Origin of the sequence: Nocardia sp. BSTN01 (assembly GCF_015354405.1) — a bacterium.
In the GTDB taxonomy this organism is placed as follows: domain Bacteria; phylum Actinomycetota; class Actinomycetes; order Mycobacteriales; family Mycobacteriaceae; genus Nocardia.
On record NZ_JADKYP010000024.1, the window covers coordinates 1 to 92,610 of the forward strand.

Annotated in this window: 97 protein-coding genes; 50 read left to right on the plus strand and 47 right to left on the minus strand. The window is 68.3% G+C overall.

All coding sequences use genetic code 11. The annotated features are described in order from the left end of the window. Positions 1 to 39: 39 nt before the first annotated feature. Together IRT45_RS19960 and IRT45_RS19965 are read right to left on the minus strand one after the other, a co-directional pair. Positions 40 to 1,254 carry a ketosynthase chain-length factor gene (locus IRT45_RS19960; protein WP_194807358.1) on the minus strand — a complete coding sequence of 405 codons (1,215 nt, stop codon included), beginning with the start codon at positions 1,252 to 1,254 and terminating at the stop codon, positions 40 to 42. Then, on the minus strand, positions 1,251 to 2,519 hold the full coding sequence (locus IRT45_RS19965; RefSeq protein ID WP_194807359.1) for a beta-ketoacyl synthase: 1,269 nt from the start codon (positions 2,517 to 2,519) through the stop codon (positions 1,251 to 1,253). The genes IRT45_RS19960 and IRT45_RS19965 overlap by 4 nt, the downstream gene beginning before the upstream one ends. Before the next feature lie 212 nt (positions 2,520 to 2,731). Between IRT45_RS19965 and accA the strand changes: the two genes are divergently transcribed. Together accA and IRT45_RS19975 are read left to right on the plus strand one after the other, a co-directional pair. Then, positions 2,732 to 4,402: an acetyl-CoA carboxylase carboxyl transferase subunit alpha gene (accA, locus tag IRT45_RS19970; RefSeq protein WP_309241063.1), complete on the plus strand. Its 1,671-nt coding sequence runs from the start codon at positions 2,732 to 2,734 to the stop codon at positions 4,400 to 4,402. 10 nt (positions 4,403 to 4,412) lie between these two features. After that, entirely contained in the window at positions 4,413 to 5,771 is a 1,359-nt protein-coding gene (locus IRT45_RS19975; RefSeq protein WP_194807361.1) for an acetyl/propionyl/methylcrotonyl-CoA carboxylase subunit alpha, read from the plus strand. A gap of 10 nt (positions 5,772 to 5,781) precedes the next feature. Here IRT45_RS19975 and IRT45_RS19980 read toward each other — a convergent pair whose 3' ends face one another. Both IRT45_RS19980 and IRT45_RS19985 read right to left on the minus strand, forming a co-directional pair. After that, the gene (locus tag IRT45_RS19980; protein ID WP_194807362.1) at positions 5,782 to 6,645 is read right to left on the minus strand and encodes an AfsR/SARP family transcriptional regulator; all 864 of its coding nucleotides are present in this window, start codon (positions 6,643 to 6,645) and stop codon (positions 5,782 to 5,784) included. 661 nt (positions 6,646 to 7,306) lie between these two features. After that, on the minus strand, positions 7,307 to 7,603 hold the full coding sequence (locus IRT45_RS19985; protein WP_194807363.1) for a hypothetical protein: 297 nt from the start codon (positions 7,601 to 7,603) through the stop codon (positions 7,307 to 7,309). Between the two features lie 642 nt (positions 7,604 to 8,245). Here IRT45_RS19985 and IRT45_RS19990 point away from each other — a divergent pair. Further along, the gene (locus IRT45_RS19990) at positions 8,246 to 9,055 is read left to right on the plus strand and encodes a DUF2382 domain-containing protein (protein WP_194807364.1); all 810 of its coding nucleotides are present in this window, start codon (positions 8,246 to 8,248) and stop codon (positions 9,053 to 9,055) included. A 39-nt stretch (positions 9,056 to 9,094) separates the two neighbouring features. Here IRT45_RS19990 and IRT45_RS19995 read toward each other — a convergent pair whose 3' ends face one another. Next, on the minus strand, positions 9,095 to 10,135 hold the full coding sequence (locus tag IRT45_RS19995) for a LacI family DNA-binding transcriptional regulator (RefSeq protein ID WP_309241064.1): 1,041 nt from the start codon (positions 10,133 to 10,135) through the stop codon (positions 9,095 to 9,097). A gap of 155 nt (positions 10,136 to 10,290) precedes the next feature. Here IRT45_RS19995 and IRT45_RS20000 point away from each other — a divergent pair, with 155 nt between their 5' ends. The 4 genes from IRT45_RS20000 (at position 10,291) to IRT45_RS20015 (ending at position 14,313) form a co-directional block, all read left to right on the plus strand. Further along, positions 10,291 to 11,622 carry an aryl-sulfate sulfotransferase gene (locus IRT45_RS20000; protein ID WP_194807365.1) on the plus strand — a complete coding sequence of 444 codons (1,332 nt, stop codon included), beginning with the start codon at positions 10,291 to 10,293 and terminating at the stop codon, positions 11,620 to 11,622. Positions 11,623 to 11,674: 52 nt separating this feature from the next. Then, positions 11,675 to 12,526 carry an ABC transporter permease gene (locus tag IRT45_RS20005; protein ID WP_194807366.1) on the plus strand — a complete coding sequence of 284 codons (852 nt, stop codon included), beginning with the start codon at positions 11,675 to 11,677 and terminating at the stop codon, positions 12,524 to 12,526. A gap of 1 nt (position 12,527) precedes the next feature. Next, positions 12,528 to 13,286 (plus strand): ABC transporter ATP-binding protein, encoded by a 759-nt coding sequence (locus IRT45_RS20010; protein ID WP_194807367.1) that lies wholly within the window; start codon positions 12,528 to 12,530, stop codon positions 13,284 to 13,286. Positions 13,287 to 13,347: 61 nt separating this feature from the next. After that, on the plus strand, positions 13,348 to 14,313 hold the full coding sequence (locus tag IRT45_RS20015) for an ABC transporter substrate-binding protein (protein WP_194807368.1): 966 nt from the start codon (positions 13,348 to 13,350) through the stop codon (positions 14,311 to 14,313). A gap of 11 nt (positions 14,314 to 14,324) precedes the next feature. Here IRT45_RS20015 and IRT45_RS20020 read toward each other — a convergent pair whose 3' ends face one another. Further along, positions 14,325 to 15,020 (minus strand): class I SAM-dependent methyltransferase, encoded by a 696-nt coding sequence (locus IRT45_RS20020; RefSeq protein ID WP_194807369.1) that lies wholly within the window; start codon positions 15,018 to 15,020, stop codon positions 14,325 to 14,327. A 154-nt stretch (positions 15,021 to 15,174) separates the two neighbouring features. On the opposite strand from IRT45_RS20020, the gene hpnE reads away from it, so the two are divergent. Beyond that, the gene (hpnE, locus tag IRT45_RS20025) at positions 15,175 to 16,599 is read left to right on the plus strand and encodes a hydroxysqualene dehydroxylase HpnE (RefSeq protein WP_194807370.1); all 1,425 of its coding nucleotides are present in this window, start codon (positions 15,175 to 15,177) and stop codon (positions 16,597 to 16,599) included. Between the two features lie 27 nt (positions 16,600 to 16,626). On the opposite strand, the gene IRT45_RS20030 is transcribed toward hpnE, so the two are convergent. From IRT45_RS20030 to IRT45_RS20040, 3 genes are all read right to left on the minus strand, one after another. Further along, the gene (locus IRT45_RS20030; protein ID WP_194807371.1) at positions 16,627 to 16,800 is read right to left on the minus strand and encodes a hypothetical protein; all 174 of its coding nucleotides are present in this window, start codon (positions 16,798 to 16,800) and stop codon (positions 16,627 to 16,629) included. 88 nt (positions 16,801 to 16,888) lie between these two features. Further along, entirely contained in the window at positions 16,889 to 17,659 is a 771-nt protein-coding gene (locus IRT45_RS20035) for a trans-aconitate 2-methyltransferase (RefSeq protein WP_194807372.1), read from the minus strand. A gap of 76 nt (positions 17,660 to 17,735) precedes the next feature. Next, positions 17,736 to 18,338, minus strand: a complete 603-nt coding sequence (locus IRT45_RS20040) for a helix-turn-helix domain-containing protein (protein ID WP_309241065.1) — start codon at positions 18,336 to 18,338, stop codon at positions 17,736 to 17,738. Between the two features lie 96 nt (positions 18,339 to 18,434). On the opposite strand from IRT45_RS20040, the gene IRT45_RS38040 reads away from it, so the two are divergent. From IRT45_RS38040 to IRT45_RS20065, 6 genes are all read left to right on the plus strand, one after another. Further along, on the plus strand, positions 18,435 to 18,482 hold the full coding sequence (locus IRT45_RS38040) for a hypothetical protein (RefSeq protein ID WP_369689943.1): 48 nt from the start codon (positions 18,435 to 18,437) through the stop codon (positions 18,480 to 18,482). A 108-nt stretch (positions 18,483 to 18,590) separates the two neighbouring features. Beyond that, a complete protein-coding gene (locus tag IRT45_RS20045; RefSeq protein WP_194807374.1) occupies positions 18,591 to 19,112 on the plus strand; it encodes a DUF4242 domain-containing protein in 522 nt (173 codons plus the stop codon). After that, entirely contained in the window at positions 19,109 to 20,140 is a 1,032-nt protein-coding gene (locus tag IRT45_RS20050; RefSeq protein WP_194807375.1) for an acyl-CoA dehydrogenase family protein, read from the plus strand. Before IRT45_RS20045 ends, IRT45_RS20050 begins: the two co-directional genes overlap by 4 nt. Beyond that, on the plus strand, positions 20,116 to 20,847 hold the full coding sequence (locus tag IRT45_RS20055) for an ABC transporter ATP-binding protein (RefSeq protein ID WP_194807376.1): 732 nt from the start codon (positions 20,116 to 20,118) through the stop codon (positions 20,845 to 20,847). The genes IRT45_RS20050 and IRT45_RS20055 overlap by 25 nt, the downstream gene beginning before the upstream one ends. After that, positions 20,844 to 21,989: an ABC transporter substrate-binding protein gene (locus IRT45_RS20060; RefSeq protein ID WP_194807377.1), complete on the plus strand. Its 1,146-nt coding sequence runs from the start codon at positions 20,844 to 20,846 to the stop codon at positions 21,987 to 21,989. The genes IRT45_RS20055 and IRT45_RS20060 overlap by 4 nt, the downstream gene beginning before the upstream one ends. Then, the gene (locus IRT45_RS20065) at positions 21,986 to 22,753 is read left to right on the plus strand and encodes an ABC transporter permease (protein WP_309241066.1); all 768 of its coding nucleotides are present in this window, start codon (positions 21,986 to 21,988) and stop codon (positions 22,751 to 22,753) included. The genes IRT45_RS20060 and IRT45_RS20065 overlap by 4 nt, the downstream gene beginning before the upstream one ends. A gap of 39 nt (positions 22,754 to 22,792) precedes the next feature. On the opposite strand, the gene IRT45_RS20070 is transcribed toward IRT45_RS20065, so the two are convergent. After that, the gene (locus IRT45_RS20070) at positions 22,793 to 24,004 is read right to left on the minus strand and encodes a GNAT family N-acetyltransferase (RefSeq protein ID WP_194807378.1); all 1,212 of its coding nucleotides are present in this window, start codon (positions 24,002 to 24,004) and stop codon (positions 22,793 to 22,795) included. A gap of 228 nt (positions 24,005 to 24,232) precedes the next feature. Between IRT45_RS20070 and IRT45_RS20075 the strand changes: the two genes are divergently transcribed. Beyond that, entirely contained in the window at positions 24,233 to 25,597 is a 1,365-nt protein-coding gene (locus tag IRT45_RS20075) for an LLM class flavin-dependent oxidoreductase (protein WP_194807379.1), read from the plus strand. A gap of 81 nt (positions 25,598 to 25,678) precedes the next feature. Here IRT45_RS20075 and IRT45_RS20080 read toward each other — a convergent pair whose 3' ends face one another. Beyond that, complete coding sequence (locus IRT45_RS20080; protein WP_039778974.1) at positions 25,679 to 25,996, minus strand: DUF222 domain-containing protein; 318 nt, start codon at positions 25,994 to 25,996, stop codon at positions 25,679 to 25,681. Positions 25,997 to 26,125: 129 nt separating this feature from the next. Here IRT45_RS20080 and IRT45_RS20085 point away from each other — a divergent pair, with 129 nt between their 5' ends. From IRT45_RS20085 to IRT45_RS20095, 3 genes are all read left to right on the plus strand, one after another. Then, the gene (locus IRT45_RS20085) at positions 26,126 to 26,278 is read left to right on the plus strand and encodes a hypothetical protein (protein ID WP_194807380.1); all 153 of its coding nucleotides are present in this window, start codon (positions 26,126 to 26,128) and stop codon (positions 26,276 to 26,278) included. Positions 26,279 to 26,359: 81 nt separating this feature from the next. Then, a complete protein-coding gene (locus IRT45_RS20090; RefSeq protein WP_194807381.1) occupies positions 26,360 to 27,376 on the plus strand; it encodes a hypothetical protein in 1,017 nt (338 codons plus the stop codon). A 23-nt stretch (positions 27,377 to 27,399) separates the two neighbouring features. Further along, positions 27,400 to 28,287 carry an LLM class flavin-dependent oxidoreductase gene (locus tag IRT45_RS20095; protein WP_194807382.1) on the plus strand — a complete coding sequence of 296 codons (888 nt, stop codon included), beginning with the start codon at positions 27,400 to 27,402 and terminating at the stop codon, positions 28,285 to 28,287. Between the two features lie 142 nt (positions 28,288 to 28,429). Here the strand turns inward: IRT45_RS20095 and IRT45_RS20100 are convergent, their stop codons facing one another. Beyond that, positions 28,430 to 28,918 (minus strand): MarR family winged helix-turn-helix transcriptional regulator, encoded by a 489-nt coding sequence (locus IRT45_RS20100; RefSeq protein ID WP_106956514.1) that lies wholly within the window; start codon positions 28,916 to 28,918, stop codon positions 28,430 to 28,432. A gap of 79 nt (positions 28,919 to 28,997) precedes the next feature. On the opposite strand from IRT45_RS20100, the gene IRT45_RS20105 reads away from it, so the two are divergent. Genes IRT45_RS20105 through IRT45_RS20115 form a run of 3 tightly spaced genes read left to right on the plus strand, consistent with a single transcriptional unit; the run spans position 28,998 to position 30,323 of the window. Continuing rightward, positions 28,998 to 29,360: an antibiotic biosynthesis monooxygenase family protein gene (locus tag IRT45_RS20105; RefSeq protein ID WP_194807383.1), complete on the plus strand. Its 363-nt coding sequence runs from the start codon at positions 28,998 to 29,000 to the stop codon at positions 29,358 to 29,360. 58 nt (positions 29,361 to 29,418) lie between these two features. Continuing rightward, a complete protein-coding gene (locus IRT45_RS20110) occupies positions 29,419 to 29,853 on the plus strand; it encodes a DUF4267 domain-containing protein (RefSeq protein ID WP_194807384.1) in 435 nt (144 codons plus the stop codon). Positions 29,854 to 29,897: 44 nt separating this feature from the next. Further along, positions 29,898 to 30,323 carry a DUF2871 domain-containing protein gene (locus IRT45_RS20115; RefSeq protein ID WP_194807385.1) on the plus strand — a complete coding sequence of 142 codons (426 nt, stop codon included), beginning with the start codon at positions 29,898 to 29,900 and terminating at the stop codon, positions 30,321 to 30,323. A gap of 123 nt (positions 30,324 to 30,446) precedes the next feature. On the opposite strand, the gene IRT45_RS20120 is transcribed toward IRT45_RS20115, so the two are convergent. Next, the gene (locus IRT45_RS20120; RefSeq protein ID WP_194807386.1) at positions 30,447 to 30,845 is read right to left on the minus strand and encodes a DUF4870 domain-containing protein; all 399 of its coding nucleotides are present in this window, start codon (positions 30,843 to 30,845) and stop codon (positions 30,447 to 30,449) included. Positions 30,846 to 31,036: 191 nt separating this feature from the next. On the opposite strand from IRT45_RS20120, the gene IRT45_RS20125 reads away from it, so the two are divergent. Further along, entirely contained in the window at positions 31,037 to 31,381 is a 345-nt protein-coding gene (locus IRT45_RS20125) for a PEP-utilizing enzyme (protein WP_194807387.1), read from the plus strand. Further along, positions 31,356 to 32,060 carry a hypothetical protein gene (locus tag IRT45_RS20130; protein ID WP_228534655.1) on the plus strand — a complete coding sequence of 235 codons (705 nt, stop codon included), beginning with the start codon at positions 31,356 to 31,358 and terminating at the stop codon, positions 32,058 to 32,060. The genes IRT45_RS20125 and IRT45_RS20130 overlap by 26 nt, the downstream gene beginning before the upstream one ends. Before the next feature lie 98 nt (positions 32,061 to 32,158). On the opposite strand, the gene IRT45_RS38045 is transcribed toward IRT45_RS20130, so the two are convergent. Further along, positions 32,159 to 32,266: a DUF397 domain-containing protein gene (locus IRT45_RS38045; RefSeq protein WP_375540129.1), complete on the minus strand. Its 108-nt coding sequence runs from the start codon at positions 32,264 to 32,266 to the stop codon at positions 32,159 to 32,161. 90 nt (positions 32,267 to 32,356) lie between these two features. Here IRT45_RS38045 and IRT45_RS20140 point away from each other — a divergent pair, with 90 nt between their 5' ends. Beyond that, positions 32,357 to 32,998, plus strand: a complete 642-nt coding sequence (locus IRT45_RS20140) for a hypothetical protein (RefSeq protein WP_228534675.1) — start codon at positions 32,357 to 32,359, stop codon at positions 32,996 to 32,998. Positions 32,999 to 33,741: 743 nt separating this feature from the next. Here the strand turns inward: IRT45_RS20140 and IRT45_RS20145 are convergent. The 4 genes from IRT45_RS20145 to IRT45_RS20160 form a co-directional block, all read right to left on the minus strand. Then, positions 33,742 to 34,881: a tyrosine-type recombinase/integrase gene (locus tag IRT45_RS20145; RefSeq protein ID WP_309241067.1), complete on the minus strand. Its 1,140-nt coding sequence runs from the start codon at positions 34,879 to 34,881 to the stop codon at positions 33,742 to 33,744. A gap of 151 nt (positions 34,882 to 35,032) precedes the next feature. Then, entirely contained in the window at positions 35,033 to 35,362 is a 330-nt protein-coding gene (locus tag IRT45_RS37800) for a DUF397 domain-containing protein (RefSeq protein ID WP_194807389.1), read from the minus strand. Next, positions 35,352 to 35,627, minus strand: a complete 276-nt coding sequence (locus IRT45_RS20155; RefSeq protein WP_194807390.1) for a DUF397 domain-containing protein — start codon at positions 35,625 to 35,627, stop codon at positions 35,352 to 35,354. The genes IRT45_RS37800 and IRT45_RS20155 overlap by 11 nt, the downstream gene beginning before the upstream one ends. Then, complete coding sequence (locus tag IRT45_RS20160; RefSeq protein ID WP_194807391.1) at positions 35,624 to 36,529, minus strand: helix-turn-helix transcriptional regulator; 906 nt, start codon at positions 36,527 to 36,529, stop codon at positions 35,624 to 35,626. The genes IRT45_RS20155 and IRT45_RS20160 overlap by 4 nt, the downstream gene beginning before the upstream one ends. A gap of 299 nt (positions 36,530 to 36,828) precedes the next feature. Between IRT45_RS20160 and IRT45_RS20165 the strand changes: the two genes are divergently transcribed. The 4 genes from IRT45_RS20165 (at position 36,829) to IRT45_RS20180 (ending at position 39,264) form a co-directional block, all read left to right on the plus strand. Then, a complete protein-coding gene (locus tag IRT45_RS20165; protein WP_194807392.1) occupies positions 36,829 to 37,386 on the plus strand; it encodes a hypothetical protein in 558 nt (185 codons plus the stop codon). Between the two features lie 6 nt (positions 37,387 to 37,392). After that, positions 37,393 to 37,665, plus strand: a complete 273-nt coding sequence (locus IRT45_RS20170; RefSeq protein WP_194807393.1) for a hypothetical protein — start codon at positions 37,393 to 37,395, stop codon at positions 37,663 to 37,665. Next, positions 37,662 to 37,982: a hypothetical protein gene (locus tag IRT45_RS20175; protein ID WP_194807394.1), complete on the plus strand. Its 321-nt coding sequence runs from the start codon at positions 37,662 to 37,664 to the stop codon at positions 37,980 to 37,982. The genes IRT45_RS20170 and IRT45_RS20175 overlap by 4 nt, the downstream gene beginning before the upstream one ends. A gap of 484 nt (positions 37,983 to 38,466) precedes the next feature. After that, the gene (locus IRT45_RS20180) at positions 38,467 to 39,264 is read left to right on the plus strand and encodes an SDR family NAD(P)-dependent oxidoreductase (protein WP_194807395.1); all 798 of its coding nucleotides are present in this window, start codon (positions 38,467 to 38,469) and stop codon (positions 39,262 to 39,264) included. Positions 39,265 to 39,349: 85 nt separating this feature from the next. On the opposite strand, the gene IRT45_RS20185 is transcribed toward IRT45_RS20180, so the two are convergent. Continuing rightward, complete coding sequence (locus tag IRT45_RS20185; protein ID WP_194807396.1) at positions 39,350 to 39,958, minus strand: TetR/AcrR family transcriptional regulator; 609 nt, start codon at positions 39,956 to 39,958, stop codon at positions 39,350 to 39,352. A gap of 102 nt (positions 39,959 to 40,060) precedes the next feature. Here IRT45_RS20185 and IRT45_RS20190 point away from each other — a divergent pair, with 102 nt between their 5' ends. Then, positions 40,061 to 41,797: an MFS transporter gene (locus IRT45_RS20190; RefSeq protein ID WP_194807397.1), complete on the plus strand. Its 1,737-nt coding sequence runs from the start codon at positions 40,061 to 40,063 to the stop codon at positions 41,795 to 41,797. A 267-nt stretch (positions 41,798 to 42,064) separates the two neighbouring features. Then, the gene (locus IRT45_RS20195) at positions 42,065 to 43,090 is read left to right on the plus strand and encodes a Gfo/Idh/MocA family oxidoreductase (protein WP_194807398.1); all 1,026 of its coding nucleotides are present in this window, start codon (positions 42,065 to 42,067) and stop codon (positions 43,088 to 43,090) included. Positions 43,091 to 43,097: 7 nt separating this feature from the next. Here IRT45_RS20195 and IRT45_RS20200 read toward each other — a convergent pair whose 3' ends face one another. Then, positions 43,098 to 43,895 carry an SAM-dependent methyltransferase gene (locus IRT45_RS20200; protein WP_194807399.1) on the minus strand — a complete coding sequence of 266 codons (798 nt, stop codon included), beginning with the start codon at positions 43,893 to 43,895 and terminating at the stop codon, positions 43,098 to 43,100. 490 nt (positions 43,896 to 44,385) lie between these two features. Here IRT45_RS20200 and IRT45_RS20205 point away from each other — a divergent pair, with 490 nt between their 5' ends. Then, positions 44,386 to 45,882: an NAD(P)/FAD-dependent oxidoreductase gene (locus IRT45_RS20205; protein WP_228534656.1), complete on the plus strand. Its 1,497-nt coding sequence runs from the start codon at positions 44,386 to 44,388 to the stop codon at positions 45,880 to 45,882. Between the two features lie 59 nt (positions 45,883 to 45,941). Here IRT45_RS20205 and IRT45_RS20210 read toward each other — a convergent pair whose 3' ends face one another. Both IRT45_RS20210 and IRT45_RS20215 read right to left on the minus strand, forming a co-directional pair. After that, the gene (locus IRT45_RS20210; RefSeq protein ID WP_194807400.1) at positions 45,942 to 46,373 is read right to left on the minus strand and encodes an Ohr family peroxiredoxin; all 432 of its coding nucleotides are present in this window, start codon (positions 46,371 to 46,373) and stop codon (positions 45,942 to 45,944) included. 166 nt (positions 46,374 to 46,539) lie between these two features. After that, complete coding sequence (locus IRT45_RS20215; protein ID WP_194807401.1) at positions 46,540 to 47,151, minus strand: dihydrofolate reductase family protein; 612 nt, start codon at positions 47,149 to 47,151, stop codon at positions 46,540 to 46,542. A gap of 370 nt (positions 47,152 to 47,521) precedes the next feature. Here IRT45_RS20215 and IRT45_RS20220 point away from each other — a divergent pair, with 370 nt between their 5' ends. Continuing rightward, a complete protein-coding gene (locus IRT45_RS20220; RefSeq protein WP_309241068.1) occupies positions 47,522 to 48,769 on the plus strand; it encodes a helix-turn-helix domain-containing protein in 1,248 nt (415 codons plus the stop codon). A gap of 4 nt (positions 48,770 to 48,773) precedes the next feature. Here IRT45_RS20220 and IRT45_RS20225 read toward each other — a convergent pair whose 3' ends face one another. Beyond that, complete coding sequence (locus IRT45_RS20225) at positions 48,774 to 49,961, minus strand: AI-2E family transporter (protein ID WP_194807402.1); 1,188 nt, start codon at positions 49,959 to 49,961, stop codon at positions 48,774 to 48,776. A gap of 75 nt (positions 49,962 to 50,036) precedes the next feature. Beyond that, positions 50,037 to 51,074, minus strand: a complete 1,038-nt coding sequence (locus tag IRT45_RS20230; RefSeq protein WP_194807442.1) for an alpha/beta hydrolase family protein — start codon at positions 51,072 to 51,074, stop codon at positions 50,037 to 50,039. A 299-nt stretch (positions 51,075 to 51,373) separates the two neighbouring features. Here IRT45_RS20230 and IRT45_RS20235 point away from each other — a divergent pair, with 299 nt between their 5' ends. Next, entirely contained in the window at positions 51,374 to 52,414 is a 1,041-nt protein-coding gene (locus IRT45_RS20235; RefSeq protein WP_228534657.1) for an alpha/beta hydrolase family protein, read from the plus strand. A 13-nt stretch (positions 52,415 to 52,427) separates the two neighbouring features. Here IRT45_RS20235 and IRT45_RS20240 read toward each other — a convergent pair whose 3' ends face one another. Both IRT45_RS20240 and IRT45_RS20245 read right to left on the minus strand, forming a co-directional pair. Then, positions 52,428 to 53,021 (minus strand): dihydrofolate reductase family protein, encoded by a 594-nt coding sequence (locus IRT45_RS20240; RefSeq protein WP_194807403.1) that lies wholly within the window; start codon positions 53,019 to 53,021, stop codon positions 52,428 to 52,430. Positions 53,022 to 53,049: 28 nt separating this feature from the next. Continuing rightward, complete coding sequence (locus IRT45_RS20245; RefSeq protein WP_194807404.1) at positions 53,050 to 53,859, minus strand: metalloregulator ArsR/SmtB family transcription factor; 810 nt, start codon at positions 53,857 to 53,859, stop codon at positions 53,050 to 53,052. Between the two features lie 173 nt (positions 53,860 to 54,032). On the opposite strand from IRT45_RS20245, the gene IRT45_RS20250 reads away from it, so the two are divergent. Continuing rightward, positions 54,033 to 55,229, plus strand: coding sequence for a hypothetical protein (locus tag IRT45_RS20250; RefSeq protein WP_194807405.1), 1,197 nt, complete (start codon positions 54,033 to 54,035; stop codon positions 55,227 to 55,229). Positions 55,230 to 55,327: 98 nt separating this feature from the next. Next, the gene (locus tag IRT45_RS20255; protein WP_194807406.1) at positions 55,328 to 55,690 is read left to right on the plus strand and encodes a GFA family protein; all 363 of its coding nucleotides are present in this window, start codon (positions 55,328 to 55,330) and stop codon (positions 55,688 to 55,690) included. A 91-nt stretch (positions 55,691 to 55,781) separates the two neighbouring features. On the opposite strand, the gene IRT45_RS20260 is transcribed toward IRT45_RS20255, so the two are convergent. The 3 genes from IRT45_RS20260 to IRT45_RS20270 all read right to left on the minus strand — a co-directional run bounded on the left by IRT45_RS20260 (position 55,782) and on the right by IRT45_RS20270 (position 58,165). After that, complete coding sequence (locus IRT45_RS20260) at positions 55,782 to 56,330, minus strand: GrpB family protein (RefSeq protein ID WP_194807407.1); 549 nt, start codon at positions 56,328 to 56,330, stop codon at positions 55,782 to 55,784. Between the two features lie 169 nt (positions 56,331 to 56,499). Further along, positions 56,500 to 57,366, minus strand: coding sequence for an alpha/beta fold hydrolase (locus IRT45_RS20265; protein ID WP_194807408.1), 867 nt, complete (start codon positions 57,364 to 57,366; stop codon positions 56,500 to 56,502). Between the two features lie 4 nt (positions 57,367 to 57,370). After that, complete coding sequence (locus tag IRT45_RS20270; protein ID WP_194807409.1) at positions 57,371 to 58,165, minus strand: dienelactone hydrolase family protein; 795 nt, start codon at positions 58,163 to 58,165, stop codon at positions 57,371 to 57,373. A 168-nt stretch (positions 58,166 to 58,333) separates the two neighbouring features. Between IRT45_RS20270 and IRT45_RS20275 the strand changes: the two genes are divergently transcribed. Together IRT45_RS20275 and IRT45_RS20280 are read left to right on the plus strand one after the other, a co-directional pair. Further along, a complete protein-coding gene (locus IRT45_RS20275; RefSeq protein ID WP_194807410.1) occupies positions 58,334 to 59,314 on the plus strand; it encodes a YafY family protein in 981 nt (326 codons plus the stop codon). 56 nt (positions 59,315 to 59,370) lie between these two features. Beyond that, positions 59,371 to 59,997, plus strand: coding sequence for a hypothetical protein (locus tag IRT45_RS20280; protein ID WP_194807411.1), 627 nt, complete (start codon positions 59,371 to 59,373; stop codon positions 59,995 to 59,997). 52 nt (positions 59,998 to 60,049) lie between these two features. Here IRT45_RS20280 and IRT45_RS20285 read toward each other — a convergent pair whose 3' ends face one another. The 4 genes from IRT45_RS20285 to IRT45_RS20300 all read right to left on the minus strand — a co-directional run bounded on the left by IRT45_RS20285 (position 60,050) and on the right by IRT45_RS20300 (position 64,148). Beyond that, positions 60,050 to 61,045 (minus strand): M56 family metallopeptidase, encoded by a 996-nt coding sequence (locus IRT45_RS20285; protein ID WP_194807412.1) that lies wholly within the window; start codon positions 61,043 to 61,045, stop codon positions 60,050 to 60,052. Beyond that, complete coding sequence (locus IRT45_RS20290; RefSeq protein WP_194807413.1) at positions 61,042 to 61,440, minus strand: BlaI/MecI/CopY family transcriptional regulator; 399 nt, start codon at positions 61,438 to 61,440, stop codon at positions 61,042 to 61,044. Before IRT45_RS20290 ends, IRT45_RS20285 begins: the two co-directional genes overlap by 4 nt. A 107-nt stretch (positions 61,441 to 61,547) precedes the next feature. Continuing rightward, positions 61,548 to 62,294 (minus strand): hypothetical protein, encoded by a 747-nt coding sequence (locus tag IRT45_RS20295; protein ID WP_194807414.1) that lies wholly within the window; start codon positions 62,292 to 62,294, stop codon positions 61,548 to 61,550. Between the two features lie 399 nt (positions 62,295 to 62,693). Beyond that, entirely contained in the window at positions 62,694 to 64,148 is a 1,455-nt protein-coding gene (locus IRT45_RS20300) for a hypothetical protein (protein WP_309241069.1), read from the minus strand. Between the two features lie 71 nt (positions 64,149 to 64,219). Here IRT45_RS20300 and IRT45_RS20305 point away from each other — a divergent pair, with 71 nt between their 5' ends. Next, positions 64,220 to 65,107, plus strand: a complete 888-nt coding sequence (locus IRT45_RS20305) for a helix-turn-helix domain-containing protein (protein WP_194807415.1) — start codon at positions 64,220 to 64,222, stop codon at positions 65,105 to 65,107. Here the strand turns inward: IRT45_RS20305 and IRT45_RS20310 are convergent. After that, on the minus strand, positions 65,104 to 66,150 hold the full coding sequence (locus IRT45_RS20310; protein ID WP_194807416.1) for an alpha/beta hydrolase family protein: 1,047 nt from the start codon (positions 66,148 to 66,150) through the stop codon (positions 65,104 to 65,106). The genes IRT45_RS20305 and IRT45_RS20310 overlap by 4 nt on opposite strands. 249 nt (positions 66,151 to 66,399) lie before the next feature. Here IRT45_RS20310 and IRT45_RS20315 point away from each other — a divergent pair, with 249 nt between their 5' ends. The 3 genes from IRT45_RS20315 (at position 66,400) to IRT45_RS20325 (ending at position 70,674) form a co-directional block, all read left to right on the plus strand. Then, positions 66,400 to 67,824: a condensation domain-containing protein gene (locus IRT45_RS20315; RefSeq protein ID WP_194807417.1), complete on the plus strand. Its 1,425-nt coding sequence runs from the start codon at positions 66,400 to 66,402 to the stop codon at positions 67,822 to 67,824. Between the two features lie 398 nt (positions 67,825 to 68,222). Beyond that, a complete protein-coding gene (locus tag IRT45_RS20320) occupies positions 68,223 to 69,686 on the plus strand; it encodes a glycosyltransferase family 39 protein (protein WP_228534658.1) in 1,464 nt (487 codons plus the stop codon). 10 nt (positions 69,687 to 69,696) lie between these two features. After that, positions 69,697 to 70,674: a glucosyl-3-phosphoglycerate synthase gene (locus tag IRT45_RS20325; RefSeq protein WP_194807419.1), complete on the plus strand. Its 978-nt coding sequence runs from the start codon at positions 69,697 to 69,699 to the stop codon at positions 70,672 to 70,674. On the opposite strand, the gene IRT45_RS20330 is transcribed toward IRT45_RS20325, so the two are convergent. Then, entirely contained in the window at positions 70,601 to 72,673 is a 2,073-nt protein-coding gene (locus IRT45_RS20330; RefSeq protein ID WP_194807420.1) for an acyltransferase family protein, read from the minus strand. The two genes, IRT45_RS20325 and IRT45_RS20330, sit on opposite strands and share 74 nt — an antisense overlap. 188 nt (positions 72,674 to 72,861) lie before the next feature. Here IRT45_RS20330 and IRT45_RS20335 point away from each other — a divergent pair, with 188 nt between their 5' ends. The 4 genes from IRT45_RS20335 to IRT45_RS20350 all read left to right on the plus strand — a co-directional run bounded on the left by IRT45_RS20335 (position 72,862) and on the right by IRT45_RS20350 (position 78,602). Further along, positions 72,862 to 73,461 carry a TetR/AcrR family transcriptional regulator gene (locus tag IRT45_RS20335; protein WP_194807421.1) on the plus strand — a complete coding sequence of 200 codons (600 nt, stop codon included), beginning with the start codon at positions 72,862 to 72,864 and terminating at the stop codon, positions 73,459 to 73,461. Positions 73,462 to 73,473: 12 nt separating this feature from the next. Further along, positions 73,474 to 73,938: a nitroreductase family deazaflavin-dependent oxidoreductase gene (locus tag IRT45_RS20340; RefSeq protein WP_194807422.1), complete on the plus strand. Its 465-nt coding sequence runs from the start codon at positions 73,474 to 73,476 to the stop codon at positions 73,936 to 73,938. A 60-nt stretch (positions 73,939 to 73,998) separates the two neighbouring features. Then, complete coding sequence (locus IRT45_RS20345; RefSeq protein ID WP_228534659.1) at positions 73,999 to 76,422, plus strand: beta-glucosidase; 2,424 nt, start codon at positions 73,999 to 74,001, stop codon at positions 76,420 to 76,422. Between the two features lie 116 nt (positions 76,423 to 76,538). Then, positions 76,539 to 78,602 carry a neutral/alkaline ceramidase gene (locus tag IRT45_RS20350; RefSeq protein ID WP_194807423.1) on the plus strand — a complete coding sequence of 688 codons (2,064 nt, stop codon included), beginning with the start codon at positions 76,539 to 76,541 and terminating at the stop codon, positions 78,600 to 78,602. 9 nt (positions 78,603 to 78,611) lie between these two features. Here IRT45_RS20350 and IRT45_RS20355 read toward each other — a convergent pair whose 3' ends face one another. After that, entirely contained in the window at positions 78,612 to 79,226 is a 615-nt protein-coding gene (locus IRT45_RS20355; protein WP_194807424.1) for a TetR/AcrR family transcriptional regulator, read from the minus strand. A 100-nt stretch (positions 79,227 to 79,326) separates the two neighbouring features. Here IRT45_RS20355 and IRT45_RS20360 point away from each other — a divergent pair, with 100 nt between their 5' ends. Next, positions 79,327 to 80,160, plus strand: coding sequence for an alpha/beta fold hydrolase (locus IRT45_RS20360; RefSeq protein ID WP_194807425.1), 834 nt, complete (start codon positions 79,327 to 79,329; stop codon positions 80,158 to 80,160). Between the two features lie 25 nt (positions 80,161 to 80,185). Here the strand turns inward: IRT45_RS20360 and IRT45_RS20365 are convergent, their stop codons facing one another. The 4 genes from IRT45_RS20365 to IRT45_RS20380 form a co-directional block, all read right to left on the minus strand. Further along, a complete protein-coding gene (locus IRT45_RS20365) occupies positions 80,186 to 81,265 on the minus strand; it encodes a DoxX family protein (RefSeq protein WP_194807426.1) in 1,080 nt (359 codons plus the stop codon). An 84-nt stretch (positions 81,266 to 81,349) separates the two neighbouring features. Next, positions 81,350 to 81,835 carry a universal stress protein gene (locus IRT45_RS20370; protein WP_245660460.1) on the minus strand — a complete coding sequence of 162 codons (486 nt, stop codon included), beginning with the start codon at positions 81,833 to 81,835 and terminating at the stop codon, positions 81,350 to 81,352. Between the two features lie 9 nt (positions 81,836 to 81,844). Continuing rightward, positions 81,845 to 82,264: a MarR family winged helix-turn-helix transcriptional regulator gene (locus IRT45_RS20375; RefSeq protein ID WP_194807427.1), complete on the minus strand. Its 420-nt coding sequence runs from the start codon at positions 82,262 to 82,264 to the stop codon at positions 81,845 to 81,847. Further along, entirely contained in the window at positions 82,257 to 83,630 is a 1,374-nt protein-coding gene (locus tag IRT45_RS20380) for an MFS transporter (protein ID WP_194807428.1), read from the minus strand. Before IRT45_RS20380 ends, IRT45_RS20375 begins: the two co-directional genes overlap by 8 nt. Positions 83,631 to 83,736: 106 nt before the next feature. Between IRT45_RS20380 and IRT45_RS20385 the strand changes: the two genes are divergently transcribed. Further along, a complete protein-coding gene (locus IRT45_RS20385; protein WP_194807429.1) occupies positions 83,737 to 85,155 on the plus strand; it encodes an amino acid permease in 1,419 nt (472 codons plus the stop codon). Between the two features lies 1 nt (position 85,156). On the opposite strand, the gene IRT45_RS20390 is transcribed toward IRT45_RS20385, so the two are convergent. The 5 genes from IRT45_RS20390 to IRT45_RS20410 all read right to left on the minus strand — a co-directional run bounded on the left by IRT45_RS20390 (position 85,157) and on the right by IRT45_RS20410 (position 88,185). Continuing rightward, positions 85,157 to 85,810, minus strand: coding sequence for a hypothetical protein (locus IRT45_RS20390; RefSeq protein ID WP_194807430.1), 654 nt, complete (start codon positions 85,808 to 85,810; stop codon positions 85,157 to 85,159). A 30-nt stretch (positions 85,811 to 85,840) separates the two neighbouring features. Then, complete coding sequence (locus IRT45_RS20395; protein ID WP_309241071.1) at positions 85,841 to 86,398, minus strand: helix-turn-helix domain-containing protein; 558 nt, start codon at positions 86,396 to 86,398, stop codon at positions 85,841 to 85,843. A 131-nt stretch (positions 86,399 to 86,529) separates the two neighbouring features. Then, positions 86,530 to 86,811: a hypothetical protein gene (locus IRT45_RS20400; protein ID WP_039782303.1), complete on the minus strand. Its 282-nt coding sequence runs from the start codon at positions 86,809 to 86,811 to the stop codon at positions 86,530 to 86,532. Between the two features lie 166 nt (positions 86,812 to 86,977). Then, complete coding sequence (locus tag IRT45_RS20405) at positions 86,978 to 87,193, minus strand: hypothetical protein (RefSeq protein ID WP_194807448.1); 216 nt, start codon at positions 87,191 to 87,193, stop codon at positions 86,978 to 86,980. 191 nt (positions 87,194 to 87,384) lie between these two features. Continuing rightward, positions 87,385 to 88,185 carry an SAM-dependent methyltransferase gene (locus tag IRT45_RS20410; RefSeq protein WP_194807431.1) on the minus strand — a complete coding sequence of 267 codons (801 nt, stop codon included), beginning with the start codon at positions 88,183 to 88,185 and terminating at the stop codon, positions 87,385 to 87,387. A 420-nt stretch (positions 88,186 to 88,605) separates the two neighbouring features. On the opposite strand from IRT45_RS20410, the gene IRT45_RS20415 reads away from it, so the two are divergent. Together IRT45_RS20415 and IRT45_RS20420 are read left to right on the plus strand one after the other, a co-directional pair. Continuing rightward, positions 88,606 to 88,836, plus strand: a complete 231-nt coding sequence (locus IRT45_RS20415; protein WP_030515774.1) for a DUF397 domain-containing protein — start codon at positions 88,606 to 88,608, stop codon at positions 88,834 to 88,836. Positions 88,837 to 88,963: 127 nt separating this feature from the next. Beyond that, positions 88,964 to 89,863, plus strand: a complete 900-nt coding sequence (locus IRT45_RS20420; RefSeq protein ID WP_194807432.1) for a helix-turn-helix transcriptional regulator — start codon at positions 88,964 to 88,966, stop codon at positions 89,861 to 89,863. 95 nt (positions 89,864 to 89,958) lie between these two features. On the opposite strand, the gene IRT45_RS20425 is transcribed toward IRT45_RS20420, so the two are convergent. Further along, positions 89,959 to 90,174 carry a hypothetical protein gene (locus IRT45_RS20425; RefSeq protein WP_063820466.1) on the minus strand — a complete coding sequence of 72 codons (216 nt, stop codon included), beginning with the start codon at positions 90,172 to 90,174 and terminating at the stop codon, positions 89,959 to 89,961. A gap of 608 nt (positions 90,175 to 90,782) precedes the next feature. Here IRT45_RS20425 and IRT45_RS20430 point away from each other — a divergent pair. After that, entirely contained in the window at positions 90,783 to 91,625 is an 843-nt protein-coding gene (locus tag IRT45_RS20430; RefSeq protein WP_309241072.1) for an acyl-CoA thioesterase domain-containing protein, read from the plus strand. 18 nt (positions 91,626 to 91,643) lie between these two features. Here the strand turns inward: IRT45_RS20430 and IRT45_RS20435 are convergent, their stop codons facing one another. Beyond that, the gene (locus tag IRT45_RS20435) at positions 91,644 to 92,468 is read right to left on the minus strand and encodes an aminoglycoside phosphotransferase (protein ID WP_194807433.1); all 825 of its coding nucleotides are present in this window, start codon (positions 92,466 to 92,468) and stop codon (positions 91,644 to 91,646) included. Positions 92,469 to 92,610: the final 142 nt, after the last annotated feature.

Below are 92,610 nucleotides of genomic sequence, written 5' to 3' on the forward strand. Positions count from 1 at the left end.
TGAGTGCGTTCGGAGGGATACTGCGATTGCTGTGCGGGGTCAGCGCGGGTGCGCGCGGACGACCACCGCGGAGTTGAAACCCCATCGGCCGCGGGCGAGGACCAGTCCGGCGTCGAGGTCGGCCGAGCGCGGTTCGCCGCGGACCAGGTCGATCCGGCATCCTTCGGCGAGTTCGGTGGTGGCCACGGTCGGCGGGATCACCGCGTCGCGCATGGCCAGCAGGCAGGTGACGATGTCGAGCGGGCCCGCACCGGAGAACAGCCGCCCGGTGAGCGGTTTCGTGGCGGTCACCGGGACCCCGCCGGGACCGAAGACGGCGTCGAGGGCGGCCGCCTCGGCACGGTCGGCCTCGGGCACGCCGGCGGCATCGGCGAAGACCACATCGATGTCGTCGCTGCGCAGTCCGGCATCGGCGAGCGCCAGCTCGATGGCCCGCTGCAGTCCCGGCGGGCGCGGTGAACCCGGCGGCGGATCGAAAGTCTGCGCGTATCCGGCGATTTCGCCGTAACAGTCGGGCACGCCCCGGGCCTGGGCCGCCGCGGCGTCCTCGAGCACCAGCATGGCCCCGCCCTCGCCCGGCACGTTGCCCGCCGCCTGCGCGTCGAACGGCAGATAGGCGCGCGCGGGATCGGTTGCGGTGCTGACGGTTCCGGCCGCGATATGCGAGACCCAGCCCCACGGGTCGAGCGCCGAATCGACGCCACCGGTGACCACCAGGGGAGTGCCGCGCCGCACGGTGCGCCGGGCGTGCCCGACCGCGTCGAGGCCACCGGCCTGATCGGCGACCAGAGCGCTGCTCGGTCCGCGCATACCGTGGCGGATCGAGATCTGGCCGGTGTTCACCGCGTAGAACCAGGCGAACGATTCGTACACGCTCACGTGCTCGGAGCCACGCGACCACAGTTTGTTGAATTCGCGATGGGTGAATTCGAAACCGCCGGAAGCGTTTCCGGTCACCACGCCCATGCCGTAGTCGGTGAGTGCGGTGGTGTCGACCTTCGCGTCGTCGAGAGCCCACTGCGCGGCCACCAGCGCCATCCGGGTGGAGACGTCGGTCTGCGGCAGCAGCCGGCTCGGCAAGTAGGTGCCGGCGTCGAACTCGGCGACCTGGCCGGCCAGCGTCGCGCCGAATCCGGTGGTGTCGAAGCGGGTCAGCGGTGCGATCGCGCCGCGACCGGCCAGCACCGCATCCCAGTAGTGGTCCAGGCCCAGCCCGTTGGGCGCCACCACGCCCATTCCCGTCACGACGCTCATGCCGGCACCCCCTGCGGGCGGCGCAGCACCATGGCGCTCTGGAAGCCGCCGAATCCGCTGCCGACGCTCAGTACGGTGTCGATGCGGTGGTCGCGCGCGGTGAGCGGGACGTAGTCGAGATCGCATTCGGGATCCGGCTCGTGCAGATTCGCCGTCGGCGGCACCACCTGGTGCTGCAGCGCGAGCAGGCAGGCCGCGATCTCCACCGAACCGATGGCGCCCAGCGAATGACCGACCATCGATTTGATCGAGCTCATGGGGGTGCGGTAGGCGTGCTCGCCGAGACTGCGCTTCACCGCGGCGGTTTCGTGGCGATCGTTCTGGCGGGTGCCCGAGCCGTGCGCGTTGACGTAGTCGACGGCGGTGGGATCGACCCGCGATTCGTCGAGGGCCACCCGGATCGCCTCGGCCATCTCGCGTCCGTCGGCCTTGAGACCGGTCATGTGGTAGGCGTTGCAGCGGGTCGCGTAGCCGGTGATCTCGGCGTAGATGTGCGCGCCGCGGCGGCGGGCGCTCTCGTACTCCTCGAGTACGAACATCGCCGCGCCTTCGGCGAGGACGAAACCGTTGCGCGAGTTGTCGAACGGCCGCGAGGCGTGCTCGGCGTCGTCGTTGCGCGGCGTGGTCGCCTTGATCGCGTCGAAGCAGGCCACCACGATCGGCGTGATCGGGGTATCGGCGGCGCCGGCCAGCACCACGTCGGCGGAACCCTCGCGGATCAACTGCACCGCGTGCCCGACCGAGTCCAGTCCCGACGTACACCCGTTGGACACCATGGCCACGGGCCCCTCGGCGCCCACACTCCACGCCACCTCGGCCGGCATGACACTCGGCACCATGTAGTCGAACATGTAGGGCGAGACGTGTTTCTCGTCGACCACCCAGTCGCGGCCGGAGTCCGACAGCACCAGATATTCCTGTTCCAGGCTCGTCGCCGCGGCCACGGCACTGCCGAGGCTGACACCGATACGCTGCGGATCGAGCGTGTCGATGCCGAGACCGCTGTCGGCCACCGCTTCGCGGGCACACACCACCGCGAACTGTGCGGCGCGATCCATGCGGCGAATCTCTCTGGGCGACAACCCTTCCCGGGCCGCGTCGAAATCGGCCTCACCCGCCACCTGGGACCGGTAGGGGGAGGCGTCGAAGAAGCTGATCCGGCGGGTGGCGGTGCGCCCGTCCGACAGCAGCTTCCAGAATTCGTCCTTGCCGTTGCCGCCGGGCGCACGCACCCCGAGCCCGGTCACGACGACGCGACGGTTCATAACGAACCTCCGAATGCATTGGCGTACACAGCTGTTGTCCCTTCTCGCCGAAGAGTCCCGAAAGTCCCCGAGATCACGATCAGGGTGAAGCGGGCCGCTCTAGCCCCGCTCGAGCACCGCGATCGAGCTGTCCTCGAGGACGCGGCGCGAACCTGAGCACACCGGACGCTGCGGTCCGGCTGACCGTGGCCGATCGAGCACAGGAGACCCCCGTGAAGACGCCGCCAAGCTCCCCCACCGCGGACTGGGTACTGTGCCCGGGCTGCCGGATTCCGCTGTATCGCAAGCGTTTCGACCGCGACCTGGGCGTCTGCGGTGAATGCGGCCGGCACACCACCCTGTCGGCCGAGCAGCGCTTGCGCCAGCTGGCCGATGAGGGCCGGTTCGAGCCGCTGCCGATCGCCGGCACCGAGGACGACCCGCTGAACTTCCACGATGTCGTGCCGTATGCCGACCGGCTGGCCGGTGCGCGGGCGCGCACCGGGCTGCGGGACGCGGTGGTGTGCGCGATCACGCGTATCGAGGGCGCCGCGGTCGTCGTCGTCGCCATGGACTTCCGCTTCCTCGGCGGCAGTCTGGGCACCGCGGTCGGCGAGATGATCACGGTGGCGGCGGAATACGCTCTGGCCGAACGTATTCCGCTGCTGCTGGTCACCGCGTCGGGTGGTGCTCGCATGCAGGAGGGGCCGCTGTCGCTGATGCAGATGGCCAAGACCAGTGCCGCGCTCGAGCAGCTCGATCGCGCGGGCATCCTCACCGTCAGCCTGATCACCGATCCGACCTACGGCGGTGTCGCCGCGTCGTTCGCGACGCTGACCGACGTGCTGATCGCCGAACCCGGCGCCCGGCTCGGCTTCGCCGGGCGCCGGGTCATCGAGCAGACGATCCGCCAGGAACTGCCCCCGCGGTTCCAGACCGCGGAATTCCTGCTCGAGCACGGCCTCATCGATATGATCGTGCCCCGCTCGGGCCTGCGCGCCACCCTGGGTTCGTTGCTGCGCGTCGCGGGTCCGGTCGACCCCACCGGCGAACCGGGTGCGGCGGCGGAGATCGTCACCGATCCGCATTCGCTGCCCGAGACCGAGGCTTGGGAGCAGGTCCGCCGGGCGCGAGAGATCACCCGGCCCACCGCCTTGGACTACGTGGCCCTCGCATTCGACGGATTCCTCGAACTGCGCGGCGACCGCATCGGTGCCGACTGTTCCGCCGTCGTGGGCGGTCCGGCCTGGCTCGGCGACCGGCCGGTGATGGTGATCGGCCAGCAGAAGGGCCACGATCCCAAGGAGCTCATGGCCCGCAACTTCGGTATGCCCACGCCGCCGGGATATCGCAAGGCCGCCCGGCTCATGCGCCTGGCCGAAAAGCTCGGGTTGCCGGTCGTCACGCTCATCGACACCCCGGGCGCCTATCCGGGTGCGACCGCAGAGGAGCAGGGGCAGGCCGTGGCCATCGCCGAGAACATCCGGCTCATGTCGGCCTTGCGCGTTCCGGTGATCAGCGTGGTGATCGGCGAGGGCGGCAGCGGCGGCGCGCTGGCGCTCGCGGTCGCCAATCGCGTATTGATGCTGGCCGATTCGGTCTACTCGGTGATCAGCCCCGAAGGATGCGCGGCCATCGTCTGGAACGATCCGAGCGCTTCGGCCGAAGCCGCTGCGGCACTGCACATCACCGCCCGCGAGCTGCTGCGGCTGGGCATCGTCGACGGTGTCCTGCCCGGCCACGACGGCGCCGCGGCGCCACGCGTGGCGGCCGAGCGGCTGCACCGCGCCCTGGCCGAGACGCTGCGGGCCTTGATCGGGCGCAGCGGCGAGGAGTTGGCGGCCGAGCGGCGCGCCCGATTCCGTCGCTTCGGTGTTCCGGTGGCTGCCCGCACGGCGGCGTGAGGGAGGCACGATGTTCGACAAGATTCTGATCGCCAACCGGGGTGAGATCGCGCTGCGGGTGGCCCGTACCTGCCGTGAGATGGGCGTGCCCACGGTGGCGGTCTATTCGTCGGCCGACCACGATTCGGCGGTCGTGGAATTCGCCGACGAGGCCGTGCGGATCGGTCCGGCCGCGGCCAAGCGCAGCTATCTCGATGCGGCCGCCGTCTTGACGGCCGCGGAGATCACCGGCGCCGACGCCATCCATCCCGGCTACGGATTCCTCTCGGAGTCACCGGATTTCGCCGATGCCTGCCGGGCCGCCGGGGTCACGCTGATCGGACCGCCCGCGGATGTCATGGCCGAGCTGGGTGACAAGCAGTCGGCCCGCACGCTGATGGCCAAAGCCGGACTGCCGCTGCTTCCGGGCAGTCTCGACGCGCTCGAATTCGACGAGGCGCAGGCTCTTGCGGACCGGATCGGGTACCCGGTGATCATCAAGGCCGTCGCCGGTGGCGGCGGGCGCGGGATGGCGGTGGTGCACGACGGCGCCGATTTCGCCCGGGCCTACCGGGACACCCGGGCCACGGCCCGCATGCTCTTCGGCGACAGCCGCGTGTATGTCGAAAGGTATCTCGACCGCGCCCGGCACGTGGAGGTCCAGGTGCTGTGCGACACCTTCGGCGCGGGTGTCCATCTCGGCGAACGGGATTGCTCGGTGCAGCGCAGGCACCAGAAGCTGGTGGAGGAGTCGCCGGCGCCGCGGCTACCGGATGGGCTGGCCGCCCGGATCGGCCGGTCCGCGGTCGACGGGGTCCTCGCCGCCGGCTACACCGGAGCCGGCACCGTCGAATTCCTGCTCGACTCGGCCGGCAACTACTACTTCATGGAAGTGAATTGCCGAATTCAGGTCGAACATCCGGTCACCGAAATGGTCACCGGTATCGATCTGATCGCCGAGCAGATCCGGATCGCCACCGGCGAACCGCTGGCATGGACGCAGGATCGCATTCAGCCGAGGGGCGCCGCGATCGAATGCCGGATCAATGCCGAGAATCCGGCGGCCGGATTCGCGCCGACGCCTGCCGAAATTTCCGAATTCACCGCGCCCGGCGGTCCGTTCACCCGAGTCGACACGCATATCCGCGCGGGTTATTCGGTGCCGCCGAACTATGATTCGCTGCTCGCGAAGGTTATCGTGTGGGCGCCCGATCGCGAGGCCGCGATAGCGCGCATGAACCGGGCGCTGGACGAATTCCGGGTCGGTGGCGAAAGGTTGTGCACCACGCGCGAATTCCTGCTGGATGTCCTCGATCAACCGAAATTCCGAGCCGGTACCCATACGACCGCTCTGGTGGAGGAAATGTTCGAGGGTACCGCCCCGGAATGAGAATGCCGGATCAGGCGGGCGTGGCCGAGCGTTCCGCGCCCGCCTGCCAGCCGATCAGATATCCGGCGTGGCGGCGTTCGAGCATCAGGGTCACCGATTCGTCGGAGGCGTTGAGGATGTCGCTGTGTAATCGGCGCAATTTGACGCAGGGATCCAGGCCGAGCTCCCGCTGCAGCGAACGGGCGAATTCGTGGTAGGACTCGAGGGCGCGATGGCGACGGCCGGAACGGCACAGCGCGTACATGTAGTACGCCTGCAGTCGTTCGTGCAGGGGCTGCTCCGCGGTCAGTCGTGCCAGGTCGGGGCAGACTTCCCGGTAGCGGCCCAGCCGCAGCTGGGCTTCGATGCGCAGTTCGAGGTCGGTCAGCCGCACCTGTTCCAGATGCGACAACTCGGCCGACAAGGGCAGGCCGCATTCGACGTCCAGCAGCGCCGGACCGGTCCACAGCGCTTCGGCCGCGGTGAACAGATCCACCGCGCGCAGATCGTCACCGGCAGTCAACGCGCACCGGGCGGCATCGGTCATCGTGCGGTAGTCGCGCACATCGAGTACGCAGTCCTGGGCGTCGAACATATAACCCTTGCTCCAGGTGCGGAGATATCTGTCCGCGATTTCGCCCTGATCGACCTCCAGATAGTGCGCCATCTTCTTTCGTATTCCCAGGACATAGGTCTGCACGACCGTGATCGCGCTGCGAGGCGGATCGTCGTTCCACAGCTCTTCGATGAGTGTCGTGACCGGAACCACCGTCGAATGCCGAATCAACAACAATGCCAGCAATTGCCGTTGTTTCTGGGCGGTCGGCGTCGCATTGCGATTGTCGAGGGCGAGGGTCAAAGGGCCCAGAACGCGGGCGTACACAGGATTCGACACGTAGCGTCCCCTTGTAGCATGAATTGCTGTGCGGTGAGCGTGAATTCGTACGTCGCTGTAGTCCGTTTCAGAGTACCGAGGGCATTGTGGCGTGACCGTAAACCCACTGTGATCATACCGTTAACGCCGTACGGCCGTCTTGTTCTCACATATGTTTTCGCAGGTGAAGAATAATTTGGACGCTCGACTAGGTGATTGTGCGGCCGACCCCTCGCCGGAACCGGTTGCCGCCGAGCGCAATCCGGGCGGTACGGCGGACCGCCGGTGCCGTCAGGCTCCGGCGAGGGGCACGGCGAGGTGTGCGGCGACGGCGGCGCGGCGGCGGCCGGATAGTCGGTGGTGCCCTCGAAATAGTGACCGGTCCAGCTGGTGGCGAGTTGCTGCAGAGCTGCCATGTTCCCCAGTTTTGGTGTCCCGCACAGCAATTCGCCCAGCGGATCGCTCGAGGGCCCTTCGTCGTCGGTGTGTTCGCCGGTGGTGAGGCGCACGTCGAGGAAGCGGCGATGGAGATGTGCCCGCAGGACGGCGGTTCCGCTGCCGAAGTTGTTGCACAGCGCGGGTGGACCGGAGACGGTGAGGACGGGACGGTCGGTGGCGGCGAGGTCGGCGAGTGCGACACCGGTGTTGTCGCCGAGGTTCTGCAGGGTGCAGCCGTCGAGGTTCAGGAACGGCAGGCTGGGGATAAGACGAGATATCCTGCGGCCGACAGTGTTTCGGCGAGTGTGGCGACGTTGCCCTCCGCGCGGGCGAAGCCGTGTTGCAGCCGGACCAAGCCGCGCGGCGTGCCCGCGGGCCGATACCACGCGGCGTCCTGATGCAGGGTCGTCGCCGCGCAGGGCAGATCCACCGTGCCCGGCAGCGGCGGGCCCGCGGCGACGGGAGCGACTGCGGCAGCCGCGACACACGCGGCGGCGAGGACGGTCGGAATCGAAAGCTCGCAGCCTCGTCGCAACTCCACAAGCACCCTCGCTGTCCCGGTGATGACGCCACCGGGACACCGATCAGTATTCGCCACCGAGACGCGTGGCGGAGGCGCTTCGGGCCGTTACCTGTCGGCGGGCGTGACGCGCCAGGTCTGCGGCAGTGGCACCGGTCGGAAAACCGCTGGCGGCCAAGGGGTTCGCAGCGTGACGGCGATAGATATGTGGTGCGGGTATCCCTTGTCGCAAACTCGCCAAGTGGCAGACTCCTACTGGGTTGTCGTAAGGAATAGCGATATCGTCAACCTCAGGCCCGCCGGTAGCTGGGCGATCACCGGCGTGGTGACATGTTGCCCAGACTTTCCAGCGGTGACGCGCCTGCGCTGGGTATTCGCCCCCGGAGGCTGACCCTGTGATCGGCGGCTGCTCGACCGGATCCGACGGTGCCACAAGCCCGATTCGGTCGCCGGGCGTGTGCGGCCAGGGCGCCGCCGGCTCGTGATCGGCCCGCGCGAGCTTGATCGAATCGAAGTTCAAGCCCGCCCCGCGGGTTTCGCTGAAAGATTGCCGGGTACCTGCCGACGTGTAGCCGAACATGCTGGGCTGCCGGGGGCGACAGCCGGTCACACCGGCGTATCCCCGATGAATCCATCCCATCCGTACCGAGGAGGAGAGCAACCATGACCGGACAGCTCGACACTCTGATGGACAGCACCGTGTACGACTCGCACGACGACAAGATCGGCAAGGTCAAGAACATCTACGTCAACAACGAAACCGGTTCGCCGACCTGGGCATCGGTGTCCACGGGACTGTTCCGCCACGATTCGCTGGTGCCGCTGGTCGGGGCGCAGCACAATCCGCAGTCCGACGCGCTGCGGGTGAATGTGGACAAGGAAATGGTCAAATCCGCGCCCGCCGTCGAACAGGACGGGCACATCAGCCGGGAGGGCGAGGAACAGCTGTTCCGCCACTATCACGTCGACCCGAACCATTCCGGCTGGGACGCCTACGGCCGTGCGATGCGCGACGGGCAGGGGACCGCGCGACCCGATGCCGCCCCGACTGGACGCCACGCCGCCACCGATCCCACCGGCGACCAGGGCCTGATCCGTTCCGAGGAACGCTTGAACGTCGATACGCGGCGTGAGGAGGTAGGCACCGCGCGCCTGCGCAAGTACGTCGTGACCGAGGATCAGACCGTGACGGTGCCCACCAGCCACGAAGAGGTCCGTGTGGAACGCGAACCGGTCACCGACGCCGGCGCGTACGGCCGGACCTCTCTGGGCGACGAGGAACAGGAAGTCACCCTGCACCGTGACCGGGTGACCGTGGACAAGGAGACGGTGCCGGTCGAGCGGGTGCGCCTGGCTGTCGACGACGTCGAGGAACAGGAGACCGTCGGCGACACCGTGCGCAAGGAGCGCATCGACACCGAGGGCACCGATCCGGGACGCTACGACGATCGCCGCTACCCGGACGAACGCTGACCACTGACGGTGTGCGCCGGGCCCGGACCGGGCCCGGCCCTATCGGGTTGCGCAGCCACAGGTTTCGCCGATCGCCAGGTGGGTCACGATCGGTTCCGGCGGGCCGGGTGGCTGCGTCTGATCCGAAGTCTCGTCCGAATCCAGGACGCGGGACAGCGCCAGGCGTGCGATGACGTCGATCGGCTGCCGGACGGCGGTGAGTGTGACCGCCGCGTAGGTGTCGGACGTATCGGTGTCGTAGCCCACCACGGAGAGGTCTCGGGGGACGAGCAACCCCGCGTCGGCGACGGCGCGCAGGGTCGCGGCGGCCTGCGCGTAGGTGCCGACCACCAGTCCGTCCGGGGCCGGGTTGCCGGCCAGATAGCGCCCGACGGCGTGATAGGCGCCGGCAGGGGTGAGATCGGTGGCGATCCGCCGCGCCCGCTCGGAGCCGACGACCGACCGATATCCCTCGTATCGTTGCGCGACCGTCTCGCGGTCGCCGTGTGCCACTTCGCCGGCGGTGAAGCCGCCGACGAACACGACATCGCCGCGGCGATGGGTGTCGGTCAGATGCCGGGTAGCCGACGCGCCGGCCCGGATGTGGTCGGCGCCCACGACGTCGGGCTCGACCTCGTCACGGTTGTTGTGGACCCACACGATCGGGATGCGCGCGTGGCGGCACAGTTCGGCGGTGGCACGGCCGTTGGCGCCGCCCACCACGATGAGCCCCTCGATACCGGAATCGGTGAAGGCGGAGGCGAATTCGATCTCGCGCTCCGGGTCGTAACCGGTATTGCCGATCAGGGTCAGATGGTCGCGTCGGCGTGCCTCGGCCTCGATGTGCCCGACCAGAGTGGCGAACAGTGGCATCCGCACATCCGGCACGAGCAGTCCGAGATGCCGCCACCGTCGCGGCCGGCGCAGCGCACGCGCGGCCCGATCCGGCCGATAGTTGAGCGCGTCCAACGCGGCCACCACCCGGGCGCGCGTCGACTCCGAGACCGGCCGCGGGCCGTCGTTGAGCACGTAACTGACCACAGCGGTGGAGGTGCCGGCCCGGCGGGCCACATCGGCGAGAGTCGCGCGTTTGACAGTCACATTCGCTCCATCCTCAACGGTTCGCCCTCGCTCGGCCAGACTTGAAATCATCCGGATCATTACAGTCTCCGGACGGCTGATCTGCGGCGCAAATCGATTAGATTCGTAACATCGGCGACACGCCCGCTCAACCTGTGACTGATGGAGTGAACTGCATGGCCTTCGTACGACTCACCGGCGTCACCTACCACGACCCGGAGCCGGCGCACGACAGTTACATCCTCTTCACCGGGGCCGACGGTGTCACCCGGCTGATCGATCTCAATGGCGACGTGCACCGGGAGTGGCCGTTCGCCGGGGTGCCGCCGCGCATCCTCGACCCCGCACTCAACAACGGCCGGCTCGGCGACGTCGGAGTGCAACTCGAGCCCGGCGACGACCCGCGCGGCGGCATCTACGCCAATCGCACTGTGGGACAACTGGACTGGTCGGGGGAGAAGGTGTGGGAATGGGGACGGGAGGCGCCCGCCGGCGCCGCCCGGCAGAATCACGATTGGGAGTTGCTGCCGAACGGCAACCGGCTGCTGCTGGTCACCATCCCACGTATCGTGCCCGGTCTGGGTTCCGATCCGGTCGGCGATCAAGGACTCTACGAGGTGGACCCCGACGGGGCGATCGTGTGGGAGTGGCGCGCCGGCGACCACCTGCACGAACTGGGGTTCTCCGAGGCCGGCTGGGATGCGCTGCGCGCCACGGTGCTTCGCGATCCGGACGATCCGTGGGGCTACCTGGAGATCAACAGCGCGAAATCGCTGGGCCCCAATCACTGGCACCGCGCGGACCCGCACACGGTCTTCCACCCGGACAGCATCCTCATCAGCTGCCGCAAGGCCAATGTCGTCGCCCTGATCGACAAGACCACGAAAGCCGTTGTGTGGCGGCTGGGCCCGTACTTCAACGCCGAGGCCGGAGCGCAACACCAGCGGATCAACGCGCACAAGGTGCCGCGGCCGCTGGATCAGATCTCCGGGCAGCACAATCCACACCTCATCGCCGACGGCCTGCCGGGCGCCGGGAACATTCTGATCTTCGACAACCAGGGCGGGGCCGGTTATCCGCCGGCACCGCTGGGCATCTACGCGGGATCCCGTGTGCTGGAGGTGGATCCGTCGACGCGCCAGATCGTCTGGCAGTACACCGCCGAGGATTCCGGTCTGCCGTCGTGGACCTTCTTCAGCTCGTTCGTCAGCAATGCGCAGCGGCTGCCCAACGGCAACACCTTGATCACCGAGGGCATGCAGGGGCGCATCTTCCAGGTGACGCCGCAGGGCCAGGTGGTCTGGGAGTACGTCTCGCCCTACGAGGGGCTCGGCGTCGCGGGCGAACCGGAGGTCCGGGAGCCCCGCGTGCCGGGTGTGGACCGCCTCAGTGCGACGCCGATGGTCTATCGGGCGCAGGCGGTTCCGTTCGACTGGGTGCCGATCAGCGCGCCGCGATCCGCCCCGGTCGCCGTCGACCTGCGTGGCACTGTTCCTCCGGGCGCCTAGTCCGGTTCTCACCGGCCGGGCCGCCGGTCATCCACTCGAGGAAGTTCGACCCATGACATCGAGTCTGCGCACCACACCGGACACCGCCGGGCCACCCGCCCCGGCATCGCCGCGCCGCGATCGCATCCGGATCGCACGGCTGCCGCGGCACTGGCGGACCGTCGGCGGCACTGCGGCAGGGCTGGTACTGGCCGCACTCGTGTGGTCGCTGGTGGCCGCATCGGGAAGCTTTCCGCGCCAGCTGTTTCCGACCGTGCCGCAGATCGCCCGCGCGGGGCAGGCGCTGTGGAGCGACGGTCTGCTGCTGCCCGATATCGCCGCGAGTCTGCAGCGCGCGCTGTTCGGTCTCGTGGTCGGCGTGGCCGCGGGCGTACTCGCCGCGATCGCCACCTCGACCACCCGGGTGGGCCGCGCGGTGTTGCAGCCCGTGCTGCGGCTGCTCTCGCCGATCCCGACCATCGGCCTGGTTCCGCTGGCCATTCTGTGGTTCGGGCTCGGCGAGAACAGCAAGGTGTTGGTCATCGCGTTGGGCGTGTTCGTCCCGGTCTGGATCAACAGCCACTCCGGATTCGCCGGCACGCCGGAGCACTATCTGCAGGCCGCGCGCTGTCTCGGTGCGAGCCGATGGCATACGCTCACCCGGATCGTGCTGCCGGAGGCGACGCCGGACGTGGTGGGCGGGATCCGGGTCGGTGCCGCGATGGCGTTCGTACTGATCGTCGTCGCCGAAATGACCGGAACCACAGCGGGAATCGGCTATCGGATCTATCAAGCGCAGCTGTTCTCCCAGGCCGACCGGCTGATCTTCTGCCTGATCGTGCTCGGTGTCCTCGGCGCGGCCTGTGATCTGGCGATCGCGGCGCTGACGGCTCCGGTGGTGCGCTGGGCGAAGGAGGCGAACTGAGATGGCGATCGCCGCACGCGATCTGGTGGTGCGCTTCCCGAACACGGAGCGACCCACGCTGCGCGGTATCGACCTTACGGTGCCCGACGGCTCGTTCACCGTCCTCGTCGGCGCCTCCGGCAGCGGCAAATCCACTCTGTTGCACTGCCTCGCGGGCCTGTTGCCACCCACCTCCGGCACGGTCACCGATGCGGGGGAGCGGGTAACCGGTCCTGATCCGCGTCGGGGTGTGGCGTTCCAGCGCGATGTGCTGTTCCCGTGGATGAGCGTCGCGGCGAATATCGAATTCGCTTTGCGCGCACACGGAGTCGCCGCACGGAAGCGGCGGGACCGCATCGCGGAACTGCTCGACCTCGTCGGTCTGCCCGCTGATGTCGGCGGACTGCGGCCGAGTCACTTGTCGGGCGGTATGCGCCAGCGCGTCGGCATCGCCCGCATGCTCGCCGGAGAACCCGAGATCATGCTGATGGACGAACCGTTCGCCGCCCTCGACGCACTCACCCGGCTCAACATGCAGGACCTGCTGATCGATGTGTGGACCCGGCTGCAACGCACCGTCGTCTTCGTCACCCACGACGTCGACGAGGCCATCCGGCTGGCCGACACCATCGGTGTGTTGCGCGACGGGCGGATCGTCGACCTGATCACGAATCCGCTGGCCCGTCCGCGGCCCGCCGATACGCTCGCCGACCAACCCGGGTACAGCGGTCTGCGGCGCAGCCTGCACCACGAACTCGGAATCGTGCGTTCGGTGCCCTGACGCATTCTCGAAACCCCTGTATCGCAACGTTTTACACCCGTCCCCAGATGAAGAGAAGCTCGTGAAAACACTGATGTCCCGCGCCGTGATCGCAGTCCTCGCGTTCGTCGCGCTGATCGTCCCGCTGGCGGCATGCACCGGCGCCGACGACTCCGATCCCCACACCCTCACCGTCGGTTTCGTCGTCGATCCCTCCTGGGCGCAGATACCGGTGGCGCAGCAGGGCGGATATTTCGACCGGCACGGGGTGAAGGTGAAGGTCGTCAACTTCTCCACCGGGGTCGAGGCGCTGCAGGCGCTCGCCGCCGGCCAACTCGATATCGCCACCGCCGCGGACGTCCCGGCCGCGGCGGCGCTGACCCGTTCGCCCGCACTGCGCATCGTCGGCGACGGATCGCGCTGGGAGGGTTCGCGAATCGTCGCCCGGCGCAGCGCGGGAATCGCGTCTGTGTCGGATCTCGGCGGCCGATCCGTCGGGACGCCGCTGGGTACCAGTGCGGCGTACTTCGCGTCGAACGCGTTGTCGCACAGCAATGTCGGCGCCAAGCTGGTGCAGGTGGCACCGCAGGCGATGGTGACCGCGGCCGGTCAGCGCAACGTGGACGCGGTCGCGATCTTCCAGCCGTACCAGGCCCAGGTGATCGACGCGCTCGGCGGTGACGCGGTAGAACTGGCCGGCGGCACCTACAGCCAGCACAGCTTGTACCTGGCCACCGACAACGCCGTCACCGGCAAACCCGATGCGCTGACCGCCTTCTTCGCGGCCCTCGGCGAGGCGGGAACCCGGCTGACCTCCGGAGCCGAGCCGGCGATCGCCGCGGTTGCCGCATCGACTCAGCTGTCGGCGGACCTCATCCGGAAGATCCTGCCCGAGTTCGACTTCCGCCTCCAGCTGCGACCCGATCTCGCCGGCACCCTGACGACGTTGGCCGACTGGGCGAAATCGCAGGGTTCCTTGGACAAAGCGGCCCAGCTGCCGGACTATCAGGCCCTCGCCGAATCGAAGTTCGTGCCGCAGGGCGGGTAGGCCGGCGCCGGTCAGGCCAGAGCCAGGTGGGCTTGCAGCAACCAGGCGGGGACCGAGACGCGGCCGCCGGGCTCGTCGCGGATGTTGTCGAATCGGACCGGTGACCGCTCGTCGCGCGGGAGGTCGTTGCCGTGGATGCGTGCCGGGCGGATGTCGTCGATGACCCAGTACTTCGACACCACGTCGCGCAACTCGTCTTCGGTCACCGGGCTGGGTCCGAAACCCTCGGGTGGATTCGGTAGCGCTTTACGGTCGAAGACGAGCACGAAGTAGGACGCGCCCGGCGCCGCGGCGCGAACGATGGCTCGCTGATACGCGTCGCGCTGGTCGGCCGGGATCGAGTGGAACAGGGTGCTGTCGACGATGGTGCCGAAGCGTCCGTCGTAGCCGGTGAACGAGGTGATGTCGGCGACCTCGTAGGTGGCGGTGGTCAGTCCGCGCCGCTGGGCCTCGGCGCGGGCCAGTTCGATGGCGGTCGGGGCGGAGTCCAGCCCGACCGTCGTGAAGCCGCGCTCGGCCAGATACAGCGAGATCTCGGCCTCGCCGCAGCCGACGTCGAGGACGTCGCCGCGGAATTTGCCTTGTTCGGCAAGCGCTTTCAGCTCCGGCTGCGGCTCGCCGATACTCCAGGGCGGTTTGGCGCCGGAGAACGGGCCGGCATCGCCCTGGTACGCATCCTCGAACGTGAAATCGCCCGGTGTGGTCATGATGTCCTCCGGATCGGTCGGGGCTATCAGACATGGATGGAGCTCATTTCGATGCTACGGCCGCGCCTCGTGCCGGGGCGCGGGCGGTAGGGGCTTGTTCCGGGCGTGGCTCGATAACCCGGCGTCCGGTACCGGTTCCCCGTAGCATGAGCGGATGAGTGAAATAGATACTCAGTCTCTCGTCATTCCCGGTTCGGGTGCGCGGCATGTCGCCGTGGTGGGCGGGGGCTTGGCGGGGCTGTCTGCCGCCGTGTGGCTGGCCGAGCAGGGATTCGACATCACCCTGGTGGAGAAGCGGGGCCGGCTCGGCGGGCGGACATTCTCCTTCGACGTCGCCGGGGTCGGCGAGTTGGTCGACAACGGTCAGCATCTGTTCGCCGGTTGCTACGACGCCCTGCTGCGCTACGTCGACACCATCGGCACCGCCGACCAATTATGCTGGGACGCGCCACCTTTCGCGATCCGCACCGGTCCGGGCCGGTTGCTCACCACCCGGGGACCGCGCTGGTTGCCGGCCCTGGTCCGCAATACCGCGGGCCTGGCGTGGATGGCCTGGCCGCCGATTCCGCTGCGCGATCGTCTTCCGGCGCTGCGCAGTTGGCTGCGAATCGGTGCCGCCGCCTGGAATCCGTCGCCGGAGCTGGACCGGATGACCGTCGACCGGTGGTTCCGGGAGCTCGACGTTCCGCATTCCCTGCGGCGGCTGAGCCTGGACCAGCTGGTGATCGGTCTGCTCAACGAAAAGCCGGACCGGGTCTCGGCCTTCACCTTCGCGCAGGCATTGCATTTCATCGGCCGGCGGGCGCTGGCGGGCAATATCCGCGCGGGCGACGCCGTGTGGCCACGAGTCAGCCTGCACGAGCTGTTCGTCGCTCCCGCCGAGCGGTATCTGCGGGAGCGCGGCGCGCGCATCGTGACCGGGGCGCAACTGGTCGATGTGGAACTCGACGCGGGCCCGAATGGGGATCGGCTGACCGGGCTGCGGCTCGCCGACGGGCGGCGAATCGACTGTGACGCGGCGATTCTCACGCTGCCGCCGTGGTCGCTGACCACCCTGCTGGACCGCAGCGCGCTCGGCAGCCACGAATTCTTCGCACCCGCGCGCAAGATCGAGCCCGCGCCGATCTCGAGCGTCTACGTCTGGCTGGACAGTCCGCTGCGGATGGTGCGGCTGGCCGAGAATCTGCGCGACACCACCATCGAGTGGGTGTTCGACAGCAGCGGAATGCACGACGGCGACCACCGCGACGGTTACTGCTATTCGCTGGCGGTCAGCGCGTCCTGGGAAGTGGTGCACCTACCGGGGGAGGCGTTCGTCGCGGCCGCACTCGAGTCATTGCGCAAACACTATCCCGAGGCGCGGACCGCGACAGTGTTGCGCACCAAGGTGATTCACCAACCGCAGGCCACCTTCTCGGCGCATCCGGGCTTCGAATCCCTGCGCCTGGACCAGACCACCCCGGTGCGGGGCCTGTTCCTCGCCGGTGACTGGACACGCACCGAACTGCCCTCCACCATGGAATCCGCCGCCGAGAGCGGCCGGCGCGCAGTCGACGCGGTACGCCGCTACCTGACTTAGCGCCGTCCGGCGCGGCAAGCGGCAGGATCAAGCGCCGTAGAGCCGAACGAAGTCCTGGGCCGGGTCGACGGCGGGCACCGTGTAGCTCGACGAGCTCCCGACGACATCCGTCTCCTCGACGTAGTAGGCGGGCTCGGCGGGCAGGTGACGCCACCGGGCACGTGGATCGTCGGCCTGCTCCGGGTGACTGTTCGACGACATGATGTCCCCCTTCGGAATCGTCGCACCAATGCTACCCGGGTTGTCCGTCCGGTGCGGCATGCGTTGCGGCACAGGCCATTCGGAGGTGTCAGTCGCCGGATTTATGTGCCACGGCGAAGACCCGACGAAACGGCAACCAGGTCGTTCCGTCCGTGCGCTGGGGATAGGCCGCGCGCAGGAGCGGGACGAGTTGCGCGGTGAACGCCGCCCATGCCGCGTCGTCGAGTGCGCTTCGGACCGGTCGCAGGGCCGTCCCGGTCACCCACTCGAGGACCGGATCGTCGCCCGTCAGACGCTGCAGATACGTGGTTTCCCAGGCGTCGACCGTGCATCCGGCGGCGGTGAGCAGCGCCGCGTAGCCGCTCGGATCGAGGACGTCGCGCGGTTGCAGGATGCCGCTCGATTCCAGCCGCGGACGCCATTCTTCGCGCGCGGCGAGTTCGCGGATGGCGAGATGGGAGGGGGCGTCGAAGTTGCCCGGCACCTGCAACGCCAGCCAGGCCCCGGACGGCAGGGCCGCGATCCACCGCGGCAGCAGCGCGGTATGTGTCGGCACCCACTGCAGCACCGCATTGGTCACCACGACATCGGTATCGGGTGCGGGCTGCCACTCCTCGGCGGAGCGCACTGCGGCGTCGATGCCCGATTCTCTTGCCGCCGCGACCATTTCGGGTGAGGAATCGAACGCCTCGACCCGCGCCCGCGGCCACCGCTGCGCCAGCACGCCGGTGAGCTGCCCGGGACCGCATCCCAGGTCGACCACCCGGCGCGGGTTCCTGGCGTCGATGCGCGCCACCAGTTCGAAGAACGGCCGCGAGCGATGGTCGCCGAAACTGCGGTACTTCTCGGGATCCCACATGGACCGCTCCCACTCGCCGAAGGTGCGAAACCGTACGAGCGTTATATTACCGCTGGGTGCCGGATTCGGCTCGCCGTCATCGTGGCAGTGACTGGGTGATCATCTGCGCGGCGAGACTACGGCCGGTCCGCAGCGGTTCGAGCGAGTGGGCGAATTTCGATCCCGACAGCGCGCCGTCGTACACGAGCTGGAGTCGTCCGGCCAGCTCCTCGGGATCGGCGCTGCCGCATTCGCGGAGCAGGGTGGTCAGGGTGTCGAGCATCCAGCGGCGATGGGCCACAACCGGTTCCAGTGCCTGATCGGGAAATTCGGTGGCCGCGTTGGCGTATTGGCAGCCCCGGAACCCCTTGGTGGGCGCCGAGGCCAGTGCGAGATCGAAGAATGTCAACACCTTGTCCACCGGTTCGCGCACCGCTGCCACCGCCTCGTCCCAGCGGCCGCGGTCGCGGCGGTCGAGATGTTCCAGATAAGCCTGCACGAGAGCGTCTTTGGAGCCGTAGCTCTGATACAGGCTCGCCCGCGCCACCCCAGCCTCGGCCAGGACGCGGTCGATGCCGACCGCGCGGATGCCGTAGCGCGAGAACAGGTCGGTCGCGGTGTCCAGGAGGCGCTGCGCCGGCGCGGGTTTGCCGCGCCGGGTCGACTGCTGCCGCTCGGCCGGCTCCGTTGTTGTGGCCACGTCTTCCACCATAACCATTCCTCGGAGTAGACAGAACGTTCTGTATATGTTTAGTCTGAACGTGTGACCCGCAGCAACCTCACCCGCCGACTGCACGTGGATCTCGTGCGCGTGGCGGGCGCTGCCTGTCGCCACCGGCGCTGAGGCGTCCGCGTTTCCCGCGAGACGTCGTACGTTCGCGCACATCTCCGGCCGCCGTATCCGCGCGGCCGTCGAGCCCATCCCCGAGCCTGTTCCGAAAGGCGGCTGTCGATGTCCCTGTATCTGTACGAACTCGTGCCCACCGGCGAGGCCGGTCGCACCATCGGCGAATTCGGCGCGCACGCCGACAAGGCCGGCGGTGAACTCATCGAGGCGCAGGTCACCACCGGTGCGGCGCGTATCTTCGCGATCGCCGAATTCGCCGGATGCGCCGCTCCCGCACTGGCCGCGGACCAGGTGTTCGCGGCCGCGATCGACGGGCCCCACCAGGTGCGGCTGGTCGGCGCCGACCTCGCCACCGTCAAAGCCGCCCGGCCTGCCGCCGGATACCTGGTCGAATGGGATATTCCGGCCGAGATCGACATGGACACCTACCTCGCGCGCAAGAAGGCCAATGCGCCGAAATACGCCGACGTCCCCGAGGTCAGCTTCCTGCGCACCTACGTGCGCGAGGACACGGCCAAATGCCTGTGCTTCTACGACGCGCCGGATGAGGCGGCGGTGCGCCGGGCGCGCGATGCGGTCAGCACCCCGGTCGACCGGCTGCACACGCTCGCGGATCCGCGGACATGACCGTCTCCGCACCGGCCCGGGCGGCGGTGGCCGCCTTCGTGCGCGACCGCGCCGCCGCGCTCGATGCCGCCACAACCGACGTGCGGGCCGACATCGCCGAGATCGGGGCCCGCGGTCTGCTCTCGATCGGATTGGGCGACAACGATATTCGCGAGTTCGCAGCCGTGGTGGAAGAGGTCGCCGCCGAAAGCCTCGCCGCCGGATTCTCGCTGTGGGCCCAGCGAATGACCCTCGAATACGTCCGGCGCGCACCGGAATCGGTGCAGGCGCGATACCTGGACGACCTCGCGTCCGGGCGCCTGATGGGCGTCACCGCGATGGCCGCGGCACTCAAACACCTCGCCGGCCTCGGCGAGCTGCCGCTGCGGGCCGACGCGGGCGCCACCCGCTCGGTCTCGGGGCCGATCGCCTGGGCCTCCAACGTCTTCGATGACGCGCTGATCGTGTTTCCCTACCGCGATCGGGAGGGCGCGGGGTGTGTCGCCGTCGTCGCCGCCGGTGCCCACGGCGTGCGGGTGCGCCCCGCGCCGGAACTGCTGGCACTGGGCGCCACCGGTTCGACCGCGCTGATCTTCGACCACGTCGAGGTGCCCGACGAGCAGGTCGTAACCACGGATCTTCCTCTTTTCGGCGCCGCCATCCGGCCCATATTCCTGCTCCTGCAGACCGCGTTCTGCAGCGGCATCGCGGGCAGATCGGTGGCCGAGGCCGCGGGCTTGCTCGACGGCCTCGGCGCCCCATTCCGCGGCGAGCACACCGGTCTGGCGGCCCGGCAGGACTCGGTGCGCGCGCGGCTGTACGACTTCGCCATCGATCCGGGCCGGGTCGCGCCGGCCGATCTGATCCGGTTGCGGCTCGACGCGTCCCGGACCGCGGTGGATGCCACCCGGCTGGAATCGACGCTGCGTGGCGGCGCCGGATTCGCGCGTGGCTGCGATACCAATCGGCGGTTCCGTGAGGCCGCCTTCCTGCCCGTTCAATCTCCCTCGGAAGGCCAATTGCGATGGGAACTGTCGCAGTACGACTAGCGGGCGCGCGCAAGAGCTACGCCCACCACAGCGCACCGGTCCTCGACGGCGTCGATCTGGAGATCGCGACGGGCGAGTCGCTGGTGATTCTCGGCCCCAGCGGCAGCGGCAAATCGACGTTGCTGCGGATCATCGCCGGACTGGACCGGCTCGACGGCGGCAGCATCGGCTGGGGCGAAGGGCGGCAGGCGAACCCGGCCACCGGCATGGTGTTCCAGCAGCCACTGCTGATGCCGTGGCTGACCGTGCGCGACAACGTCCGATTCGGCGGCCGATTCGACCGCCACCGCGGCGATTTCGATCCCGCGGCGGCGGACGCACTGCTCGAGCGTTTCGGCCTGGCCGGACTGGCCGACCGGATGCCCGATCAGCTCTCCGGCGGACAGGCGCAGCGGGTCGCGGTGATGCGGGCCGTCGCGGTGCGGCCGCGGCTGCTACTGCTCGACGAACCCTTCAGCGCCCTGGACCCGGCGGTACGCGCCGACCTGCAGGACTGGCTCGCCACCCTGGTCGCCGACCTCGGCTGCACCACCGTCCTGGTCACCCACGATGTCGACGAGGCGCTGCGGTTGGGCGACCGGATCGTGCTGATCGGACACGGCGGCACCGTGCGCGCTCAATTCCCGCGCCCCACCTCGGACGACGAGCGGAACACGCTGCGCCACAGCATCATCGACCGCTATCGCGATATGTCGGTGGCGGTATGAGACGGCCCGTGATCTCGCGGCGTGGCCTGCTGTGTGGGTGCGCCGGACTCGTCGCCGCCGGTGGGCTGGCCGGAGTGGCCGACCTCGGCGTGGCCGCGGCCGACCGCCGCGGTACGAGCGGTGAGCGGCTGCGGATCGGATATCTGCCGATCACCGACGCCGCCCCGCTGCTGATCGCCGAGCGCGGCACCCAACTCGCCCAGCCCGTGCTGTTCCGCAGCTGGTCGGCGCTCGCCGAGGCATTCCTCACCCGCCAAGTCGATATCGTGCACCTGCTGATGCCGATGGCGATCCAGTTGCGGTTCGGGCTGGGCGTGCCGGCTCGGATCCTGGGCTGGAACCACACCAACGGTTCCGCGCTGACCGTCGCTCCCGGCATCACCGAGCTGGGACAACTGGCCGGAACACAGGTGGCGATCCCGTTCTGGTGGTCGATCCACAACATCGTGATTCAACAGCTGTTGCGCGCCAACGGTTTACGACCGGTGATCCGTGGAGCGGCGTCGCGCTCCGCGGGCACGGTCGAGCTGATCGTGATGAGCCCCTCGGATATGATCCCGGCCCTGGCCAACGGGTCCATCAGCGCCTTCACCGTCGCCGACCCGTTCAACGCGGGGGCGGAACTGCGCGGCGTGGGACGGATCCACCGCTTTCTCGGCGACATCTGGCGCGACCACGCCTGCTGTGCGCTGGTGATGCATCAGGATGTGCTGGACACCCGGCCCGACGTCGCGCAGGCGGTGGCGGATTCGGTGATTGCCGCGCAGCGGCGGATCGGCGCCGACCGCCCCGCGGCGGCGAAGCAACTCGCGGGCCGGTACCTGCCACAGCCGCTGGGCGCGATCACCAAGGCGCTGACCTATTCCGACCGGATCCCGGTCCGGCATCCCGATTGGCACCCTCAGCGAATCGGCTTCCAGCCCTTCCCTTTTCCGAGTTTCACCGCCGCGCTGGCCACCGCCATGCACGACACCGTCGTCGACGGCGACACCCGCTTCCTGTCCCGTCTCGATCCGGCGAGCGCGCACGGCGAACTCGTCGACGACCGGTTCGTCCGGGCCGCCCTGGACCGTGCGGGCGGGCCCGCCGCGTTCGGGCTGCCGGCGGGGCTCATCCGCACCGAGGAGATCGATCCATCGTGAATACCGTCGCCGTTCACCCACGTGTGCGCGCCGTGGCCTGGTGGCCGCGCTTGGCCGCCGTCGTCGCCGCGATCGTGCTGTGGTGGGTACTCACCGATCTGGTGGCCGGACCGCAGTCGTTGCTGCGTGAATTCGGGCCGCAGCATGTGCCCGGAGCCATCACCGGACTGTTCGATCGCGGTGTATTGCTCCCCGATATCGCGGTGAGCATGTGGCGGCTGCTGGTGGGATTGCTGATCGCGGTCACCGTCGGCGTTCCGCTGGGGCTGCTGCTCGGATTGCACGCCGCCACCGAATCGGCGGTCGCGCCGGTGGTGCAATTTCTGCGGATGATCTCACCGCTGTCGTGGGCGCCGATCGCGGTGGCGCTGTTCGGGATCGGGCATCAGCCGGTGATCTTTCTGGTGGCCGCGGCCTCCGTCTGGCCGGTCGTGCTGAACACCGCCGCGGGCGTGCGCGCCATCGATCCGGGCCTGCTGCTGGTGGCGCGGTCGTTCGGCGCGACCCGGCGTGAGCAGTTGACCTCGGTGATCCTGCCCGCGATCCGCGGGCCGGTGCAGACCGGATTCCGCGTCGGGCTCGGCATCGCCTGGGTGGTGCTGGTTCCGGCGGAGATGCTCGGCGTGCGGTCCGGCCTCGGCTATCAGATCCTCAATGCCCGCGACCAGCTCGCCTACGACCAGGTGATGGCGGTCATCGTGGTGATCGGCGTGATCGGGTTCGTGCTGGACTCCCTCGCCCGGGCGGCGCTGGACCGGCGCTGACCGCGTCCCGACAGGGTGATGTCGCCGGGACGCGCCGGATCAGAAGTAGGTGCCGGCGAACGGCGCCGCGGTGGTGGCGAACAGCGCGTCCGCGGCATCGACTGCGCCACTGCGGTTTTCGGTAACCCGCCCGGCGAGGGCCAGCTGCCGCCAGGTGGAGCCGCCGAGATAGACCGCGGCCAGCGTGGCCACATCGGTGCTGAGGTCGGCGGGTGCGCCGACGCGGGTCACCGCATCGGCGGCGATGCGGTAGGAACCGGAGTTGGCGGGCAGCACGTCGTCGGTCACCGCGAGCACCACCGGCCGCGCTTCGCGGTACGTGCGCCGCGCCAGGGCGGTGAGTACATCGACCAGTCGCAGCCAGGTCTCGTCGTGCACTCCGGCGACGGTGACCACCCGCTCGTCGGCGAACATGTGCCGCAGCGGGCTGTCGACAGGTGCGAAGGTGACCACGATCCGGTCGACGATGTCGTGGGTGAGCAAATGGCGCAGCAATCCGCAGTAGGCCGCGGGGGTGGCGGCCACCCAGTCGTCGACGACGGCCGTGCGCTGCGGATTCCGCGGCCAGCCGGTGCCCTCGGCGGCACGATAACGCAGGAAGCCGTCCTCGGCGCCCGGTTCGCCGTGTACCACGGTCCAGCCGCCGCTGCCGGCCACCAATTCCTGGAACCGCCACCAGTACGGCGGCCGGTCGATCGCGCCGGTCCACGAGATATCCGCGGCCGCATAGATTTTCGCGAGTGTCTCCCACCGGTTCCGGGGATCGGGATACCGCACCGGCCCGCCCGGGGCGACGGTGTCGCGCAGCCGCGCGTGCCGCCGATCCAGTTCGAGCGTGGCATACGATCCGGCCACGCCGTAGCCGAACCGTTCGTAGATGCCGCCCTGGGTGGCACGCAGACTCGCGACCACCTCGCCGCGTTCGGCGATATCGGCGAGCTGGCGCCGCAACAGCGCGCTCACGACACCCCGGCGGGTGTGGGTCGGCAGCACCCCGACATGTGTGACGGCCGCGTGCGGAACACGCTCCCCACCGGCAACGACGAGCCAACTGGTGTAGGCGTCGGCGGCGCCGACCAACTGCCCGTCCAGCCGCGCCCCGAGCGTTCGTCCGGGCTCGACCAGCCCGTCGGCGTCGGCGGGCAGCGGCGGCACTCCGACCATCGCCGTGCGAAAGATATCTCCGGCCGCGCGCACGTCGCCGGGATCGGTCAGTGTCTCGAGTTCGACGGCTGTCGTGCCGCTGGTCATTCGTCACCTCCGAGGTCGCGCGCGAGCATGCCCACGTGCTGTGGGTCCCGGACCACGGTAGCGGGCGACCGTGTGCGGGGAACACGGCTCGGCGTAGCGGTACGGGTCTCGACGTCGCTCCAGGCCGGGTCACGACGCTTACCGTGATCGGATTCGCCGGCGGGTTGCCTTCGGCTCCGGCTGATCCCAACCGGTGACCGTGCCGGCCCGGTGGTCGAAGCTGAGCACATGTCTCGCGCACTGCATCTGGCCGGATTTCTGATCGCGTCGCACGTCACCCATTCGCATGCGGCCTGGCGGCATCCCGGCTCGGAGACCGACTATCTGGGGCCGGGGTACTACCGCCGGGTGGCGCAGACGCTGGAGCGCGGCAAATTCGACTTCCTGTTCTTCGCCGACCTGCTGGCCACGCCGGTGCGCTACGGCGACGACATCCGGGTGCCGTTGCGCAGTGGTACCCAGGCGTCGGCCACGATCGATCCGGCGCTGGTGGCGGCCGGGCTGGCGAATGTGACCGACCGGATCGGCCTCGCGATCACCAAGTCCACCACCTACTTTCATCCATACGAGGTGGCGCGGATCTTCGGGACGCTGGATCACCTCTCGGGTGGGCGCGCGGCGTGGAATGTGGTCACCTCGCTCAATCAGGCGGAGGCGCAGAACTTCGGTCTCGACAACCATCTGGGCCACGACGAACGCTACGAGCGGGCGCAGGAATTTCTCGAGGTGGCCTACCGCCTGTGGGGTAGCTGGGAACCCGATGCGCTCGTGCAGGACAAGGCGTCCGGGGTCTTCGCCGATCCGGACAAGGTGCACGTGGTCGACCATGCCGGAACCTGGTTCAAGACGCGGGGGCCGCTGACCGTGCCGCATTCGCCGCAGAGCCGGCCGGTGATCATCCAGGCCGGATCTTCGCCTGTCGGTAAGGATTTCGCCGCGCGCTGGGCCGAGGCGGTCTTCGAGATCGATCCGACTCCGGAGGGCCGTCGCGCCTACTACGACGACCTCAAATCGCGGGCCTCCGACTTCGGTCGCAACCCGGACGACATCAAGATCTTCCCGTCGTTCGTGCCGTTCGTGGGCGAGACCGAGTCGATCGCCCGGGAGAAGCAGGCCTTCCACAACGAACTCGCCGATCCTGTCTCCGGCCTCATCACACTGTCGGTGCACACCGACCACGACTTCTCGCGTTACGACCTCGACGCGCCGATCGAGGACGTGGTGGTGCCGGGTACCCAGGGGCTGTTCGACGTGGCCCGCCGGCTCAGCGTCCGGGACAATCTGACGCTGCGCTATATCGGCCGGCTGTACGCGCAGGGCGTGCTGCTGCCGCAGTTCGTCGGCACGCCCGAACAGATCGCCGACCAGATCGAGGAGGGTTTCCACGGCGGCGAGGCCGACGGCTACATTCTGTCCGCCGCGCAGGCGCCGGGCACCTTCAACGATTTCGTCGATCTGGTGGTGCCGGAACTGCAGCGCCGCGGCCTGTTCCGCACCGACTACACCGGCACGACGCTGCGCGATCACCTGGGCTTGAGTCCGGCGAGTCTCGACCCGGTGGCGCGCGGTGGGGTCGTGCGGGCCGGCGCTTGATCCGCCGCTGACTCCGCACAGGTGTCGGCAGATCTGCATCGCGTGCACGGCCGACCGCACGGACGAGCGCTCACCGGCCCGTCAGCTCGCCGCCGCCATCGCCCGCCACGCCTTTCTCGCGCGGGAGCGGGCTCGCGGTGCGGCGTATTCGATTCGCCGACGCGCCTCGGAGGCGCTGATGCGCAGTAGATCACTCAACAGCTCCGCCGTGTCCCGGTAGCCGGTGTCGGCGGCGAGACCGCGGCGCTCGGCCTCGGCGACGGCCGCGACCATGGCCGCACCCAATCGACGCCGGCGGCGTTCGGTTTCGACGAGGGTGCGCAGCAAGTCGACATCGGCCAGTTCCGACCATCCCCGTGCCGGAGCATTCGGTGCCAATGCAGTCGAATGTGTGTTCACGCGAGGGAGCCTACCGCATGCTCGAACGTTTGTTCGATATTCGACGCGTCCAGCGAGGCGAACTTCTTGGAGCCGGTGCAGTGCGCTCGAAGCCGAGCCGTGTCAGTGGGCGTCTCTACGCTGCCGTGGATGAGCTGTTTGCGAACCAGGCCGCACCGCACCGCGGCCGACCCTTTCGCCCTCGCGGTGGTCGACACCGATCCCGTTGAGTTCAGCACTCCGCCTTCATCCAGCACCCGGCTGCCGGGCGATGGTGGGCTCTCGTCGGTGGGGGTGGTGTGAGACGTGTTCCGGTTCGATGGCGAGGTAGGAGTCTCCTACGGCCAGCTCTATGTTTCGAGTGTCCCTGGACCCGCCCCCCGCATGCATGACGCGTTCGCCGGCCAGAGCTCAGGACTGTGCGGCGCTGCGGTACCCGGCGCCCTTTTCCTGCGCACCGGTTTGCACTCCGGCGCTGTCGGTTTCACCGTCGAAGTGCTTCGCCAGGCTCCCCCGCTCGATCCGGCATACGAGGACATCGTGGAGGTCTCCTTCTACCCGGCCTCGGATCAGAGCTTCCTGGTGCGGTGGGCCGGCGAGGCCCGCTGGGAACTGGACTTGAAAGAAGGGATCGACTACCGGGTGCGGTACTGCGCGCAGGGTATGGACCAGGCACGTGAGCAGGACGTCAGACTCGACGATGAGCCACTACTGGACCGTTACCTGCTGCAGTTCTGGCCCGCCCCGCCCGAACCGGACCGCATAGTGCGCCAGACCTCGCAGAACGCGGCCTATGCCCATGACTACGCCCGCCGGCAACCCGAGGTCGAGTTCCGTGTGCGGTCCATCATGGCGCAACGACGGGCATACCTCACCGGCACTGCCGCCGAATCGTTTCGCGACGCCGAATCGCCGGACGAGAGCGTAGATGTGGCGGTCATCTCCCGCGAGGCCGATCCCCGGTCTGTCCGCGAGCAGTTGACATCGCTGAGCGCCTATCCCGCGGCGCTGCCCTGGGATTGGGTCACCGCGTTCGACGCCGAGCATGCCGAGGACGACCGCGCCGGCTACATCCAAGCGTTCCTCGAAGAGATCGGTGAGCACGCCTTTGCCCGCGGTGCTGTCCTGGCGTCGCTGGATTCCAGGCAGGACTACTGTCTGGCTTTCGTGACATCGGCCCAGTTCGAACAGCTCTCGCGGCTTCTCACCGGACACGGGATGGGCGTCCAAAGCGTGCGGTTGGGCCTCTGGACACCACGCATGCACCCGGAACAGAGCGCCGCGATCAGAGCCTGGGCCAGGGCCAACGGCCCGGAATCCCCAGTGACGCGCATAGTGAGCACGGCCCCGCTCGAAAGCTCCGGCGCACCCGAGGAGTCCGAACCGGGATCGCTGGCCTGATGTGGGTCTGAGAGGGTCGCCACATGAAAATCGGTGTCGCACTTCCGCAAATGGCGCCCGGCTACGGGCCGGGTACGACGCTCGACTGGGCCCGGCGAATCGACGCGGGCCCGTTCTCGAGCGTTTCCGTGGGTGAGCGGGTGACGTTCTCGAATCCGGAGATGGTCGCGACGCTGGGTGCCTGCGCGGCGGTCACCGAGCGAGTGCAGGTTCTGGCGAATCTCTGGGTGCTCCCACAGCATCCGATGGCGATGGTCGCCCAGCAGATCGGCACCCTCGACCAGCTCGCGAACGGCCGCCTCGAGGTCGCGGTCGGTGTCGGCGCTCGCGAGCACGACTACCGCGCTCTGGGTGCCGAATTCGAGCGACGGCACCAGCAGCTCGACGACAAGGTCGCCGAGCTGAAGTCGCTGCTCGACGGCGATCCCCCGTTCGAGGGCGCGGACCCGGTGGGGCCGGCGTGCGTGCAGCCCGGTGGGCCGATCATCCTCGCCGGAGCGATGGGGCCGAAAGCGATGCGCCGGGCGGCGCGGTGGGCCGACGGCATCTCCGGCTTCAGCATCGCGGGTGACGCCGAGGAGATCGCCAAGGTGAGCGAGCTCGCCGACCGCTGCTGGGCCGAGGCCGGTCGTACGACGAAGCCACGCAAGGTCAGTGGCTGCTTCACCGCGCTGGGCGTCCCCGATGCGTCCGAGGCGCTGCGCTCCTTCACTGCTCGCTACCTCGGCTTCCTCGGACCCGACCTGGCCGATCTGGTCGCCGCGTCGGCGCGCGCGTCGAGTCCCGAGGTGCTCGCCGGGATTCTCGACGGCGCGGAGCGGGCCGGCTGTGACGAGTTCATCCTGGTCCCGGCCGTCACCGACCTGAACTTCCTCGAGGTTGCGTGCGAGGTGGTGGCCGCACGGCCTTGATCCTCGTGGAGTGCGCCGACAGAGTATCGGCGATGGAAGGCCTTCGGGTTTGCTCGACTGGTCGGCGCCTCAGCGCACACCTATCGGCGACGGGTGCAGGCTGCGTGGTGGTGACCCGCCTGGGGCGCGAGTCGGACCGCTTTCACCTCGGTGCGCGGCGTGCTCGGCGTCGTCGTTGCAGGCCGGGGTGTACGCCGGCGGGCAGGCCCGCGTGGGCGGCGATGCGTTGCAGTAGCGGCAGTAGCTCGGCTCGTTCGGTCTCGTCCAGCGGTGCGAGAACCTCCGATTCCAGTGCGTCGGCTTCGGATTGCATCGACTCGAGGACCTGGCGTGCGTTGTCGGTGAGATGGACCGCGTGCGCGCGCCGGTCGGCCGGATGTGGCCGGCGGGTCACCAGTGCGCGTTCTTCCAGCTCGTCGACCAGTCCGACCATCGCGTTGCGGTGGACTCGCAGCAGATCCGCGAGTTCCTGCTGACTGCGGCCGTCCGCGACGGCCAGCTGGGTGAGGACCGCGAAGTGGGCCGGGTCCAGATCCAATCGCGCCAGCTGCTCGGTGAGCTGGTACGACACGTGGAAACCGATCTGCGACAACAGGAATGCCGCGCGTGAGTCCAGCGGCCGGTTCGTCATGACCTCCACACTAGCAATCCAACATGATTGCCACCTAAGAGTATTGACATAAATTGTGATTGTCACTTAGCGTGACAATATGACGAATTCCAGCATCCCCTCCGTTCCTGACACCGACGCGCCGGTGACAGTGATCAACACGATGTCGGTACCCGTGGCCCAGCAGGACCTGTTCCTGCAGCGCTGGCGTGACAGCGCCCAGTACATGGCGGCCGCCGCCGGTTTCCGCCGAACCCGGATGTTCCAGGCGGCCGGTGAGGCGGCCGAGGCGGTCTTCGTCAACGTGGGGGATTGGGACAGCGGCGCCGCCCTCCGTAACGCGCTCGGCACGGCGGAATGGCGGGAATTGACGCTGCGGATGCAGAACGATCTCGACCTCACCGCCCGGCCGATGATCTTCCATCCCACGCTCGAACTGGGCCCCGGCGACATGTTGTCCTAGCGGGCCGGATGCCTTGTGGGGCAACAGTTCACGGTCTGAACGTCACAGGAGAACAACCATGTCACGCCGCAACCTCGACACCGTCCTGGCGGCCGCTGTCGTTCTGTTCACTTTCTACCTCGGGATTTCTTTCGTTCTGACTCCCGAGACCGCCGCCCAGGGCTTCGGCCTGCCGAACGTGCCCGCCCGCGGCGGCTTCCTCATCGTGAAAGGCTGCCGTGAACTCGCGATGGGTCTGGGCACGGGCATCCTGCTGGTGACGGGCCGGCGCCGCGCCCTGGGGTGGATTTTGCTGACGACGGCCGTCGCGCCGCTCGGCGACATGATCAACGTCCTGGCGCATCACGGCTCCGCGGCTACCGCGTTCGGTGTCCACGGATCGACCTCCGCGCTGATCGCGCTCACGGGCCTGCTGATCCTCGGCGAAACCGACAAGGCACCCGAGGCTGAGCGGGCCGACGCCCCAGCGCGCACCGCACAGCTCTCGGCCTGAGCTCTATACCCGAACGACCGCATCATCATTCGAACGAGGACTCGATGAAACAGCTCTACTGGGCCGCCGTCGGCTATACCGCACTGGGACTGCCGTCGGGCCTGGTCTACCGCGAACTCACCAAGGCCCATGAGTTCACCGGCAAGACCGAACTCGCCGTGGTCCACACTCACCTGCTGGCGTTGGGAACACTGTTCTTCCTGATCGTCCTGGTGCTCGAACACCAACTCGCCCTGTCGAACACCCGCGCCTATCGCTGGTTCTTCACCGTCTACAACATCGCTGTCCTCTGGACGGTGGCCTGCATGACGATCATCGGCACCCGGACCGTCCTCGGGTACGGCGAATCCACGCCACTGGCGGAGCTGGCCGGCATCGGTCACGTCCTGCTGACCATCGGATTCGTGCTGTTCTTCCGCGCCGTGCACCAGGCCATCGCGGCCCGCCGCGAGGAAGTGGTTCCCGCCTGATCCGGCCGAATCGGTGACGGCCGACCCATGCTCGGGGCCGTTCCGCGCGGACGCCAACGGCCCGAGATGGTCTCGGGCCGTTGGTCTTCGGACTGTCGTATCCGCCGCCATACGAAGACGCCGCTACCTGATCGAGCTGGCCAGCCGGTCGGCGTAAGGGGCGATGAACTTTCCGACGATCGGGAGCGCCGCGCGGACACCGCCGGTGTTGTTCGCCTGGACCATGGCCATGATCCAGACGACGACCGTGAAGACCGCGACGACGAGCCCGGCGAGGCTGAAGACGATGCCCAGGGCTCCGAGGAGCGAGCCGAGGATGCTCAGCACGATATTCAGCACCGAAACCGCCCCGAAGAAGATGATCGATTGCGAGGCATGGAATTTCACATCGGGATCGTTGCGTCCGATGAAGAGGAAGATGATTCCGGTGAGCCAGCCCAGCGCGTACGACAGGATCGCGCTGGTCTTCTTGTCCAAGCCGGCGGACTGCGGTTGGTTCGCGGGAGGTTGAGAAAATGTCATGAGGTGAGTAGACGCCGCGCGGGCCCCCTACCGATCCCAACTTTCCCCCGCAAACCCTAGAGGGCTTCAGCTCGATCCGTTGTCGGCGAAGGCATCACGAGCTATCACCATGACGTCAACTAATAGTTGACGCGTGCACGATCGTCAACCTATGTTTGACGAGCCGATCGCGGCGGACAGGAGGAACCAAGATGCCGGATGCGCCCATCGTCACCGGCGCTGCGGCCAGCCGTGGTGTTGTCGCCGGTCCGGTTCGGCTGGTGCACAGTGTCGACGACTTCGACGCGGTTCGGCCGGGCGATGTGATCGTCTGTCGCACGACCGATCCGTCGTGGACAGCGCTTTTCGGTGTCGCCGCCGCGGTGGTGACCGAAACCGGGGGAATACTGTCCCATGCGGCAATCGTCGCCCGCGAGTTCGGGATTCCAGCCGTGGTGGCGGCCGAGGGGGCGATGCAGACCCTGGCGAATCATCGGATCATCTCGGTCGATGGAACCAAGGGACACGTTCATGCCGTTTGCTCGCCCCGCCGTTGACGTCGCTGCACCAGGCATGGCTGCTCGATACGAAGGAAAGTCCGCGATGACGCACGTTTCACGCAGTTCGCTGCTCGCGTTGCACGCAATTCGCCTGGGCGGGTTCGTTGATACGCACGCGGCGGCAGGCAGATACCGAATGCCTGTCGACCTCACCGAGTCGCACGTGCGGGACTTCCGGGAGTGGGGTTGGATCAGCCGCTACCGTTTCGGGACGGACGCAGGGTGGTCGCTTACCGAGAGCGGACGTGCGCAGAACGAGCGGCAGCTCGCCGACGAGCTGTCCGAGTGTGGGGCGAAAGCGTTGGTGGAAGACGTCTATCGCAAGTTTCTGCCGCTCAACGCCCGGTTGGTGCAGGCGTGCACCGCCTGGCAACTGACCATCCTTCCCGATGGCAGCATGCAGGACAATGACCACCGGGACGCGCAGCGGGACCGGCCGATCCTGGCCGAACTGGAAAGCCTCGCACGGGAATTGGTTCCACTGACGAACACTTTCACCGAACGGCTCGCCCGGTTCGCAGGTTACGACACCCGCTTCGCCGCGGCCCTCTCCCTGGCCGTCGATAATCCCGAGATGGTCACCGGAACCGAACACGACTCGGCCCACCGAGTGTGGTTCGAACTGCACGAAGATCTGATCGCCACCCTCGGTATCGACAGGGCGCAGCTCTCCTGACGAGTACTTCCGAAGCCTCCATCGGTGGTCGAACGCGATGACGGAGCGGGTGCCCGGTTGTCCTGTGCTCGGTGTGCGACTGCTCGAACTCCACGCTGCTACGCCGGTCGCTGGAACTTCCCGTCCTGTAGGCCGGTGGTGAAGGAGTCCCGTTCGGCGGGGGAGAAGATGAGTGCTGGGCCGGTGGAGTTTTTGGAGTCGTGCACTCCAACAGCTTCTCTGCACCAGCGTCGGCGACACGCTGAGGTCGCCGAAATTCGGAGGATTATCCTGGGCGGATCTGCTTCGGTGTCGAGGTGATCAAGATGCAGGCCGTCATCGAGGTTCCGGCCTTCGATACCGTGTCGCCGCTGCCATGGCTCGTCACGTCGGTAGCCGCGGGGTCGTGGTTGGCACTCGACGCTGGCTGTAGTGATGAGGAAGTTGGGCTGTTTGTAGGCGCTTTGGCTCATCGCCTGGACGTCGAGTCTCCGGGTGGGCGCGATGAGGTCGTGGCCACACTGCTCGCTGAGGAGATCCTCATCGTGGCTGGTGGTCTGCGATTGCTCGATACGGTCACCGGGATGGTGGTGGTGCCAGGCTGCTGTGCCGGACTCGAGGATTGGCGCGATTGGGGGCAGGTGCTCACAGGGGGTTCGCCGTGGCTGGGCCATGACCCGGGCCCGGAGGTCGAGATCGGCGTCGACGGTGGTCTGCGCGTGTGGCAGGACGGCGGCCCGAACCGTCACCACGGCCAGTGGGCGGGGACAAGCGTCGTGCTGCCCCGGCTCGTGCTGGCCGGCCTGCTGAGGAACGTGCGGGAGGACTTGGTCGGCTTCCTGGCTCTGGTGGAGGCGTGGACGGCGCGCAACGGGTTGGGCGAGAACGGAACCGCTCTTGTGGAGGCGATCGACCGGAACTTCACCATTACGGCTCCGTTGGATCTGCCAAGCGATTGAACAGCGGTAGGTTTCGGCCCGGACGGCTATTCGGTCGAGGATCTGTGTGGTGACCTGGACCTGTTCATGTTCGTGCTCAGGGGCAACGGCGGCGGTGGTGTTCATTAGAGGACAGGGCCGCCTCCCGGGTCTCGGTCGTAGTGCAGGAATGCTTCCGGAGTGAGGTCGGCGAACGCGATGCCCTGGGTGGTCAGCGCGCACGCGACATCGAACAGGGCCCGGCGCTTGAAGTGCTTGGTCGAATCAGCCGACTCGATCGCGGTGAAGAACCGATCGAGCGGGGGTCGTTGTGCGCTTGGCGAAAGGCTCCCGCGTAGTCGCGAAACATGGTGGACCGGAACGCTTCCAGCGTCGGCCGGATGATCCGCAGCGCGAAGAATGCTTCCAATGCCTGTGTCGGTGCGGTCCCGATGTGGGATGAGCTGCCCAGGGCCCGAACCGGATTGCCCCGCAAGTGGAGTCCACTGGCGTCCGAGCGTTCCTGCCAGGTGGCGCCGGGCAACTGGGCCAAGTGCTCGCCCAGCTGCTGAAGACCGCGGTCTCGGCTGTGTCTGCGGCTTCGGGGCTCGGGCCAGACGTCGGCCGCGACGGTTCGAATGAGGTCGATCGGTGCGGCATCGAGCGTCCCGTGCGGGCGCGGCGGAACCGCTGGTGGCGGTGCCGGAGCGGCGATCACGGCCTGGCGCACGAATTTCGTCGGCGGGACCTCCCGCCGGACGGCTTGCCTGCGACGTCTCAGAGTGTCAGGCACCGAACACCGCCTCGATGTCCTCGGCCGCGTAGCCGGGGGCGAACCGGCGTTCCTCCCGAGGTCGGGCGAAGTGTTCGGCCAGCTTGTCGTGCAGTTCCTCGATACGCGGCTGCAAGTAGATCTCGGTGGTCGACAGGTGTTTGTGCCGCAGAACGGCCTGAACTTCCGGCAGCGTCAGCGCCGGATCGGCAGCCATGCGCGCGGCCGCGGTGTGGCGCAGATCGTGTAGCGACCAGTTCGTGCCCAGCACATGGTTCGCGCGCTGCAGGACACATCGCATCGCCCAGTACGTCAGCTGCCGCGGCTCGCCCCGCAACGTGCGCCAGACCGGCTCCCTCGCCGCAGGGGTTCCGTGCTCGTCGAAATACATGGCAAGGTGGCAGAACGCCTCCGGTGACCCCGGAACCGCCATCAACGCGCGAGACCCCTTGGACACCAGCCCGATTCGCTTACCCGACCAATCGACCTGCTCGCCCAGAAGTCCGAGCAGCTCCGAGGCGCGCGCACCGGAGGAGACGTAGAACGCCAGCAATGCCCGATCCCGGTGGCTGCCCATCTCAGCGAACAGCTCGTCCCACAACCTGTCCGGAATCGACCGCGGGGCCCGACTGCCTTGCTTCTGCCGCAGCGGAGCTCGTCCGTGCTGCGGTTGAACGTCGATCGGGCTGCGGTGACCGAGCAGGCGCCTCCGCTCGGAGGCGAGAGGAACCGGGTTGACCGCCGGGCCACGACCGAAATGCAGGTGGAAATCGTAGAACCCCGACAACACCGACAACGCATGGTTGATCGTCGATGCGGCGTAACCGGCCTCGAGCGAGGGTTTGCCGGTCCGCAGGTTCACCGAGCCCGGCGGCATTGCACTCGAAGCCGACCGGGCCCGCTGCGGATTGCGCGCTGTGCGCAGCCATCCGACCAGCAACTCGACCTCACCGCGGCCGGCACGGTCCCATGCCACGTCGACCACCACGAGCAACCGCCACCAACGCAGTAGGTCGTGCGCGTACGATCGCACCGTCAACGGGCTCGCGTCGGTCAGCAACAGGTCCCGCAAAAACGTTGTGAACGGCTCGATTTCAACACCGTTTCCGTCGATCACGACATACGCGACGACGCCCGGACCGGACCGCTGCACGACCGCACCGGCGCGCGGAATCTCAGCTCAGCCCTCGAAGATCCGCTGACGCAACGCGTCTACCAACAACATCACCACCATCACTCGGTGCCCCATGCGCGGGGCGTGTGATGGTGCAGTTAACGGTTCGCCATCGCTGAGGTGCGCAACCTCAACGCATGTATCTTTGCCGTGGCTTCGCTGGCTCGTGTACCACCGGGCAGTGAACAGGTCGACGTTCCTGTCGTCTACTCCTCTGGCTCCGGATTGCTGGCCCCGGCCACTCCGGCTGCTGTGCGGGGGCTTCGAATCGGCCGTCCTGTACGACAGTGGTGAAAGCATCCCATTCTGCGGGCGTGAAGACTAGTGCTGGGCCGGTGGGGTTTTTGGAGTCGCGAACTCCGACCGCGCCGGTGGTGAGGTGTGCTACCTCCACGTAGTCCCCGGTGGCGTGGCTCCGGCTGCTCTTGAACCACTTGGCAGTGGGTAGGTCAACACTCATGCTGCGTTCTCCTCTGGCTCCGGTTCGCTGGCGCTTGGCGCTTGGATCGCTGTGCGTATGCGGAGGCTTTGAATCGGCCGTTCTGAATGCCGGTGGTGAAGGCGTCCCATTCGGCGGGGGTGAAGGTGAGAGCCGGGCCGGTGGGGTTTTTGGAGTCGCGAACTCCGACCGCGCCGTTGGTGAGGTGCGCTACCTCGACGCACTCTCCGCCGTCCCGGCTTCGGCTGCTCTTGAACCACTTCGCGGCTGACGTTTCGGTACTCACGCTCTGTACTCCTGTTCGATCTTCTCCAGCAGAGCCCTTGACTCCGCTTCGTTCAGCGCCACAGCGGCGATGTCGGACAGCGCCTGTCGGTACACCTCGATCTCAGTTGGCTTGTCCAGGTACAAGGTTCCGGCGTAGCCCTCGATGTATACCACCGGAGGTTGTGTCAGCGCCGGGTTCAAGTGTTGCGGAAATTCGAACAACACGAACGAGTCGGTTTCCAGTCCGATATGACCGTCACTGGTGAACGGTATGACGCGAATCGACATATTCGCCAGCAGGCTCAGTTCATGGAGATGGCGGATTTGGTCGGCCATTACTGCGTTGCCCCCGATCCGATATCGTAGCGCTGCCTCGCCCAGTAAGACTTGCATGGTCAGCGGGTTACTCGAATCAGCAAGGCGTGCTTGTCGTTTGGAAAGTAGCTCGAAACTTCTCTGCTCGTTGTATTGAATGTGTTGATCGACAAGGCGGGATCTGCGCAATTCTGGCTTGTAGTACCGGGCTTTTGCCCGGCGGTAGTCGGCCGTCTGAGTGAGTCCGGGCAATAGTGTCAGTTGAAAGGAATCGACGCGAGTTGCAGCCTGTTCCAGGCTGAGGAACAGATCGGCGTACACAATCGCGTCGCTGTAGGACTGCCACCACTCCTCTTTGCGGCACTCGTCCGCAAGCCACAAAAGCCCATTCTGATCCTCTTCGTTGACCTCGTACACGCGGCACAGTGCTCGGATGATCGGCCTCTTCACTTCCGAAGTCCGCCCGTTCTCCAAGCGCCACAAGGTTTGTCGGCCGATCTCGGCGAGTTTCGCCGCCTCGTCGCTCTTGAGGTTTGCGGCCTCACGCAACTCGATCAACCGTCGGCCCAGCAGCCTGCGTGGAAGTGTCGTCGATTCGATCTGCATCTGGCCCCCTGCCAGTCGTTAGCTTCGCTAGTGAATTCAGATTGTTTGGAACGTTTTTATCTTGGCCCGAAACGCTTTGAAACCGTTCCGTTCTCGCGGCAATCGGTGTGTACTCGACGTGTGCGAGCGGCGGGGCGGCCGACCCGGCAATCCGCAAGCACCTCCACTACATCCCCGTCTTCGGAAGCCCGAACATGTCGAAATTTCCCATGCTCGAACCGCTGGACACGCAACCCGACACCGATGGAAGCCGACGAAATGATAAGCGCCCCAGAGCTATCGGGCTTGTTCGTCCCGGCGTGTCCGGTGCGGACGCGTCGCGGCACGCGCTCGCGATCGAACGCCATGCCGCGCGGCTGGGTTATCACTACGTCTACACCGTGCGGCCACCCGAGGATCGGCCGGATCCCGTCGGTTACGGTCTGGCGATCGCCCTCGGTATCGACGCTGCGGCGGTCGTGGTCTACGACTTGACCACCGTCGATCACAGTCCGGCGCGGGTGTGCGATTGGTGTGATCTGGAAACGGTGTGCCCGCCGGAGACGTGGGCGCGCAGCCCGATCGCACCGGAGCATGCCGGTCCGCCGCATCCGCTCACGGAAGGGCTCGCGCGGCGAATCATGCAGCAGCACAAGGGGTGTCGCGCCCATCGGTGTCCCCGCAAAGCCGCCGCGTTCGGGTTCCTCGTGCAGGCTGGGAAGATCGTTCCCCCGGTGCACACGCTGCGCGAGCGTGCCGCGGCGCGCGGTATCCGGCTCGACCCGATCGGCAGCGAACTGCCGGTGACGACGGGCGCGGACCTCGGCACGCTCCTGAGCGTGCTGGACGGGCTGGTCGCCGACATGCGGGACAGGTAGCCGGCGATGGACGATAGGACCAGATGCACCGAGGCGAACGGCCTGGAAGCGGTGTGGACGATGCAGAACTATCGTCATATCGAGATCAGGCAGGCGCGCGACACGGGCACCGGCGAGGTGATCGAGTTCGCGCCGGGCACCGATCTCGCGGCGGCACGGGAACAGACATCGCGCCACTGGGCCGCCGTCTGGGATCGTGTCGCCCACGAGATGTGGGCCGAATGGATACCGGGCCACCACAATTCGGAGTCTGCGCCCATGACGCGGTTCCTCGGATGAGCGCGGAGCCGGACAAGTCGAAGTGGCCCAAGGCAATCGGGTACGTTCGCTCCGATGTGGCGGGCGATCGGCGAACCGAGATCGACGCCGCGATTCGCCGCCGCGCGGCCGGGGCGGGATATCGGCTGATGGGCATCGTCGCCGACGTGCCGGTGCCTGATCTGCTACCCGCGTTGCGCCGGGTCGACGCGATCGCGGTGATTACCCACGACCTCGAGCATGTCGGCGGCAGCCCGAAATCGGTGTGCGGATTCGCCGCGCTGGTAACGGTCGAGCCCGCAGACATGTGGTGCTGGGGTTACCAGCCGGACTGGTAGCCGGAGTGCCTGCGGTGCGACGTCGGTGATTGCCGGGCCCACGAGTCCCGACGCCCCGAATTTTTCGTGCAAACCTCCACGGAAATGCGCGAAAACCGCGAAAAACGGCGAGGTTTGCAGGATTAGTTCATCGTCACGGGCGCGGTCCGGCCGAGCGCAGCTACCCGGCGACGTGCGAGGAGGACGGGCGTGATGTGCTGGGCGATCTGCTGACCACCTGCACCGCTCGCGGATGGACGATCGATTCGACGGCGGTGCCGGGTCGGCGGGCCGATGCGGTGGCGACCGAATCCCCGGCCGATCGGCTCGTCACGGTGGGGCTGCGGCTCAGTAAGCCCGGGACCGTGGATACGGCCACGATCCTCGGGGTTATCGCGGCGTGGTGCGGGTCGATGTCGCCGAGAACGAGGACGACCGAGCCGGATTCGGTTCAGCCCGATCCGGATCCGCGACGTGCACGACGGGCGTTGTTAACGTCGCCCTCATGGATTTGCAGCTGAGCGGTAAGCGGGCCATCGTCACCGGCGGTAGTAAGGGAATCGGCCTGGCCGTCGCGCGCGGACTCGCGGCCGAGGGCGTGGACGTGGTGCTCGCCGCCCGATCCGCCGAACCGCTCGCGGCAGCGGCGCAGGCACTCGCCCAGGAGAGCGGGCGGCGGATCGTCGCGGTGCCCACCGACACCGGCGACGACGAACAGGTGCGGGCACTGGTCGAGCGCACCGTGGCCGAGCTGGGTGGGGTCGACATCCTGGTCAATGCCGCGGCCACGCCGTGGAGTGCCGGCGCGCCCGCGGATCTGAACGCGACCAGTGATGACATCGTGCGCCGCGAGGTCGAGATCAAGGTGCTCGGATATCTGCGCACCGCCCGCGCGGTCGCGCCGCATCTGATCGCGCAGGGCTGGGGGCGGATCGTCAACATCAGCGGACTCGGTGCACGGCAAGCGAATTCGATCGCGCAGACGGTACGCAACGTCGGCGTCTCGGCCCTGACCAAGAATCTCGCGGACGAACTCGGCCCGCATGGGATCAACGTCACGGTCGTGCACCCGGGCCTTACCCGGACCGAGCGGCTCACCGGACGGCTGGCCGCCCAGGCCGCCGAATCCGGCGCCACCGTCGAGGAATTGGAGGCCGGCCTGGTCGCCAACTCGATCCGCCGGGTGATCGATGCGAGCGAGGTAGCCGACGTGGTCACCTTCCTGGCCTCGCCGCGCAGCATCGCGATCACGGGCGATGCGGTCGCGGTCGGCGGCGGAGTGCCGGGGCCCGTCTACTACTGACGCGAAACCGCCGCGCGCGCCAGGTGCGCCGAACGGGCAGGCGAGGAATCGGGTCGCGGCCAATGCGACCCGCGCGCTACCTCTTTCAGCGTCCGCGCTCGCAGGCGGCGAGGAAGTCGTCGACGATGCGGGTGCAGTCGTCGCGCCCGGCGCGGCCGATGCCGGTGAGCCGCACGAAGACGATCGGCCCGACGAGCTGCGCCAGCACCGCGGTGAGATCCCGATCGCCGAGCAGTGCATGCGCCCGCGGGTCGTCGAACAATTCGTCGAACGGGCGGCGATAGGTGTCGATCAGATGGGCGCGCAGCGTTCCGGCCCGTGCGCCGTCGCCGTGCGCTTGCGCGTCGCCGGTCGCCAGCCACGCCAGCGTGGTCAGATGCAGCGGCACGTCGTTGATCGCCGCGGCCTGCCGGGTGAGCAGTTCGATCAGTCGCTCCCGCAGCGGGCCCGCGTCCGGTATCTCGACCACCGGCGGCATCAGCTCTTCGAGGGTCTCGGCACGCAGCCGCGCCACGGTGTCGAAATGCCGGTACAGCGTGGTGCGCGCGACGCCCGAGCGGCGCGTCACCGCATCGATGGTGACCGCGTCCAATCCGCCGTCGCGCAACAATTCGGCCGCGGCGGCCAGCAGGCGGCGACGTGAGCGCGCCTTGCGCGGGTCGTCCTCGGATTCGATCGCGGCACTCGAAGTCATGGTCTCAGGATTCCTCCTCGGCAAGATCAGCGGCCGCACGGGATAGAAACGATACTTCGAGTAGCATAGCGAAACTGTAAGTATCGTTTCTCGGGAGGCGCGATGAACGCAACCATGACCGAGCCCGTACCCGTGCGCACCCGATGGGTGATCGTGGTGTCCTGCCTGGCCGTCGCGCTGGTCGTCGCGTCGATGGCGGCGCTCTACACCGCCCTGCCGCAGATCGCCTCGGCCACCGGCGCCACGCAGTCCCAATTGACCTGGATCATCGACGGTTACACGCTCGCGCTGGCCTGTCTGGTACTGCCGGCCGGCGCCCTGGGCGACCGCTACGGCCGCCGCATCGTCATGATCATCGGACTGGCGGTGTTCGCGATCGCGTCGGCGATCCCGCTGGCGGTCGCCGGACCGGAATGGCTGATCGCCACCCGCGCGATGGCCGGAGTCGGTGCGGCACTGGTGATGCCGTCGACGCTCTCGTTGCTCACCGCCGGGGTGGAACCGGATCGCCGCAATGTCGCGGTCGGTATCTGGGCGGGCACGGTCGGCGGCGGCGCGGTCATCGGCATCCTGGGTTCCGGAGTGCTGCTGTGGCGCTGGTCGTGGCTGTCGATCACGCTCGCGATGGCGATCTCGGGTGCGATTCTGGCGGTCGCGGCGTGCACGGTCCCCGAATCGCAGGACGGCGAGCGGGCACGGTTCGATCCGTGGGGTGCGGTGAGCGGCGCGGCCGCGGTCGGATTGATCGTGATCGCGGCACTCGAGGCCCCGCAGCGCGGCTGGACCGATCCGATGGTGCTGGGCGCGGTGGTCGCCGGGCTCGCGGTCGGCGTCGCCTTCGCCGTGATCGAACTGCGCGCCGAGCATCCGCTGCTGGATGTGCGGCTGTTCGCCGGGCGCGGCTTCGGCACCGGAACACTGTCGGTGGCGGTGCAGTTCCTCGTCTCGTTCGGGTTGTTCATGGTGATCGTGCAGTTCTTCCAATTGATCATGGGCTATTCGCCGCTGCTCTCGGCGGTCGCGATGGCGCCGATGATCGTGCCGATGGTGGGACTATCGGTGATCGCGCCGTGGCTGGCGCAGCGGTTCGGGCTGCGGCTGCCCACCACGGTCGGGCTGGTCGTCGTCGGGATCGGGCTGCTGTGCCTGTCGCGGCTGACGTCTGTGAGCACCTTCGTCGATGTGCTGTGGCCGCTGCTGATCATGAGCACCGGCCTCGGCTTGGCCGCGGCGCCGGCGACCGCGGCGATCGTGGACGGCGCGCCGGCCGACAAACAGGGTGTGGCGGCCGCGGTGAACGACGCCGCTCGCGAGATGGGTGCCGCGCTGGGGATCGCACTCGCCGGCAGTGTGCTGGCGGCCGGCTACAGCCACCGCATGGCCGAGATCGCCGACCGGATTCCCGAACCGATCCGCGGGCCCGTCACCGGCTCGCTCGCGGGTGCGCTGGCCGTCACCGAGCGCATCGGCCCGCAGGCGAAACCGCTTGCGGACCAAGCGAAATCGGCCTTCGCGCATGGCCTGCACCAGGCCACCCTCGTGCTCGGGGTGGTGACTCTGGTGGTCGCCGCGATCCTCGGAGTGTGGGCGCCCTCCCGGGCGCGATCCGGCGCCGAATTGCCCGGGGCCGAATCTGCCGGTGCCGACTCGGCGGGGAAGGGATCTGTCGATGCCGGATCGGCCGGGGCCGAGTCTGCGGGGAAGGGACCTGTCGATGCCGGATCTGTCAGGTCCAACTCTGCCAGTGTGGGATCTGCTGGTGCCGGATTTGCGGGATCCGACTCTGCCGGGGCGCGATCTGCCGGGGCTGCAACTACTAGGTCCAGCTCGGCAGAGTAGGAATCGCGGTTCCGGGTCTGCGGGCCCGACTCTGCCGGTTTGGGCTTTGCGGGGTCGGGTTGGTCGGTGCCGAATCCGCCGACTTCGACTCCGCCGAGTCCGCCGACTCCGAATCGGCTGCCGGAGCCGGGAAGCGGTGATCGGAGTGTCGGGGCCGTCGTCCCCGCGCCGAAGTGCGCGGCCGTGTTGTGATGGTCGCGGGCCGGGCACCGGCCACTCGCGGGTGTGATGGTCGGCCCGCGCGTGCGGTCGAATCGAGGAGTGGCGATGGCGCAGGTGAATGTTGCGGTGATCGGATACGGGTTGTCCGGGGCGGTGTTCCACGCCCCGCTGATCGCCGCCGACCCCCGGCTCCGCCTGGCCGCGGTGGTGACCTCCTCGCCGGAGCGGGCCGACCAGGCGCGCGAGGAACATCCCGGCGCGCGGGTATTCGCCACGGCCGACGAACTATTCGGCGCCGCAACGGATATCGATCTGGTGGTGATCGCGAGCCCGAATCGCACCCACAGCTCCCTGACGCTGCGCGCGGTGGCGGCGGGGCTGCCGGTGGTGGTCGACAAACCCTTCGCCCTGACCGCCGCCGAGGGTGAGGCGATGATCGAGGCCGCCTGGCGGGCCGGCACCATGCTGACGGTATTTCAGAATCGGCGCTGGGACAGCGACTTTCGCACGGTGCGCCGACTGATTACCGACGGCGCCCTGGGGCAGGTGCGCCGTTTCGAATCCCGCTTCGAGCGCTGGCGGCCGGAGATCAAGGGCGGGTGGCGAGAGGTCGGTGGCGCCGACGAAGGCGCCGGCATCCTCTACGACCTGGGCAGTCATCTGATCGACCAGGCGCTCGTCCTGTTCGGCCCGGTCGAGGACGTCTACAGCGAACTCGACGCCCGCCGCCCCGGCGTGCGGGCCGACGACGATGTCTTCGTGGCGCTCACCCATGCCTCGGGCGTGCGGTCGCATCTCTGGATGAGCGCCGTTGCGCCCCAGCTGGGTCCGCGCTTCCGGGTGCTCGGCTCCGAGGCCGGTTACGTCTGTTACGGGCTGGACCCGCAGGAGGCGGCACTGCGGGCCGGTCGTCGTCCCGGCGACGGGCAGCCGTGGGGGAGTGTCGATCCCGTCGACTGGGGTCAGCTCGGCGCCGAGGGCGAGCTGCGCCCGACCCCCAGCGAACCCGGCGCCTATCCGGACTTCTACTCCGGGGTTGCCGCCGCCCTGCTCGACGGCGCCGAACCGCCGGTGGACCCCGCCGATGCCGTTGCGGCCCTGCGCATCATCGAGCAGGCGGCAGCTGGATGAGCGGCTGTCAGGGTTTGCGGGCGACGCCGCCGTAGGCCGCGATCTCGGCGGTGCGGCCGACCTCGCGCGAGTCGGGCAGCCACTGCGTGATGCAGGTGAAGCCGGGCTCGACGAGCTCGAGTCCGTCGAAGGCGGCGGCGATCTCGGCGCGGGTGCGCGGATAGTACGGCGTGCCACCGGTTTTCGCGTATTCCGCGCACAGGTCGACATAGGGCTGACTGTCGTCGGTGCCGTCCCAGAGCACCAGGTAGCTGCCGGAGGAGACCGCCGCCAGCACCGTGCGCACGATGCGCAGCATGTCTTCGTAGCTGCGGGCGTGGCCGAGGACGCCCATGAACATGACGGCCACCGGCTCCTGCAGATCCAGGATGGCCTCCGCCTCGGCGATGATCTTCTCCGGCTCGTGGAAATCGGCGTTGACGTAGGTGGTCACGCCCTCCGGAGTGGTGCTGGTGAGCAGCGCGCGGGCGTGCGCGAGGACCAGCGGGTCGTGGTCGACGTAGACGACCTTGGCGTCGGGAGCGACACTCTGCGCCACCTCGTGGGTGTTCTGCATCGTCGGCAAACCGGTTCCTATATCGAGGAATTGCCGGATTCCGGCCTCGCCGGCCAGATGGCGCACCGCCCGGATCAGGAATTGCCGCGACTGCACCGCCATGGTCGCGATATCGGGATCGATCTGCAGACTCGCCTCACCGACGGCGCGGTCGACCTCGTAATTGTCCTTGCCGCCCATCCAGAAATTCCAGATGCGCGCCGAGTGCGGGATATCGGTGCGGATCTGCGCCGGATCGTCGATAGCCATAAGTGCTGAGCTCCCCGTAGGTGTGGGCGCCGCCGAACCGCGCGGCATCTCGTCGGTGCGAACTACGCGAGTATAGACCTCCCTGCGGCGGTGGTGCGGAACATGTTGCAGGGCCGAAATATTCGGAACCGGCCCGCGGGTACGAGTGTGCGGCTCGAGCGGATATGTCCGGTGGCTGGTGTGCGGCAAAGGTATTCGGGGAGGTCTCGCGGTCCCACAGGGGGGACAGCGCCGCTCGTGTAAGTTAGCTGAAAATGTGCTAAATCAGCTCTTGTGGCGGGTCGACCGTCGGGTGGCGTTCGCTCTCGCTCTCGCTTTCGATGGCGGAAGCCTGGTGTCCCTCAATACTAATCAAGCGTCCAATCTGGAATGTTGTCCAAATAGGCGCGTCGAATCGACGCGTCCCATTCGGTCTGCGCTGGCGTGGTTTTACGATTTCCTTGCCTCAGGACGTAAGGTTGCCGATCGGTTACTGGATATCTCTTCTCACATGGAGGTGGTAGAGGGCTTGCACAGCACAGTGGTCGTCGTCGGTTCCGGATTCGGGGGGATCGGCATGGGAGCGGCGCTGCGGCGCGCGGGAATGGATGATTTCGTCATCCTGGAGGAGTCGTCCGAATTGGGTGGCGTGTGGCGAGACAACACGTACCCGGGGTGCAACTGTGACGTACCGGCGCACATGTATTCATTCTCGTTCGCGCCGTATCGCGATACGGCCGTCCGTTTTCCGGGCCGCCGCCGGACCTTGGAATATCTACGGTCCGTCGCCGCCGCCGAGGGCCTACCCGCCCACCTGCGCACCGGCACCGCCGTCACCGAGGCGACATACTCGGAACCGGAGGCGCGCTGGGAACTACGGACCGCGAACGGGATTCGGCTCACCGCCGATATCGTGATCTTCGCCGTCGGCCAATTGCATCGGCCGAATATTCCGGAGATCCCGGGCCGCGACGAATTCGGCGGCGCGTCGTTCCACACCGCCGACTGGGACCACGCCGCGGCTCTGCGCGGCCGGCGGATCGCCCTGATCGGCACCGGATCCAGTGCGGCGCAATGTCTGCCGACGCTCGCCGACACCGCCGCATCCGTACGGATATTCCAGCGCACGCCGCAGTGGATCCTGCCCAAACCGGCTCCCGAATTCGGCCCGGCGACCCGTGCGGCACTCCGGCTGCCCGGGGCGCAGCGCGCCTACCGCTGGGGTTTGCACCAGGCCGCCGACTCACTGCTGGCGCCGATGATGCACCGCCGATGGCCCGCCCGGCCCGCGGAATGGGCAGCGCGGCAGTACCTTCGACGGAGCATCGCCGATCCGGTGCTGCGCGGCCGCCTCACCCCGGACTATCCGATCGGCGCCAAGCGGATCGTGTTCGACAGTCACTTCTATCGCACGTTGCGCCGCGACAACGTGGACCTGGCCACCGCCGCGATCGCTCGCATCACCCCCGACGGCATCCTGACCGCCGACGGCGGACGCTACGATGCCGACGTCATCGTCTACGCGACGGGTTTCCGCGCCTCCGAATTCCTCGCCCCGATCACCGTGCGCGGCCGCGGCGGCCGGTCCCTGCGGGATCGATGGCGTTCGGGACCGGATGCCTTCATGGGCCTGGCCGTGCCGGGATTTCCCAACGCCTTCCTCATCGCCGGACCCAACTCGTTCACCCCGGCGGGCAGCAATCCCACGATGAAGGAGCATCAGATCTCCTACATCATGCGCTGCCTGCGCTGGCGCGACGAGATCGGCGCGGCGGCGATCGAGGTGCGCGCCGACGCGATGGCGGCGCATCGGGAATGGCTGGCCGACGCGCTCGCGACCACGGTGTGGTCGACGGATGTGCCGAGCTGGTACACCCACGACAGCGGTGCGATCACCAATCCCTGGCCCGCCTCCGTGCGCACCTATGCCCGGATGCTGCGTCGCCCGCCTGCGCTGAGCTTCGCGCCGGTGCACCACACCGCCACCGCCGAAGTGGTCGGCGCCTGATCCGGCCCGCGTGAAAGGACCGCCCGGCGCGAAAGCCTCTGCGCTGGGCGGTCTTTCGGTCATGCCACGGTGGCGTCGAGTTCGACCTCGATATTGCCGCGAGTGGTCTTGGAATACGGGCAGATCAGATGAGCGCCCGCGACGAGCTCGTCCGCGGTCTGCTGATCGATCCCGGACGCTTCCAGATGCAATGCGGCGCTGAGCCGGAACTCGTCGCGCTCGGTGTCGTGGTGCAGGGTCACCTCGGCGACCACGGCCAGATCCTTCGGCGTCACCTTCTTCGCCGCTGCCACCCGCCGGACCGCGCCGACGAAGCATGAGGCCCAGCCCGCGGCGAACAGCTGCTCGGGATTGCTGCCACCGCCCGCGCCGCCGAGCGCCTTCGGGACGGCCAGGGTGATGTCCAATGCGCCGTCGTCGGAGGTGGCGCGACCGCCGTTGCGGCCCTCGGCGGTGGAGGTCGCGACTGCGGTGTAGGTGATGTCGGCCATGGCAAGATCCTTTCGGTAGCGAGTCACGACCACTCATCGGCAGCGGAAAGCCCTGTGCTGCTGCCGGTTTCGCGAGAGGTCGAACGTCGTACCGAGACGGTAGGTCGCCGGGTCGCGCCGTCGCGCCCGTCGGGTGACGCAATCGGTGTACGTCACCCGGTCGCGGTCAGTCCTCGTCGTGCGCCAGATGTTGCTTGGCCTGGTCGTAGTCGCCCTCGAGGTGGCGCCCGGGCCCGTAGACGAGGTGGACGACGCCGGTGCGGAAGGTGCTCGAGCGCAGCAGAGTGAGGGGGAGGGTGGCGTCGGCGTCGTCGAACAGGCGCATGCCGGACCGTACCGCGATCGGATGCACCAGCAGATGCAGTTCGTCGAGCAGGCCCGCGCCGAGCAGTGCCCGCACCACCGATACCGAGCCGGACATGGCGATATCGCCGCCGGGTTCCCGCTTCAACGCCGTCACCCCGGCGATCAGATCACCCTGCAGCACTTCGGAATTGCGCCAGGTGAAGGTGTGGTCGCTGCGCGACACCACGATTTTGCGGGCATCGCCCAGCTTGCGGCCGAAATCGGCGTCCGGCCCGCCCGCGGCCTCGCGTTCCGGCCAGGCGCCGGCGAAGCTGTCGTAGGTCGTGCGCCCCAGCAGCAGGGTGTCGGCGGCGCCGAGCTGGGCATCGACCGCCGCGCCCATCTCGTCGTTGTAGTACGGAAAGTGCCAGTCCTGCGGGTTCTCGACGACGCCGTCGAGAGCGATGAACAAGCCGGCCGTGATGGTGCGCATGATGTCTCCTGGATCCGAAAGTCCCTGTTGCACAATCCGACGGCGCGAGCGCGCCGAACTCATCGCTGCCGGAGAAAGCGCCGCGGAGGCGGACGCGGCGGCGGGAACGGAGCAAAAAGTGAGCGGTTCCCCATATTTTGTCGGTAAATATCCCGTTCGTCCCATGCTGTCGCCTATTCGACCAGGTCAGACGCCATGCCGTGCGGTATCGAATATGTCCAAAACGGAGTAGAAGGTGAGCGGAGGCTCGCATTACCGTTCCATCAGGTAACACATACGGCCGGTGATCGGGCGGTGTCGATATCGCCCGATCACCGATCCGGCAGATCTCGCGAAGGCTGCGAATCCGGTCCGTGACAAGGAGGTCAAAGTGACTACAGCAAGCACAGTCGGTGCTGAGCGCGCAGGCCGCGCCACCTCGCTGTCCATGCGGGATGCGCAGGCCATGTCCCGGGAACTGGTCCTACACCTCGGCGGATCCGTGGCGCCGTTCACCACCCTGCCCGCCGACGTGATGTCCGGTGACGTGTCGGCGGTCGCGCGGATCTGTGTGGAATGGTCGATCCGCCGGGTCAACGGCGGGGATCTTCCCGAACGCACCGATCGCCTGCGGGCCGCGGCCGCGCGCTGGTGCCGCGCCGGCATCCCGATCGACGTGGTCGTGCACGCGGTCCACGAAGGATTCAAGGCCGGACTGGACCTGCTGTTCGCCCGTGCCCAGGCCGGCGATGCCGAACTCGTCGTCAAGGGCACCGCCACGGCGCTGGAACTGCTGGATCTCATCACCGCGACGGTCAGCAAGGCCTATGTCCAGGAGCGCCGGGCCGACGCCGTGGAGCATCACACCGCCGTGCACACGCTCACCTCGGCGCTGCTCGGCGGGCACGCCACCACGAAGATGGCGCGCGAATGCGGGATCCGGATCGCCGAGCGGTATCACGTTCTCGCGCTGTGGATTCCGCCGCACCCCGACGAGACGCATCCGCGGCTGGACCGGAACGTGGTCGCGCGCCGCAAGCTGCGGCGGGTGCAGGCCGCGCTGGCGAAACTGCTGCGCAACCAGCCGCTCGCCATGCTGTCGGTCGACGGCGGCACCGTGCTGGTCCCCGAAACGGCTTGCACCGAAACGGAATTGGACGACCTCGTAGCCCAGCTGTCGGAGCTGGCCGGGGTGCCGCTGACCGCCGCGGTGGTGGGCGCCGCCGCGGCCGAGGTCCCGGCCGCGGCGCAACAGGCCCACGATCTGCTCGACACGGTGCGCCGCCTCGGACGCGGGCCCGGTGTCCATCGCTTCGCCGAACTCGCGCTGCACTATCAGCTCACCCGGCCCGGGATCGGCCGCGACATTCTCGATGCCCGCCTCGCGCCGCTGGACGACCACCCCGAACTGCTGGAAACGCTGCACGTGTTCTTCAACACCGACCTCAACCGGCAACGCGCCGCGCGGCAGTTGTGTATCCATCCGAACACCATCGACTACCGGCTGCGCCGCATCGGCCAGCTGACCGGGTTCGACCCGTCGCGCACCACCGGATTGTGGTATCTGCGTTCGGCATTGATCGCGCGGCTCAGCATCGCCGACCGCGAGGCGTCGACGCCGGCGCGCCGGCCCGCCTGACCCGTCACGCGTCGGGGCCGGTCGGTGGCCGGTCGGTGGTGCCGTCCAGGTGCGGGTACACCACCTCCTGCACGATCAGCAGGACCGCGGCGGCGCACGGTATCGCCAGCAGCGCGCCGAGGATGCCGAGCAGCGCGCCGCCCAGAATGATCGCCACCACCGTGACCACCGCCGGCACTCGGACGGTGCGATCCATGATGCGCGGCACGAGCAGATAGTCCTCCAGCAGCCGCATCGCGAGGAAGAATCCCGCCGTGGCGATGCTGACCGGCAGCGAAACGGTCAGCGCGACGGCGGTGATGATCAGCCCGGCGACCGTCGAGCCGACCAGCGGAACCAGGTCCAGCAGGGCCACCAGCACCGAGAGGATCAGCGGGTACGGCACCGAGAACACCGTCAGCCAGACGAAGGTGGCGATCGCGGTGATCAGCGAGATCACCAGGTTGCCCAGGACGTATCCGCCGACCTTGGCGAAGATGGCGTCGCCGAGCAGGATGGCGCGGGGCCGGCGCGACTGCGGGAAGAACCGGTACAGGCTGTGTCGTATCCGCGGGAAATTCGCCGAGAAGTAGATGGTCAGCACCGCGACGATCAACGCGCTGGCCAACGCGCCGAAGACCCGCTCACCGGCGCCGAGCAGGCCGTGCCGCAGCGAGGGGTTGTCGGTGAGCCCGTGTTGAAGTTCCTGATCCAGGTGCAATCGCTGCGACCACGATCGGATCAGCGGGTACTGGTTCTCCAAATCGTGCAGCTGGTCGGTGGCGTGGTCGACCAGATCGCCGCCCTGGATGATCAGCGGTGTGATGGCCGCGGCCAGGAATCCGGCGACGAGCAGTGTGGCACAACCGAATACGACGGCCACCGCCGCCCAGCGCGGCAGCCGGTGCCGATGCAGCCACGCGACCACGGGCTCGATGCCGATCGCCAGGAACAGCGCGACGCCCACCAGGACGAGGGCCTGTCGTGCGGTCGCCAGCATCTGCACGATGCCGATCGCGAGGAGTACGCCGAGGCCGCCGGTCACGCCGATCACGAACGGAGAATTCCGGTCGAACCGCGGGCCCGGCCGCCCGTGGGGATGCCGCGCACCGGCCGACTCGGAGGCCGCGCGTTCGGCTGCCGCGATCGGCTCCGGGACCGACGGTTCGCCCTGCGGGCCGCGCTCGGCGTCCGAATCGGCGGAACTGCCCATTCTTGGCAGCGTAGTGCCCGCGCGCCCTGCTCGGGCCGGACCAGCTGAGTGCGACCGTACCGAAACCGGGTCGGCTCACACTCCCAGTGCCTGCGCGAATACCGGCCAGCTCCGGTGCAGGTCCTCCTGCCAGTAGCCCCACGAATGGGTGCCGGTGGGACGCATGTCGAGGGTGGCGGGGATGGCGAGCTCGGTGAGTCGGGTGCGCAGTTCGCGGGTGCAGCGGACCGCGCCGGTTTCCAGTGCGCCGCCGACGAGGATCTGATCGGCCAATTTCGCCGGGCTGGAACGGATTCCGGGACCGTCCAGGGTGTCGAGTGGTCCCGGGATTCCGGTGCCGGTGGAGACGTAGATCGCGGTGCCGCGCAAGCGATCCGCGTGCAGGTAGGGGTCGTTGGCCGCCCACGCCGGATCCGTCGGCGGCCCCCACATGTTCACCGTATTGCCCCTACCGCCGCCCACGACCGCGTCGACGATGAGCTGACCGGCCGGATCGCTGGTGCGTGCGCAGCCCGAGTACGACCCGATCGCCCGGTACAAGCCCGGGGCGGCCAGTGCCAGCTGAAAGACCGAGGTCCCGGCCATGGATATGCCGATGATCGCGTTCGTGCCGTTCCCGCCGAAACCGGAATCGATGATCGGCGGCAGTTCCCCGGTCAGGAACGTCGTCCACCGCTGCCGGCCCAGGACCGGGTCGTCGGCGCGCCAGTCGGTGAAGTAACTGCTGGCCCCGCCGAACGGCACCACGACGTTCACCTGTTTGTCGGCGAAGAACTGCGCGGTATCGGTCCGGTTGATCCAGTTGCCGTCGGCGCCGCCGTCGATACCGTTCAGCAGATACATCGTGGGGGCCGGGCGCGAAGGGTCGGGCGCCGGAAGGACCTCCAGGCGGATTGGACTGTTCATCGCCGCGGAGTGGACGGTGACCGTGAGGGCTCGCGGCGAACCGGATGCCGCGGTCGTGAGGGCGGAACCGTCGGGGGAGGGGCGGGCATCGGTGATGGCTTGTGTGGCCGAAACCGAGGCGGCGGCAGGCGAATTCGGTGCGGCGGCAGGAGGCCGGACGGCAGGTGGTTGGGCGGCGGCCGAACCGCACGCGAGCCCGGCCGTCATCGACAGCGCTGCGGCCAGTCGAGCCGAGGTTCGGAAGCTCTGTGAGACAGTAGAATTCACGCGCCGCCTTTCCTGGGTACGAAACCGCGGAACCGCTGACACCGACGATAGGCCGGTACCGTATTGCGCGACAATCACATCGCGTCGGCTTTGGCCCGTATGCCAGCGCGGGCGCGGCCGATCTGGTAATGACCACAAATTCCGTGCTATCGGCTACCGGGGCGGGGGCCGGCGTCGTTGACTGTGGTCGGCCGTCGGGGAGTCGTGCCGCGAACACCTGTCGAGATCGGAGTGCAAGGATGGTCAGCCGTCCGCCGAGAATGCGCATCGCCCGTGCCGTCGCCTTCCTGTCGGCCGTGATCACCATCGCGGCAGCGATCACCGCCACGAGCGATCGCGCGGGTGCCGATCCCGACGATCCGGCGACCGTCACCGCGCCCGACGGTTCGCACATCAGCGATATCCATCGGCGCGACGACCGGATCCTCGATATCGGCGTGTACTCGGCGGCGATGCGCACTGTGACTCGCGTACAACTGATTCGGGCCGCCGACCCGGACCGGCCGGCGCCGACGCTGTATCTGCTCAACGGCGCCAACGGCGGTATCAGCGACGGCAGTTGGTCCGATCGCACCGATATAGCCGGATTCTTCGCCGACAAGCAGGTCAATGTGGTGGTGCCGTTCGGTGGAGCCAGCAGCTACTTCACCGACTGGCGCGCCGACGACCCGGTGCTGGGCCGGCAGCGGTGGCGCACCTTCCTGACCAAGGAATTGCCGCCGATCATCGATTCCGGTTTCAGCGGTACGGGGGTGAACGCGATCGCGGGAATTTCGATGGCGGGGACCTCGGTCTTCCAGCTGGCGCTGGCCGCTCCGGGTTTGTACAAGGCGGTCGGCTCGTACTCCGGATGTGTGCGCACCAGCGATCCGCAGGGCCAGTTGATCGTCGACGCCGTGGTCGGAAATCGGATGGGCAATACGGTGAACATGTGGGGGCCGCCGACGGATCCGGCGTGGGCGGCCAACGATCCCTACCTGCACGCGGATCGCTTGCGCGGCACCGCGATCTACGTCTCCACCGGCACCGGAATCCCGGGACCACTCGACACCTTCCAGGGCGCGCACGGCGACGCGACACAACTCGCGTATCAACTGGTCTTCGGCGCGGCCCTCGAAGGGGTGACCAATATCTGCACCCACCAGTTGCACGACCGCCTGCAGCAACTCGGCGTGCCCGCGACCTTCGATTTCCGGGCGACCGGCACCCATTCCTGGGGCTACTGGCAGGACGACCTGCACACTTCCTGGCCGCTGTTCGCCGACGCCCTCGGCGGGTGAAGGCGCGACCCGGTCAGCGCACGCGGTCGTAGACGACGGCCAGCTCGCCCAGCTCACCCGTTTCCTGATGGGAGAGCGACCAATTCGACGCCGGCAGACCGTCGTCGAACAGACGGGGTCCGCCACCGGCGATCTCGGGGCAGACGATGAGGTAGAGCCGGTCGAGCAGGTCGGCGGCGAGCAGATCCTTGATGACGCTCGCGCTGCTGTTGACCAGGATGTCGCCGCTGCCGGTGCGGCGCAGGTCGGCGATCACGTCGGCGGCCGGGGCGTTCACGATGCGAGTGCGGTCCCAGGGTGCGTCGGTCAGTGTCCGGGACAGCACCACCTTCTTCGTATCGACCAGCCACTTCGCATATCCGCGGTCGCGCGGGTCGGCGGAGTCGTCGGCCGCGACCGTGGGCCAGAAGCCCAGGAAACCCTGCGCGTTGAGCCGGCCGAGTACCGCCGTCGTGGCGTTCTCCCGCATCCGGGTCATCTGGTCGCGCGCGACCTCGGTGGTCGCGTAGCGCACGATCGGGCCCATATCGCCCGGACCGGCGGGGCCGTGATACCGGCCGTCGAGGGTGATGCTGAGGTTGGCGGTCACTCTGCGGGTGTCGCTCATCGTGGGGCTCCTTCGTTGTTTCGTCTTGTTATTCGGTGGACGTGGATGCGCCGACGGCGTCGGCGAGGTTGTCGAGGACTGCGGCCCAACCGGTTTCGATTCCGGCGATGAACGCGACCGCGTCGACGGTGGTGTCGGTGATGGTCAAGGCCACGTGCAGCCGGGTTCCCTCGGCGGTCTCGGTGAGAGTGAGGGTGTAGCGGCCGGTGAAGGCCACCGCGCCCGCGGCATCCAGGACGGACAGATCGAAGACCAGGTGCTCGTTCTTCTCCGCTGCCAGCACCCGCCCCTGCGAGCGATACCGCTGCCCCTCGGGATCGCGATAGTCCAGCGCCACCCGCCCGCCGGGTGTGGGCTCGAGTAGGCATTCGGTGATGCGCATCGGCGCCGGCGCCCACCAGGCCGCCAGCAGATCCGGATCGACCCAGTGCCGCCACACGGCGTCACGCGGCGCGGACACCAGGCGCTCGAAGCTGAACGTCCGCCCGTCCGCCCATCGATCCTGCTGCGCCGCAGCGGTTTCCGCGTCGATCGCCGCGCGATACCGGGCAACCACATCCCGCTCACCGGCATGCGCCTCGACGGTCTCCGCCACCTCACACAGCCGCCGCCCCAGCTCACGCAACGGTCCCACCTCGAGGGCGTACACCCGCCGCTGCCCCAACGGGAAGACGGTGACCACCCCCGCCCGCGCCAACGTCTGCAGATGTTTGGTCGTCTGCGGCTGCCGCAACCCGGTCGCCTCCGCCAACTCCCCCACCGAGCGAGGCCGCTCGGCCAGCAGCTCGACGATCCGCCACCGCGAACCGTCGCCCAAGGCGGAGAAGATCTGATCCATGAGCTAAGTATTCATCTAAGAGAATATTCCTGTCAAGGAATATCTTGGTCGTCGCGGTGCCGACCTGCCCCGAACGTGCGAAAGATGCGCCGATGACCGTGCGTGCGAGGCCCATCGTTCGGCCGGCTGTCTTGTAGCGTTGCCCGCTGACGGTGAAGGAACGGGGAGTTGTCATGAAACGCAGAGGTTTACGACAGCAGTTCGCAGCCGTCGCGGCCGCGACGATGGCCTCCACCGTGCCTGTCGGCGCAGCGCAAGCAGCCCCTTCGGAGCGCCCTGTGGTGGTCACGCTGCCGGCTCCGACGGGCAATTATCCGGTCGGCGTGAGTGATTGGTATCTGGACGATGCCGACCGCGCGGATCCGTGGACGTCGGGCCGCCGTGAACTGATGGTGCAAATCTGGTATCCGGCCGCTGACGGGTCGACGGGACCGACCGCGGAATGGATGCCCCCCGGCGGCCGAGAAGAACAAGCCGAGTACCTCACTGAACTCGGAGTCCCCTCCGGCAGTTGGACTCTCGCGCACAGTCACAGCCTGCGGGACGCGCCGGCCCGCGCTGACGGAAAGCCGTTTCCGGTGCTTCTGAATTCACCCGGTATGGACGATACGACCGGATGGAGCACCGCTCAGGCCGAAGACCTCGCCAGCCACGGCTACATCGTGGTCGCGATCAACCACACCCACGAAGCGTTCGCGGTTCAGTTTCCCGATGGACGCACCGAACATACTCGGGTGCCGCTGGATTCCCCGCAACACATCCTCCCCGACGTGCTCCTGCCGACCAGAGTCGCCGATACGCGATTCGTCCTCGACCGGCTGGCCGCGGTCGCCCGGCAGCCCGGTCACACTGAACTTCCCCAGCATCTGGCCGAGGATCTCGACCTGTCGAAGGTGGGGATGTTCGGTCACTCACTGGGCGGGTCGACGACCGCGCAGGCCATGCACGACGACACCCGTATCCGTGCCGGTGTCGATCTGGATGGGCCGATTCTGGGCTCGGTCGCCGCTGACGGACTCGACCGGCCGCTGCTGATGCTGGCCAGCGACACCTCACCCTGGTTCGGGAATCCGGGCTGGGAGCCGCGCTGGGAAACCAACACCGGGATGAAGATTCCGCTGCGCATCGCAGGAACCCGACACATGTCGCTGTGCGACCAGCAGATCATCCTGCCGCAACTGTCCGCGCCCGGCCTGCTCGAGCCCGCCGAGAAGGCCCGAGCGGTCGGCACGATAGACGCAAGTCGTTCCCTCGACCTGCAACGGGCAACCCTGCTCGCCTACTTCGACATCAACTTCAGCCGTGCCGGCGCCGACGTCCCCCGAATGCTCGCCAGACTTGCTCAGCCGGAAATTCTCCCTCACCCGTGAAAACGGCCGATAGGGTTGGCGCCCAGGAAAGTTCTGTCGGACCTCTCTCGTATGTTCGCTTCGGAACCGGCATGGTGTCGGGCGCGTGAAGGAGTGATATGGACGGCGGCTGTCTCTGCGGCAATATCCGGTTCTCCGCGTCCGGCGACCCGGATTTTCCACACCTGTGCTCGTGCGAGCACTGTCAGCGGCTCTCGGGTGCGCCGGTGATGTCGTGGGTGTCCTTCCCGGAGAACGGTTTCGAGTGGATCGGTCCGGGTGGTGAGCCGACCTGGTTCGAGACGTTCCCGCGGATCTGCCGCGGGTTCTGTCCGAAGTGCGGTTCCTCGATCGCGTCCAAGGGCGATGAAGCCGGCCTGGTGGGCGTCACGATCACGGCGTTGGACGATCACTCCGGGCTGATTCCGGTCAAGCAGAGCTTTGCGCACAACGCCGTTCCGTGGTTGGCGCCGTTGAGTTGAGACCGGTCTTGCGGGGCAGGCCCTGCGAACTGTCCCGCAGAGTCTTTCTCAGCCGCCGCTGCGGGTCGATGCGCGAAACAGTTGGTCGGCTTCAGTTTTGGGCAGCGTGGTCGAAAGCTCGGGCGTAGATTTCATCGATGATCGGGTTCTTGGCCAGGTTGTAGTCGGCCGGGGTGTCTGCGGTCTTCGCGGCGAGGTCGCGCTTGGCGGTTCCATAGAGGTCCCGGTCGCCGGGGTGGGTGCGAAGCCAGTCCCGGAAGACCAGATGCCGGATGTGCTCGGGCGCGTTCGGGCCGAAGACGTGGAGATTCACTGCCGGGGCGGTGCGGGTGAGCATGCGGTGCTGATGCCAGAACGGCTCCCGCAGAACCAGGCGGAATCCGGCGCGTTCGAGGTGGGGAACATAGGTGGCCTCGTCGGCGGAGTCGGCCACGATGAGGTCGATGTCGATGATCGGTTTGGCGGCCAGGCCGGGGACTGCGGTACTGCCGACATGCTCGATGGTGATCCGTTGACCGGCAAGAACTTCCCGGATCGCGTCCGCTTGCTCGTCGAACATTCGCGGCCAGCGCGGGTCGTATGGGACGAGAACGACAGGTTCGATCGCCGGGGGAGTCCCAGCGACCCACGCGGTGGCCATCTGTTCCGGGGTACTGCACAGCCGTTGAGTTACCTCGGGCGGAAACGGCACGGTAGACACACCTCCTGGTACCGGACAACAAGTTCTCGAACGTACCTTGCCGCGGACGGTGTGGTGCGATGCGCTGCGCCGGGTTCGGCGGCAGCGCTCGCCGCGAACGGTTTTCGAATCACCGGTGGGTGTCGAGTACCTCTCGCAACCGCTGTGCGAATGGCTCCGGCTGCCCCGCGTAGCCGACGTCACCGCCGACGAAACCGCTGTGATGGCTGGGGAATACGGTCGGTTGCTGTCCGAGGAGGGTGGCTGTGGCTGCTGCGGTGCGGCCGGTGAGGACGTTGCCCGTCTCCTCGCCGACGGCGATGAGGATGTGGGTGGGGGCCGCCGTCAATGCGGGGGCGTCGGGGACGTAACCGCTGACCGCCCAGGATCGGTCCGAGACCAGCGGGTCGTCGCGGGAACCGTCGTCCTCGGTGGGCATTCCGAACTGTGCCGGGTCGGGGGTGGGGAGGGCGAAGAAGTCCTCGGTGAATTCGCCCTGCCACGATGCCATCGCGATGAATGCCGCCATACCGGCGCCGAATCCCTTGGCCTCGTATACATCTCGCACGCCGATCTGTGCGCGGCGGACCGCTTCCGCATCGGGCAGCACCGGCAGGATCGGCGGTTCGTGCGCGACGAGGGTGGTCACGTCGCCGGGGTGGGCGGCGACCAGGGCCAGGGCGGTCACGGCTCCGCCGCTGCTGGCGAAGATCTCCACGGGGCCGCCGATGCGCTCGATGAGCGCGTGCAGATCCCCGGCCTGCACGACGGGCGAATTGTCGGTCCGCCCGTCCTTGCGCACGCTGCGCCCCAGCCCGCGTGGGTCGTAGGTGATCACGGTGCGGTCGGGGAAGTAGGAGGCCAGGGTGGCGAAACCGTCGGCCGTCATCGGCTGGCCGACCATGAGCAGTGGTGCCCGGCCGTCGGCGGTGGGCAGCGGACCGCGGACGTCGTAGGTGAGATCGGCCTCGGGGGTGCTGAGGATTTCTGTCTGCATGCTTCTAGGACGAGGCGGGTGCCGGAAATTCATCGGGCACCGATCCCAATTTCGCGGCGAACAGTGCGGTCACGCGCTGCCAGGAATCGGCCGCGGCCGCCGCGTCGTGCACGGGACGTCCGGGGAAGAAGTAGGCGTGCTGCGCACCGGGGTAGACGACCAGTTCGTAATCCGCCCCCGACTGCGCGAGGGCGGCGTCGATAGCGGCGCGCTGTTCGGCGTCGATCACATGGTCGCGCTCGGCGAGCAGGAGCAGCAGCCGGGTACCGCGTTCGACGATCGACGAGGTGTGGGCGAGCAGCGGATCCGGGATGCTCAACGCGGTACCGGCGAGCGGCAACCAGCCGGGGTAGAAGATCGCCGCGGCGTCCAGGTCCAGTCTGGTCGCGGCGAAGTAGGTGATGTGCCCGCCGAGGCTGAAACCCAGCGCGCCGGTGGTGTCGCCGCCCTCACCCTGTGCGCGCGCGAAGGCCACGGCCGCGCGCAGATCCGCCTCCACGCCGTCGCGGGTGAGCGTGCCGAGCAGTTCGAAGGCCCGCGCCCGGTTCTCGTCGGATTCGGCCAGTCCGGCAGCGGTCTCCGGTCCGCACCGGTGATACAGATTCGCGACCACCGCCACATATCCCAGCGCGGCCACCCGGTCGGCCACCGCCCGCACTTCGGCTGTCAGACCCCACAGTTCGGCGCCGACCAGCACCACCGGCAACCGGCCGCCGCGCGCCGGTCGTGCCAGATAGACGGCCATCGGTGAACCGTCGACTTCGACCTCGGCATGCCGGCCCACGATTTCCTCGGTCAATTCAGCCTCCACTGTGCCGCGACCTGCCGATCAGGTTGCGCCCCAGGCATTCTGCCGCAGTCCGGCCGCTGTCCCCAGTGATGAATCGGCGACGTGGCGGACCACGCGCTCGGCGAGCGGTGCGTATAACGGTCGGAAACTGTCCTAGTTCTGCGGGAGAATGGACCGGTGACCGATACGACGCAGCGCCTGCTCACCCTCCTGTCGCTGCTGCAGACACCGCGCGAATGGTCGGGGAGTGAGCTCTCGCAGCGACTGGGCGTCAGCCCCCGGACCGTGCGCCGCGATATCGATCGGCTGCGCGAACTCGACTATCCGGTGCAGGCGACGATGGGTGTGTACGGCGGATATCGGCTGGCGGCGGGGACGGCGATGCCGCCGCTGCTGCTCGACGACCACGAGGCGGTGTCCACCGCGATCGGGCTGCGGACGGTCGCCGCGCATGCGTTGCCCGGTGCGGACGAGGCGGCGGTGCGAGCGCTGGCCAAACTCGAACAGGTGCTCCCCGCCCGGCTGCGGGCCCGCGTGCGCTCGGTGAGCGCGGCCACCGAAACCCTTGCCGCCGAATCGGATTCGCCGGTCGACACCGCCGTGTTGACGGTGCTGGCGGCCGCCATCGGCGGTAGGGAACAACTGCGCTTCGGTTACGTCTCGAACTCCGGTGCGCGGACCCGGCGACTGGTCGACCCGCATCGCCTGGTCGCCGCGGGACAGCGCTGGTATCTGGTCGCCTTCGATCGCGAGCGCGACGATTGGCGGATCTTCCGGATCGATCGCATCGAGAATCCGCAGCCGATCGGCTTGCGCACCGAAGCACGGGAATTGCCCGCCGAGGACGCGGCCACCTACGTACGCGATTCGTTGTATTCGATGGCGCCGGTGTACCGCGCGGAGGTGACCGTGTTCGCCGCGGCGGCCACCGTCCGCGCCACCGCGAGTGCGCTCGGCGAGATCGAGGACGTCGACGAGCACACCTGCCGACTGCGCACCGAGGCTGACACCGTGCAATGGCTCGTCGTGCGACTGCTGCGGCTCGGCCACGACTTCCGCGTCGACTCCCCGCCCGAGCTCGCCGATCATGTCCGCGAACTCGGCGGCCGTTTGCAGCGCGCCGCACCCGCGCGTTCGGGGGCGAAAAAGCTACGGTGACCGGATATACGCAATTTCTCAGCAAGCTGTACCGGAATACTCGAGGAGAACTGGTTATGCGTCGACTGAGTGTCACCCGTCGTCTCACCGCGGCAGCGGCGGCAGCCGCGGCGGCGTCCGTGGTCTTCGCCGGTCCCGTCGCGGCGGAACCTACCGCCGTGGACTGGTCCGCGGCGACCACGCATCTGCGTGCGGCGGTGGCCGGGAATCCGGCGGCCGAACAGGCCATCGACCGGCTGCTCGCCGCCGGTCCGGCCGTCGAGCAGGCGGCTCTGCCCGCCCAGCCGTTCCAGATTCCCGCCCAATCCGACATCGGACGCGGCACCGGCCCCGGCGTCTACGGGTCCGGAATCGCGTTGAACTACGACGGTTTCCGCCTCGGCTTCTTCGGTGGCCCGGGCACCATCGCCCCGAACCAGGCCGGGGCGAATCTGCAGGTCGTCTGGTACAACATGTCGAACGGGCGCAGCGGCACCCAAACCCTGCTCGAACACAACGACGTGCCGGTGGACACCACCATCCGCACGCCGGTCTTCGATCCGGGGGCGGGCATGGTCGTGGCCGCGGTGTACGGGACGCTCTGGCACCGGTGGCCGGTCCCGGTTTCCGATGCCAACCCGGACGGTTTCCAGTACCAGCTGGGCACCATCTCCGTCCCGTCGTTCGGCGCCTTCTACAACTGAGCGGACGACAGTGCGCGGGACCGGTTCGCAGCGAACCGGTCTCGTCGCTGTTTCAGTGGATGAACGGCAGACAGCTTGCCATCCCGAAGTGCACCAGCAGATATCCGGACGCCGGTACCGCGGCGACGAGAGCCGCGAACAGCGCGAGCGAAATCCCGCGCCCGGCCTGCCGCGTACGCGAGTCGGCGCGCACCAGCCGGTGCACCCGGTCGGCGACGGCGAGTGTGCTGGTGCCCAGCGCGGTATCCGGTAGCAGCGAGCGGATCTCGGCATCGCCGGTCGCTCCCGACAGCGTGAGCAGCGCGGTGAGTACGGCCGTGCGACTGTGGCGCCCGGCGGCGCGGTCGTCGGCGCACATTTCCAGCAGCTGGGCGATGCGGTCGTCGGCCGCCGCGAACAGCGGAATGCGCGGCAGCGTTGTGGTCAGTGCCCGGGTCGAGGCCCGGATCAGATGATGCCGCCCGGCCAGGTGCGCGTCCTCGTGGGCGAGCACCGCCGCCAGCTGCGGCCGATCCAGCGCGGCCACCGCGGCGCTGGTCACCACGACCGTCCCCGGTCGCCCCGCCACACAGTAGGCCGCCCGTTGCGGCGCATCGATGACCACCGCCGCGGCCGCACCGGACTCGTCGTCGAGTCGCCGCCCGACGAGCGATGCCGATCGGGCGTGCCGGGCGCTGCTGCGCCCCGCGCGCACCACCGCACCGATCACCCGGACGCCCCGCACCGCGACGAATCCGGTCAGCGCGAGCGCCGAGATCAGCGCCGCGAACTGCGCGACCGGACCGTGGCTGCCGTCGGCGGTCGCGTGCACGGCCACCACACAGTCGTCGAACAGGTGGGCCATCGGCAGATCCCAGGTGTGGGCGACCTGCACGGCCAGAGCCACCGCGGCGGCCGCCCACGCGCCGAGGACGGCGGCGATCGCGGTCAGCCAGGCCAGCACCCCGAGCGCCGGGACACTGCCGTGTGCGGTGAGCCGGGTCAGGATCGGCGGCCCAAGAACGCAGACCAGTGCCGAATAACCCAGCAGGCACAGCGCGAGGGTCACTCGGCGACCTCGCTGCCCGGCTGCTCGGTGTGGGCGTTGCGGGATTTCGCGCGGCGCAGCACCTTGCGCAGTGCGGCCGTGTCGTCGTCGGAGATCTGCTCGACGAAATGGGCCAGAACCAGATCGGAGCGGCCGCCGCCGAGTGCCTCGCGCATCAGCTGGGCGCTGTACTGTTCGCGGCTCAGGCGCGCTCGATAGCGATAGGCCTTGCCGTCGCGTTCGCGTTCCAGCCAGCCCTTGCGGTGCAGATTGTCCATGGTGGTCATGACCGTGGTGTAGGCGATTTCCCGGCTGCGCAGCAGATCCTCGAACACGGTCCGCACGGTGATGGTGTCGGGAGCGGACCAGATGCGGTCCATCACCACCGCCTCCAGATCCCCGAAACGATGTGCCATCGCACCTCTCCACCATCGACTACGTACCGGGATAGTACCCATTCCCAGCCCTCGGGAACGGCTGTGGCCCCGTCGCAACGACGGGGCCACAGGGAGGAGAGCCGATTTCAGGAAGCGGCCGGAGCAGGTGCGTTGAGGGTGTTGTACATCTGCACCGCGCTGGCGATACCGACCGGGACGCCGAGGATGGCGGCGCCGATCAGCGGTCCGACGGTGGCGCCGAGTCCGGCCCCGACCAGGCAGCCGGCCGCGCCGCTGCCGAGGAAGAACTCCGGCACCAGGGCGAAGCCGATCGTCGCGCCGAGCACACAACCGGTGATGCCGCCCACCGCGCCGCCGGCGAGGCTGCCGATACCGGTCGCGAGCCCGAACTGGGTGGCGGCCACGCTCAGGGCGGAGTTGAACTCGTCCTGGGTGTAGATCGGCTGGGCGGAGGTGACCGGCTGTTCGACGGCGGCCGGCTGGGGAGCCGGCTGCTGAGCGGCCGCCTGCTGGGTCTCCGGCAGCGAGGCGGGTGCGGTGGCGGCCTGTTCGGCCTTGGGCGAGGTGGCCAGGGCGGTACCGGCGACGAGGGCGCCGTTGCCGTCCTTGACCTGGAACTGGGTGCCCACCGTGGTGAGCGAGCCCAGTCCGGTCTGAATGTTGACCGAGCCGTCCTGCGTATTGCTGGTGTAGCGCACGCCCGGAAGGATTTCGGTGGTCAGTGTGAACGGGTCGGCGGCGATCGGTGCGCCGGCGGCGGGGGCCGCGGGCGTGCCGGTGGCGGCGTTCGCAGTGGTGGCGGTGGTGGCTACGGCACCGGTCACCATCAGAGCTATGGTCGCGCCGGAGACCAAACGGGTGGTCTTGTTCATCGGATCCTCATCGTGGTCGATCGGATAAGGCGGCGAGCGATCGGGAATTCCAGAGGGAGAATTGCCGAATTATCCGCTGCCGGTGCGAGATCCGGATTATCCGGACCGCGCGAACCGAGATTAACGAGTACCGAACCCGCGCAAAGGTACGACGCGAAAACGTTTACGGTTGAGAAATGTTGCTAACCAATCGGATACAGCTGCGTAATAAGCCTTTAACGTGAGAACCGGATGGGTTGAGCGGATTCCGGACATCGTCGCGGCCATTCGACTATGTACGTACGCATTTAGTAGAGAATAGTACGTATCCGTCGGCGGCAGTAGCAATCTCCGAGCGATCAGAAAAATCACAGGGGCGAGACCGCAGCGGTCTCGCCCCTGTGACAGCCGAAACGTCGTTCAGCTCGGTGTGATCCGGAACAGTCCGGTCGTCGTGCCCTGGTACTGCACGCGGCCCGGCGCGATCGTGCCGACCATCTGCAGGGTGTCGTGCACGGTGCTGGTGCCGATCAATCGGCTGGAATTCTCCGTGCCGGTTTCGGCGTCGATCACGACGAGGTGATAGGTGTCGATCACCGCTCCGGCGCTGCCGGTATCGATGCCGGCGATCTGATTCTTGCGGGCGACCGTGTAGATCTTGCCGTCCGCCAAGGAAAGCCGGGGGACCGCAGCGGATTTCACATCGCTGGTCCATTTCCGGGTGCACCCGTTACCGTCGGCATTCACATCGATCCGGACCATGCCGCCGGTGAAGTCGGCTTTGTCCGGCTCGCTCGGACCGGCGTTGTCCGGCAGCGCCGGATACGGATAGCCGTAGGTGCTCGCCACGAAGACGCTGTTTCCCGAGCCGATCGGCGAGTTCTCGGTGCCGTCCACCGCGGGCACCGAGCAGACCGGGCGGCCGGTGCGGGTGTCGTAGACGAGCAGATTCTCCTGCGGCACCGCATTGTCGGTGATCGCCAGATAATCGGTGCCGTCGCGCGGGCCGAAGAACGTCGGACTGGCCCCGCTGCCCCAGCTGAGCTGCCCGGGTTTGCGTGCCGGGCCGCGATCGTAGGGCTGGCGCCACACCTGGTGCGGAGCGCCCGAGCCGTCCGCGGTGAACAGGTAGGTGGCGTGATCGGTGGTGACCGCGGTGCCCTCCGGGGCGGTCGAGATGCTGTTGTCGACATGTTCCCCGGGCAGCGTGATCGACTGCGCGGTACCGGTTTTCGGATCGACCGCACCCACCGCGCCGTTGGCGGTGGCGAACCACACCCGGCCGTCGCGATCGGGCATCAGCGAGGCGACGCTGTCGCAGCCGTTCCCGCCGCAGTGGCCGGTCACCGCGGCGCCGAGGGGAGTCGAGGAGGCGATGGCCAGCTTCCAGCCGTTGCCCTCCTTCGTATGCGCGACCCGCACCAGATTGTCGTCACCGTCGACCATGACCATGTGATCGGCATTGTCCAGATAGGCGTAGACCCCGCCGAGCAGACCACCTTTGGGTAGTGACAGCGAGGTGAGCGGCTGACCGCTGTTCGGATCGAGCAGGAATATCTTGGGCGAACGGTCGGTGACGGTGGTGCACAACGCCTGCGGCATGCCGTCGGAGCCCTGCAGAATGGTCGGGCACGCGGCGGCCAGTTCGCGGAACTGCGCGTTCACCGCGCCGGTACCGACGCCCGGCAGTGGCGTGCTGTCGGAGGATTCCGCGTCGCCGTGCATGGTGGCGGTGCCGACCGGCCCGAGATACGGATCGACCGGAGGGGGTGGGCCGAACGCGGCGCTCGCGGTTCCCACGCCGATGGTCAGTATCGCGGCCGCGGCGGCAGCGATCGAGGTGATCGCGCCCTCGGTAAAGCCCTTACGTCGCACAAGCACTCCTCGATATGATTATTCGTATCGAATGATTCAATTATTCGTATCGCGACAGGTTAGGAGACCCCGTGCCGACAGGCAACACCGGACGGGCCGAAAGCTCGCCCCCGACCCGGCGGGTGGTGTCGGTGGTGGAACTGCTCGCCGCGCACGACGGTGCGCTGACCTCGGCGGAGATCGCCGACACGCTGGGATTGAGTCGCTCCACCATGGGTGCGATCCTGGGCGCCCTGGAGGAAACCGGTTGGGTGCGACGGCTTCCCGACCTCGGCTACGAACCCGGCCCCGCGTTGCTCGTGCTGGGCGGAAGGTTACGGGATCGCCTGCGTGATCACGACCGGGTGGAGGCCGAACTGCGCCGGCTGGCCGAACGGGTGGGCTGCGGGGCCGCCCTCACTTCCATCGCGGGCAGCGAAGCGATCTTCGTCGCCGTGGCCGGCGGGCCCGGGCTGATCCCGGCGGGAATCGCGGCCGGCACCCGGATACCGTTGCGCCCACCGGCGGGTGCGGCCGTCCTGGCCCACGCCGGCCTGCCCGCACAGCGGGCGTGGTTGCAGCAGGCGCCGCCCGAGCGCCGGGCCGAATTCGAACACGTGCTGGAAACCGTTCGCGCCCTGGGGTATTGCGCGTGGGGCCTGGACGCGGCCAGCTTGCCGACGCTGCGGGTGCTGGCCGAGGTGGTCGATCATCTGTCCGACCGACCCGCCGACAAGGCGTTGCGGGAGCGGGTCCTGGCGCTACTGGCCACGATCGGCGGCACGGCGCACAGCCGGGCCGATCTCGACAGCGATCGCGCACTGCCGATCAGCTATCTCGCGGTCCCGGTGCTCGACGGTGAGCGGGTGGCGATGGAGGTCCAGATCGGCCCGCTCAGTGCCGCCGTCGGCGCGGCCGAGCGCGCCGAGTACGTGCGCGAAACCGTTTCCGCCGCACGGAGAATCGCGGCGGCGGGTTAGCGGTTCAGCGCCTGTTCGAACATCGGCCAGGAGCGGTGCAGATCATCCTGCCAGTAGCCCCAGGAGTGGGTGCCGTTCGCGCGCAGGTCGAAGGTCGCGGGAATGTTCAACTGCGCCAGCCGATCCCGCAGCGCGGTCGAGCAATTGTGGGTGGCGGCCTCGAGCACACCGCCGTAGACCAACTGCTCGATGAGTTTTCGGGTGTTGCCGTGAATCCCGGGCCCGTCCGGATTGTCGAAGGGGCCGGGTATTCCGTTGCCGGTCGAGACGTAGATCGCCAGCCCGCGCAACCTGTCCGCGTTGACGTAGGGATCGTGGGCCGCCCACAGCGGATCGTCGGGCGCACCCCACAGATTCAGCGGATCACCGTGCCACCGCAGCACCACACCGTCGACGAACGCCTGCCCCAGCGGATCGCTGGTGCGCGCGCAGCCGCTGTAGGAGCCGACCGCCCGGTACAGCCGGGGCGCGGCCAGGGCCAGCTGGAACACGGAGGTGCCGGCCATGGAGATGCCGGCCACCGCGTTCGCACCGGAGCCGTGAAAGGCCGAATCGATGATCGGCGGCAGCTCCGCGGTGAGGAAACTCGACCACTTCTGCCGGCCGAGCACCGGATCGTCGGCGCGCCAATCGGCGAAATAGCTGCCGTTGCCGCCCATCGGCGTCACGACCGTGACCTGTTTGCCGCGGAAGAAGTCGACGATATCGGTCTGTTCGGGCCAGCTGCTGGCCTCCGAACCGCCGCTGGCGCCGTTGAGCAGATACAGCACCGGCGCCGGGGCCGAACCGTCCGGCGCCCGAAGGACTTTCACCTCGATCTCGCGATTCATCGCCGCGGAGTGCACGCGTAGATCCAGCATGCCGTCGGATTCCTGCTCGACCCCGACCACATGCGCGCCGTCGGCGGCGGGGTCGGCGGCCGCGGTGAGCGCGGCGACGCTCACCGGGGTGGGCGGCGGGTCGTCGGCCACCGCGGGTGTCGCGCACAGCGCCGCGGTCAGCACCGACGCCAGCAGGGCGGTGGGCAGTGAGCGGCGAATCATCCGCCTACCTCTCTCGTTCCGGCCGGGCTGGACGGCGGTCAACGTAGGCCCGCGAAGGTCACGGCCGCAAGGTGTTCCGCCGACTGTTGGGACCGGCGGCCTATCGGACTCGACCGGATCTGGGGAAGGTCACAAACTTCCACGGCGACGGTTGGCGGATGGGCGCGGGTGCCGTTGACTCGGTCCGCGTGATTCGGCGGCGCGGCCGGCGCCGGCGGGTCGTCACATCTGGACGAAACGAGGGTTTCCATGGTCGGTTTCGGCTTCTTCGACGATTGGCATCCGCAGCCCGGCAGACTCATCGCCTGGGCACCCACTGCGCAGTCGCGTGCGGCGGTCCTGGCCGCCCCGGAGCATCCGGTCGGCCCGTCCTACCAGCAGCGTGAATATCTGCGCGCGGCATATCGCCAGCGCGACAGCGGATCTCGCGCGTCCCGGCTGTGCATGATCGCCTTCGACTTTCCCAGCCCCTTGGACCGCGATGCCATGACCCGGACGATCACCGCGTTCGCCCGCCGCCACGACACGTTCTGGAGCTGGTTCTCCTGCGAACCCGGCGAGCGGATCGCGCGCCACGTCGCCGACCCGGGCGATATCGACTTCGAGCCCCGCGACTACGGCGAGATCACCGACAGCGACGCCGTCCGCGACCATGTGCAGCGGCACGCGCGCGACGTCTTCGATTGGGACTGTTTCGGTTTCGGCGTCATCGACCGCGGCGACTCGTTCACCGTCTACGCGGCCGTGGACCACCTGCACACCGACGGTGTGGGTCAGGCGCTGTCGTGTGTGGATCTGCTGCTGCTCTACGGCAACGAACTGTCCGGCGGCCAGGTCCCCATCGAACCGGTCGACGGTCATCTCGCCTATTGCGAACGGGAACTGAGCTACAACGCCGAGCTCACCACCGACTCCGCGCCGGTGCAGCGCTGGCTGGAGTTGCTGATCCGCCACGACGGCGCGGTGCCGTCGTTCCCGATGGACCTCGGCGTGGCGCCGGGCGCGAGCGGATTCACCCGCGGCGCGCAGATCACAGTGCCGCTGTTCGAAGAGGCGGAGGCGCTGCGATTCGAGCAGGTGTGCCAGGACTTCGGCGGGAAGTTCCTCGGCGGTGTGTTCGCCGCGATCGCGCTGACCGAACACGAATTGACCGGCAGGGATAAATATTTCGTGTTCACGCCGGTCAACACTCGCGCGACCCCGGGGGAGCAGGGTGCGATCGGCTGGTACACCAGTCTGGTGCCGGTCGCGGTGGCGGTGCGGCCGGACGAGACGTTCACCTCGCTGGTGGGTCGCGCCCAGGCCCAGGCCGATGCGGCGAAGGAGCTGGCGCAGGTGTGCGTGCACCGGGTGCTGGAATTGGCCGCCGACGATCCGCGCATCCGCACCCGGCTCGGGTTCTCGGCGCCGATGGTCTCCTACGTCGATGTGCGGCGGATGGCGGGCGCGGAGATGTTCGACCGCATCAACGGCGGACTGTACGGCAACCGGGCCAGTTCCAGCGAGGTCTACCTGTGGATCAACCGCTTCCCCGACATCACCCAGCTCAGCATGGTGTTCCCGGATACCCCACGCGCGCACGAGGCGGTCGCGCACTATCTGTCGACGCTGACGAAACTGTGCCGCGACATCGCGCTGACCGGCACCGAACGGGTCGATGCCGCAGTACTGTGACGCGGCAAATCCCGTCGAGTCACCGACCGGCGAGGTGCGGGTGAGCCGAATGTCAGGGCGCGGCAGGTGGAAGTCACGGTCGGCGGACGCCCGGCAGGCTGCGAGCACGGACCGGGAACGCCGGGATCCGGTCCGCGCGGCTACGGCTGAAACCATCTCGGCCGGCGAGCGTTTCGGCGACGACGCCGCGACACCGGCCTCGGGTCCACCGGCACAGCAGGACCGGCAATTCACCGCGGATCTCCGGGAGTCCTCCGCGATGGCCGCGAGCGCACCTCCGTGCTCGGTCCCCAGGGAGCTGTTCACCCTCGTCGGCATCGGCTTCGAACGGATCGCGAGCCGCGCTGAAAGACCCTGTGTCGCAGGATATCTCATGCAGGCCGGCGGTCTGGGTCGGCATGGTCGCGGTGCTCACCGCGGCTGTCCTCGTGGCCCGGGCCGCGCGGTACGACTGGTTCGGCGACGAGTTGTACTTCGTCGCCGCCGGATATCACCCCGCCGCCGGATACGTCGATCAGGGACCGCTGGTTCCGCTGCTCGCCCGCGCCGCGCGCGCTGTCGCGCCCGACTCCCTGACCGCCCTGCGGCTGCCGGCCATTCTGGCCGGGGTGGCGGCGATCGTCGTCACCGCGACGTTGGCACGAGAGTTCGGCGGCGGGCGCGCCGCGCGGATCCTGGCCGCGGTCGGCTATGCCTGCTGCCCCTATATGGTCACCCAGACCGCCTCACTGTCGACCTTCGCCCTCGACAGTACGGCCGTCGCCGTCCTGGCTTGGTTGTCGGCACGCTGGGTGCGGACCCGCGCGGACCGGTTGCTGTTGATCGCGGGAGTGGTCGCGGCGATCGATCTGCAGGTGAAACTGCTGTTGCCCGTCGTCGTGGCCGCGTTCGCCCTCGGCATCGCCTGCTGCGGACCGCGTGCCCTCGTGCGCCGGCCCGCGCTGTGGGCCGCCGCGGCCATCGCGGCCGTGTCAGCGGCGCCCGCGCTGCTGTGGCAAGCACGCCACGGCTGGCCGCAGCTGGCCATGGGCGCGGTGATCCGCGACGAGCAGCGTGCCGCGACGGGCGGTACGGCCGGCTTGCCGGTGCAGCTGGTGACCATGGCCGGAGTGCTGGGTGTGGTGCTGATCTGCTGTGCCGCTTACGGTTTCGCGAGTCGCCGGTTGCGTGATCACCGCTTCCTGGCCGTCGCCGCCTGCGTCATGGTGGTGTTCGTGGCCGTCACCGGCGGGCGCCCCTACTACCTTGCCGGGCTGCTGCCGGTGCTGTTCGCGGCGGGCGCCTGCGTGCTGGTCGAGCGGCTTCCGGTGCGATGGTCGCGAGTCACGGCGTTCACCGCCGCGACGGTGTCGATCGTCATCGCGCTCGCGGTGGTGCTGCTGTTGCCGTCCGGCAGCCCGCCGCGACCGGTCGGCACGCGGGCCGAATTGTCCACGCGCATGCGGATTTCGGGCACCACCGGCTGGGACGCGCTCGTCGCCGGGGCGTCGCGCGCCGCCGAACGAGCAGGACCGGATCACCTGCGCACCGCGATACTGACCCGCACCTACTGGCAGGCCGCGGCGCTGGCTCGTTTCGGGCCCCCGGAACTGCCGCCGGTCTACAGTCCCGATCGCGGTTTCGCGGAGTTCGGCCGGCCCTCGCCCGGCACCACCACGATCATCTACGTCGACACCGACACTGCCGAAACACGGTTGCGCCGCACGTTTTCCATCGTCGAACCCCTCGTCCGGCTCGACGATCCGCGTGGGTTCCCCGGTATCGACGCCCGTGTGACCATCTGGCGGTGCGCCGGGCCACGCGACACCTGGGCCCGGCTGTGGCCGGAGCTGACGACCGACATTCTGGATCCGGGTATCTGAGGAGATATCGATGACGTATGCCGTGCCCGCCGAATCGGCCTGTCCCACACTCGATGTCGCCACGACCGACCTGATCCGGGCCAAAGGCGACCGGACCGTCTCGGTCGTCATCCCGGCCCTGAACGAACGCGACACCATCGCGGGCGTGATCGGCTCGATCCGGGATCTGGTCGGCGGACTCGTCGACGAACTGGTCGTCGCCGACTCCGGCTCGACCGACGACACCGTCGCCCGCGCCCGCGCCGCCGGTGCGAGCGCGGTGTACACCCGCGAGCAGGCGCTGCCCGGAGTACCGGTGCGGGCGGGCAAGGGTGAGGTGCTGTGGCGGTCGCTGGCGGTGACGACCGGCGAGATCGTCGTGTTCATCGATTCCGACCTGCACGATCCGGACCCGGGCTTCGTGCCCGCGCTGGTGGCGCCGTTGCTGCGGGACCCGGGCATTCAGCTGGTGAAAGGGTTCTACCGGCGTCCGCTCGGCGACGATCCGCACGGCGACAGCGACGGCGGCGGGCGGGTGACCCAGCTGGTGGCCCGGCCGCTGCTGACCGCGCTCGCCCCCGAGCTGGCCGATGTGCGCCAGCCGCTCGGCGGTGAATACGCCGCCACCCGCGCTCTGCTGACCGAGATTCCGTTCGCGCCCGGTTACGGCGTCGAGATCGGCATCCTGCTCGACGCCCTGCACCGCTACGGCCGCGCCGCGATCGGCGAGGTCGACCTGGGCGTCCGCGTCCACCGCAATCGGCCGACCCATGAACTGGCCGTGATGAGCCGTCAGATCATCGCGACACTGCTCGCGCGCCTCGACATCCCCGATTCGGGGGTGGGGCTGACCCAGTTCCGGCCCGGCGCGACAGGGTGGCGGCGGGTGACAACTCCGGTGTCGTCGGCCGAGCGTCCGCCACTGGCGTCGCTGTTCACCACCAACCCAGCAGCGGGCTCAGCTGCCGACCGAGTTCGGGGGCCAGCGAACGCGCGTAGCTCGCGGTGAAGTGGTGTTCGTCGTGATAGACGAGGATGTTGCCGACCTCCACCGGGCAGACATCGCGTTCGCACACGGCGTCGGTGAGGTCGATCGGAAAGACGTTCGGGAAGGCGGCGGACGCGTCCAGGGCCGGGTTGACCGGTGAGAGCGCATCGGCGCGGTGCATGCCGCAGCTGATCCGGTCGCCGTGGCGGGCCAGGCAGTCGATCGCGCGATAGCGCACACCGTCGCGGCGCAGCCACGGGGTGTCGCGGACCGCGATCACCCGGATGCCCTTGTCGGACAGGGCTTTCCACACATCCTGGTAGTCGGCCGGGGTTTCGTCGCCGCCCGCGTCGACCGGACGGGTGCCGGTGGTGAACACCCATTCGGGCCGCTCGTTGCCCAGCAGATCGATCACCTCGTGCGACCAGTCGCGGCAATCGGGATTCGGTTCGCCCTTGTACATCGCGTTCTGATCGAGGGTGAGCGGACAGCCCATCTTCAGATGCACCAGGATCTTGAAATTGTGCTGCGCCGCCAGTCGCTGCAGCGCCGGCATCCAGTGCTCGGCATGGGAGTTGCCGACCACCGCGAGGGTGTGCGGGGCGTCGGCGGCCCCGTAGGTGCAGGTGACGACCTCGCGGTGATCCCAGTCGGCGATACATCCGTCGACGGTCGGGCTGGGCAGTTCGGCCGGCGCCTCGTACAGCGTGGGCCGCATCCGCGCCTGCGGCACCGACGCGCCGCCGGCCAGTGCCTCGGCGCCGGGATACTGCACCGGGTCGAGGGCGCCCACCGCCCGCGGCGGATGAGTCTGCACGACCGCGCTCCAGGTGACCGCCGCGGAGGCGACCACCGCCGCGGTCACCGACAGCGCGACCCCGGCGGTGCGGCGATACCGCGGTCCGAACATCGGTGCGTCCGTCTCCCGGCGCAGGCGCAGCGGCTGCTCGATGTAGCGATGGGTGAGGTAGGCCAGCACCAGGGAGACGGCGATCACCGCCGCGCCGCCGGTCACCCCGGCGCGGGAGCCGCCGCGTTCGGCGAGCAGGAAGATCAGCAACGGCCAATGCCACAGATACAGCGAGTAGGCCAGATCGCCGAGCCGGACCAGCGGCGGTGAGGCCAGCAGCCGGGTGAGCCGGGGCTGGTGCTCGGCACCGACCCCGGCACCGGCGAGGATCAACGCCACGGCCGCACCGACCGGCAGCAAGGCGGGCGGTCCCGGGAACTGATTGGCGCCGTCGGTGATCCAGCCACCCACCGCGACCACCAGCAGGCCCGCGGCCGCCAGCACCGCCCGCACGACCCGCGGGACGCGCAGCGAGGCGGCGGCCAGTGCCAGTCCGGCGCCGACCAGCAGTTCCCACGCCCGGGCCGCGCTGTCGTAGTAGTTCCAGCCCTGATGGGTCGCCGAACCCTGCGCGGCGTAGAGGAACGAGGCGAGCATGGCGACCACGATCACCGCCGCCAGCGCCGGCCGCATCGCGCGCTCGCGGCCGAACCGCCGGCACACCCAGACCGTGGCGGCCACCACGAGCAGGGCCGCGAGGTAGTACTGCCCCTGCACCGACATCGACCACAGATGTTGCAGCGGGCTCACCGAGGGATCAGCGGCCAGATAGTCCGACCACGTCGTCGCCAGCCGCCAGTTCTGGTAGTACAGCAGCGAGGCCAGGCTCTGGCCGGCCAGATCGCCCCACTGTGTGTACGGCCGCAGCGTGACGGTCGCCACCACCACGGCGCCGAGCACCACGACGAGCGCGGGCAGCAGCCGGCGGGCGGTACGCCGCAGGGTGAGGCCGATGCCGACGTCCCCGGTTTCGGCCCGGCGCAGCAGCGATCCGGTGAAGAAATAGCCCGACAGCACCAGGAAGATGTCCACCCCACCGGACACCCGGCCGAACCAGATGTGGAACACCACCACCAGCGCGATGGCCAGTCCGCGCAATCCGTCCAGGTCCCGGCGGTAGCCGACCGCTCGCACGCGACCGATGGCCGTCTCCGTCACCGTCGCGGGCATGGCGTCGCGGCGGTATAGGCGGGATGAACGGAAGGGGTGCATGACACGACAATTCCCTATCACACCGTCCTTATCCGGGACCAACTCCGCGAGCGTGGCGTGCGGCAAGTCGACGGCCTCTTGTGACCTCGGATAATGCCGCGCTACAGTTTGGTCATTTGCCCAAGGCGAACGTCCAAGGAGGTGCGATGGTCACCGCGGAAGAACAGGGCCGCGAGACGCGGGCCCGGCTGATGGACGCTGCGACGGAGCTGATCGCCGAGCGCGGCTGGGGTTCGGTGACGACTAGGCTCGTCGCCGAACGGGCCGGGGTGCGGGCCGGGCTGGTGCACTATCACTTCCGCTCGGTGGACGATCTGCTGATCGACGCGGCGCTGCGCATGATGCGGCGGCTGGTCGACGGCGTGCCCCGAGACCTGCTCGGTGATACCGCGACCGGCATCACCGCCCTGCTGTCGTTGATCGGCGGTTACGACGAGTCGAGCGCCGACACCCGGGTGTTCAGCGAAATGCTGCTCGCCGCCACGCGGCACGATCGGCTGCGCGACGGCCTGGCCGCCGTCCTCGCCGAATTCCGCGCCACGATCGCCGCCCGGCTGCGCGCCGACGGGTGCGTCCCCGATCCGGAGGCGACCGCGGTCGTGCTGGTGGCCGCGCTGGACGGCCTGGTGCTGCATCGGCTCATCGATCCGGGACTGCGCGAGCTGGACCTCGCAACGCCGCTGCTACGCATCGCGGGCGTCCGGGCCGGTCCCGCGGACGAGCGGCCCCGACCCGGCTTCGACTAAGAGGAGACCACCATGACATTCGCCGAATTCGCCGCCGGACTGGGTGCGCGGGCGCTGCACACCCGGGCACTGGTCCGGGCGCCCATCGGGCTGTACCGCGCGGGTCTCGGATTCGTCTTCGGACAACGGCTGCTGATGATGGAACACATCGGCCGCACGAGCGGCGCGCAGCGGCACGTCGTGCTGGAGGTGGTCGACCACCCGGGCCCGCGCGAGTACGTCATCGTGTCCGGCTTCGGCACGCGTGCCCAGTGGTACCGCAACATTCAGGCCGACTCGAAGGTCCGCCTGTGGGTCGGCACCCGCCGCGCGGTGCCGGCGACGGCGACGGCGATGACCGAGGCCGAATCGGCGGCGGCGCTCGCGCACTACATTCGCGAGCACCCGAAGGCCTGGCAGAACCTGCGCGCGGTGATCGAACGAGCGACCGGCGCGCCGGTCGACACGCTGCCGATGGTCCGGTTGCGGCTGCGCTAGCCCCGACGCGCGGCGGCCGATACGGTGCCGACCCGCCGATATCCCGTAGCGTCGAGGCCGATGCGCAGTCGAGACGAAACGGGGCACCCGATGGACGACCGGATCGAGCAGCTGGCAACACAATTGGATCCGGCGGCCGAACTACGACTCATCTCCGGCGCCGGAATGTTCCGCATGGCCGGGGATTCCGCGATCGGCCTCGCCGAGATGCCGGTCTCGGACGGGCCCTCGGGTGTGCGCGGCGAGAACTGGGACGAACGCGATCCCTCGATCAGCCTGCCGTCCGGAACCGCGCTGGCCGCCACCTGGGACCGCGACCTGCTCACCGAGATCGGGGCATTGATCGCGGCGCAGGCCCGGCAGAAGAACGTCTACGCCGTCCTCGGGCCCACCGTGAATCTGCATCGATCACCGCTCGGCGGAAGGCATTTCGAATGCTTCTCCGAGGATCCGATGCTCACCGCGGAGATCGCGGCCGCGTATGTGCGTGCGGTGCAGGCACACGGCGTCGCCGCCTGCCCGAAACACTTCGTGGCCAACGATTCCGAGACCGACCGCTTCACCGTCGACGTCCGCGTCGCCGCGCGCGCCTTGCACGAGCTGTACCTGTATCCGTTCGAACGCGCGGTGCAGGCCGGCGCGTGGATGGTGATGGCCGCCTACAACAGCGTCGACGGCATCACCATGACCGAATCGCCGCTGCTGGACGAACCCCTCAAGGGCAGTTGGGGATTCGACGGCGTGGTCGTCTCGGACTGGACCGCCGTGCGCACTACCGAAGGCGCCGCCCACGGCACCGACCTGGCCATGCCGGGCCCGTCGCCGCTGTGGGGTTCGGCCCTCGCCGACGCGCTCGCGGCCGGCGCCGTGCCGAAGTCCGCGATCGCGGACAAGGTCCGGCGCATCCTGCGTTTCGCCGATCGCGTCGGCGGGCTGGCCCCGCACGACCCCCGGCCGGTGCCGGACTTCACCGCCGAACAGGCCCATGATCTGGTACGCCGCGCCGCCGCGGCCGCGATGGTGCTGGTACACAACGACGGTGTGCTGCCGCTGCCGCCGCAGACCTCGGTGGCGCTGCTCGGGCCCGCCGCCGCGCAGCCACGGTACATGGGCGGCGGCAGTGCGACCGTGATCCCCGACCACACCGTCACGCCGGTCGAGGGCCTGTCGGCGGTGCTGCCGGTCACCCACACGCCGGGGGTGCGGACCGGCGACGACCTGATCCCCGTGCCGCTGGAGCTGGTCACCGACCCTGCCACCGAGACGCCGGGACTGTGCCTGCGCTACCTCGACGGCGACCGCGTCCTCGACACCCAGCACCGCACGGCGGGCCGGCTGGTGCTGTTCGGTGATCCGCACGCGGCCGCCGCGTCGGCGATCGAACTGCGCGCGCGGCTTCGCGCCGATGTGGCGGGTGAGTGGCGGCTCGGCGTCGCGGCACTCGGTCACTGCGTGGTGGAACTCGACGGCGCGACGGCGATCGACACCGAGATCGCCTTCGAGGGCTCGGATCCCGTTGCCGCACTGCTGGATCCGCCGCAACGCTGCGTCGAGCGCGAACTCGCCGCCGGTCAGGAGGTCGACGTCCGGATCACGATCGGTTCGGGCGAGTCGGCGGCCGCGGGGCTGGGCATGATTCTCGGCGTCGGCCTGGTCGTGGCCCGGCCGGAACGCGCACCCGAGGAGGAATTCGCGGCGGCGGTCGAGGCCGCGCGCCGGGCCGAGGTGGCCGTGGTGGTCGTCGGCACCACCGAACAGCTGGAGAGCGAGGGCCGCGACCGGACCACGCTGGCGCTGCCGGGCCGCCAGAACGACCTGGTCGCCGCGGTCGCCGCCGTCAATCCGCGCACCGTGGTGGTCGTGAATTCCGGTGCGCCCGTGGAGATGCCGTGGCGCGACGAGGTGGCGGCGGTGCTGCTGTCCTGGTTCCCCGGTCAGGAATTCGGCGCCGCGCTGGCCGATGTGCTGACCGGTGCGGCCGAACCCGGCGGCCGGCTGCCGACCACCTGGCCGAAGGAACTCGCCGACGTGCCGGTCCGCGACACCACCCCGGCCGCCGACGGCACCCTGACCTACGACGAGGGCGTGCACATCGGCTACCGCGCCTGGCTGCGTGCCGGTGTGCAGCCGGCGTACCCGTTCGGTCACGGACTCGGCTACACCGTGTGGGAACTGAGCGATCTGGCGGTGGACGGCCACGACGTCGAAGTGACCGTGGCCAATATCGGTGAGCGGGCCGGTAAGCAGGTCGTGCAGGTCTATCTGTCCCGTGAGGACAGTGCGATCGAGCGGCCGGTGCGGTGGCTGGCGGCCTTCGCCAGCGTCACCGCCGAACCGGGTGGGGTGCGCCGCGTGCGAATTCCGCTGCCGCAGCGGGTGTTCCAGCACTGGACGGATGCGGGCTGGGATACCGAACCCGGTGGCTTCACCGTGCACGTCGGCACCTCGGTGATCGCCCTGCCGCTGACCGCGCCCATCGAGTAGCCCGGACTCTGCCACGAAATCGGGGGTAGCGTACTGGACGAGTGACCAGTAATCTCCGGTGCACACGGTTGGAGGAGGCGGTCGCGGCGCGGCGGCCGGAATCGAAGGAGCGATCAGTGACGTTTACCCGGCGATCGATGCTGGCCGGCACCGTGACCGCGGCCGTGGCCGCGGGTGTGGGGGCCACCGCTTCCGTGGGGGCGGCACCGATCCGGGTCACCGGCGACGAGGCGGGATATCTGGTCGGCGCGGGCATCGCCGATGTCACCGGCGCGGTCGCCGGGCAGGGCATGATGGGCTACTCCGAACTCGACCAGGTCGCGACCGGGCTGCTCATGCGCACCTGGGCGCGCGCCTACATCGTGGTCGACCGGGCGAGCGGTGAGCGGGTGGCCTTCGTCAACGCGGATATCGCCTGCCTGTTCCAGTCGGTGCATCTGGCCGTGATGCAGCGGCTGGCACAGCGGTTCGGCGCGCTGTACACCGAACGCAACGTCAACCTCAACGCCACGCACAATCACAACTCCTGCGGCGGCACCGCGCGCGAATACGCGTACTCCCTTGCCGCGTACGGCTTTCAGAACAACTCCCACCAGGCCGAAGTGGACGGCATCGTCGCGGCGCTGGTCGCGGCGCACGAGAATCTGGCGCCGGGCACACTGTCGCTGGGGCACGGTGAACTGCACGACGCCTCGGCCAACCGCTCCCGGGTGGCCTTCGACCTCAACCCGCCGGACGACAAGGCCGCCTTCCCGAACGCGATAGATCCGCAGGTGACGGTGCTGCGATTGCGGCAGGGCGGCAACGACATCGGCGCGATCACCTGGTTCGCGACGCACGGAACCTCGCTCACCGACGCCAATACGCTCATCTCGGCCGACAACAAGGGCTATGCCAGCTATCGCTGGGAACACGACGAGATGGGGGTACGGCCGGGCGCCGGGAAACCCGGTTTCGTGGCGGCGTTCGCGCAGACCAACGCCGGTGACATGACGCCGAACATCGGACTCACGCCGTGGCATCCGTCCGGGCCCACCGAGGACAACCGGCTCAACTGCTCTCTCATCGGTGAACGCCAATATCGCGCGGGCCGTGCGGCTTTCGACGCGGCGCGGCCGATGCGCAGCGGGGGAGTGGACGCGGCCCTGCGCTATCTGAACATGGCCGATATCGCCATCGACGGGTCCTACACTCCCGACGGCAAACCGGCGCGCACCGCGCCCGCCATGATGGGCGCCGCGGCCGCCGCGACCAGTTCGGAGGACAACTGGAAGACCCAGCTGTCGTTTCTGCAGGAAGGCAATGCGGATCCGGTCGTCGCGGCGCTCGGCGGACTGGACGGCCCCATCGAGCAGTGGGTACGGGATGTGCAGGCGCCCAAACTGATCGTGGCGCCGCTGGGTGTGCTGCCGCCGCGCCCGTGGGTCCCGCTGACGGTGCCGATCCAGATTCTGCGGATCGGCGATCTGGTGCTGGCCTCGGGGCCGGCGGAATATACGGTGGTCTCGGGGTTGCGCATCCGGCGGGTGGTGGCGCACGCATTGTCCGTGCCACTGGAAAATGTGCTGCTGCAAGGCTATTCGAATGGCTACTGCGGCTACGTGACCACGCCGGAGGAATACGCCTCCCAGCAGTACGAGGGCGGGGAGACGCTGTACGGCCGCTGGACGCTGCCCGCGTATGTGCAGGAATTCGATCGACTGGCCCGCGCGGTCGCCGCGCGCGTCGACCTGGGCCGCGGCCCGGCCCCGCTGGACTGGACGGCGGGCCTACAGCCGAATCTGCTGCCGCCGGTACCGGCCGATGCGCCGATGACCGGGCGCGCGTTCGGTGAAGTGATCACCGCGCCGAAGCCCGGCTACGGACACGGCGATACGGTGACGGTCGAATTCTGCGGCGCCCACCCCGCCAACGATTTCCACACCGGCGGAAGCTATTTCGAGGTGCAGCGCGCCGAGGGTGAACAATGGCGGGCGGTCTTCGACGACAACGACTGGTGCACCGAACTGCACTGGTCGCGCCCGCCCGGCCAGCCCGAGGCCTCGCGCGTCGCCATCCACTGGACCGTACCCGCCGATGCGGAAGCGGGGCGCTATCGCATCGAATACCGCGGTGACCGCCGCGACGGCGCCGCGACCGTCCCGTTCACCGGCACCACGGCCGAATTCGCCGTGGGCTGAGCGCCTGTGTCATTCCTCGGAAATCGGTGCCGGGGAGTGGGTTTCGGTGAGCGTGTCGAGATAGGCGGCCATCGCTTGCCCGGCCGATTCGATCGGTCCGGTCGAGCGCAGGGTGCGGCTGAGAATGAACGCACCTTCCAGGGCGCCCAGAACCGCGATCACGAAGGTGTGCGCCGCCGGTGCGGGCAGCCCGCGGGCCCGGAAGTACGCACTGCCCTGGTCGATCCAGGACTGCATCACCTCGGCGGTCACCTCTCGCAATGCCGGTTCGCTGTCGGCGATCTCGCCCGCGACCGTGCCGACCGGGCACATGTTCATCCAGCCGGACTGCTCGATCTGTTCCGCGGCGGCGGTGAACGCGGCCACCACCGCCACCCGCAGGTCCGGATACGGATCCATCAGCAGCGGTAGCAATTGGATGTAGGCGGCGCCGCTGGTGCGCAGCGCGGCGGCCGCGATCTGCTGTTTGCCCCGCGGGAAATGGTGATACAGCGACCCGATCGGGGCCCGCGCGGCGGCGGTGATCTGTTTGACGCTGGTGGCGCCGTAGCCCTGGCGGCGCATCAGTTCCGCCGTCGCGGTGACGATGCGCTCGGCGGTCGGGGTTGACACGGTCTCGGACATGCTCCCATACTAGAACACACGCTCTAGAGCGAATGTTCTAGCAGGTGGACGCGTCTTTTCGGACGTGGCCGCACATTGTGCGATGCGGAGGTGGCAGCGTATGCCGGTCGTCGAGGTTCCCGCCGGGCCGATCCACTACGTCGAAGAGGGACAGGGTCCGCCGGTCGTGCTGCTGCACGGACTGCTCATCGACCACACGGTGTGGGATCGTGTGATGCCGTTGCTGCCCAGCGGTTTTCGCTATGTGCGGCCGGTGCTGCCGCTCGGCGCGCATCCGGAACCGATGCGGCCGGATGCCGACCTGAGTATGCGCGGCCAGAACGTGGTGCTCGCGGACTTCCTCGACGCGCTGGATCTTCGCGATGTCACCCTGGTGCATTCGGACTGGGGCGGCGGGCTGTTCCTCACCGCCTACGGCCTGGACAAGCGGGTCGCCCAGCTGGTCGTGCTCCCGTGCGAGGCCTTCGACAACTTCCCGCCCGGACTGCCCGGAAAGCTGGCCGTGCTCGCGCTGCGCGTCCCGGGTGCGCTACCGATCGTGCTGCGCCAGCTGCGGATCGGGCTGTTGCGTCGCTCGTCGCTGATCTACGGGCAGATGGCGCGCTATCCGGTACCCGACGATCTGATGCGCGGGTGGACCGAACCGGCCCTGCGCAATCCGGACATCGGCCGCGACGTGCGCAAATACGGCCGGATGCTGCCACCGGCCGCGCAACTGATCGCCGATACCGAAGCGCTGCGGAACTTTCCCGGCCGCGCCCTCGTGCTGTGGTCCCCGGCGGCGGCGCCGATGCCGCGCGACCACGGGCGCCGCCTCGCTGAACTCCTGCCCGCGGGCCGGCTGGTGGAAATCGAGGACGCCTACGTCCTGTCGATGCTCGATCAACCCGAGGCCGTGGCGGCGGAAATGACGGCGTTTCTCACCGGCGCCTGATCCGGCGCCGGTGAGAAGACCTGTGTCACTTTCCGTTTCGAGCTTCGGCCAGACGCTCGCGGGCGGTGTCCGCGGCCTTCTCCGCACGCTCGCGCGCGGCCTCGGCCGCCTTCTCGGCGCGCTTGCGGGCCTGGCGCGCGAAGATCGACCCGCGCTGCTTGGCCACCTCGGCCCAGTCGCCACCGTGTTCGCGGGCGGCCTCGGCCCACTCGGTGCCGCGGTGCTTCGCGAGCTCGGCCCAGTCGCCCCGGTGATCACCCGCGGTGTCGGCGAGTTCGGCGCTCTTGCGCTTGGCCAGCTCGGCCCATTCACCGCCGTGTTCGCGGGCGGCTTCGGCCAGATCCGCGCCGCGCCGCTTGGCCACCTCGGCCCACTCGCCGCGATGGTCGAGTGCGGTGCCGGCCAATTCGGCCCCGCGGCTGCGCGCCAGTTCCGCCCATTCGGTGCCGTGCTCGCGAGCCGCCTCGGCGAGTTCACCGCCGCGAGACTGGGCCACCGAGGCCAGCTCGGCACCACGCGACTGCGCCACCGAGGCCAGGTCGGCGCCCTTGTCGGCGGCCACCGAGGCCAGTTCCCGGCCGCGGACGGCCTGCTGCTGCAGGCGATCCCGCACCGTGTCGGCGGTGGTGGCGGTGAACGGGAGGGCGGCGGCGGCCTTGCGCGCGGCCCGGCGACCCCGCCAGCCCAGCGAGGGCTTGCCCTCGGTATCGGCGGCGGCGATGAGCAGGCCGCCGAGCAGGCCGACGTCCTTGAGGAAGGCCGTGCGCTTGGCGGCGCGCTGCTGCGCATCCGATTCGTTCCAGAAATCCTGCTCGGTCACAGTGGCCGGGATGACGGTCACCGCCAGCGCCAGCGACGAGAGCCGGGGCGCGCGGTTCAGCGCGAGCAGGGTTCCGGCACCGACTCGGACGATGGCATTGATCCGCACTACTTTCGCCGGATCGGAGGGCAGCTTGGCCGATACCGAATCCGGCAGACGCTGTTCCCCATGGGATACCAGGGTGGTGGCGGCCTGCGCCCGTGGCTCGGGATGCATCAGAGTGTCGACTCCGTCGACGACGAACACCGATGCCAGCAGCGGCCGGGCAAGGCGGCGAATCAACATAGTGAAAACCCTTTCCTCAACGGTCTCGTTCCGGCGGGTTCCCCCGATGCCGCGTCCCAATCACACTCGGGACGCCGACGGAGCTCAGGGCACGACAGTAACCGGCCAGCGCCCGGCTTTCACCAGACGCACCGCGACCGAGCCGATAATTCGATGCCCGGCCTTCTCGGACGCGCCGACCACGACGCCGTCGGCCTTCAATTCGTCGGCGGCCTGGGCCAGCACGGTGAACGGATCGCCGCGGCGGGTGATGAACTTCCAGCGGGTGCGGTAGACGTCTTTGACCTTCTCCGCGTGTTCACGCACCTCCCGGGCCAGATCCTCGGCCATCTCGGCGGTCGCGCCCTGGACGTCGACGCCGTAGGCGCCGGCCATGGCCATCCAGGGCTGGACGTAAACCATTGCCAGCAGGGAGTTCTGGCGCCGGGCCAGACCCGCGGCATAGGCGGTCGCGCGCCAGGAGGCATCGGATCCGTCGATGCCGACCATGATCACCCGGGGGCCGTCGGTGCCCAGTTCGAAACCCGACGACAGGCCGGGCGCCCACTCCGGTGTTGTCTCTTCGGCCACGATTCGAGCCTAGAGCAGGCGCAACAGATCGTGCAGCGTGCGCAACTGCTCGGCCGACAGCGCGGTGAGGGCGGGCGGCGGCGGATCGGGAGTGGCCATCGCCTGTGCGAGCACCTCCCGCCCGGCATCGGTGATCGTCACCAGCTTGCGCCGCCGATCGTCGGCAGCGGTGTCACGCGAGACCAGACCGCGGGCCTCGAGATCGTTGACCACCACGGTCGTGGCCGGCGCGTCCATGGTGGCCACCCGGGCGAGTTCCTTGAGCGGCAGCGGGCCGGGCGCCAGCCGCCGCAGTACTCGAAACCTGCTGAACGGCATGCCCGTTCGATCGACCACCGCGCGCTTCCAGGTGTCGCGGGTGTCCTTGACCACGTCGGTCAGTACGCGCCACACGTCGTCCGGGCTCGGGGCGAGCGGGCCGTCAGACATGAGCCGGCTCCTTGTGCTCGAGCAGGGGAGCGATCCGGTCGCGCGAGCGCAGTGCCCATCCGGTGTTGGCGGCGATGCCCAGCACCACCACGCCCGCCGCGAGGGCGGCCACCACCCACCACAATCCCGCCCCGGCCAGCAACCCGCACAGGGCGACACCGACGCTGACGCCGATCTGGCGGCTGGTCGAGGCGACCGCGGAGGCCGCGCCCGCCCGATCCATCGGCATCCCGCTGACCGCCGCCGTGGTGATCGGCGGGTTCACCGCGCCGAAACCGGCGCCGAAGATCGCGAACATCACCACGAGCTGCCAGATCGGGGTATCGGGCCGCAGCGTGGTCAGCAGCGCCGCGGCTGTCGTCATCAGAATTCCGGCGGCGACCAGCGAGGGCCGGGTGCCGAAGCGGCCGACCAGCCGGCCCGACAGTGGCGAGCAGATCAGCATCCCCAGCGCCATCGGCAGGTAGAGAAGTCCCGTGTGCACAGCCGAATAATGCCGTACGCCTTGCAGATACAGCGAAGCGCTGAAGAGGAAGGCGCCCAGTCCGGCGAACGCGCAGATCGCGGTGACGGTGGCCGCGGCGAACGGCACGCTGCGGAAGAACCGCAGATCGATGAACGGCGAGCGATGCCGTCGTTCGGCGTAGAGGAATCCCGCCAGTGCCACGGCCGTGATGGCGAAGATCTCCGGGCGATGTTCGATCAGCCCGAAGACCAGCGTGAACATCACCACGACCGCCAGCACCTGGCCGAGCGGATCGATACCGCGCGCCGTCCGCGACTTCGATTCCGGGACGTAGACGGTGGTCAGCACCAGCGCGACGGCGCAGATCGGCAAGTTGATCCAGAACACCGACTGCCAGCCCAGCGCGTCGATCAGTACGCCGCCGACCATCGGCCCGATCGCGGTGGAGATGCCGACCACCGCGCCCCAGACACCTACCGCGCGAGCCCGTTCGATGCGGCCGGTGAAGACCGTGGTGATGATCGACATCGCGATGGGATTGAGCATCGAACCGCCGATGGCTTGGATGAAACGTGCCCCGATCAGCGTGTCGATATCGGGCGCGAGGCTGCACAGCAGGGAGCCGAGCGCGAAGATGCTCAGCCCGATCCGGAACATGCGCTTGCGCCCGAAGCGGTCGGCGGTCGCGCCGGACAGCATCAGCAGGCTCGCCAGGGTGAGGGTGTAGACGTCGACGATCCACTGCAGCCGCGACAGCGGGGCGTCCATATCGCTGCGGATGGTCGGAATCGCGACATTGACGATGGTCGCGTCCATCGACGAGATCAGCAGGCTCAGACAGCAGGTGACCAGCACGATCGTCTTGTGGCGCGGCGTCAGCCCGGAAACAGTTGTAGGCACACAATGATTGTGCGCTCACAACTATTTGGTGACAAGGACTGTGAACTAGTTCACTGGACGGTTGCACCGGTCGCGCACCGGCCCCGACCCGGTACGGTGCTGCGATATGACGACCGACCGGAAACCCGAGGAGCCGGGCGCGCCCGCCCTCGCATCCGCGGGTGAAGAGGGCTACCAGCGCGGCCTCAACCCCCGAACCATCCAGATGATCGCCATCGGCGGGGCGATCGGCACGGGACTGTTCTACGGATCCGGGGGGGCCATCGAACAGGCCGGACCGGCGCTGATCCTGTGCTACCTCGCCGCCGGCCTGGCGATCTTCGTGATCATGCGCGCGCTGGGGGAGCTGCTCACCTACCGGCCGGTGTCGGGCAGTTTCGGTGAATACGCGCACGAATTCCTCGGACGCTTCGCCGGCTTCGTCACCGGCTGGACCTACTGGGCCGTGTGGGTGGCGACCTGCATGGCCGAGATCACCGTCGCCGGTAAATACATCAAGTACTGGTTCGCGGTCCCGGAGTGGATGACCGCGCTCGTCGTGCTCGGCGTGCTGTTCGCCGCGAACCTGATCTCGGTGAAGCTGTTCGGCGAGGGCGAGTTCTGGTTCTCCACCATCAAGGTGACCGCGATCGTCGCGATGATCGCCATCGGTATCGGCGTGCTGATCTTCGGCTTCGGCCACGCGCCCGATCCGACGGTGACCAACCTGTGGGCCGACGGCGGTGTCTTCCCCAACGGATTCGGCCAGGCGCTGCTGGCGTTGCAGATCGTGCTCTTCGCCTATGTGGGCGTCGAACTCGTCGGTGTGACGGCGGGGGAGGCCGCCGATCCGCGCCGCACCCTGCGCCGGGCGATCAATTCGCTGCCGCTGCGGATCGGGCTGTTCTACGTGGGCGCCCTGATCGTGATCATGTCGGTGTCGAGCTGGCGGGTCTTCCACGCCGGGCGCAGCCCGTTCGTCGAGGTGTTCGAGCAGATCGGCATTCCGGGGGCGGCGGGGATCATCAACTTCGTGCTGCTGACCGCGGCGCTGTCGTCGTGCAACTCCGGCATCTACTCCACCGGGCGCATGGTGCGCAGTCTCTCGCTGCGTGGCGAGGCCCCGGCCGCGCTGGGTGGTCTCAGCAACCGCCGGGTGCCGTTCGCTGGCATCGTGCTCTCGGCGGCGATGATGGTGATCGGTGTGATCGTCAACCTCGTCTCACCGGACAAGGCGTTCAACTACATCACCTCGGTGTCGACCATCGGCATCATCTTCGTCTGGGGCATGATCCTGATCTGCCACCTGATCTACCGCGTCCGCGTGCGGCGCGGCGAGCTGCCCGCCAGCGACTACCGCCTGCCCGGGGCGCCCGTCAGTTCGGTGTTGGCACTGGCCTTCCTCGGATTGGTCGTGGTCCTGCTGTTCTGGACCGACAGCGGCCGCACCGCGCTCGTGGTCGGCCTGGTGTGGGCGGTCCTGGTGTGCGCCGGATACCCGGTGGTGAACCGGCTGGCGCGTCGCCGGGCATCCGTGGCGAGCTGACCTATTTTCCGCTCGGATGTCCGACCGCGGCCAACGCGGTGGTCCAGTCGCCCGCGATGGCGTTCTGCGCGTCCGTCAGGCCGACCGCGCCGGAGCAGATCAGCGAATGCAGTTTGTTCTCCACCGAATCCTTGGGATTGTTCGGCCCGGACCCGGCCTTGTGGTCGGGCGAGGGCGGTTCGACCCAGAGATTGCGCGGATCGTTCGGGTCGCCGCCGAGTTCCAATGAGATCAGGTGGTCGTATTCGGCATCGTGCAGATTGCCGGTGTAGCCGTAGGATTCGGCGTTCGCCTTCTTCTCCCGGTCGGTGATGGTGGCCGGCGGACGGATGGACTGGGTGTATCCGCCCACGCAGATCGTCGACTCGACGGTGTCGGGCGTGACCTTCGGATTGGTCGCGCCCGGCGTGCAGTGCGGATCCGGAAGTGGCTGTCCGTCAGCGGTTTTGCCGAAATGGCAGGTGCCCGGTGCCGGTTGCGCGCCGACGGTGTAGGTACCGGAGGGGCCGGGACCGACCGCGGGTGCGCCCTGATGGGCGATGGAAACCGGATGTGCCGCCTGGCTCACCGGCGACGAATTCTGGTGGGAGCACCCACACAGCAGGAGCGGCGCCGCGAATGTCGCAGCCGCCAGGAGGGTTACGCGTGTATTCATGATGTCCTCGGGCCGGCCTTCATCAGGCTCTCATTGTGCCCGTTCGTAGATGGCCAGCGCGATATCCTCTGCCGCCCGGCGACATTGCTCGTCGGTCAGGTCGACGTCGCCCATCATCCCGATACTCCACGAGATGGCCAGCAGAGCTTGGCGGGCATGGAAAACCGCCAGGGGATCATGGCCGGGTGCGGTCATCGCGTCCGCGACCGCGCGGAACTGGTAGCGCAGCACCGATCCCACGCCGAGCCGGCGGAACGCGGGCTGGTTCTCGTACATGAACCGCGTCATCTCCCGGCCGGTGTGGTGCAGCACGGCGCCGTAGCGGCGCAGGATTTCGCGGCCGGTCTCCGGTCCGGGCGGTTGGCCCTCGGCCCAGGCCAGGAGATCGTCGATACCCGTGCGCAGATCGTCGGCGAGGCTGACGACGATGTCTTCCTTGGATCGGAAGTGGTAGTAGACCGCGGCTTTGGTGATGGCGAGCCGCTCCGCGATTTCCCGGACCGAGGTGTGTTCGTAGCCGTGCGCGGAGAACAGCTCCATCGCGACCGACCGGATGCGGTCCCGGGTGTCGGTCCGCCTGCCGGCCACGGGCCCTCCCTTTTCTCGACCGAGGGACGGCACCGGATCCGCCGGTGGTCCGCGTTCACCCTACTGGGACGGTGCGCGGAAACGAGTCCGGACCGTGCCGTTTCCGGGTGAATCGTCCGGAATGTCGGGAACTACTGCGTCAGAATCGAATTCATCAGAGTTCCGGCGCTGGTCGCGACCAGGCCACCGACGAGGGCGCCGGCCACCATTTTCGGCGACTGCAGCGGGCCGCCGTTCCACTTCTCCCAGGCGAACCGGCCGCCCGCGAAGATGATCGCGCTGGTCCCGGACAGCAGCATGAACCAGGTGAAGTAACGCACCAGCTTCAGGAGTTTATCCGCCGCCGGAGGTGTCTCGGGCGTCGGATTGCCGACCTGGGCCACTATGACGTCGTGCATCGCGAGAAGGATCATGATGCCCTCGTTCCACAAGATGGTGTGGTGCGGGTACCACCATCGTAGGGCGCGTATTCGTCCTGATGACAAGCGAATGCGTGCCGGGGTGCGGAATCGCGGTGTCGGGGACCGGTTTCGAGGCGTTCAGCCGCCTTGACGGGGTCCCCGCCGAGCGTGGAACGAACTACTCGTCGTCGAGGCCGGCGGACAGATACGCCGCGGCGGCGATCCACTGCCGGCACGACAGGTGCCGATCGTGCGCGTAGAGAATCGCGCGAGCGCGGGGGTAGGTGAGTTCTCGGGGTTCGGTGGCGCAGTCACCGACCTGATCGGCACCGGGCATGCGGTGCTCGGATAGGCCGTGATCGCATGTACCGGAATGCTGGAGCAGCTGGTTCATGAAATGCCCTCGACCGTTGGCGAAAGATTGCGGAAGCGAACGTTTCGGCACGGCCTCCCGCTGCTTCCGGCCTGCCTGCTCCGGCGTGGTCCGGCCATGTCGTGCGGTCGAGTTTACGGCGCTGCAAGGAGCAAATGCAAGTACATCTGCACACTCGTCGGCGATCGGAAGTGTTGTGCCGCAACGGGTGATCACGGTTTGCGCGCCACCGCGCCGTAGCCCGACACCGGCACGGTCGGCACCGGTTCGCCGGCCGGCCGGCGCCATCGGGTCAAGGGGACGAAGCCGGGTTTCAGCAACTCCAGCTCCGCGAAGATGGAGCGCAGCTCGCAATGGTCGCGCGGGAAATACGGTACGGCCGTGACGTTTTCGTACGTCGCGCACATCCGGACGAAATCGGCGCTGTCGGTGGTGCCGTCCCAGTAGGCGAGGTAGCTGCCCCGGCAGACCCGCGCCATCGAATCCGCGACGACTCCGCGGAGTTCGCCGATGCGCTCGCAGTGTCCCAGCACGCCCATGAACATGACCGCGACCGGCTCGTCGAGATCGAGAATGTCTGCGGCACGGGCGAACAGGAGATCCGGTTCGCGTAGATCCGCGTCCAGATAGACGGCCCGCGGGTCGGTCAGCTGCGTCCGGCCGTGGGTCAGCACCAGGGGGTCGTTGTCCACATAGACGACCCGCGCCGCCGGATTGAGCCCGCATGCGACCTCGTGAGTGTTGTCTGTGGCGAGCAGGCCGGCGCCGATGTCGAGAAATTGCCTGATTCCGAGGTCTCCGGCCAGATGGCCGACCGCGCGCCGGAGAAAGCGGCGGCTCTCGGCCGCCAGGGCGGTGATACCGGGATCGAGTTCTGTTGCCGCGCTTCCTACCCGGCGGTCCACCTCGTAATTCTGCCGTCCCCCCATCCAGTAGTTCCAGATCCGCGCGGTATGCGGGATATCGGTTCGAATCTCACGCTGCCGGCTCGGCTGCTGCTGTCTTGGCGGCACCGATTCCCTCCTGCTCCCGGTTCCGACGCTCGAGTCCCGTCCGGCGGTTGCCGATGGCGGGTCGGCGAGACGGTAACCGAAACGTTCGCATCCGGTGGGCCGATCCGCGCGGAACGTGCCATCCGCCCCGGTCAGGGCCTGAAACCGACCGGTCGGACACCGTTTTCGGGCGTTCGGGGGCCGGTTCGAAAGATGACGAGTCAATGGAAAAGGCCTTGTCGCCCTTGGTTTTTTGCGATTTTCCGCAGGGCTCGATCCGAGCCAACCCCCGTGCTATCGTTCAAAGCGTCGGTTTCAAATGCAAGTACATTTGCTCGAACATATGCAAGAGCTGAAGATAGGCATCAGCTCCTTCCATCCGGATCGCCGAGTGTGGGCCTCTGCTGCCGAGCTCGGCCACCACGAACCCTGGAGACAGTCATGACCGATTCCACTGCCACCACAGCCGGCCGCCTGTCCGAAGCCGCGTGGCGCAAGAGCACGTTCAGCAATCCGAGCGGGAACTGTGTCGAATTGGCCGATTTGTCCAATGGCCTGGTTGCCGTGCGCAACTCGCGTGACCCCGAGGGGGCGGTGCTCGTCTACACCCGCCCCGAAATCGATGCGTTCCTGCGCGGCGCCAAGAGTGGAGAGTTCGACGATCTGGCCTGATCGGCGGTAGCATGGCAGTCGGCGCGGTGTCGGTACGCGACGAGGCAGAGATTCCTGATGTTCGACCAGCTGCTCTCGATGGTTGTACCCTCATTGCCGGTGATCGTCGAGCATCGGAGTAGACCTCATGATGGCAGAGCCCGTCCGGATCGGCCGTGTGGATTCGCTTGTGGCCGAACGCGGTCCGACAGCGCTTCGGATCGCGGTCGGCGGACAGCTCCGCAAACTGCGGGAAGGTGCCGGCATCACGCGTGAGGCGGCCGGCGAGCACATCCGTGGTTCACACGCGAAGATCAGCCGACTCGAATTGGGCCGCACCGGTTTCAAGGAGCGCGACGTTCGCGATCTGCTGACGCTCTACGGCGTCGAGAACGCCGAAGAGCGTGAGATGTTCCTGGATCTGGTGAGCCGCGCGAACCAGCCGGGCTGGTGGCACAGCTACAACGATCTGCTGCCCCAATGGTTCGAGACCTATCTGGGTCTGGAACACGCGTCGAAGTCGATTCGTACCTTCGAAGGCCAGCTCGTTCCCGGTCTGCTGCAGACCGAGGAGTACACCCGCTCGGTGGTGGCGCTCGGGCACGAGAACGCCGAGGCCGCTCGCCGAGTGGAACTGCGCAAGAAGCGCCAGGAAATCCTCGACCGCCCCGGAGCGCCGACGCTGTGGGCCGTCCTCGACGAAGCGGTGCTGCACCGGCCGATCGGCGGTGAGCAGGTGCTGCGCGCACAGCTCGATCATTTGGTCGCGGTCTCGATGAAGCCGAACGTGACCATCCAGGTGCTGCCGTACGCGGCCGGCGGTCACGCGGCGGCGGGCAGTTCGTTCACCATGCTGCGCTTCGCCGAACCGGAACTGCCCGACATCGTGTATCTCGAACAGCTGACCAGCGCACTGTATCTGGATCGTCAGCAGGATCTGGAGCTCTACCGCCAGGTCATGGATCGGCTCAGTGTGCAGGCGGAACCGCCGGAGCGCTCGCGAGAGATGATGAAGAAGGCCGCGGCCGACCTGACCGACCCGGCCTAGGCACCGCCCGAGTGATTCGGGTTCCTGAGGACAGCAGCCGTAAGACAGCAGTAGCCGCCGACCCGAAGGCCGGCGGCTACTACTTCCGTCCCGATCTATTGCTTGATGAAGCTGGATGCGATGCGCCAGAAAGCTTCCGGTTGCATCGCGTCGAAATCCCAATCGTTCACCAACGCGTGCGCGGTGGTGACGATGCGATCGATATCGAAATCATCGCGTGTGGCCGCGCCGGTGGACTCGACCGCACTGATGACGAAAGATGTTGCGGTTTCCCGCGAATAGATGTGATGCCCGGTTCGGTTCCTGTCCATCACTCCGAGCCGACCGAGACCCATTGGCTGGTTCATACGAACGCCCCTGACGCCAGGCCGCATGATTTCCTTCGGCGAAAATTGGCTTCCGGTTCACCCTGCGGCTCACGGGTAGTCCCCTGCATTGCCTTGCAAGCCCGAGTCTAGGGTGGCCGCGAGATCATATGCAAGCACATCTGCAACATCGAATCCCCGGTCAGAGCGTGGTTTTCGGCTGCTGACGGGTTGCTGTGAACCGTCCCCGGGGCTCTCCATACGGGCGGGATTCCGGCGCCGATACCGATAGCGGGGGAGATATACCGACCGGCACGGCGGCCCGGGCGGGTGGGTGGCTTGCTGCACTGTTTCCACACGGACCGGACGGCTGGTTCTCTCGCCGAAAAAATGTGGTATTGCCGCCGGAAATCGACACGCCGACCATGATCGAACACGCTGCCGAGCGTGTCGCAGGTGTCCCGCGCAGCGGCCCCGACGTGGAACCGGTTCTCGTCGCCGTGCTATATCTGCCTGGACCAGCAAGATCAGTCGCCGACGGCGAACGCGCGCTGTCGCCGACGGCGGCCCGTGCGGTACTCGCGGGCGGCGACCCGAGGAGACAGGCACGCGCAGTGGACACCTCGCACGGATATTTCGCGGTGGACGGCCGGGGCTTCACCCCGAACCGGATGGCGGCCAGTCAGTGGTCGGCCGATCAGGTGGTGGGGCCGGCGCTGTGCGGGCTACTGGCGCGCGCCCTCGACAACGAGCACGCCACCGACGGGTTCGTGCCGGTGCGGCTCACCGTGGACCTGTTCAAACCGGCGCGCATGCACGAGCTGTCGGTCGCCACGACCCGCGTGCGCAACGGCAAGCGCATCCGACTCGCCGACGCGGTCGTCACCCAGGACGGCGAACCCGCGGCGCGCGCCTCGGTGGTCTTCCTGCAGCCGTCCGAGCAACCGCCGGGCGAAATCTGGACCCGGGACCAGCAGCCGATGCCGCCGTCGCTCGAGGTGGCGCCGCCCTCCGATCTGCCGACTGCGCCGCTGTGGCACAGCGACGATTCCGCACACTGGTCGCGGGTGCCCTCCGAACACGAGAACGGCAGCCGCAAACGCAGCTGGCAGCATCCGGTGAACGTGGTCGCCGGGGAGCGGCCCTCGCCGTTCGTCGTGGCCGCGATGGCCGCCGAGCAGACCAGTATGGTGACCAACTGGTCCAGTGCGGGAGTGGGTTTCATCAACACCGATCTGACACTGGCCCTGGTGCGGATGCCCGACGGGGCCGACATCGGAGTCGAGGCCGATAATCACTTGAGCCGCAACGGAATCGCCGCCGGCACCGCGACCCTGTTCGATCGGCACGGCGCCTTCGGCAGCGCGATGATCACCGCGGTCTCCAACGCCGCCCGCCAGATCACCGCGAGTCACCTCGACGGTGTGATCGCCTCGGCCAACGGCGCCCGCCGCTAGTCCGGACGTCCGTGCCGCTCACCCGACGCGGTGGGCGGCCCACCGGCGGGCGGCATCGCGCAAGCCGTGGGTCCACACATTGGGGCTGCGGTTGGCCGTCGCGGTCCATTCCGCGGCCAGTGCGGTGGAGAAGATGCGCAGGTCGCGCTCGGATGCGGAGTGCCAGGCCGGAACCAGCGCCGCCCACGACTCGGCGGCGGCCGGATCGTGACCGGCGAAGATGAGCCACACGATCCAGCATCCGGGGTCGATCCACGCCGCACCCCGGGTCGCCCACGGCCAGTCCACCAGCCGGGCCCGGTCGTGATCGATGATCACGTTGCTGTAGTTCCAGTCGGTGTGCAGCAGGGCGTCACCGGCGAATACCGCGATATCGGCGTCGTCGTCGAGATAGGCGCCCCAGCGGACCTCGGCATCCTTGAGTTCCACCTCGGCGGGCGGGTGCAGCCGGCTCAGTGCGGACATCGCGATCGCGGTGGCGGCGAGGTCGGAGTCGACGCGATAGTCCGCGAAATGTCCTGCGATGAACTCGAATCCGAGCAGATCCCATCCGCCGGCCGCGATCTGCCACCGTAACCGCGGGCCCACCGGGGTCACGTGACGGGCCAGAGCGGCCTCGCGGTGCTGGGTCCACACCTCCGGATCTCGTTGCGGCACACCTTTGATGAAGGTCCGGCCATCGGCCGTCTCGATCACCGTCGCGAGTTGACTGCTGAAGCCGGCGATCACCGAATCGGCCCGCGCGACCCGGCCCGTCACCGCTTCGACCGCTGCCCGGGTCGCCGCGGGTAGTTGTTCCCAGTTGCGCCGGCGCGAGGAGGTCTGCGCCCGATCGACTGTCACCCTCGAAGAATTACCCCCGATGCCGTGCTCTTGCAAGGGAACTCGGTCATTCCGCAGCCACCTACGGCAGCGTTCTTTCACCTGTGTTTTCAGGTGCGGTTTTCATGCGGTGGTGTAGGTGCGGGCGACGAGTGCTGAGCGG

Bases quoted from the DNA above. Each gene is read 5' to 3' on its own strand.
- IRT45_RS19960 (WP_194807358.1), bottom strand. From the start codon at position 1,254: ATGAGCGTCGTGACGGGAATGGGCGTGGTGGCGCCCAACGGGCTGGGC.
- IRT45_RS19965 (WP_194807359.1), bottom strand. From the start codon at position 2,519: ATGAACCGTCGCGTCGTCGTGACCGGGCTCGGGGTGCGTGCGCCCGGC.
- IRT45_RS19975 (WP_194807361.1), top strand. From the start codon at position 4,413: ATGTTCGACAAGATTCTGATCGCCAACCGGGGTGAGATCGCGCTGCGG.
- IRT45_RS19990 (WP_194807364.1), top strand. From the start codon at position 8,246: ATGACCGGACAGCTCGACACTCTGATGGACAGCACCGTGTACGACTCG.
- IRT45_RS20000 (WP_194807365.1), top strand. From the start codon at position 10,291: ATGGCCTTCGTACGACTCACCGGCGTCACCTACCACGACCCGGAGCCG.
- IRT45_RS20005 (WP_194807366.1), top strand. From the start codon at position 11,675: ATGACATCGAGTCTGCGCACCACACCGGACACCGCCGGGCCACCCGCC.
- IRT45_RS20010 (WP_194807367.1), top strand. From the start codon at position 12,528: ATGGCGATCGCCGCACGCGATCTGGTGGTGCGCTTCCCGAACACGGAG.
- IRT45_RS20020 (WP_194807369.1), bottom strand. From the start codon at position 15,020: ATGACCACACCGGGCGATTTCACGTTCGAGGATGCGTACCAGGGCGAT.
- hpnE (WP_194807370.1), top strand. From the start codon at position 15,175: ATGAGTGAAATAGATACTCAGTCTCTCGTCATTCCCGGTTCGGGTGCG.
- IRT45_RS20030 (WP_194807371.1), bottom strand. From the start codon at position 16,800: ATGTCGTCGAACAGTCACCCGGAGCAGGCCGACGATCCACGTGCCCGG.
- IRT45_RS20035 (WP_194807372.1), bottom strand. From the start codon at position 17,659: ATGTGGGATCCCGAGAAGTACCGCAGTTTCGGCGACCATCGCTCGCGG.
- IRT45_RS20045 (WP_194807374.1), top strand. From the start codon at position 18,591: ATGTCCCTGTATCTGTACGAACTCGTGCCCACCGGCGAGGCCGGTCGC.
- IRT45_RS20050 (WP_194807375.1), top strand. From the start codon at position 19,109: ATGACCGTCTCCGCACCGGCCCGGGCGGCGGTGGCCGCCTTCGTGCGC.
- IRT45_RS20055 (WP_194807376.1), top strand. From the start codon at position 20,116: ATGGGAACTGTCGCAGTACGACTAGCGGGCGCGCGCAAGAGCTACGCC.
- IRT45_RS20060 (WP_194807377.1), top strand. From the start codon at position 20,844: ATGAGACGGCCCGTGATCTCGCGGCGTGGCCTGCTGTGTGGGTGCGCC.
- IRT45_RS20070 (WP_194807378.1), bottom strand. From the start codon at position 24,004: ATGACCAGCGGCACGACAGCCGTCGAACTCGAGACACTGACCGATCCC.
- IRT45_RS20075 (WP_194807379.1), top strand. From the start codon at position 24,233: ATGTCTCGCGCACTGCATCTGGCCGGATTTCTGATCGCGTCGCACGTC.
- IRT45_RS20085 (WP_194807380.1), top strand. From the start codon at position 26,126: ATGAGCTGTTTGCGAACCAGGCCGCACCGCACCGCGGCCGACCCTTTC.
- IRT45_RS20090 (WP_194807381.1), top strand. From the start codon at position 26,360: ATGCATGACGCGTTCGCCGGCCAGAGCTCAGGACTGTGCGGCGCTGCG.
- IRT45_RS20095 (WP_194807382.1), top strand. From the start codon at position 27,400: ATGAAAATCGGTGTCGCACTTCCGCAAATGGCGCCCGGCTACGGGCCG.
- IRT45_RS20100 (WP_106956514.1), bottom strand. From the start codon at position 28,918: ATGACGAACCGGCCGCTGGACTCACGCGCGGCATTCCTGTTGTCGCAG.
- IRT45_RS20105 (WP_194807383.1), top strand. From the start codon at position 28,998: ATGACGAATTCCAGCATCCCCTCCGTTCCTGACACCGACGCGCCGGTG.
- IRT45_RS20110 (WP_194807384.1), top strand. From the start codon at position 29,419: ATGTCACGCCGCAACCTCGACACCGTCCTGGCGGCCGCTGTCGTTCTG.
- IRT45_RS20115 (WP_194807385.1), top strand. From the start codon at position 29,898: ATGAAACAGCTCTACTGGGCCGCCGTCGGCTATACCGCACTGGGACTG.
- IRT45_RS20120 (WP_194807386.1), bottom strand. From the start codon at position 30,845: ATGACATTTTCTCAACCTCCCGCGAACCAACCGCAGTCCGCCGGCTTG.
- IRT45_RS20125 (WP_194807387.1), top strand. From the start codon at position 31,037: ATGCCGGATGCGCCCATCGTCACCGGCGCTGCGGCCAGCCGTGGTGTT.
- IRT45_RS20130 (WP_228534655.1), top strand. From the start codon at position 31,356: ATGCCGTTTGCTCGCCCCGCCGTTGACGTCGCTGCACCAGGCATGGCT.
- IRT45_RS37800 (WP_194807389.1), bottom strand. From the start codon at position 35,362: ATGAGTGTTGACCTACCCACTGCCAAGTGGTTCAAGAGCAGCCGGAGC.
- IRT45_RS20160 (WP_194807391.1), bottom strand. From the start codon at position 36,529: ATGCAGATCGAATCGACGACACTTCCACGCAGGCTGCTGGGCCGACGG.
- IRT45_RS20170 (WP_194807393.1), top strand. From the start codon at position 37,393: ATGGACGATAGGACCAGATGCACCGAGGCGAACGGCCTGGAAGCGGTG.
- IRT45_RS20175 (WP_194807394.1), top strand. From the start codon at position 37,662: ATGAGCGCGGAGCCGGACAAGTCGAAGTGGCCCAAGGCAATCGGGTAC.
- IRT45_RS20180 (WP_194807395.1), top strand. From the start codon at position 38,467: ATGGATTTGCAGCTGAGCGGTAAGCGGGCCATCGTCACCGGCGGTAGT.
- IRT45_RS20185 (WP_194807396.1), bottom strand. From the start codon at position 39,958: ATGACTTCGAGTGCCGCGATCGAATCCGAGGACGACCCGCGCAAGGCG.
- IRT45_RS20190 (WP_194807397.1), top strand. From the start codon at position 40,061: ATGAACGCAACCATGACCGAGCCCGTACCCGTGCGCACCCGATGGGTG.
- IRT45_RS20195 (WP_194807398.1), top strand. From the start codon at position 42,065: ATGGCGCAGGTGAATGTTGCGGTGATCGGATACGGGTTGTCCGGGGCG.
- IRT45_RS20200 (WP_194807399.1), bottom strand. From the start codon at position 43,895: ATGGCTATCGACGATCCGGCGCAGATCCGCACCGATATCCCGCACTCG.
- IRT45_RS20205 (WP_228534656.1), top strand. From the start codon at position 44,386: ATGGAGGTGGTAGAGGGCTTGCACAGCACAGTGGTCGTCGTCGGTTCC.
- IRT45_RS20210 (WP_194807400.1), bottom strand. From the start codon at position 46,373: ATGGCCGACATCACCTACACCGCAGTCGCGACCTCCACCGCCGAGGGC.
- IRT45_RS20215 (WP_194807401.1), bottom strand. From the start codon at position 47,151: ATGCGCACCATCACGGCCGGCTTGTTCATCGCTCTCGACGGCGTCGTC.
- IRT45_RS20225 (WP_194807402.1), bottom strand. From the start codon at position 49,961: ATGGGCAGTTCCGCCGATTCGGACGCCGAGCGCGGCCCGCAGGGCGAA.
- IRT45_RS20230 (WP_194807442.1), bottom strand. From the start codon at position 51,074: ATGACGGCCGGGCTCGCGTGCGGTTCGGCCGCCGCCCAACCACCTGCC.
- IRT45_RS20235 (WP_228534657.1), top strand. From the start codon at position 51,374: ATGGTCAGCCGTCCGCCGAGAATGCGCATCGCCCGTGCCGTCGCCTTC.
- IRT45_RS20240 (WP_194807403.1), bottom strand. From the start codon at position 53,021: ATGAGCGACACCCGCAGAGTGACCGCCAACCTCAGCATCACCCTCGAC.
- IRT45_RS20245 (WP_194807404.1), bottom strand. From the start codon at position 53,859: ATGGATCAGATCTTCTCCGCCTTGGGCGACGGTTCGCGGTGGCGGATC.
- IRT45_RS20250 (WP_194807405.1), top strand. From the start codon at position 54,033: ATGAAACGCAGAGGTTTACGACAGCAGTTCGCAGCCGTCGCGGCCGCG.
- IRT45_RS20255 (WP_194807406.1), top strand. From the start codon at position 55,328: ATGGACGGCGGCTGTCTCTGCGGCAATATCCGGTTCTCCGCGTCCGGC.
- IRT45_RS20260 (WP_194807407.1), bottom strand. From the start codon at position 56,330: ATGGCCACCGCGTGGGTCGCTGGGACTCCCCCGGCGATCGAACCTGTC.
- IRT45_RS20265 (WP_194807408.1), bottom strand. From the start codon at position 57,366: ATGCAGACAGAAATCCTCAGCACCCCCGAGGCCGATCTCACCTACGAC.
- IRT45_RS20280 (WP_194807411.1), top strand. From the start codon at position 59,371: ATGCGTCGACTGAGTGTCACCCGTCGTCTCACCGCGGCAGCGGCGGCA.
- IRT45_RS20290 (WP_194807413.1), bottom strand. From the start codon at position 61,440: ATGGCACATCGTTTCGGGGATCTGGAGGCGGTGGTGATGGACCGCATC.
- IRT45_RS20295 (WP_194807414.1), bottom strand. From the start codon at position 62,294: ATGAACAAGACCACCCGTTTGGTCTCCGGCGCGACCATAGCTCTGATG.
- IRT45_RS20310 (WP_194807416.1), bottom strand. From the start codon at position 66,150: ATGATTCGCCGCTCACTGCCCACCGCCCTGCTGGCGTCGGTGCTGACC.
- IRT45_RS20315 (WP_194807417.1), top strand. From the start codon at position 66,400: ATGGTCGGTTTCGGCTTCTTCGACGATTGGCATCCGCAGCCCGGCAGA.
- IRT45_RS20320 (WP_228534658.1), top strand. From the start codon at position 68,223: ATGGTCGCGGTGCTCACCGCGGCTGTCCTCGTGGCCCGGGCCGCGCGG.
- IRT45_RS20325 (WP_194807419.1), top strand. From the start codon at position 69,697: ATGACGTATGCCGTGCCCGCCGAATCGGCCTGTCCCACACTCGATGTC.
- IRT45_RS20330 (WP_194807420.1), bottom strand. From the start codon at position 72,673: ATGCCCGCGACGGTGACGGAGACGGCCATCGGTCGCGTGCGAGCGGTC.
- IRT45_RS20335 (WP_194807421.1), top strand. From the start codon at position 72,862: ATGGTCACCGCGGAAGAACAGGGCCGCGAGACGCGGGCCCGGCTGATG.
- IRT45_RS20340 (WP_194807422.1), top strand. From the start codon at position 73,474: ATGACATTCGCCGAATTCGCCGCCGGACTGGGTGCGCGGGCGCTGCAC.
- IRT45_RS20345 (WP_228534659.1), top strand. From the start codon at position 73,999: ATGCGCAGTCGAGACGAAACGGGGCACCCGATGGACGACCGGATCGAG.
- IRT45_RS20355 (WP_194807424.1), bottom strand. From the start codon at position 79,226: ATGTCCGAGACCGTGTCAACCCCGACCGCCGAGCGCATCGTCACCGCG.
- IRT45_RS20360 (WP_194807425.1), top strand. From the start codon at position 79,327: ATGCCGGTCGTCGAGGTTCCCGCCGGGCCGATCCACTACGTCGAAGAG.
- IRT45_RS20365 (WP_194807426.1), bottom strand. From the start codon at position 81,265: ATGTTGATTCGCCGCCTTGCCCGGCCGCTGCTGGCATCGGTGTTCGTC.
- IRT45_RS20375 (WP_194807427.1), bottom strand. From the start codon at position 82,264: ATGTCTGACGGCCCGCTCGCCCCGAGCCCGGACGACGTGTGGCGCGTA.
- IRT45_RS20385 (WP_194807429.1), top strand. From the start codon at position 83,737: ATGACGACCGACCGGAAACCCGAGGAGCCGGGCGCGCCCGCCCTCGCA.
- IRT45_RS20390 (WP_194807430.1), bottom strand. From the start codon at position 85,810: ATGAATACACGCGTAACCCTCCTGGCGGCTGCGACATTCGCGGCGCCG.
- IRT45_RS20400 (WP_039782303.1), bottom strand. From the start codon at position 86,811: ATGATCCTTCTCGCGATGCACGACGTCATAGTGGCCCAGGTCGGCAAT.
- IRT45_RS20405 (WP_194807448.1), bottom strand. From the start codon at position 87,193: ATGAACCAGCTGCTCCAGCATTCCGGTACATGCGATCACGGCCTATCC.
- IRT45_RS20415 (WP_030515774.1), top strand. From the start codon at position 88,606: ATGACCGATTCCACTGCCACCACAGCCGGCCGCCTGTCCGAAGCCGCG.
- IRT45_RS20420 (WP_194807432.1), top strand. From the start codon at position 88,964: ATGATGGCAGAGCCCGTCCGGATCGGCCGTGTGGATTCGCTTGTGGCC.
- IRT45_RS20425 (WP_063820466.1), bottom strand. From the start codon at position 90,174: ATGGACAGGAACCGAACCGGGCATCACATCTATTCGCGGGAAACCGCA.